The 115343-nt window shown below is 57.4% G+C and carries 96 protein-coding genes and 2 other RNA genes (1 of these 98 running past the window's edge); 73 read left to right on the forward strand and 25 right to left on the reverse strand.

The genetic code is table 11. The annotated features are described in order from the left end of the window. Positions 1-55: 55 nt before the first annotated feature. Both F0155_RS15255 and ettA read left to right on the forward strand, forming a co-directional pair. Positions 56-433 (forward strand): hypothetical protein, encoded by a 378-nt coding sequence (locus F0155_RS15255; RefSeq protein WP_150525404.1) that lies wholly within the window; start codon positions 56-58, stop codon positions 431-433. 95 nt (positions 434-528) lie between these two features. Next, positions 529-2178 carry an energy-dependent translational throttle protein EttA gene (ettA, locus tag F0155_RS15260; RefSeq protein WP_150525405.1) on the forward strand — a complete coding sequence of 550 codons (1650 nt, stop codon included), beginning with the start codon at positions 529-531 and terminating at the stop codon, positions 2176-2178. Positions 2179-2252: 74 nt separating this feature from the next. Here ettA and F0155_RS15265 read toward each other — a convergent pair whose 3' ends face one another. Further along, positions 2253-3608 carry a hypothetical protein gene (locus F0155_RS15265; RefSeq protein WP_150525406.1) on the reverse strand — a complete coding sequence of 452 codons (1356 nt, stop codon included), beginning with the start codon at positions 3606-3608 and terminating at the stop codon, positions 2253-2255. Between the two features lie 203 nt (positions 3609-3811). Between F0155_RS15265 and F0155_RS15270 the strand changes: the two genes are divergently transcribed. The 4 genes from F0155_RS15270 to F0155_RS15285 all read left to right on the forward strand — a co-directional run bounded on the left by F0155_RS15270 (position 3812) and on the right by F0155_RS15285 (position 6468). Continuing rightward, positions 3812-4435 (forward strand): MOSC domain-containing protein, encoded by a 624-nt coding sequence (locus F0155_RS15270; RefSeq protein ID WP_150525407.1) that lies wholly within the window; start codon positions 3812-3814, stop codon positions 4433-4435. 225 nt (positions 4436-4660) lie between these two features. Then, the gene (locus F0155_RS15275) at positions 4661-5305 is read left to right on the forward strand and encodes a PAS domain-containing protein (protein WP_150525408.1); all 645 of its coding nucleotides are present in this window, start codon (positions 4661-4663) and stop codon (positions 5303-5305) included. Positions 5306-5445: 140 nt separating this feature from the next. Then, complete coding sequence (locus F0155_RS15280) at positions 5446-5838, forward strand: RidA family protein (protein ID WP_150525409.1); 393 nt, start codon at positions 5446-5448, stop codon at positions 5836-5838. A 45-nt stretch (positions 5839-5883) separates the two neighbouring features. Beyond that, on the forward strand, positions 5884-6468 hold the full coding sequence (locus F0155_RS15285) for a hypothetical protein (protein ID WP_150525410.1): 585 nt from the start codon (positions 5884-5886) through the stop codon (positions 6466-6468). Positions 6469-6579: 111 nt separating this feature from the next. On the opposite strand, the gene F0155_RS15290 is transcribed toward F0155_RS15285, so the two are convergent. Beyond that, positions 6580-6864 carry a DUF2293 domain-containing protein gene (locus tag F0155_RS15290; protein WP_342212478.1) on the reverse strand — a complete coding sequence of 95 codons (285 nt, stop codon included), beginning with the start codon at positions 6862-6864 and terminating at the stop codon, positions 6580-6582. Positions 6865-7267: 403 nt separating this feature from the next. On the opposite strand from F0155_RS15290, the gene F0155_RS15295 reads away from it, so the two are divergent. The 10 genes from F0155_RS15295 (at position 7268) to F0155_RS15340 (ending at position 22433) form a co-directional block, all read left to right on the forward strand. Further along, positions 7268-7906 (forward strand): helix-turn-helix transcriptional regulator, encoded by a 639-nt coding sequence (locus tag F0155_RS15295; RefSeq protein ID WP_150525412.1) that lies wholly within the window; start codon positions 7268-7270, stop codon positions 7904-7906. A gap of 40 nt (positions 7907-7946) precedes the next feature. Beyond that, on the forward strand, positions 7947-8567 hold the full coding sequence (locus F0155_RS15300) for a 2-hydroxychromene-2-carboxylate isomerase (RefSeq protein ID WP_244303523.1): 621 nt from the start codon (positions 7947-7949) through the stop codon (positions 8565-8567). Positions 8568-8890: 323 nt separating this feature from the next. Then, the gene (locus F0155_RS15305) at positions 8891-9976 is read left to right on the forward strand and encodes a DUF2336 domain-containing protein (protein WP_150525414.1); all 1086 of its coding nucleotides are present in this window, start codon (positions 8891-8893) and stop codon (positions 9974-9976) included. Between the two features lie 307 nt (positions 9977-10283). Next, positions 10284-12647 carry a mechanosensitive ion channel family protein gene (locus F0155_RS15310; RefSeq protein WP_208999306.1) on the forward strand — a complete coding sequence of 788 codons (2364 nt, stop codon included), beginning with the start codon at positions 10284-10286 and terminating at the stop codon, positions 12645-12647. Between the two features lie 94 nt (positions 12648-12741). Then, positions 12742-13791 carry a glycosyltransferase family protein gene (locus tag F0155_RS15315; RefSeq protein WP_150525415.1) on the forward strand — a complete coding sequence of 350 codons (1050 nt, stop codon included), beginning with the start codon at positions 12742-12744 and terminating at the stop codon, positions 13789-13791. 295 nt (positions 13792-14086) lie between these two features. Continuing rightward, positions 14087-15097: an ArsR/SmtB family transcription factor gene (locus F0155_RS15320; RefSeq protein ID WP_150525416.1), complete on the forward strand. Its 1011-nt coding sequence runs from the start codon at positions 14087-14089 to the stop codon at positions 15095-15097. 2 nt (positions 15098-15099) lie between these two features. Then, the gene (gene metF, locus F0155_RS15325) at positions 15100-16014 is read left to right on the forward strand and encodes a methylenetetrahydrofolate reductase [NAD(P)H] (protein WP_150525417.1); all 915 of its coding nucleotides are present in this window, start codon (positions 15100-15102) and stop codon (positions 16012-16014) included. A gap of 190 nt (positions 16015-16204) precedes the next feature. Continuing rightward, positions 16205-19933: a methionine synthase gene (gene metH / locus F0155_RS15330; RefSeq protein WP_150525418.1), complete on the forward strand. Its 3729-nt coding sequence runs from the start codon at positions 16205-16207 to the stop codon at positions 19931-19933. Positions 19934-20158: 225 nt separating this feature from the next. Next, positions 20159-20767, forward strand: coding sequence for an FMN-dependent NADH-azoreductase (locus F0155_RS15335; RefSeq protein ID WP_150525419.1), 609 nt, complete (start codon positions 20159-20161; stop codon positions 20765-20767). A gap of 580 nt (positions 20768-21347) precedes the next feature. Beyond that, a complete protein-coding gene (locus F0155_RS15340) occupies positions 21348-22433 on the forward strand; it encodes a DUF2336 domain-containing protein (protein WP_150525420.1) in 1086 nt (361 codons plus the stop codon). A 9-nt stretch (positions 22434-22442) separates the two neighbouring features. Here the strand turns inward: F0155_RS15340 and F0155_RS15345 are convergent, their stop codons facing one another. Both F0155_RS15345 and F0155_RS15350 read right to left on the reverse strand, forming a co-directional pair. After that, complete coding sequence (locus F0155_RS15345; RefSeq protein ID WP_150525421.1) at positions 22443-23066, reverse strand: LysE family translocator; 624 nt, start codon at positions 23064-23066, stop codon at positions 22443-22445. A 213-nt stretch (positions 23067-23279) separates the two neighbouring features. Further along, positions 23280-23744 (reverse strand): BA14K family protein, encoded by a 465-nt coding sequence (locus tag F0155_RS15350; protein WP_150525422.1) that lies wholly within the window; start codon positions 23742-23744, stop codon positions 23280-23282. Between the two features lie 255 nt (positions 23745-23999). Here F0155_RS15350 and F0155_RS15355 point away from each other — a divergent pair, with 255 nt between their 5' ends. Both F0155_RS15355 and F0155_RS15360 read left to right on the forward strand, forming a co-directional pair. Then, positions 24000-24788 carry a HugZ family pyridoxamine 5'-phosphate oxidase gene (locus F0155_RS15355; protein ID WP_150525423.1) on the forward strand — a complete coding sequence of 263 codons (789 nt, stop codon included), beginning with the start codon at positions 24000-24002 and terminating at the stop codon, positions 24786-24788. A 332-nt stretch (positions 24789-25120) separates the two neighbouring features. After that, positions 25121-26605 (forward strand): methyl-accepting chemotaxis protein, encoded by a 1485-nt coding sequence (locus tag F0155_RS15360; protein ID WP_150525424.1) that lies wholly within the window; start codon positions 25121-25123, stop codon positions 26603-26605. A gap of 117 nt (positions 26606-26722) precedes the next feature. On the opposite strand, the gene F0155_RS15365 is transcribed toward F0155_RS15360, so the two are convergent. Next, complete coding sequence (locus F0155_RS15365) at positions 26723-30310, reverse strand: hydantoinase B/oxoprolinase family protein (protein ID WP_150525425.1); 3588 nt, start codon at positions 30308-30310, stop codon at positions 26723-26725. A gap of 318 nt (positions 30311-30628) precedes the next feature. Between F0155_RS15365 and F0155_RS15370 the strand changes: the two genes are divergently transcribed. The 7 genes from F0155_RS15370 (at position 30629) to arsH (ending at position 35741) form a co-directional block, all read left to right on the forward strand. Further along, positions 30629-31624 (forward strand): TRAP transporter substrate-binding protein, encoded by a 996-nt coding sequence (locus F0155_RS15370; protein ID WP_150525426.1) that lies wholly within the window; start codon positions 30629-30631, stop codon positions 31622-31624. A gap of 70 nt (positions 31625-31694) precedes the next feature. Next, positions 31695-32252, forward strand: coding sequence for a TRAP transporter small permease (locus tag F0155_RS15375; protein ID WP_150525427.1), 558 nt, complete (start codon positions 31695-31697; stop codon positions 32250-32252). Beyond that, positions 32252-33556 (forward strand): TRAP transporter large permease, encoded by a 1305-nt coding sequence (locus tag F0155_RS15380; protein ID WP_150525428.1) that lies wholly within the window; start codon positions 32252-32254, stop codon positions 33554-33556. Before F0155_RS15375 ends, F0155_RS15380 begins: the two co-directional genes overlap by 1 nt. 27 nt (positions 33557-33583) lie before the next feature. Beyond that, the gene (locus F0155_RS15385; protein ID WP_208999307.1) at positions 33584-34120 is read left to right on the forward strand and encodes a winged helix DNA-binding protein; all 537 of its coding nucleotides are present in this window, start codon (positions 33584-33586) and stop codon (positions 34118-34120) included. Positions 34121-34274: 154 nt separating this feature from the next. Then, entirely contained in the window at positions 34275-34625 is a 351-nt protein-coding gene (locus F0155_RS15390; RefSeq protein WP_150525429.1) for an ArsR/SmtB family transcription factor, read from the forward strand. Then, positions 34622-35041, forward strand: a complete 420-nt coding sequence (gene arsC, locus F0155_RS15395; protein WP_150525430.1) for an arsenate reductase (glutaredoxin) — start codon at positions 34622-34624, stop codon at positions 35039-35041. Before F0155_RS15390 ends, arsC begins: the two co-directional genes overlap by 4 nt. Before the next feature lies 1 nt (position 35042). Further along, entirely contained in the window at positions 35043-35741 is a 699-nt protein-coding gene (gene arsH, locus F0155_RS15400; protein WP_150525431.1) for an arsenical resistance protein ArsH, read from the forward strand. 48 nt (positions 35742-35789) lie between these two features. On the opposite strand, the gene F0155_RS15405 is transcribed toward arsH, so the two are convergent. After that, positions 35790-37991: a putative bifunctional diguanylate cyclase/phosphodiesterase gene (locus F0155_RS15405; RefSeq protein ID WP_208999308.1), complete on the reverse strand. Its 2202-nt coding sequence runs from the start codon at positions 37989-37991 to the stop codon at positions 35790-35792. 272 nt (positions 37992-38263) lie between these two features. Here F0155_RS15405 and F0155_RS15410 point away from each other — a divergent pair, with 272 nt between their 5' ends. Continuing rightward, positions 38264-38956 (forward strand): molecular chaperone DjiA, encoded by a 693-nt coding sequence (locus F0155_RS15410; RefSeq protein WP_150525432.1) that lies wholly within the window; start codon positions 38264-38266, stop codon positions 38954-38956. Then, on the forward strand, positions 38953-39720 hold the full coding sequence (locus F0155_RS15415) for an N-acetylmuramoyl-L-alanine amidase (protein ID WP_150525433.1): 768 nt from the start codon (positions 38953-38955) through the stop codon (positions 39718-39720). Before F0155_RS15410 ends, F0155_RS15415 begins: the two co-directional genes overlap by 4 nt. Before the next feature lie 123 nt (positions 39721-39843). Here the strand turns inward: F0155_RS15415 and F0155_RS15420 are convergent, their stop codons facing one another. After that, positions 39844-40053 (reverse strand): hypothetical protein, encoded by a 210-nt coding sequence (locus tag F0155_RS15420; RefSeq protein ID WP_150525434.1) that lies wholly within the window; start codon positions 40051-40053, stop codon positions 39844-39846. Positions 40054-40182: 129 nt separating this feature from the next. Between F0155_RS15420 and F0155_RS15425 the strand changes: the two genes are divergently transcribed. The 4 genes from F0155_RS15425 to F0155_RS15440 all read left to right on the forward strand — a co-directional run bounded on the left by F0155_RS15425 (position 40183) and on the right by F0155_RS15440 (position 45331). After that, positions 40183-40785 carry a lytic transglycosylase domain-containing protein gene (locus tag F0155_RS15425; RefSeq protein ID WP_208999319.1) on the forward strand — a complete coding sequence of 201 codons (603 nt, stop codon included), beginning with the start codon at positions 40183-40185 and terminating at the stop codon, positions 40783-40785. Between the two features lie 496 nt (positions 40786-41281). Next, on the forward strand, positions 41282-42790 hold the full coding sequence (locus F0155_RS15430; RefSeq protein WP_150525435.1) for a flagellin N-terminal helical domain-containing protein: 1509 nt from the start codon (positions 41282-41284) through the stop codon (positions 42788-42790). Between the two features lie 187 nt (positions 42791-42977). Next, positions 42978-44507 carry a class I adenylate-forming enzyme family protein gene (locus F0155_RS15435; RefSeq protein WP_150525436.1) on the forward strand — a complete coding sequence of 510 codons (1530 nt, stop codon included), beginning with the start codon at positions 42978-42980 and terminating at the stop codon, positions 44505-44507. A 14-nt stretch (positions 44508-44521) separates the two neighbouring features. After that, a complete protein-coding gene (locus F0155_RS15440) occupies positions 44522-45331 on the forward strand; it encodes a 3-hydroxybutyrate dehydrogenase (protein ID WP_150525437.1) in 810 nt (269 codons plus the stop codon). Between the two features lie 10 nt (positions 45332-45341). Here F0155_RS15440 and F0155_RS15445 read toward each other — a convergent pair whose 3' ends face one another. Continuing rightward, a complete protein-coding gene (locus F0155_RS15445) occupies positions 45342-46031 on the reverse strand; it encodes a pyridoxamine 5'-phosphate oxidase family protein (RefSeq protein WP_208999309.1) in 690 nt (229 codons plus the stop codon). A gap of 83 nt (positions 46032-46114) precedes the next feature. Here F0155_RS15445 and pdxR point away from each other — a divergent pair, with 83 nt between their 5' ends. Together pdxR and rnpB are read left to right on the forward strand one after the other, a co-directional pair. Beyond that, positions 46115-47596, forward strand: a complete 1482-nt coding sequence (gene pdxR / locus F0155_RS15450) for a MocR-like pyridoxine biosynthesis transcription factor PdxR (protein WP_150525439.1) — start codon at positions 46115-46117, stop codon at positions 47594-47596. A 10-nt stretch (positions 47597-47606) separates the two neighbouring features. After that, positions 47607-48013, forward strand: an RNA gene (rnpB, locus tag F0155_RS15455) — RNase P RNA component class A. 56 nt (positions 48014-48069) lie between these two features. On the opposite strand, the gene F0155_RS15460 is transcribed toward rnpB, so the two are convergent. Then, entirely contained in the window at positions 48070-49557 is a 1488-nt protein-coding gene (locus tag F0155_RS15460; RefSeq protein WP_150525440.1) for a flavin-containing monooxygenase, read from the reverse strand. A 30-nt stretch (positions 49558-49587) separates the two neighbouring features. After that, positions 49588-50034, reverse strand: a complete 447-nt coding sequence (locus F0155_RS15465) for a cupin domain-containing protein (RefSeq protein ID WP_150525441.1) — start codon at positions 50032-50034, stop codon at positions 49588-49590. Positions 50035-50190: 156 nt separating this feature from the next. Here F0155_RS15465 and F0155_RS15470 point away from each other — a divergent pair, with 156 nt between their 5' ends. From F0155_RS15470 to F0155_RS15575, 22 genes are all read left to right on the forward strand, one after another. Next, positions 50191-51198, forward strand: a complete 1008-nt coding sequence (locus F0155_RS15470) for an AraC family transcriptional regulator (protein ID WP_208999310.1) — start codon at positions 50191-50193, stop codon at positions 51196-51198. 422 nt (positions 51199-51620) lie between these two features. Further along, positions 51621-52091, forward strand: coding sequence for a division/cell wall cluster transcriptional repressor MraZ (locus F0155_RS15475; protein ID WP_150525443.1), 471 nt, complete (start codon positions 51621-51623; stop codon positions 52089-52091). After that, the gene (gene rsmH, locus F0155_RS15480; protein WP_150525444.1) at positions 52088-53128 is read left to right on the forward strand and encodes a 16S rRNA (cytosine(1402)-N(4))-methyltransferase RsmH; all 1041 of its coding nucleotides are present in this window, start codon (positions 52088-52090) and stop codon (positions 53126-53128) included. The genes F0155_RS15475 and rsmH overlap by 4 nt, the downstream gene beginning before the upstream one ends. A gap of 1 nt (position 53129) precedes the next feature. After that, entirely contained in the window at positions 53130-53486 is a 357-nt protein-coding gene (gene ftsL, locus F0155_RS15485; RefSeq protein WP_150525445.1) for a cell division protein FtsL, read from the forward strand. Positions 53487-53493: 7 nt separating this feature from the next. Next, positions 53494-55209, forward strand: coding sequence for a peptidoglycan D,D-transpeptidase FtsI family protein (locus F0155_RS15490; protein WP_150525446.1), 1716 nt, complete (start codon positions 53494-53496; stop codon positions 55207-55209). Positions 55210-55292: 83 nt separating this feature from the next. Next, on the forward strand, positions 55293-56762 hold the full coding sequence (locus tag F0155_RS15495) for a UDP-N-acetylmuramoyl-L-alanyl-D-glutamate--2,6-diaminopimelate ligase (protein WP_150525447.1): 1470 nt from the start codon (positions 55293-55295) through the stop codon (positions 56760-56762). Beyond that, entirely contained in the window at positions 56759-58189 is a 1431-nt protein-coding gene (locus F0155_RS15500; protein WP_150525448.1) for a UDP-N-acetylmuramoylalanyl-D-glutamyl-2,6-diaminopimelate--D-alanyl-D-alanine ligase, read from the forward strand. The genes F0155_RS15495 and F0155_RS15500 overlap by 4 nt, the downstream gene beginning before the upstream one ends. A 9-nt stretch (positions 58190-58198) precedes the next feature. Next, entirely contained in the window at positions 58199-59284 is a 1086-nt protein-coding gene (mraY, locus tag F0155_RS15505; protein ID WP_150525449.1) for a phospho-N-acetylmuramoyl-pentapeptide-transferase, read from the forward strand. A gap of 4 nt (positions 59285-59288) precedes the next feature. After that, a complete protein-coding gene (gene murD, locus F0155_RS15510; protein WP_150525450.1) occupies positions 59289-60689 on the forward strand; it encodes a UDP-N-acetylmuramoyl-L-alanine--D-glutamate ligase in 1401 nt (466 codons plus the stop codon). After that, positions 60689-61846, forward strand: a complete 1158-nt coding sequence (ftsW, locus tag F0155_RS15515; protein WP_150525451.1) for a putative lipid II flippase FtsW — start codon at positions 60689-60691, stop codon at positions 61844-61846. Before murD ends, ftsW begins: the two co-directional genes overlap by 1 nt. Positions 61847-61862: 16 nt before the next feature. Continuing rightward, positions 61863-62981 (forward strand): undecaprenyldiphospho-muramoylpentapeptide beta-N-acetylglucosaminyltransferase, encoded by a 1119-nt coding sequence (gene murG / locus F0155_RS15520; protein WP_150525452.1) that lies wholly within the window; start codon positions 61863-61865, stop codon positions 62979-62981. Beyond that, positions 62978-64393 carry a UDP-N-acetylmuramate--L-alanine ligase gene (gene murC / locus F0155_RS15525; RefSeq protein ID WP_150525453.1) on the forward strand — a complete coding sequence of 472 codons (1416 nt, stop codon included), beginning with the start codon at positions 62978-62980 and terminating at the stop codon, positions 64391-64393. The genes murG and murC overlap by 4 nt, the downstream gene beginning before the upstream one ends. Then, positions 64390-65361, forward strand: coding sequence for a UDP-N-acetylmuramate dehydrogenase (murB, locus tag F0155_RS15530; protein ID WP_150525454.1), 972 nt, complete (start codon positions 64390-64392; stop codon positions 65359-65361). The genes murC and murB overlap by 4 nt, the downstream gene beginning before the upstream one ends. Then, positions 65361-66290, forward strand: a complete 930-nt coding sequence (locus F0155_RS15535) for a D-alanine--D-alanine ligase (protein WP_150525455.1) — start codon at positions 65361-65363, stop codon at positions 66288-66290. Before murB ends, F0155_RS15535 begins: the two co-directional genes overlap by 1 nt. Then, positions 66278-67192, forward strand: a complete 915-nt coding sequence (locus tag F0155_RS15540) for a cell division protein FtsQ/DivIB (RefSeq protein ID WP_192913824.1) — start codon at positions 66278-66280, stop codon at positions 67190-67192. The genes F0155_RS15535 and F0155_RS15540 overlap by 13 nt, the downstream gene beginning before the upstream one ends. After that, positions 67189-68511 carry a cell division protein FtsA gene (gene ftsA / locus F0155_RS15545; RefSeq protein ID WP_150525456.1) on the forward strand — a complete coding sequence of 441 codons (1323 nt, stop codon included), beginning with the start codon at positions 67189-67191 and terminating at the stop codon, positions 68509-68511. Before F0155_RS15540 ends, ftsA begins: the two co-directional genes overlap by 4 nt. Before the next feature lie 101 nt (positions 68512-68612). Beyond that, entirely contained in the window at positions 68613-70382 is a 1770-nt protein-coding gene (gene ftsZ / locus F0155_RS15550; RefSeq protein WP_150525519.1) for a cell division protein FtsZ, read from the forward strand. 251 nt (positions 70383-70633) lie between these two features. Beyond that, the gene (gene lpxC / locus F0155_RS15555) at positions 70634-71572 is read left to right on the forward strand and encodes a UDP-3-O-acyl-N-acetylglucosamine deacetylase (RefSeq protein ID WP_150525457.1); all 939 of its coding nucleotides are present in this window, start codon (positions 70634-70636) and stop codon (positions 71570-71572) included. A 239-nt stretch (positions 71573-71811) separates the two neighbouring features. Further along, positions 71812-72612, forward strand: coding sequence for an outer membrane protein assembly factor BamD (locus F0155_RS15560; RefSeq protein WP_150525520.1), 801 nt, complete (start codon positions 71812-71814; stop codon positions 72610-72612). Between the two features lie 54 nt (positions 72613-72666). Further along, the gene (gene recN, locus F0155_RS15565; protein WP_150525458.1) at positions 72667-74337 is read left to right on the forward strand and encodes a DNA repair protein RecN; all 1671 of its coding nucleotides are present in this window, start codon (positions 72667-72669) and stop codon (positions 74335-74337) included. Between the two features lie 96 nt (positions 74338-74433). Further along, the gene (gene ligA, locus F0155_RS15570; RefSeq protein WP_150525459.1) at positions 74434-76599 is read left to right on the forward strand and encodes an NAD-dependent DNA ligase LigA; all 2166 of its coding nucleotides are present in this window, start codon (positions 74434-74436) and stop codon (positions 76597-76599) included. Positions 76600-76725: 126 nt separating this feature from the next. Continuing rightward, on the forward strand, positions 76726-79131 hold the full coding sequence (locus F0155_RS15575) for an ATP-dependent helicase (protein WP_150525460.1): 2406 nt from the start codon (positions 76726-76728) through the stop codon (positions 79129-79131). 118 nt (positions 79132-79249) lie between these two features. Here the strand turns inward: F0155_RS15575 and F0155_RS15580 are convergent, their stop codons facing one another. Next, the gene (locus F0155_RS15580) at positions 79250-79570 is read right to left on the reverse strand and encodes a DMT family transporter (protein WP_150525461.1); all 321 of its coding nucleotides are present in this window, start codon (positions 79568-79570) and stop codon (positions 79250-79252) included. A 278-nt stretch (positions 79571-79848) separates the two neighbouring features. Between F0155_RS15580 and F0155_RS15585 the strand changes: the two genes are divergently transcribed. The 4 genes from F0155_RS15585 to F0155_RS15600 all read left to right on the forward strand — a co-directional run bounded on the left by F0155_RS15585 (position 79849) and on the right by F0155_RS15600 (position 85851). Continuing rightward, positions 79849-82242 (forward strand): autotransporter family protein, encoded by a 2394-nt coding sequence (locus tag F0155_RS15585; protein WP_161599819.1) that lies wholly within the window; start codon positions 79849-79851, stop codon positions 82240-82242. Between the two features lie 478 nt (positions 82243-82720). Then, the gene (locus F0155_RS15590; RefSeq protein ID WP_204934495.1) at positions 82721-83446 is read left to right on the forward strand and encodes a response regulator; all 726 of its coding nucleotides are present in this window, start codon (positions 82721-82723) and stop codon (positions 83444-83446) included. After that, positions 83439-84848 carry an ATP-binding protein gene (locus F0155_RS15595; RefSeq protein ID WP_150525464.1) on the forward strand — a complete coding sequence of 470 codons (1410 nt, stop codon included), beginning with the start codon at positions 83439-83441 and terminating at the stop codon, positions 84846-84848. Before F0155_RS15590 ends, F0155_RS15595 begins: the two co-directional genes overlap by 8 nt. Before the next feature lie 112 nt (positions 84849-84960). After that, positions 84961-85851: a 50S ribosomal protein L11 methyltransferase gene (locus tag F0155_RS15600; RefSeq protein ID WP_150525465.1), complete on the forward strand. Its 891-nt coding sequence runs from the start codon at positions 84961-84963 to the stop codon at positions 85849-85851. A 109-nt stretch (positions 85852-85960) separates the two neighbouring features. On the opposite strand, the gene F0155_RS15605 is transcribed toward F0155_RS15600, so the two are convergent. Further along, positions 85961-86164: a hypothetical protein gene (locus F0155_RS15605; protein WP_150525466.1), complete on the reverse strand. Its 204-nt coding sequence runs from the start codon at positions 86162-86164 to the stop codon at positions 85961-85963. Positions 86165-86404: 240 nt separating this feature from the next. On the opposite strand from F0155_RS15605, the gene F0155_RS15610 reads away from it, so the two are divergent. Then, a complete protein-coding gene (locus F0155_RS15610) occupies positions 86405-88219 on the forward strand; it encodes an aminopeptidase P family protein (RefSeq protein ID WP_150525467.1) in 1815 nt (604 codons plus the stop codon). A 66-nt stretch (positions 88220-88285) separates the two neighbouring features. Here F0155_RS15610 and F0155_RS15615 read toward each other — a convergent pair whose 3' ends face one another. Further along, positions 88286-89929, reverse strand: a complete 1644-nt coding sequence (locus F0155_RS15615) for a chloride channel protein (RefSeq protein WP_150525468.1) — start codon at positions 89927-89929, stop codon at positions 88286-88288. 153 nt (positions 89930-90082) lie between these two features. Further along, complete coding sequence (locus tag F0155_RS15620) at positions 90083-90571, reverse strand: thioesterase family protein (RefSeq protein WP_150525469.1); 489 nt, start codon at positions 90569-90571, stop codon at positions 90083-90085. Positions 90572-90682: 111 nt separating this feature from the next. On the opposite strand from F0155_RS15620, the gene F0155_RS15625 reads away from it, so the two are divergent. Further along, positions 90683-92092: an FAD-binding oxidoreductase gene (locus F0155_RS15625; protein ID WP_150525470.1), complete on the forward strand. Its 1410-nt coding sequence runs from the start codon at positions 90683-90685 to the stop codon at positions 92090-92092. A gap of 136 nt (positions 92093-92228) precedes the next feature. Next, on the forward strand, positions 92229-96344 hold the full coding sequence (locus F0155_RS15630; RefSeq protein WP_208999313.1) for an AsmA family protein: 4116 nt from the start codon (positions 92229-92231) through the stop codon (positions 96342-96344). A 17-nt stretch (positions 96345-96361) separates the two neighbouring features. Here F0155_RS15630 and F0155_RS15635 read toward each other — a convergent pair whose 3' ends face one another. The 4 genes from F0155_RS15635 to ssrA all read right to left on the reverse strand — a co-directional run bounded on the left by F0155_RS15635 (position 96362) and on the right by ssrA (position 97936). Then, on the reverse strand, positions 96362-96595 hold the full coding sequence (locus F0155_RS15635; RefSeq protein ID WP_150525471.1) for a ribbon-helix-helix domain-containing protein: 234 nt from the start codon (positions 96593-96595) through the stop codon (positions 96362-96364). 6 nt (positions 96596-96601) lie between these two features. Further along, a complete protein-coding gene (locus tag F0155_RS15640) occupies positions 96602-96805 on the reverse strand; it encodes a DUF4169 family protein (protein WP_150525472.1) in 204 nt (67 codons plus the stop codon). A gap of 20 nt (positions 96806-96825) precedes the next feature. Further along, positions 96826-97410, reverse strand: a complete 585-nt coding sequence (locus tag F0155_RS15645) for an SspB family protein (RefSeq protein ID WP_150525473.1) — start codon at positions 97408-97410, stop codon at positions 96826-96828. 156 nt (positions 97411-97566) lie between these two features. After that, positions 97567-97936: a transfer-messenger RNA gene (gene ssrA / locus F0155_RS15650) on the reverse strand. Between the two features lie 200 nt (positions 97937-98136). On the opposite strand from ssrA, the gene F0155_RS15655 reads away from it, so the two are divergent. Then, positions 98137-98931 (forward strand): thymidylate synthase, encoded by a 795-nt coding sequence (locus F0155_RS15655; RefSeq protein ID WP_150525522.1) that lies wholly within the window; start codon positions 98137-98139, stop codon positions 98929-98931. A 36-nt stretch (positions 98932-98967) separates the two neighbouring features. On the opposite strand, the gene F0155_RS15660 is transcribed toward F0155_RS15655, so the two are convergent. Both F0155_RS15660 and F0155_RS15665 read right to left on the reverse strand, forming a co-directional pair. After that, positions 98968-99390, reverse strand: coding sequence for a response regulator (locus F0155_RS15660; RefSeq protein WP_161599820.1), 423 nt, complete (start codon positions 99388-99390; stop codon positions 98968-98970). Continuing rightward, positions 99383-101254: a sensor histidine kinase gene (locus F0155_RS15665; RefSeq protein WP_150525475.1), complete on the reverse strand. Its 1872-nt coding sequence runs from the start codon at positions 101252-101254 to the stop codon at positions 99383-99385. The genes F0155_RS15660 and F0155_RS15665 overlap by 8 nt, the downstream gene beginning before the upstream one ends. A gap of 392 nt (positions 101255-101646) precedes the next feature. On the opposite strand from F0155_RS15665, the gene F0155_RS15670 reads away from it, so the two are divergent. The 8 genes from F0155_RS15670 (at position 101647) to ilvC (ending at position 108677) form a co-directional block, all read left to right on the forward strand. Further along, entirely contained in the window at positions 101647-102162 is a 516-nt protein-coding gene (locus tag F0155_RS15670) for a dihydrofolate reductase (protein ID WP_150525476.1), read from the forward strand. Positions 102163-102170: 8 nt separating this feature from the next. Next, a complete protein-coding gene (locus F0155_RS15675) occupies positions 102171-102629 on the forward strand; it encodes a GNAT family N-acetyltransferase (protein ID WP_244303524.1) in 459 nt (152 codons plus the stop codon). A 282-nt stretch (positions 102630-102911) separates the two neighbouring features. Next, positions 102912-104096, forward strand: coding sequence for an FtsH protease activity modulator HflK (hflK, locus tag F0155_RS15680; RefSeq protein WP_150525478.1), 1185 nt, complete (start codon positions 102912-102914; stop codon positions 104094-104096). Further along, complete coding sequence (gene hflC / locus F0155_RS15685) at positions 104096-104986, forward strand: protease modulator HflC (protein ID WP_150525479.1); 891 nt, start codon at positions 104096-104098, stop codon at positions 104984-104986. The genes hflK and hflC overlap by 1 nt, the downstream gene beginning before the upstream one ends. Then, a complete protein-coding gene (locus tag F0155_RS15690) occupies positions 104983-105168 on the forward strand; it encodes a DUF2065 domain-containing protein (protein WP_150525480.1) in 186 nt (61 codons plus the stop codon). Before hflC ends, F0155_RS15690 begins: the two co-directional genes overlap by 4 nt. A gap of 119 nt (positions 105169-105287) precedes the next feature. Next, positions 105288-106775 carry a Do family serine endopeptidase gene (locus F0155_RS15695; RefSeq protein WP_150525481.1) on the forward strand — a complete coding sequence of 496 codons (1488 nt, stop codon included), beginning with the start codon at positions 105288-105290 and terminating at the stop codon, positions 106773-106775. A 149-nt stretch (positions 106776-106924) separates the two neighbouring features. Continuing rightward, complete coding sequence (locus tag F0155_RS15700) at positions 106925-107578, forward strand: TetR/AcrR family transcriptional regulator (protein WP_150525482.1); 654 nt, start codon at positions 106925-106927, stop codon at positions 107576-107578. A 79-nt stretch (positions 107579-107657) separates the two neighbouring features. Beyond that, on the forward strand, positions 107658-108677 hold the full coding sequence (gene ilvC / locus F0155_RS15705) for a ketol-acid reductoisomerase (protein WP_150525483.1): 1020 nt from the start codon (positions 107658-107660) through the stop codon (positions 108675-108677). A 238-nt stretch (positions 108678-108915) separates the two neighbouring features. Here the strand turns inward: ilvC and F0155_RS15710 are convergent, their stop codons facing one another. From F0155_RS15710 to F0155_RS15730, 5 genes are all read right to left on the reverse strand, one after another. Next, on the reverse strand, positions 108916-109650 hold the full coding sequence (locus tag F0155_RS15710; RefSeq protein WP_150525484.1) for a hypothetical protein: 735 nt from the start codon (positions 109648-109650) through the stop codon (positions 108916-108918). A gap of 186 nt (positions 109651-109836) precedes the next feature. After that, positions 109837-110973, reverse strand: coding sequence for a vWA domain-containing protein (locus F0155_RS15715; RefSeq protein ID WP_150525485.1), 1137 nt, complete (start codon positions 110971-110973; stop codon positions 109837-109839). A gap of 179 nt (positions 110974-111152) precedes the next feature. Then, a complete protein-coding gene (locus tag F0155_RS15720) occupies positions 111153-112067 on the reverse strand; it encodes a D-alanyl-D-alanine carboxypeptidase family protein (RefSeq protein WP_150525486.1) in 915 nt (304 codons plus the stop codon). 30 nt (positions 112068-112097) lie between these two features. After that, positions 112098-112859 carry an ABC transporter permease gene (locus F0155_RS15725; RefSeq protein ID WP_150525487.1) on the reverse strand — a complete coding sequence of 254 codons (762 nt, stop codon included), beginning with the start codon at positions 112857-112859 and terminating at the stop codon, positions 112098-112100. Then, a complete protein-coding gene (locus F0155_RS15730) occupies positions 112856-113782 on the reverse strand; it encodes an ABC transporter ATP-binding protein (RefSeq protein ID WP_150525488.1) in 927 nt (308 codons plus the stop codon). The genes F0155_RS15725 and F0155_RS15730 overlap by 4 nt, the downstream gene beginning before the upstream one ends. A 248-nt stretch (positions 113783-114030) precedes the next feature. Between F0155_RS15730 and F0155_RS15735 the strand changes: the two genes are divergently transcribed. Together F0155_RS15735 and F0155_RS15740 are read left to right on the forward strand one after the other, a co-directional pair. Beyond that, complete coding sequence (locus F0155_RS15735; RefSeq protein WP_150525489.1) at positions 114031-114933, forward strand: pirin family protein; 903 nt, start codon at positions 114031-114033, stop codon at positions 114931-114933. A 123-nt stretch (positions 114934-115056) separates the two neighbouring features. Then, on the forward strand, positions 115057-115343 hold the 5' portion of the coding sequence (locus F0155_RS15740) for a GNAT family N-acetyltransferase (protein WP_150525490.1). The gene runs 880 nt beyond the window's last position; the window shows 287 of its 1167 coding nt (coding positions 1-287); its start codon is at positions 115057-115059; its stop codon lies beyond the right edge, outside the window.

The following is a 115343-nucleotide window of genomic DNA, read 5'->3' on the forward strand; positions in this document are numbered from 1 at the left end:
AAGCCAGTGAATCAGAAATCATCCAACAGCGCGAGGTTTTTGCGGGTGTCCAGCTGTGAAGAAGCGCAAACGAAGTGAATTCGGTGATCCTATTGAATCTACTCACTTGGTTCTTACACATGTGAAGCATAAAAGATCTATAATATCTTCGTCAAAAGTCCTGTCAGCGTACTGGGATCATTTGACAGAGGCATTAAGTGAAAGCGAAGAGGTCATCTTGTTCGGTTACTCAGGTTTGGATGCCCATTTAAACGACCTGCTGCGTAGATTCGAAAAATGTTCAAAACGTGTGATTGAATGGTGCGGTGCTACTTTTCCTGACGGGAAGGAAAGTGAGGGTTTTTGGAAGTTCGAGCTTGGAGAAGGTGTATCAATTCAACAAATGGATAATATCCTCGAATTTAAGGACTGGAGTGCGGGTGAGGGAATATGACCTCCCCCATTGCCCCCACGCCAACTTTCCCCTAAAACTCCGCGCAAGTTTGGTAAAGAATCCCGACATTTTCAAACGTGGAGAAGCGGAGCCCCATGGCGCGCCAGTTCATCTATCACATGCATGGCCTCTCCAAGGCCTATAACAACAAGAAAGTCCTCGACAACATTCACCTGTCGTTCTACCCGGACGCCAAGATCGGTATCCTGGGCCCGAACGGTGCGGGTAAGTCGACGCTTCTGAAGATCATGGCCGGAATCGACAAGGAGTATTCCGGTGAGGCCTGGGCGGCCGAGGGGGCGAAGGTTGGTTACCTGCCGCAGGAGCCGCAGCTCGACAACACCAAGAACGTGCTTGAAAACGTCATGGAAGGCGTTGCCCACAAGCAGGCCATTGTCGACCGCTACAACGAACTGATGATGAACTACTCGGACGAGACCGCCGAGGAAGGGGCCAAGCTTCAGGACATCATCGACAGCGAAGACCTGTGGAACCTTGAAAGCAAGGTCGAGATGGCCATGGAAGCCCTGCGCTGCCCGCCGTCCGACAGCCCGGTTGACAACCTGTCCGGTGGTGAGCGCCGCCGCGTGGCGCTCTGCAAGCTGCTGCTTTCCGAGCCGGACCTGCTGCTGCTTGACGAGCCGACCAACCACCTTGACGCTGAAACCACGCACTGGCTGGAACGCCACCTGCGCGAGTTCAAGGGCTCCGTGCTGATCATCACCCACGACCGTTACTTCCTCGACAACGTGACGGGCTGGATTCTGGAGCTCGACCGCGGTCAGGGCATCCCGTACGAAGGCAACTACTCGGTCTATCTGGAAAAGAAGACCAAGCGCATGGAGCAGGAAGGCCGCGAGAACATGGCCCGCTCCAAGGCAATTGCCCGCGAGCGCGAGTGGATGGGCATGTCGCCGAAAGGCCGTCAGACCAAATCCAAGGCCCGTATCCGCGCCTATGAAGATCTGGTCTCCGCGCAGGAAGAGCGTTTGCCGACAATCGAGCAGATCCTCATTCCGGTCGGCGAGCGCCTCGGTGCCAACGTTATCGAGCTCAAGGGCGTTTCCAAGGGCTTTGAAGACCGCCTGCTGATCGACGATCTGTCCTTCAAGCTGCCGCGCGGTGGCATTGTTGGCGTGATTGGCCCGAACGGCGCCGGCAAGACCACACTGTTCAAGATGATCACCGGTCAGGAAAAGCCGGACAATGGTGAAGTTATCATCGGCGACAGCGTGCGCCTTGGCTATGTCGACCAGTCGCGCGACAAGCTGGACCCGAACAAGACGGTCTGGGAAGAAATCTCCGACGGCAACGAGATCATCTATCTCGATGGCAAGGAAATCAACTCCCGCGCCTATTGCTCGTCCTTCAACTTCAAGGGCCCGGCTCAGCAGGCAAAGGTGGGCGACCTCTCTGGTGGTCAGCGCAACCGTGTGCATCTGGCCAAGGTTCTGAAGAAGGGCGCAAACGTTCTGCTGCTCGATGAGCCGACCAACGACCTCGACACCGAAACGCTGGCCGCTCTCGAAGACGCGCTGGAAAACTACGCCGGTTGCGCCGTGGTCATCTCGCACGATCGTATGTTCATGGACCGTCTGGCCACGCACATGCTGGCCTTTGAAGGTGACAGCCACGTGGAGTGGTTCGAAGGCAACTTCGAGGACTACGAGAAGGACAAGGTCCGCCGCCTCGGGGCTCACGCCGCCGACCCGCGCCGCATCAAGTACAAGCCGCTGACCCGCTAAGTCGGATCACGGTCGGAGAGAACCTAGAAGGCGGAGCCACCGGCTCCGCCTTTTGTCGTTTGCAGGAAGCAGCGTCAGCTCCATGGCCCGATGGTGACCGTCACCGTTCCAGATGAAACAGTGCCCACTGTCTTGGACGGAACGTTGGGCCCGGAATAGGGGCCGACGGGGGTCTCGTCCATCGAATAGCCATAGGCTGCGCCGCCATAGAAGATTGGCGGCTTGCCGCTGACGCGGCTGTCATTGCCGTCGACGTCGCTGCAATGCAGGAACTTGGCGTAGAAGTGACAGGCCTTGCCCGAGGTATACCAGTTTTTCCAGGTGTTCCAGGCGCGGGTGGTGAAACCGCCAAGAGAGGCGTCTGTCGCACAGACTTCCATCACCCCGTCCATGGCAACGCCCCGGCAAAGCGCCTCCCAGATGCTGTCTTGCAGAAGCCCCGCGTCAGCGCCGCTGCCCGCCGGGGTCAGGTCGCCAAAGGCCTGCTGGAACACATAGGCTGCACCGGTCAGGCCGGGGGCGGCGTTCGGCGCAGAAATCGGCTTGAAGAAGGCATAGGAGTTGGTCCCGTTGGACAGGTGATAGGCAACACATTGCACGCCTGTCTTGGGGTTGATCATGGACCTCGCCATGCCCTGATACACGTTCCTGGCTGTTTCCGATCCAAGATTGATCGACAGGAAATTGCCTTCGCGAAAGAAGTCGTCCAGCGTCTTGTCCCAGAAGCTGGCCAGCGGATCACTGGTGGTTCCGGTGTAGTTCTGCGTGCGAGCGGCCAGCATGTCGTTCGGGTCGCACAGGGCAAAGAACTGCCCGTCGACCAGCGGCGGCATCCAGCTCTGGCCGGGCAGGGGCTCTGAGTAGAGAAGGCCTTCAAAAGCGGCGGCAGGCGGATAGGCCTTGGTCTCGTTGACGATGAACGCCGACCATGCGCTGGCAATCTGTGCCCGCGAGATATCCGGCCGAACGCCGAAATTCTGAACGGTGGTTGTGCCATCGGGCGTTGCCGAGAAGGAGAGGTTCAGGCCGAAGCCGTTGACGGCGCTGAGATTAAAGGCGGCTCCCAGTCCGAATTCGAGGATGTCAAACGGGCCGGGAGGGGCAATGCTGCTGGCCGGTTCACCGGCATAGGGATACTGCGCATACTGGATCGGCGTGGCATTGGCGATGGCAAGCGGGCTCGGTTGCGAGCTGCTGGCGACGAACAGCAGGCGGTCGTTGCCGTTGGTCGCAGCGCTCAGCGTGATGCCCGGAAGGGATGTCGCCTGAAAGAAGGGCAGGGTGTCGGCAGCTGGTCCGAAGCTTCCGTCGGCCTGCAGTGTCTGGAAGGTGGTGGCATCGCCGCCATTGATCCAGCCTGCCACCCAAATGGCTGCCCCGCCGCGTGTCGAAAATCCGGTCTTGTCCTGCAACGTGATCGTGACTGTCATGGAAAGCATCCTCGTGTGACATCGCTTTTGATATCAGGACGTTTCAGAGAGCCGAGCGTGAAACCGGGCTGCTCGCAGGGTTGGGTTTCACATGATCTGACCACCCGTATCTATCAGCAAAACCCCGTTTTTGATCAATCTCATTCATTTGTTTCACGGGGGGCTCTCGATTAGGGTACGGCGCAAATCAGAAGGGACACCCGATGCCGACCAATCTTTTTGGCGATGAAGAGATCGAACTGCTGCACCATGCCCGCGCCCGCAAGGTTGCCGGCAAGACGGAGGGTGTCTTTGCCACGCCGACAGTCGAGGATTTCCAGACCGCTGCGGTTGAGGCACTGCCCCTGACATTTGAAGGCATTCCCGGTGACCGTCATGGCGGGTTTACGCGCAAGTCCGGCGGACGCGAACCGTGGTATCCGCGCGGCACCGAGATGTGCAACGAGCGCCAGATCTCGATCCTGTCGAGCGAAGAGCTTCGACTGATTGCCCGACGGATGGACATTCCGGAGCTGAAGGCAGAATGGATCGGCGGCAATATCCTCGTTTCCGGAATTGCGAGCCTCTCGCTCGTTCCGCCGCGCACGCGCCTTGTCTTTGAGGGTGGCGTTGTCATTCGCGTGGATGGTGACAATGCACCGTGCCGGTTTGCCGGCAGTGCCATTGACGAGAAGTACCCGCAGCGTGACGGGTTGGACCTGCTGTTTCCCAAGGTGGCGCGCAAGTTGCGCGGCCTGGTCGGATATGTCGAAATCCCCGGTACCATTCGCGCGGGAGAAACGGTGACGGCCCATATTCCGGAACAGTGGATCTACGTTCCCGAGTAGAGCTGGCCAAGTGTGTCACGTTTGCTTTGTGTTGGGCTGAGTGGACGAAATGAGTCTCCAATGCGTCAACGCAACCTATTAGCAACTATAGGTTTTAAATCATTGAAATAGCAATTGTTTTATTTTTCTCAAAAACGTGCATATGCCCAAAATTAAGTGGGAATACGTAGTCTCTTTGCTGTAGGCTTACCCTACGTTGATCGCTTCCGGTAGCGTGAGGTGAACATGAAACGGGTGAGTTTGACCCATACAGGAGTGAAGGGGAAGGTCCTTGAGGATGACCACATCCTCTTCGGCAAGGTGCGCGGCCATGCCGATGTCACTTCTCCGTTGAAGCTTCTCATTGAGGCCATTCCGACGGCCATGTTCGTGCTGGAGCAGACATCCCAGCGTCCAGTCGACTGGACCATCGTTGCGCTCAACGATCTGCACACCAAGCTGTCCGGACTGCGCGATGAAGTTGGGCAACCCATGAGCAGCTGGTGTCCCGGTGACGTCCTCCAGCACCTTTACGAGAATTATTCTTTGGCGACCGAGACGTGGGAGCAAATCAGCTACGTGGAGGAGCTGGAGCTACCCGGCGGGCACGGCTGGTGGTCGACGTCCTTGATGCCCATTCGCACCAAATCCGGCGTCATCCGTATCATTGGCTCGGCGAAGGATATTTCCCTCAGCCGCATTACCGAACAGGCGCTTTCAACCTTTCTGCCGATGTGTTCTGTCTGCAAGTCCGTTCAGGCGGATGATGCATCGGGCGGCGACAATGAAAACGGCTGGGTGTCCATTGAGGACTACCTGAAGGACCACAAGATCTCCCACGGGTTTTGTCCAAGCTGTTTCGAGCGTCTGTATGGCCATTTGAAGCGTTAGCAGCGTTTGAAGCGCGCCGGAGGCGTCGTGCGGATGTGCCGGTCTCCTGTTCCGGCGCGCAATTCCGCTCCCGACATCTTTTAAGCGGTGGAACTTGGTGATCCCTTCTGGCAACGTTCGCCTCCAGCAAGGGAGGAAACATGTTGCCAATTCACCATATGGTCGATGCCGCGCCGACGCCGGTCGGCCCGTTTTCACACGCCGTGGAAACCGATGGTTGGGTCTTCATTACCGGCCAGATGCCAACTGATCCAAACGATCCGACCGCGCCCTTGCCGGACGGGGTCGAGGCCCAGACCATTCGCGTGATGGAGAACCTGAAGCTGGTTCTTGCCGGGCTGGGACTGTCCTTGCAGAACGTGACGATGGTGCGTGCCTATCTGACGGAATTCGATCGCGACTATGCCGTCATGAACCAGACGTATGAGAGTTTCTTCGAGAAGGGCAAGCTGCCGGCACGCACCTGCGTCGGCGTCTCCGGCCTGGCTGTCAACGCGCTCGTCGAGATCGATCTCATTGCGCGGCGGCCGTAACGTCTTGCCGCGCCGATTTCAGACTGTCCGGGAATAGGCGGAAGAATGGGTTTCAAGGTTAGTTATGCAGGTTTGCGCTGCGGATTGAAGGACGCCAGCGAAGCGCTGGGTCTTACCCTCGGACCACAGCTGGAAGGTGGGTTGTTCGATCTCTCGTGGATTGCAGACAGGCCAAACAGTGAGTGGACACTCGTTCGCATGGAATATCCTGACTGGGTCAGCCGAAACGAAAACTTGCTGTGTGACCTCTCTTCACGTTTCGAGATTGTTGCCTGCGAAGTTCATGAAGGCGTGATGTACTCCGCCGTGCAGTGTTGGAAGGCGGGGCGGCGGGTCTGGAAAGTGTCTCACACCGGATCTCAGGGAGATGTCTTCAATCTTGATGCCAGCGGCGATCTGCCTGCTGCGTTCTCCGTCATTCGCGATACACAAGTTGCAGCACAGAACGCGGAGGCGGAGCCCACAGCCTGCGATCACATGTTCGAAGTTCCGCTCAGTCTTGTCGAGGCGGTTCTGGACTTTCGCCACGATGTTGTTTTCGAGCGCAACGAGTTCAGGGACATCTTCGAAATTCAGCGGCCTGCAAAACCAAGCCTCTTTTCCAGAATGATTGGCCGTGTGCTTCGATGATCTGGTGACTGGAGCACGTCTCGCATTCACTGAATCACTCGATGTGTTCTAAATATTTGATTTGGCGCATTTCCTGACGGCGAACCGGTATCGACTTCGCCTGGAAATGCTCTATCCGGAGGATAGCTCATCGTCTTTTTCCTCGACCCGTCTTCCGCTTCCCCAGGTTTCCAGAACCATGTTCATGTCGTCGATGACGAAAAACCGGGCAGCGTCGCGGTCGTATCCCTCGTCGAGCAGACTGTCATAGTCGGTGTGTTGGTGCCGGATATGGCTGGTGGTGGCTTGCCAGACTGCGATGGACGGCGGCAGGTGGCGCAGATGTCCGGCGAGGGCGCTATCCAGTATGGCTTCCGCGTCGATATACGGCACGCGCGGGAGGAGGGCCCGTAACATTTTTCGGGCCTCTTTCTGTCTTTTGGTTCCCCCGGTCACGCGCGGCGTCTCTTTTCTGTTTGGCTACCTGTCATCAACACCGTATTTGAACCACGTGGCCCGGGCAACGTCTGCGACCCGTTGCCGGTGTTCCTTTCGCAAGGGGGACTCGTTGGGAATAACATCGTACAGAAGATCGTCCGGCAAGGTGCGATATGTCCCGTTTGGGGCATTGTTCCGGTTGGTCCGTGCCGTCAAGATTTCTATCCACCTTCGAATGAAAGTGCGGTTGCGTTCAACATTAGCCATCGGACCTCACGATATAAAGAAATGAAAACCTTTCTTTTTATGTCGAAGGAAATTCGATGCTGCAATAAAAAAAGAAATTCTTTTTTTTAAAGGAGGGCCCGTGTATGGTTTCGTCATGGCTGATCGAACTCGCACCCGCCTTTTGAACCTTCTCAAGTCCTCCGGTCCGCAAACTGCGGCGGATTTGGCTGCCATGCTCAGTGTGACGCCGGTTGCCATCCGGCAGCATCTTGATGGGCTCCACGAAGACGAGCTGGTGAAGTTCGAGGACATCAAGGGGTCAGTGGGTCGCCCGAAGCGAATCTGGTCGCTGACTGCTGACGGGCATCGGCAATTTCCGGACAATCATTCCAACCTGATTGTTGGCTTGCTGGGAGGCTTGAACGAGCTTTACGGCGAGGAGGGCATCAACGCTCTGATTGCGCATCGGGAAAAGCAGGCGGAAGACTGTTATGCGAATGCCCTTGCTCCCCTGACAACTCTGAAGGCACGTGTTGAAGCCCTTGCCGACCTTCGCAGCCGAGAAGGCTATATGGCAGAGGTTGAAGAAACGTCTGACGGATTGCTGCTGATCGAGAACCATTGTTCGATATGTGCAGCAGCGGCTGCGTGCCAGGGATTTTGCCGGTCCGAATTGAACCTTTTCAGGAAAGTGCTTGGACCGGATGCAGCGGTCGAACGGGAGGAGCATCTTCTGTCCGGCGGGCGTCGCTGCGTCTACCGGATAACTCCCTTGAAACGACGGGCAGCATGACAACGACAATTGGCCGATGTGCCCAACTGAGGAACAGCATGTGGCGCAGCTGACATTCTGGTTCGAATTCGGTTCTACATATTCTTATCTTTCCGCGATGCGCATTGAAGAGCTGTGTCGTGTGGCGGGCTTGGAAGTCTCATGGCGCCCTTTCCTGCTCGGTCCCATATTCAGGGCACAAGGATGGGAGACGTCCCCCTTCAACATTTACGAGGCTAAGGGACGCAACATGTGGCGGGACACGGACCGCAGGGCTAGGGAACTGGGTCTTCCGCCAGTTCTCAAGCCTGACCCGTTTCCGCAGCATAGCCTTCTTGCGTCCCGTCTTGCGCTCATTGGACTGGAAGCTGGGTGGGGACAGGATTTCGTTCGCCAGACCTATTTACGTCAATTTGCAGATGGGAACAGCATTGCCGCACCGTCGGACCTGCAACCGGTTCTGGAGGGCCTCGGGGTTGAAGCTTCCGCCTGTCTCGAAGCGGCCAGGACAGATATTCGCATCAAGGACCTGCTTCGAAAGAACACCGAGCAGGCGCTGGAACAGGGTCTTTATGGTGCGCCGTCCTTTACAACCTCGGATGGCGAGCTTTTTTGGGGCGATGACCGGCTTGAGAAAGCCATTGCATGGACTTTGGATCAGCAAACACATGCTCAAGGGTAGTCCGGCAAGATCGAACCGCTTACATCAATCGTTCCATTGATAAAAATCCAGCAAAAACTTACGTAACGTAAATTATAAGAATTCGACTTTTCCAGAAATATTTTGGCGTATCCTCGGACTATATGTCCAAATTTCTCGGTAATCAGGAATGCATCTTTTCTTATATTTTTCATATGCTTCAGTTCTAAGTCTAAGGCGCTTGTATTCCTTCTTTAGAATTTGAATCATACTTTAATACAGTCGAAACCAACCTGTTCCGGTCTTTTTTATTTTTACCGCCAATGCTCCGGGCAGTTCACAATCAGAAAGCTCGGCCAGTCATCATGTTCCAGGAAGCCAAGACCGAACTCGTCAATTTTTCAAACCTTGCCGGAGAAGCCGGAAAGGCCCGCCGCGAGGAGTTGACCCGTCACGTTGCGACGTTGTTTGTGCTGACATCAGACCGATGTTCCGACGAGCAGGTTGATATCTACGATTCCGTTCTTTCGCGCCTTGTCTCGATGGTTGAGGGCGAGGTTCGCGCATTTGTCGCCGGGCAACTTGCCGGTCTTCGCCGGGCGCCGGAAGAGACGGTTCGGATGCTTGTCGAAGACACGATCGACATTGCCGAGCCGCTTCTGGTGCGCTCGACTGCCTTGCGGGATACGGATCTGATCCGGGTCGCAAGGTCGAAAGGCAACGAGCATCTTTATGCAATCGCCCAACGGGATCTTCTTTCGAGCGATGTCACCGACGTTCTGGTTCAACGCGGTGACATCGTGGTCAAGCGGCGCGTTGCGGGAAACACGGGCGCCAGCTTTTCCGGCGACGGCATGGATCGACTCGTCTTGGAAGCGCAGGCGGATGCCACGTTGCAGGCCTTTTTGAGCGAGAGACCAGACCTTGCCGACCGTCACATTCAGGCCTTGACGCGCATTGCCGGTGAAGAGGTTCGCCGGAAGCTGAGTCTGAAGGGGGAAGTGATCGAGGCTTCGCGGTTGAATGAGGCGCGGCGTCAGGCCGAACAGCGCATGTCCAACCAGTTCTGGCTCAAGCGATACGACTTCGAGACCGCGCGCGGTCGTGTTCTGGCACTCTCCAAGAAAGCACCGATAACGGAGGCGGTACTGTTACAGTTTGCAAGGGAAGACCGGTTTGCCGAAGTCGTGGCCTGTTTTGCCTGGATGGCACGGTGCGGCATTCAGGAAGCCAGTCACTGGATGGTGCGTCCCGATCCACAGCCATTTCTTGTCGTTGCAAAAGCAACGGGCTTTTCCGCATCGACAATCGGCCTCTTGCTGATGACCGGGCCATGGAAACACCGTTTGGGACAGAAGCTGCGCGCATTGGCCATGCGCAAGTATGAAGCTCTCAGCCCAAAAGAGGCAGCCGCCATGGTTGCCCACTGGAGTGGTGCCTCCCTCAATTGATCAACGCTCGGGCCAAGCAGGTCTTATGTTGCGAGGAGGAGAAGGTTCCGGACCAGCGTGCGGTCGAGCGTCTGGCCGAGGCTTCAACGCCTTGGCCAATCCGTTCATGGCGTGGGATCGAGACCTCTCCCATAGGTTGGCAGTGCTCCCGCTCGCCCGTCTCCCGGGCGCGCGAGCCGAGTATTCAGCCGCCGGTTAGGCTTGGAAAAACTATATATTTCTAGGGGGTTTAATCCAGCCTGAAATCGTGCTTTTTAGGGCATTCGCACATTTTTCAAGTGCGTGATCTTTGATGTGAGGCACGATCGTGAACGATATTGGTATTCGATCATTTTCCGCTGGGCTGATGCGCAAGGGCTTGATCTTTTTTGTCGTCCTTTTCGGTCTGGTTTCCCTTGGTATTCAAGCTGCCGAGCCAGTTCAGGCTCAGGGCTTGTTGTCGGTCATAACCTCTCAGGAGAAAGGTGCCGAGGCGCCCCAAGCGCCGGCTGCCGAGCCTGCCACGGCACAAACTCCCGCCGAGCCTTCGCTTGAGCAGGAGGCGGGTCTCACGATCAACAAGATTGTTCACGGAGCCATCGAGGCGCGGGACGAATTCAAGCGCATTTTGGCGAATGGGCCGCTATTGCGATCTCAAATGACGGCTACTTTGGCCGCACAGGACGATGATGGCACAACTGATTGGGTCTGGGATTCAATTCTGGTTATGTTGGCGGGACTCGTTGCTGGTATCATTGCCCTGAACCTGTTCTATCGCTGGACAAGGAAGCAGTTCGGCTACATCTACAAGGAAGAGGTTTTCGAAAGGGCGGACAAACTCGCCTATCTGTTCCTTCGTGCCCTGATCATGACATCTGGGCTAATCGTATTCGTTGCTGTTGCCGGCCTCGTCGTTCTCATATTGAACCGTGGCCCTGAAGCTGCAAACCAGACCGCAATCGTTGCGATTTCATTTTATGCGCTGTTTCGCTTCTTGCGCATCGTCCTTTTTGCCATTCTTGCGCCGGGGACGTCCCATTACCGGTTGCCACCGTTTTCCGATCATGACGCAACAAGGCTCTATTGGTTCCTTGTTGCCGGAGCCGGGATCTCCTTCACGGCGATTGCGATATGCGACTGGATGCTCAGGCTGGGGCTGCCCGAGGATGCTCACAAGCTGGTCCTCATCGGGGCCATGTTCCTTAGCATGGTTACCCTCAGCTTCAACGCGATCTATTTCAGGAAAGTCATCGGACAGGCCATTCGCGGAGATGCCAAAGACGCGTCGCTGTGGCGTCGGGTTCTCGGCGGTGGATGGCATATCCCGATTGTCATCTACTTCATCTTTGCCTGGGTAGCTTCCTCCATCCGCCTGCTGCTGAATATTGATACGGCAACAAACCTCGTTGCCGCTCCGATCCAGCTGGCGATCGCTGCGGCCTCGGCCTATGGCCTGATGATCCTGTTCATCGACCGCGTCCTGCTTCCCCGGCTTGATACTCCGAAGAAAGTGGATGCCGTCCTTGAAGAACTGAAGAAGCAATCGGATGCTCGCGGCGAGGAATTTGATGAAGCAAGTAGCCGGGCTGAAGCGCGCGCCATCGCAGCTGACAACGAATCAGACCGAGCTCCGTTCCGCGGATTGCTTGATCGAGGTGCCCGCATCATCGTTGCCTTCGGTGCGTTGCAGTTGCTCGGCTATTTCTGGGGCGGTGCGGCCCTGACGGACGGACCGTCCCTGCTTGGTGACTTCCTTGAAGTCCTGCTGATCGTCTTCCTGGGATACATGGCCTATGAGGCGGTCAAGATCTTGATCGACCAGCAGATCGCGAAGGAGAGCCCGACAGAGCAGGACGAGGAAGCCGAAGTTGGCGGGGCGGGGGAAAGCCGGATCGCAACCCTGTTGCCGATCTTCCGCAATTTCCTGCTGATCACCATCTTTGTCATCGTGGTGATGCTGGTTCTGTCGGAACTCGGGGTCAATATCGCACCGCTCTTCGCCGGTGCCGGTGTTGTCGGTCTTGCGGTTGGTTTCGGCGCGCAAACCCTGATCCGGGACATCTTCTCCGGTGCGTTCTACCTGATCGATGATGCTTTCCGGAAAGGCGAGTATATCGATATCGGCAGTGCAAAGGGGGTCGTGGAGAAGATCTCGATCCGCTCCATGCAGCTTCGCCATCACCGTGGCGCCCTGACCACCGTGCCGTTTGGGGAAATCCAGCATGTCCAGAACTTCTCCCGTGACTGGGCCATTATGAAGCTCGCCTTCCGTGTCACCTACGACACGGATGTCGACAAGATGCGCAAGATCATCAAGAAGTTCGGCCAGCAGCTTCTGGAAGACGAATATTATGGCCCGATGTTCCTGCAGCCGCTGAAGTCGCAGGGCATCACCTCGTTCGAGGATTCAGCCATGATTGCGCGTGTGAAATTCACCGCAAAGCCGGGCAAGCAGTTCGAACTTCGCAAGGTTGTCTTTGCAGGCCTGCAGGAACTCTTCGAAGAGAACGGCATCAAGTTCGCCCATCGTCAGGTCACCGTACGTGTGGCAAATGAAAACGGTGAAGAGCTTGGCCCCAAACACATGACGCCGGATGCGCTCAAGGCGGCAGCTGCTGCCGGGGCCGGTGCGGCCGGTATCATCGATGATGAGGACGGCGCAGGCGGCGGAGATGGTGGAGACCAGCTCTAGCAGCAGCGGCCTGCTCGCTGTCTTCTCCCATTGAAATCAGCGCCGCGCTGTTGCATCAGGAGCGGGCTGGTTTCATCCGGGAAGTTGGGAAGCGATGCGGATTGGGTTTGACGCAGATGCAATCAACGAGCGCGGCACAAGTGTCGCGCTCTATGATTATGCGAAAGGTGTTCAGGAATTCCTCGGGCACGAGGCAGTGGTCTTCTACTGCCCGCAGCGCAGTGTTCCAGACGTGGTCGACAAGTTTGCGGCGAACCTGACGCTGGTCCCCTTTGAGGATCGGGCAGAACTGCCCGAACTCTCCGCGCCCCATGATCTCGATTTTTGCTACTACATCACCGACGGTCGCAGGCGCGTTCTGCCCGTCACCGCGCGGCGTTCCGGAGTGCATGCCGTTTTCCGGCATTTCGAGCCGCATGGTGATGTCTATGCCTATGTATCTTCCTGGCTGTCCGACTGGATGACGGGCGGTCAGGCTCCGGCTGTGCCTCACATTGTCACGATGCCGGAACCTGAAGGAGATATGCGGGCCGAACTTGGTATCCCGGCTGCTGCCTTTGTGGCGGGACGCTACGGCGGTTTTGACCAGTTCAATCTGCCGATGGCGAAAAAGGCGGTCATTCGCGCGCTCAAGGATCGACAGGACCTTTACTGCGTTTTTGTGAATACCGAACGGTTTGTGGAACATCCACGGGCCCTGTTTCTTCCCTCCATCGTGTCCATGACGGAAAAGGCACGCTTTATTGCCACCTGTGACGTTGGCCTCAATGCCAAGAAGATCGGCGAGAGTTTCGGATTGGCGACGGCAGAGTTCTTCATGCTCGGGCGGCCCGTGTTCAGCTGGGCTGGCGGGATGGACCAGAACCACATCGAGATGACGCCCAAATCCGAATGGTGCTATCGCACCGGCGGGGATCTCTACCGTCTGTTGACGTCCTATGTTGCCAACGAGCAAGATCGGGACACGGCGAGGGCAGCGGTACAGGCCTACCGGCCTGAAGCGGTGATGCAGGTTTTCAACGAAGTCTTCCTCTCCGGGCGACATTCGGCTGCAGGTCTTGATGTCAGCCCGGCCTTCAAGGCAGCTCGTGCGGTGCAGCGGCGCTATCGCAATTTGAAGTTCCGCTTGTGGAAGATGATCTAGTCGATCACGTGTTGCGCTTGTCCAAAGCTTGGTAACCGAAAGGTTTCGGCTCGCGCCTGCTGCTGTCCACGATGGCAGCTGGTAAGCCGTTGCTCGAGGAAATGGCTGTTTTCTGACGTTTTTTGGCTTTGCCTCAAGTCCCCCTTAAGCAAAGGGGATTAAACTTTGACGGACTGGTCATGCCCGGAAAAGCCTCTTGGCGGGGGCTTTCGGGCATCCGGTGCGCAAAATGAAACTTGCTTCATCTAGATTATTCGTATAAAGATATCTTTATATCAATATCCAGTGAGTGCGAATGACCAGCGACCAAACCCTTTCTGTTGACGACACCCTGGCCGTCCTTCGGGCGGTAGGTGAGGCAACGCGCCTGCGTTTGATCTCCCTGTTGTCGGAAAGCGAAATGACCGTGAAGGACGCCACTGCGATCCTCGGTCAAAGTCAGCCGCGCATCTCACGTCACCTCAAACTTCTCACCGAGGCTGGTGTCATCCTGCGGTTTCCCGAAGGTTCTTGGGTGTTTTATCGCTTGGCCGATGGTCCGCGCGGCGCACTGGCTCGCGATGTGGTCGCCCGCATGAGCGAAGGGGATGCAGTTCTGTCTGCCGATAGCGAACGGTTTGCCGGTTTGCGCAAGACCAAGGCCGAAGAGGCTGCCAGCTTCTTTGCCCAGAAGGCGCTGACATGGGACAAGGAACGGTCCCTTCATGCGTCCGACCGTGATGTGGAAGCGGCCATGCTGCGGATTGTCGGCGAAAAGCCGTTTCAGTCCTATCTCGATCTCGGAACCGGGACGGGCCGCCTTCTGGAGCTGTTCTCCGATCACTATGTGTCTGGCCTGGGGATTGATGCCTCGCATGACATGCTTGCCGTTGCCCGTGCAAACCTTGCCCGCGCCGGAATTTCCAAGGCGCAGGTCCGCCATGGTGACATTTACGCCCTGAACGTGCCGCCGCGCTCTTTCGATCTCGTCACGGTCCATCAGGTGCTGCACTTTCTCGATGATCCGCAGCGGGCCCTGTCCGAGGCGACCCGTGCGTTGCGTCCGGGCGGCCGTTTGCTGGTGATCGACTTTGCCCCACATAACCTTGAATTCCTGCGGGAAGCCCACGCCCATCGGCGTCTGGGGATCTCCCGCGACCACATGAAGCGCTGGCTGGATACCCTGGATCTGGAGTTGGAAGCTGTTTCCGACCTGGAGCCCCAGACCGGCGCCGACACACAACTCACTGTCACACTCTGGCTTGCCCGCGATCGCCGCATCATCACCGATCTGCCGCTGGCCACTCCCGCCCAAGAGGTTGCGTAACCATGTCTTCCAATCACCCCCTCCGCCGGTCTCGCCAGAACCTTCAGGGCCCGATCAAGGCCAGCTTCGAGTTCTTCCCGCCGAAGAGTGAGAAAATGGCGGAAAGCCTCTTGGAAACCGTTGAGCGCCTTGCTCCGCTGCAGCCGGAATTCGTTTCCGTGACCTATGGCGCGGGCGGCACGACGCGCGAGCGCACCCACAAGACTGTTGATCGCATCCTCAACGAAGCCAAGCTCGACACGGCAGCGCACCTGACCTGTGTGGCCGCGTCTCGGGACGAAATCGATGCGATCCTCAAGGATTACTGGGAGATGGGTGTGCGCCGCATCGTTGCGCTGCGCGGTGATCCTGTCGAAGGGATTGGTGCAGTCTACAAGCCGCACCCACAGGGCTATGCTTATGCGTCGGATCTTGTTGCGGGGATCAAGAAGATTGCCGATTTCGATATTTCCGTATCCGGGTATCCGGAGCGCCACCCGGAAAGTTCCGGCTGGACCATGGAAATCGACAATCTGAAGCGCAAGGTGGATGCCGGTGCTGACCGCATCGTGACCCAGTATTTCTTCGACAACGATCTGTTCGAGGACTATTGCGAGCGTCTGCAAAAGGCAGGCATCACGATCCCGGTGGTTCCGGGCATCCTGCCGATCCACAATTTCGAACAGACCATGGTCTTCTCGGCCAAGTGTGGCGCGTCTATCCCCGAGTGGGTCGCCCGTCGCTTTGCAGGCCTGCAGCATGATCCGGAAACGCGCAAGCTCGTCGGGGCGGGCATTGCCTGCGAACAAGTCATGGACCTTGTCGACCGTGGCGTGGAAGACTTCCACTTCTACACCATGAACCGGGCTGACCTGACCTATGCCATCTGCCGGATGCTCGGCATGGGCGTTGTCGAGCAGGCCCAGGCTGCGGCGTGACGGCCTTGGCGATTGCAACCCTTCGTTTTGAAGGGTGATTTGTGCAATAAGCCGGGAAAACGGGTTTTGCCAATTGCTCCTTTCGCCGTCGCGGGGAACAAGTGGCACCAACATTCTTCAATTCAAAGGCTGGCGCGCCGCACCTCATGCGTGCGCCCGGCAGACAAAGATCCCTTGGAAGGACAGTCCGGTGAAAACATCAGACGCTTTTGACCGTATTCGTCAGGCGGCGGAGTCGCGCATTCTCGTTCTGGATGGCGCGATGGGGACCGAGCTTCAGCTTCTGAAATTGCAGGAAGAGCATTTTCGTGGCGAACGCTTCAAGGACTGGCCGTCCGATCTGAAGGGCAATAACGACATCCTCAGCCTGACCCTTCCAGATGCGATCCGAAAGGTCCATGTCGACTATCTGGAAGCCGGTGCTGACATTGTCGAGACAAACACGTTCTCGTCGACCACCATCGCCCAGGCCGACTACGGCATGGAAGCATTGGCCTATGAACTGAATGTGGAAAGCGCGAAGCTTGCCCGTGAGGCCTGCGATATCGTTGAGGCGAAAGATCCAAGCCGTCCGCGCTTTGTGGCCGGAGCGCTTGGCCCGACCAACCGGACGGCCTCCATTTCGCCGGATGTAAACAATCCGGGCTATCGCGCCGTGTCCTTCGATGATCTGCGCATTGCGTATGCCGAGGCCGTTCGTGGCCTTCTGGATGGCGGCGCTGATATTCTGCTGGTTGAAACCATTTTCGACACGCTGAATGCCAAGGCGGCGCTCTTTGCCATTGAGGAAGTATTCGAGGAGCGGGGCGGGAAGGTGCCGGTGATGATCTCCGGAACCATTACGGATCTTTCCGGGCGCACGCTCTCCGGCCAGACACCGGAAGCTTTTTGGAACTCGGTGCGTCATGCCGATCCGCTGACCATCGGCCTGAACTGCGCTCTCGGTGCCAAGGAAATGCGCGCGCATCTTGCCGAAATCTCCCGAATTGCCGACACGCTTGTCTGTGCTTATCCGAATGCCGGCCTGCCGAACGAGTTTGGCGAGTATGACGAAAGCCCGGAATACATGGCGAGCCTGATTGCGGAGTTCGCAGATGCGGGCCTCGTCAACATGGTGGGCGGCTGCTGTGGCTCCACGCCGGCGCATATCCGGGCAATTGCCGAAGCTGTGAAGGACAAGGCTCCGCGCGTGGTGCCGGTGCCGCCGGTTCACATGCGCCTGTCAGGCCTTGAGCCGTTCACGCTGACCCCGGAAGTGAATTTCGTCAACGTTGGTGAGCGCACCAACGTGACCGGGTCCGCCCGCTTCCGCAAGCTGATCAAGGAAGGCGACTATTCGACTGCGCTGGAGGTCGCCCGCGATCAGGTGGAAAACGGCGCGCAGATCATCGATGTCAACATGGACGAGGGGCTTTTGGACTCCGAAGCGGCCATGGTCACATTCCTGAACCTGATGGCGGCCGAACCGGATATTGCCAAGGTTCCTGTCATGGTCGACAGCTCCAAGTGGACCGTCATCGAGGCAGGCTTGAAGTGCCTGCAGGGCAAGGGCGTGGTCAACTCCATCTCGCTGAAGGAAGGCGAAGAGGCGTTCATCCAGCAGGCCAAGCTTGTCCGTCGCTATGGTGCAGCTGTCGTGGTCATGGCCTTTGACGAAAAGGGGCAGGCCGACACCTTCCAGCGCAAGATCGAGATCTGTGAGCGCTCCTACAAGGTGCTGACCGAAAAGGTCGGCTTTGCGCCGCAAGACATTATCTTCGATCCGAACATCTTTGCGGTTGCGACAGGGATTGAGGAACACAACAACTACGGCGTCGATTTTATCGAGGCGACTGGTTGGATTCGCAAGAACCTGCCGCATGCCCATGTTTCGGGCGGTGTCTCGAACCTTTCCTTCTCCTTCAGGGGCAATGAGGGCGTTCGCGAGGCGATGCACTCTGTATTCCTCTACCATGCCATCAAGAACGGCATGGACATGGGCATTGTGAACGCCGGTCAGCTGGCGGTTTATGACAAGCTCGAGAAGGAATTGCGCGATCTTTGCGAGGATGTGGTTCTGAACCGCACGCCGGACGCGACCGACAACATGCTGGAAGCTGCCGAGCGCTGGAAAGGCGAGGGAGGCAAGAAGCGGGAAGTGGACCTGTCCTGGCGCGAGCTGCCGGTTGCCAAGCGGCTTGAGCATGCGCTGGTCAACGGCATCGACGAATATGTCGTTGCAGATACCGAAGAAGCCCGCACCCGGTTCGATCGTCCGCTGCATGTGATCGAAGGTCCGTTGATGGACGGCATGAACGTCGTTGGTGACCTCTTCGGCTCGGGCCAGATGTTCCTGCCGCAGGTGGTGAAGTCTGCCCGTGTGATGAAGAAGGCCGTCGCCTACCTGATGCCTTTCATGGAAAAGGAAAAGGAAGAGCAGGGCCTTGAGGGCGTCTCGTCGAACGGCAAGATCCTGATGGCAACGGTGAAGGGCGATGTGCATGACATCGGCAAGAACATTGTCGGCGTTGTGCTCCAGTGCAACAACTTCGAGGTGATCGATCTCGGGGTGATGGTGTCGGCTGCCAAGATCCTTGAAGTCGCCAAGAAGGAAAAGGTCGATATCATCGGTCTGTCCGGCCTGATCACACCGTCGCTGGATGAAATGTGCCATGTGGCAGCCGAACTGGAGCGCGAAGGGCTGGATGTTCCGTTGCTGATCGGCGGCGCGACGACGTCTGAAATTCACACAGCGGTCAAGATCCATCCGAATTATGCCCGCGGTCAGGCAATTTATGTCACCGATGCCGGACGTGCGGTGGGGGTTGCCTCGCGCCTGATGAGTGAAGGCCAGCGCACGCCCTATTTTGAGGAAGTGCGCGGGAAATACGCGACTATTGCCGAAAAGCATGCCGCGTCTCGCGGAAACACCCAGCGCGTGTCCATCGAGGCCGCGCGTGATAACGCTTTCAAGCCGGATTTCGATACCCACAAGCCGGTCAAGCCGAAGCTTTTGGGCACGAAGGCCTTTGACGACTTCCCGCTGGAAGATCTGGTGCCGATGATCGACTGGACACCGTTCTTCTCGACATGGGAAATCAAGGGACGTTATCCGGAGGTTCTGACCGACAATCGCTACGGCCCGGCGGCAAAGGCTCTTTATGACGATGCGCGGCGGATGCTGGACGAGATTGTTGAGAAGAAACTGCTGACTGCACGCGGCGTCGCCTCCCTGTGGCCCGCTGCAGGGCGGGGCGATGACATCGTTCTTTTCAAGGATGATAATCGCACCGAGGAACTGGCAACGTTCTACACCCTCCGCCAGCAGATGACCCGTACGGCGGGCGGTCGCGCCAATCTGGCCCTCAGCGACTTTGTCGCGCCTGAAGCCAGTGGTCTGAAAGACTATGTCGGTGGCTTTGCGGTGACGTCGGGCCACGGAGAAGATGAGCTGGCGGGTCGCTATGCCAAAGCTGGGGACGACTACAACAAGATCCTCAGTCAGGCTCTGGCGGACCGGTTGGCAGAAGCCTTTGCCGAAAAGCTGCACCAGATCGTGCGCACCGAGCTTTGGGGCTACGCTGCAAACGAGACCCTCAGCAATGTGGAGATCATTGCCGAGAAGTATCAGGGCATTCGCCCGGCCCCCGGCTATCCGGCCCAGCCTGATCACACGGAAAAGGACACCTTGTTCCGTCTGCTGGATGCGGAACGCCTCACCGGTATCCGTTTGACGGAAAGCTATGCGATGGCACCGGGCTCATCCGTCTCCGGTCTTTATTTCGGTCATCCCGACAGCCACTATTTCGGCGTTGGCAAGATCGAGCGGGATCAGGTGGAAGATTATGCGGCTCGCAAGGGCTGGGATCTGGCCTATGCGGAGCGTTGGCTTGCGCCGATCCTCAACTACGACCCGGCGCGCTTGATCGCAGCTGAATAATCCGCAGCTTCAAAAACTGCTTTTGAATTGGACCGGAGGCGTCAGGTGTCTCCGGTCTTTTTTTGCCTGCGTGCCTCAGGGGGCTTCGCCGGGGGCACCATGAATCTAAGGGGCTGCTGAAAACAGACTGTTCACTCAAACAAGCCTACTGGTCTGTCGAGTGCGTAATTACCTTCAGCTGACTTGAACAGTAGAACGCCTGTTTCAGGCGGTTGGAGAAAAATGATGTCTGCTTCGGCACCCCGAATTTTGAAGATTGATGCATCTGCCAGAACAAATGGATCGGTTACCCGCGAATTGACGGACGAATTGGTCACACGTTTGCAGCAGGCGGCGCCGGGCGCGAGCGTGGCTGTTCGCGATGTGGCCAAGGGTTTGCCCGTGATTGATGAGACCTGGATCGCTGCAAACTTCACTGAGGATACAGCCCGGACAGATGAGCAAAGGGCGGCGCTGGCCCTGTCTGATGAGCTTGTTGAAGAGCTGAAGGCTGCCGATACGCTGGTTCTTGGCGTGCCGGTTCATAATTTTGGCATTCCTGCCAGTCTCAAGGCCTGGATTGATCTTGTGGCGCGTGCGCGTGTCACCTTCAAATACACCGAGAACGGTCCTGTCGGACTTCTGGAAGGCAAGAAGGCCTATGTCCTGCTTGCATCTGGTGGCACCAAGATCGGTTCCGATGTGGATTTTGCCTCTGGCTATCTGAAGCATGTGCTCGCCTTTATCGGCATTCACGATGTGACGTTCGTTTCCGCCGACCAGTTGATGATGGACGGTAGCCGAAAGTCCACTGCGCTCAGCCAGATAGATCAGGCCGTTCAGGCTGCTGCCTGACTTCAGACGCTCGCGTGAATAAACCACCGGCAGAAGCTATCTGCCGGTGTTCTCACAAGTGCCCGGGCAGGACCTACGCACCCTGCAAAGACTCCGGGGAACAAAGCTTATGGAACGAGTTATTTACGGTCGTCGCCGGTTTAGATAATTCCGACCACAATTCCCGCTACGAATGCAAAAGCCAGAGCGATTGCGATCATGTTCAGGCTGCGTGCTTGGGTCATAATGGGCCTCCCGCGTACCTTAACGACGGACGTAGATTATGTGACAGCCGCGTGAAAGCGAAGCGAAAAACGTTGTGCAATGCATCAATCCAGGTGCTGTCCAAGCGTTATCAAAACTGCGACTTTTGGCGTAAATCATTTCAAATGAAGGGGTTAACACCTGTGGCAGGCGCGGAATGCCCGGTGTGCATTTTCCATCCTCAATGTCCTAAAAAGTTAACGGCCGCTTATACAAACCTTGAGAGTTTTCTCGATGCATCGAAAGCTGTGTATAAGATTTGCCAAGGTAAGGCCAAACTTAAGGTCCTTCTGGATAATGGGACCATCACCGTCTGCAACTTCGGAGTGGCTGCAGAATGCTGAGTTTTCAAAAACTCGCTGAATTTGCAAAGGACAAGAGCGCCAGCGGGCGCCGGAGCCTCGTCAGCGCCCTGACCGACATGTTCCTGTCAGCCGACAAGGATCACGTCGAGCAGGTGAGCCTGATGTTCGGTGATATCGTGATGGCGGTTCTGGGACAGCTTGAAGACGAGGCGCGGGCTGCGCTCGCAGTTCGTATCGGTCCGCATGGGGCTGCTCCGAATGCCCTCCTGGTCGAACTGGCGCGCGATGACATTGAAATAGCGCGCCCTGTGCTTGAGCAGTCTCCTGTTCTTGAAAGCGACACGCTTGTCGATCTCGCGCGCGATGGCTCGATGGACCATCTGGACGCGATCGCCGGTCGCCCCGAAATCGATGAAGCTGTCACGGAAGTTCTTGTCGACCGGGGGAATGATGCTGTTCTGACCAAAGTGGCTGAAAACGAGGGCGCAAGATTTGCCAGCGAAAGCTTCCATCGTCTGGTCGAGAAGGCGAAGGCCAGTGTGGAGATTCAGTCTGCCTTGGTACGCCGCACGGATCTGCCGGAAGATGTTGCTCAGGTGCTGGTGCCGATGCTGTCGGAGGAATTGTGCCAGAGAATCAGTCAGCTTGGTGCGAATGAAGCCCTGCTCGCCGTCATGGCGGGCCGCGCTGCCGAAGAGGTCATGGCACGATCTCAGGGGCTTGAAGGCAACCGGGTGCAAACCGAGGAAATCATCACCGACGTTCAGGCTGGCAAGATGGAGGTGGACGAGGCGGTTCGTCTGTTTGCCAGATCGAACAGGTCCGCCGAGCTTGGCATCCTGCTGGCCCGCATGAGCAATCTGCCGGTCTCTGCGGTCTCGAAGCTGGTTTATTCCGATAGCGACAAGGCGCTGATCATCCTGTGCAAGGCAAATGGCGTCACAGGCCCGGCCTTCAACGACATTCTTGCCTTGCGGGCAAAACAGCTCAAGCTTGATGGGACGGATCTCAAGGCCGCCGTTACACGTTTCGGAGCCTTGAGTGTGGAGGGGGCTGTGCGCTCCCTGCAGGCGATCAAGGAATCCGTCATCCGCAAGGACCCTCAGGTCGCCGTTTGAGGCGAGGCTTCAGCCCGCCCTTTGCAGGCTTGCGGTTATTGCGGCCGCAGCCATCAGAAACCCACCGCCCGCCTTGTTGATGACGCTGATAACTGACGGGCTCTTCAAACGCTGCCCGACCTCAGCAGCGGCAAGGGCGTAGACTGCAGCGTTCAGAATTCCCAGAATGACGAATGTGGAGCCCAGCAAGACCAACTGCGGGGCTATCGGGGCCCTTTCTGCGATGAAGTGGGGCAGAAATGCCATGAAGAAGACAATGCCTTTCGGGTTCAACGCAGTAACGACGAAGGCGTGCATGAAAACGCGGCGCGAGGTGTGCCCCTCGGTGCCCTGCGCATCAAGGGCGGCCGGTTTTGCGCGCCACATCTTGATGCCGAGCCAGAACAGATAGGCAGCTCCGACCCATTTCAAAATGGAAAAGAGGGCAGCGGATGTCGCCAGGATGGCACCAAGACCCAGAAGAGAGACAGTTGCCGCCGTCGCGTCTCCCAGCCCAACGCCAAGAACGCAGGCTGTAGCCGACTTCCGGCCTTGCGAAAGCGCGTAGCTGATCACCAGCATGATGGTGGGGCCGGGGATGGCCAGCAGCACCAGTGTTGCCACGACATATGCAGAATAGAGTTCAAGGGTCATTCTTGCCGTCTTTCAAAAACTTCCCAAGCGTTATGCGGGGCATGGGGACGGCTGACAAGCTGCAATCTAGTGAAGTGATACTGGAAAATAAATGGAAAGCTGGAGAAGAGAGGCGTTGAAGGGCCGTTGGCGGGGTACGGCCCTTCTCCGGCAGTACAGGTCATTTAAACGTTGGTCAGGTCCACTCACCCTCAAAAATGACCTGAGCGCGCCTCACTGGCAGAATTTCTGCTCACCGCGATACGTGGTGTAAGTCCCCGTATTCGGATTGAACGAGCGGAATTTTGCCGAGCAGTATTGGTACCAGGCCGGGCTCCATGGCTGATAACCCACATTTTGGTAGACGTAGCCAGGTGCGGGGGCCGGGCGGTAATTGTGTGTGACCGGCGGATACGGATTTACAGGCCGGTAGTGGTTGACGGGCGGCGCGATGTATTCGCGGCGGTTTGTCGAACCGAGCAGAATGGCTCCGGCGGCGAGGCCGATGACACCTGCGGCGACGGCAACGCCGACATTGTTGTTGCCGCGGTGACGGCGATAGTTGCCGTGGTCCTGATGGTAACGAGGGCCGTGCCAGCCGTCGCGATGGCGGGAGCCAGCTTCTGCTGCCTGCAATGTGGGAACCAACAATGCCCCTGATAGGGCAACAGCCATCAACCGTTTGGTCAGGGTCTTCATTGTCTTGCACTCCATTCGAAGCAGGCCGGTTTCGGATTTTTCCTGCGCCGCGAACCGCGCTGCCGTGATCTGATGACTGCAAAGTGCCGCATCGTCACTGAACCGGTTCTGATATGCCTGTTCATCTGGTGTTCATGTTTGATTTACCCTGGTGAAACTCATTGAAATAAAAGGGTTTTTCTGCGAAATTGCATTGCTCGCGGGCGAAAAATAAATCAATATCACGTTGTTTTTTCTAACAATCGGACGAATCCCATGGTCGAGAGTTCTCCTGAAAAGAAGAAAACCGATGTTCTCAGAGCGGTTGATGATGAGGCTCGTCGACTGGCAAAGGAGCTTGTGCGGACGGCGCGCTATGCAGCTCTTGCCGCACTGGAGCCGGGAACCGGCCATCCCCTGTCGAGCCGTGTGGCCCTGGCGACCGATCTGGATGGCACACCGACGATTTTGACATCTACCCTCTCAGGCCATACTGCGGCTATTCTGGCCGACCCGCGTTGCTCCCTGTTATGTGGGGAGCCGGGGAAGGGAGATCCGTTGGCACATGCCCGCATCACTCTCTTTACGAAAGCGGTCCGCGTCGAGCGCGGTTCTTCGGATCATGCGCGGCTCCGTCGCCGGTATCTGGCCCGTCATCCAAAGGCGGAGCTCTATGTCGATTTTGGCGATTTCTCGTTCTTCCGCCTAGAAATTGTGAAGGCGAGCCTTAATGGCGGATTTGGCAAGGCTTATGAGCTGGCCACCGAAGATCTGGTTCTGTCAGGGGACCACGTGAGTTCTTTCTTCGATTGGGAAGAAGGGGCAGTTGCGCACATGAACGAAGATCACTCCGACGCGGTCAAGCTATATGCGGAAACACTGGCGCGTGCACCGCAAGCCAGCTGGCGCCTGTCCGGACTGGATCTGGAAGGTATCGACATGGTTGCCGGTGACCGGGTGTGCCGGGTGTGGTTTGACGCTCCCATGAACGATCCAGCTGACTTGAGGGCGGAGCTGGTTGCACTTGCCGCGAAAGCCAGACTGATTGCGAGTGATCGATCGTAGCCTCCCCAGTAATGAGTCGCGAACTTGATGGGATTACTTTCTACGTATAACCCCGTAGGTGAATACCTTCGACATTTGTCAAATACCTGCCTGAGGTTGTATTTGGATTGCAGATAAAATTGACTCATAGGAAATGTTTATTGCGAAATATTACTTGCTGATAGCTTGTGAATTTTGCCGATATTAAAGTATATTATCAATATAACTTCATTGTATTCATAGATATAATTCCGTCGCATAAAAATTTGATCGAGTGTTTCTGTCTTAACTGAATATAAGTCGTTTTTGACCTAAGGTTATTTGAATTAATCCGGTTAGGGCGAATGTAGACCATGTTCGAAAAACTGTTTGGCTCCTCCAATGCGAGTGCCATATTGGAAGCCTTCGGTCGTTCTCAGGCTATCATTGAATTCACTCCGGACGGGACGATTGTAAATGCCAATCCGAACTTCCTCAACGCGGTTGGTTATCGCCTTGAAGAGGTTAAGGGCAAACATCATTCCATCTTCGTGAACAAGGACTACGCGAGATCGTCGGAGTACAAGGATTTCTGGCGAAAACTCGGCAGCGGAGAATTTGACTCAGGCGAGTATCCGCGTTTTACCAAGGATGGCACCGAGATCTGGATTCAGGCATCCTACAATCCGATCCTGTCTTCCTCGGGTAAGGTGACCGGTGTCGTCAAGATCGCCTCCGATATCACTGACGCCAAGCGGAAGGCTGCAGATGCGGCTGGTCAGCTGGACGCAATCAACCGGTCTCAGGCCGTGATCCATTTCGAGCTGGACGGCACCATCATTGATGCCAACGACAACTTCCTCGGGGCAATGGGCTATCGCCGCGAGGAAATCGTCGGCAAGCATCATTCCATGTTTGGTGAGCCGTCGCTTGTCCAGTCGCAGGAATATAAGCAGTTCTGGAACGATCTGCGATCCGGGCAGTTCAAGGGCGGTGAGTTCAAGCGGGTTGCCAAGGGCGGGCGGGAAATCTGGATTCAGGCGACCTACAACCCGATCCTTGATCCGAAGGGCAAGCCGTTCAAGGTGGTGAAGTTCGCAACTGACATCACCGACATGGTGAAGGATCGCATGCGGCGTCAGGCGACGCAGAAGCAGATCGATATCGATCTGGATGAAGTATCCCACCGGATTCAGGATGCGGCAGAACGCTCGAGCGTCTCGGCTTCAGCCTCCAGCCAGGCAGCTATGAGCGTGCAGACGGTCGCGGCCGCGTCGGAAGAACTGGTGGCTTCGATTGCAGAAATCGGCCGTCAGGTTCAGTTGGCAGGCGAAGTTGCCCGCAAGGCTGTTGACGAAGCGGATCAGTCAAACCAGATCATGGCAGGTCTGTCGGCGGATGCACAGGAGATCGGCACGGTGATTGAGCTGATCGACAGCATTGCTAACCAGACCAACCTGCTGGCCCTCAACGCCACGATCGAAGCGGCTCGTGCCGGTGAGGCGGGCAAGGGCTTTGCGGTTGTTGCATCGGAAGTGAAAAGTCTGGCGTCTCAGACAACCAAAGCCACGGAAGACATCGGTTCGCAGATCGCGTCTGTGCAAAACACTGCAGGTCAGGCCGTGACGGCGATCGAGACGATCATGGAGATCATCAACCAGATCAACGGTATTTCGTCGGAAATCTCGGCAGCTGTTCAGCAGCAGGAAGCCGCGTCCCGCGAAATCTCCTCAAACATGCAGAGTGCTGCCGAGAATGTGGATGTCGTGAATACGAACATGCAAAGCATTTCCGAAGCGGCGCGCGATATCGAAATGAAGACCAAGACAGTCAAGGAAGCGTCGCGCATGATCGCCTGATTGGCCGCGCATCAAAGCTGACTGTTCATCAAAAAAGGCTGCGGATCAGAATTCCCGATCCGCAGCCTTTTTCTGTTTCAGGAGGGCTGCTTGTTCAACAGCCCCGATTGAGGACCATCAGGATGGCGTTCCCCAGCCGGCAGCGGTGGGTGTGACCACAGTCACGGCTTCTCCGGGCTCAAGAACTGTCTGGTCGCAGCCTGCCAGCACCTCGATACGACCGTCCAAACGGCGAACCTCCGTGCGGCCAACTTGTCCGTCTTCGCCGCCTTCCATGCCTTTCGGGCGAATGGTGCGGTGAGAGGCGAGGATCGAGCAATCCATCTGTTCGAGGAACCGCAGGGTTCTGCGCGTGCCGTCTCCCGCTTTCCACTTGCCGCGCCCGCCGGAGCGCTTGCGGATGTGGAAGTCCTCAAGCAGGACCGGGAAGCGGAATTCTAGGATTTCCGGGTCCGTCAGGCGGGAGTTGGTCATGTGCGTATGGACGCCATCGGTGCCGTTGAAACCCGGACCTGCCGGTGAACCGGAGCAGATCGTTTCATAGTACTGATAGGTCTCGTTGCCGAAGGTGAGGTTGTTCATCGATCCTTGGGCATTGGCCATTGCTCCCAGCGCGGCAAAGAGCGCGTTGGTGACATGCTGGGAGGTTTCGACGTTCCCGGCAACAACAGCTGCAGGGTAGGTTGGGCGCAGCATGCAGCCTTCCGGGATGATGATGTTGATCGGCTTCAGGCAGCCCGCATTCATCGGGATGTCGCCTTCCACCATCACGCGGAAGCAATAAAGAACAGCCGCCCGTGTGACCGGTTCCGGCGCATTGAAGTTGTTTTTCTTCACTTCGCTCGTACCGGTAAAGTCGACGGTTGCCTCACGCTTTTCCTTGTCCACGGTAATCTTGACGCGGATTTCGGCGCCCTGATCTGTCGGGTAGACGAACTCGGAGTCCTTGAGGGCCGAGATGACACGGCGGACGCTTTCTTCCGCGTTGTCCTGCACATGGCCCATATAGGCCTGAACGACGTCCAGTCCGAAATGGGTGACCATCTTGCGCAGTTCCTGAATGCCTTTCTCGTTTGCGGCGATCTGGGCGGAGAGGTCTGCAACGTTCTGGTGCGGATTGCGGGCCGGGTAGGCGTGGTTCGTCAGGAGTTCCACCAGTTCCTTTTCGCAGAACCGGCCCTGATCGACGATCTTGAAATTGTCGAAGAGAACGCCTTCCTCGTCCACGCTTGTGGCACGCGGGGTCATGGAGCCGGGCGCAGAGCCGCCGACATCAGCATGGTGACCGCGAGACGCCGCCCAGAACAGGATTTCCCCGCCATCGTCATCGAATACCGGCGATACGACCGTGATATCGGGGAGGTGGGTACCGCCGTTATAGGGCGCATTCAGGGCAAAGACGTCGCCCGGTTTGATCTTGCCCTGGTTCAGTTTGATGATGGTCTCGACTGAACGGTCCATGGAGCCAAGGTGAACCGGCATATGCGGTGCGTTGGCGACCAGGGCGCCGCTGCGATCAAAAACGGCGCAAGAGAAGTCCAGACGCTCCTTGATGTTTACCGAATAGGCGGTGTTCTGAAGCGTGACCCCCATCTGTTCTGCGATAGACATGAACAGATTGTTGAACACTTCCAGCATGACCGGGTCGGCCTTGGTGCCGATTGCCAGAGAGCGTTTCAACGGAACGATACGGCGCAGGATAACGTGGTCCTTGGCATTGATTTCGGCTTGCCAACCGTCTTCCACCGCGATTGTCGCGTGCGGTTCCATGATCAATGCAGGACCCTCGACCTTCATGCCGGGTTTCAGGCCCCGACGCTTGAAGATGCCCGCTTCACGCCACTCTCCGTCGGCAAACATGCGTGAGGATCTGGTCGGATTGGCTGCGCCTGATACCAGCGACAAATCCGGTTCGCTGAGACCTGCGCCACCACCAGAAGTTTCCACTTCCAGCGCTTCCACCACAATCGGCTTGTTCTCATAGGCAAAACCGAACTGTTTGCGGTGTGCGTCTTCAAAGGCCGTACGCATCTCCTCAATTCCGCCAAGCGGCACGGGCAGCGGTGTATCTGTTCCGTCGTAGCGAAGATGAGCGGTGGTGTGGGTCAGGCGATCCGAGGCGCTGATGCCCTGCCGTTCCAGCTCAGCTTCTGTCTGGGAAGCCAGTTCGTTTCTCAACGCGTCGAGAACTGCGAGAACGCCTTCTTCAAGAGTGCGCACGACGGCCTGCTGGCGGTTGGCGCGAATGTCGGCCAACCCCATGCCATAGGCCGACAGAATGCCGGAGAAGGGATGCAGGATCACCGTGGTCATGCCGAGGGAGTCAGCCACCTTGCACCCGGTCTGGCCACCGGCTCCGCCGAAGCAGGTCAGGGCGTATTCAGTCACATCATAACCGCGCTGGACCGAGATCTTCTTGATGGCGTTTGCCATGTTCTCGACCGCGATCTTCAGGAAGCCTTCGGCAACATCCTCTGCCGTGCGACCGTCGCCGATCTCATCGGCCATGGCCTTGAACTTCTTGTGGACCACTTCCGCATCCAGTGGCTCGTCGCGGCCCGGACCGAAAATCTTCGGGAAGAATTCAGGTGCCAGCTTGCCGGTCATGAGATTGGCATCGGTTACTGTCAGCGGGCCGCCACGGCGGTAGCAGGCAGGGCCAGGGTTAGCACCGGCAGAGTCCGGGCCAACCTGAAACCGGCCGTCCTTGTAGTGAAGGATGGAGCCGCCGCCAGCTGCAACGGTGTGGATCATCATCATCGGAGCGCGCATGCGCACGCCAGCCACTTCCGTTTCAAAGGCACGTTCGTAGATGCCGTCGAAATGGCAGACATCGGTGGATGTGCCGCCCATGTCGAAGCCGATAATCTTCTCGAACCCGGCCATCTTGGAGGTTTCGACCGCACCGACAACGCCGCCTGCCGGGCCGGACAAAATGGCGTCCTTGCCCTGAAAGAGGTCGGCTGCCGTCAAGCCACCCGAAGATTGCATGAACATCAGGCGCGGACCCTGTCCCAATTCTTCCTGCACCTGGTTCACATAGCGGCGAAGGATCGGAGACAGGTAGGCGTCAACCACGGTCGTGTCGCCGCGGCCGACAAGCTTCATCAGCGGGGATGTCTCGTGAGAAACGGAGATCTGCGGGAAACCGACCGCGTCCGCGATCGCCTTCAGCGCCTGCTCGTGCGCCGGATAGGCGTAAGAGTGCATCAAGACGATTGCGATGGAGCGGATGCCGTCGTCGAAGGCCTGCTTCATCTGCTTGCGGGCTGCACCCTCGTCGAGAGCAATCTCGATCGTGCCGTCTGCACGTACGCGCTCAACAATCTCGAACACAGACTCGTAAAGCAGTTCCGGCTTGATGATCTCCTTGGCGAAGATGTCCGGGCGGGCCTGATAGCCGATTTCCAGAGCGTCGCGGAAACCGTTGGTGATGAACAGGGCTGTGCGCTCGCCCTTGCGCTCCAGCAGCGCATTGGTGGCAACGGTGGTGCCCATTTTTACGGTGGCGACCTGATCCGACGGGATCTTGGCGCCGTCCTTCAGGCCCATGAGTTCACGAATGCCCTGAATGGCGGCATCGCGATAGGCTTCCGGGTTCTCCGACAAAACCTTGTGAGGGTGAATGGAGCCATCCGGCGCCCGACCGACGATATCGGTAAACGTGCCGCCACGGTCGATCCAGAAATCCCACTTGCCACTCATCACGGTCCTCCAGCTTGTTTTTTCGCTCTCAAATGAGATGCCTGAAACAGCATAATCATTTTATCGATAAAATGTCGATATAAAATTTTCTTGATGACGCAGGGTTTTTGTTTGGGCCGAGACGGCCCCTGCAAGGGGGGGGCAAACCGTTGCGCAGGAAATTCAGCGAAACTGGCACTGGAGTATATCAATCGCATTATGATGACAAAATGTTGACATTTTCAATTTATAAGAATAGTGTTGCCTCGTGCTCGTTTCGCAACCAGTCGCAGGCCGTCGTTTGGGCACCGATAAAAGAAGCCTGCATGGGAGGAATTCATGATGCAATCCAAGATCTTCGGCAATTCCATGCTGACGGCGGCGGCTGCCGCACTCATGGGGTTGGCCGGCATCGCATCCGCTTCAGCCGAAACAAAATGGGATATGCCGACTCCGTATGGAGACAGCAACTTCCACACCCAGAACATCATCAGCTTTGCCGATGAAGTGAAGGAAAAGACCGGCGGCAGCGTCAACATTCAGGTGCATTCCGCAGGTTCTCTCTTCAAGCATCCGGAAATCAAGAATGCTGTTCGCAAGGGCTTGGCTCCGATCGGCGAAGTTCTGGTTTCCCGTCTTTCCAATGAAGATGCCGTTTTCGGCGTCGATTCGGTCCCGTTCCTTGCACCGTCCTATGACAAGGCCTGGAAGCTCTATCAGGCGTCAAAGTCGGCGATGGAAGAAAAGCTCGCTGCACAGGGCTTGAAGCTTCTCTACTCCGTGCCGTGGCCGCCGCAGGGCATCTACGCCAAGAAGGAACTGGCCACTGGCGACGACATGAAGGGTCTGAAGTTCCGCGCCTATAACACGGCGACCGAGCGTCTGGCCCAATTGGCCGGTGCCGTCCCGACACAGGTGGAAGTGCCGGATATTCCGACTGCCTTCTCCACCGGCCGTGTCGAGGCGATGATCACCTCACCGTCCACGGGTGCTGATTCCAAGGCATGGGACTTCCTGACCCACTATCACGACACCCAGGCCTGGTTGCCAAAGAACATGGTGTTCGTGAACCAGAGCGCCTTTGACGCCCTGTCCGATGCCGAAAAGGCTGCCGTCATGGAAGCTGCTGCAAATGCAGAAACCCGCGGCTGGGAAGCTTCCAAGACAGAAACCAAGGACAAGACCAACGTGATGGTCGAGAACGGCATCAAGCTGGTCGTTCCCAGTGAAGCCTTGCTCTCTGCCCTTGGCGTCATCGGCGAGACCATGTCTGCCGAGTGGAAGGCGGAAGCCGGTGAGACCGGTGATGCAATCCTGAACGCCTACAACAACTAAGCCGACCTGAAGGCGTCGCTTCGGCGGCGCCTTTTTTCAAAAGCAAAATCCGTCACCTTGGGGGGAGACGATGCGAAAGCTCTTGAACACGCTTTATAGCGTGTCCACGGCCATGGCCGCCTGTTGCCTGATCACTATAGCCAGTCTCGTCATTCTTCATGTCTTCGGGCGCCTTATCGACGGGACTCGCAAAGCCTTCGGCTTCGAGCCGATCGGTCTTCAAATCCCGTCTCTTGGCGAATTCGCCGGTTTTCTGCTGGTCGGGGCATCATTCCTTGCGCTTGCCGGGACGCTGCGGCTTGGCGACCACATCCGGGTGACGATCCTGTTGCAGGCGGTCAGCGACAAAACTGCGCGCTTGTTGAATGTCTGGTGTCTGGGCGTTGCGTTCGTGCTTGCCGGCTTTTTCACATGGAATGCGGGGCTGCTTGCCTATGACAGCCATCTCTATCACGAAGTGTCTGTTGGCATTATCCCGGTTCCGCTGGTCTATCCGCAGGCCATCATGACATTTGGCCTTTTCGTCTTTTCCATCTCGCTGCTGGATGACCTTGTGACCACCGCCTTGGGTAATGCGCCGAGCTTTGAGTCCCTTGGCGACAAGGATTTGATCGAGGGGAGGGAATAATGGATCTTTCTCTCGTTGCTTTTCTTCTTGGCCTGGGCATGCTGGCCGCTCTTGCAACCGGCATCTGGGTAGCGGTTGCCCTATTTGCGGTCGCGATCGGCACCATGATGCTGCTGGTTCCCGTGCCTGCCGGGGCTGTCATGGCCACGACCGTCTGGGGCGCTGCCAACTCCTGGGATCTGACAGCCCTGCCGATGTTCATCTGGATGGGCGAGATTCTTTATCGCTCACGTCTCTCGGAAGACATGTTTGCCGGTCTGTCGCCATGGATGCGCAATCTTCCGGGGCGCCTCCTGCATGTGAACATTCTGGGATGCGGGATCTTTGCTGCCGTGTCCGGGTCGTCTGCCGCCACGACGGCGACTGTCGGCCGTATGTCCCTGCCCGAGTTGCGGCAAAGGGGATATGACGAGCGCATGGCTATCGGAACCCTTGCCGGGTCCGGAACGCTGGGGCTGCTGATCCCGCCGTCCATCATCCTCATTGTCTATGGCGCGGCGACCGAACAATCGATTGCACGCCTTTTCATGGCGGGTGTTCTGCCCGGAGCGATGCTCTGTGTCCTGTTCATGAGCTATGTTGCCATCTGGGCCATGCTGAATCGCGACAAGATGCCGGAGCGCGAAGAGCATGTACCCCTCGGGCAAAGGCTGATCGCAACGCGGCGCCTGTTTCCGGTGATCGGATTGATCACCGGGGTTATCGGGTCCATTTACGCCGGTCTTGCGTCACCAACCGAGGCAGCTGCCATCGGTGTTCTCCTTGCTCTTGTCCTGTCCTGGGGTTCGGGAACGCTCAACCGGGAGAGCTTTGTGGACGGGCTCCTGGGCGCAACACGCACATCCTGCATGATTGCGTTCATTCTGGCCGGTGCAGCATTCCTGACTGTTGCCATGGGTTATACCGGGATACCGCGTGAACTTGCTGGCTGGATCGGCGGCATGGAGCTTTCCCCCATTGCGCTGCTGGTTGCCTTGACCCTCTTCTTTGTCGTCCTGGGCTGCTTTCTCGACGGGATCTCCGTTGTTGTTCTGACGACGTCGGTCATCCTGCCGATGGTGGAGGGTGCTGGGTTTGATCTGATCTGGTTCGGCATCTATCTCGTGCTTGTGGTCGAGATGAGCCAGATCACGCCGCCTGTCGGGTTCAACCTGTTCGTGCTTCAAGGCATGACGGGGCATAACATCTTTAAAGTTGCGGTCATGGCATTGCCGTTCTTCCTTTTAATGGTTCTGGCCGTCGTTCTTATCGTCGCATTCCCGGAGCTCGCTTTGTGGCTGCCGGAAAAGATGTTAAGCAGCTGACAGACCGTCTGATTTGGAGAATGCTGGATGAGTGAGACGACCAAACAGGAAACAAAGCCGCCTTTTGGCCCCGTCGTTTCTGCCGCTCATCTTGCGTCGGGTGCAATGCCTGCGCTGTCCGAGGTGGAATTCGCAGTGACCATGATGGTCAATGCGTATCATCGCTGGATGGTGAGATGCATGGCTGCCAGCGGACTGGATGGACTCAGCCCGCTGGAAACTCTGGTGCTTCATTCCGTCAACCACCGGGGCCGCGCCAAGACCCTTTCCGATATCTGCCTCGTTCTCAATATCGAGGACACGCACACGGTCACCTATGCCCTCAAGAAGCTTGAAAAGGCCGGACTGACAAAAGCGGGTCGTCGAGGCAAGGAGAAGACGGCGGAAATCACCAAGGAAGGGGAAGCGGCGTGCCTTGAGTATCGCCGCATTCGCGAGGCCTTGCTGGTGGAACCGATCAAGGGGCTACGTCTGGACGAGCAGGAGCTGTCGCGTATTGCAGCAACGATGCGCCTCGTCTCTGGTCACTATGATCAGGCCGCCCGCGCCGCAGCAGCCATGTAATTTCCGAATTTCCGGCTAAGCCATGCTGGTGCCACAGCGCCGCGTTGCGAAGCTTGGCTTGCTTTGCTGAATGCCAGTTTTCCCAAAAAGGGCGTTGCTGCATGGCGAGTTAGTTCTTGATCCAATGCTACAAATATGTTTGTAGTGTTGGATCATGAATGAAGATCTTGCCATAGACGCGCTCACAGCTCTTGCGCACAAGGACCGCCTGTCAGCTTTCCGCCTTTTGGTAAAGGCCGGACCTGAAGGCCTGCCTTCGGGCACTATTGCGGAAAAGCTGCAAATTGCTCCCACGCGCATGTCATTCCACCTGTCCGCGCTGGAACGCAGTGGGCTCCTTCAGACGAAGAGGGACGGGCGCAAGATCCTCTATTCTCTCCGCTTCGACCAGATGCGGGAATTGCTGTTCTTCCTTATGCAGGATTGCTGTGCAGGTCATCCCGACATCTGCCTGCCTGACCCTTGTTCAATGTCTACCGATGCCGAGAAAGGCTGCTGTCCGTGACCATAACCATCTACCACAACCCGAATTGCGGCACGTCCCGCAACACCCTTGCGATGATCCGTGAAAGCGGAGAGGAGCCTCAGGTCGTTGAATACCTGAAGACGCCGCCATCCCGGGAAACGCTTGTTGACCTGATCGAGAAGATGGGGGTCCCGGTCCGTGACGTTCTGCGGGAAAAGGGCACGCCATTTGCCGAGCTCGGGTTGGGCGAAGATAAATGGAGCGATGATCAGCTGATCGATTTCATGATGGAGCATCCGATCCTGATCAATCGTCCGATCGTGGTCAGCGAGAAAGGCGTTCGCCTGTGCCGCCCTTCGGAATTGGTTCTCGATCTTCTCCCGAATGCGATCGAACGCTTTGTGAAGGAAGATGGGGAAGTCGTATCAACGGCCTCGGACGCAGGCGGTCAATAGCATGGCTGCCGGTTCCGATCTTCCCAACGTCCCGGAAGGCCTGCTTCCTCTCATCGACCGCGAACGTTTGTTCGGGGGAGAAATCATCAACACCCCGCCGCGCGTGTTGCTGCTGTATGGCTCCATACGCAAGGTGTCCTACAGCCGTCTGCTCGTGGAGGAGGCTGCACGCCTTCTGGAACATCTGGGTGCGGAAACTCGCATCTTCAATCCGGAAGGCTTGCCCCAACCCGACAGCGACGAAAAGGATCACCCCAAGGTTCGCGAGCTTCTGGAGCTGTCGCAATGGTCCGAGGCTCAGTTCTGGTGTTCACCGGAACGCCATGGCGCGATGACAGGCATCCTGAAGTCGCAGATCGACTGGCTGCCGCTTAGTATTGGCGCTATTCGGCCAACGCAGGGCAGGGTGCTGGCACTCATGCAGGTATCTGGCGGCTCGCAATCTTTCAATGCGGTCAATCAGATGCGCATTCTGGGTCGCTGGATGCGGATGTTCACCATCCCGAACCAGTCTTCCGTGCCGATGGCTTATAATGAGTTCGACAAGAATGGACGAATGAAGCCGTCACCGCGCTATGACCGGGTGGTCGATGTGATGGAAGAGCTGGTGAAATTCACCCTGCTGCTCCGCGGCAAGACGGACTATCTCGTCGAACGTTATTCGGAAAACAAGGACAAGCGGGCCGCAGAGGCAGGCTAACTCAGCAACTGCGGGCAGAATGAAAGTGCCGGGCTGTTCGTTCCCGGCTCAGGCGTTGGCCCGCAGGGGTTCTGGAAGCATGTCGGGTTCGCCGACATGGTCCTGCGGATAGATGACTTCTTCCTCTTCCATTGCAGCGTCGTCGATCTCTTCTGCGCTGTGGTAGCGCTTGAGTTTGCCGTCGCTGGTGATCGGAGAACGCTGGAATTGCGACCTCTTTGCCTCATGGCTTGCAACGGTTCCCGGCTTGCCGAACAGGAAGCCCTGAACGAGGTGGCAACCAGCCGAACGCAATAGGATGACCTGCTCTTCTGTCTCCACACCTTCGGCGGTGATCTGAACGTCGAGGGAGTGGCCAAGGCCGATAATCGCAGTGACGACCGCATCAAGGCTCGGTTGCTCGCCAAGGTCCTGGATGAACGAGCGATCGATCTTGATCTTGTCGAAGGAGAAGCGGCTCAGATAGCTGAGGGACGAATAGCCTGTTCCGAAGTCGTCCATGGCTATGGAGACGCCCATGTCGTGGATGCGCTGAAGGGTTTCCACTACAGCGTCAGGGTTGGAAATCAGCAGGCTTTCCGTGATTTCGATTTCCAGTCTGGATGGCTCAAGCCCTGACATTTCGAGGGCTTTCTTGACCTTGACCTCGGTCTTGCCGGCCATGAATTGTGCGGGGGAGACGTTGACGGCGACCTTGAGAGATCGGTCAGGCCATCGGGCGGCTTCCATGCACGCGTGGTTGAGAACCCAGTCACCGATTTCCTGAATGAGGCCTGTGTCTTCCGCAACAGGAATGAAGACTTCCGGTGAAATCGAACCCTTTGTCGGGTGCTCCCAACGGATCAGGGACTCGTAGCCCTTCAGCTGATTCTCCACGAGCGAATATTGTGGCTGGAACAACAGTTTGAACTGGTCGAACTTCAGCGCCTTGACGAGGTCAGCCTCGATTTCCTTGCGCTTGAGGGCGTCTGCGTCCATCTCGGGTGAATACCAGACAAAGGTGGAGCGTCCCGAGTGCTTTGCCTTGTAGAGCGCAAGGTCTGCACAATGCAAAAGACGGGATGCGCGCCAGCTGCCGTCACTTGCCCGGGCAATGCCGATGGACAGCGAAATCTTGATTTCCTTGCCGTCGATCACACAGGGCTGATCGGTCGCGGCAATCATGTCGGCAGCCAGTTTCGTCAGGCGTGCAACATCGGAATAGGTGGTCACCATCACGGCGAATTCGTCGCCTGACAGGCGGGAAACCAGGTGGTCCTTGAAGTTCTCTCGCAGACGATCGGCGATGATCTGCAGGAAAATGTCACCGGTACCATGGCCATAGGTGTCGTTGATTTCCTTGAATTTGTCGACGTCGATCAGCATTGCGGCCATGTTGCTGGCCTTTGCCTGCGCAAGCCGTAGCCCTTCGTTGAGCTTGGCGTTGTAGACGGCGCGGTTTGGCAAGCCGGTCAAGGTGTCATGGTGGGCCAGAAACTCCATGTCCCGGTTGACCTTCACCACATCCTTGTACCGATACCAGATGATCAGGATGGCAAACAGCACCGAGGCAGCGCACAAAACCCCGATCATGATGATGCCGATAAACGGCACGCTCCCGATCCTGTTGAGGAGAGACCTCTGGTCTGTAAGATAGACGAGACCGCCAGCATTGTGGCCTTCAGCATCAAGAACCGGTATGGAAATCAGGGCAAACGGCTTGATGCTGCTGGAGAAGTCGGTCTCGATTGTTACGAACGGTTTCCGCGCGTCGATAAGTCCTTCGTACGCTTGTTGGGTCGCAAGCGGAGAAACGTGGCGCGCGCTGAAACGGGCTTCGGCTTTCGGCAGCCGTTGCTGAATGGCCGCCAGCTTTTCATCGACAGGGGCATTGGCGTCGAATGCCACGACATCCTTGATCAGGATACTATTGGTCCCGAAAATGGCCGTGATTGTTTTGGCTATTGATGCGTCGTGTCCCGTCAGGTCCTCGTCCGTCGAAACATCGTGCAGGTCATTTGAAGCACTCGATAGCCTCAGGCCGAATTGCCCCTCCGCTTCCGACTGTTCCGCCGGATCGGATTTTGCACTGGCTGCCCTAGCGAGATGTACGGGTGAGAGATTGGCGTTGACCGTTTGCTCCAGTCCGACACGGAAAAGAGAGTTCGAGATGTAGATGTTTGTGCCGATGACGCCCAGACCGAGCATGACCACCACAGACATGGCCACCAGGAAGTGGAGCACACTTTGCCGCTTTGTTGCTTCTTTCATCCCGGTACTCTGTACAAACGCCCTTGTTTAAAAACATAAACTGCATTGGTTTCTCGAAACTGAAGATTTGGCCAGTTTTACCGAGCCGCAGGTCAAAATTGCGGACCGGCAATGAACAAATATCCCCTGCCGGATCATCCATAATTGCAACTATGCTGGTGATTATGAGCTACAGTGGTTAAAACCATGTTTCTGTAGGTTCGAGATGGGCTTGTATCGGCAAAACCTTGTCCGAACCTTTATTTTACGTTGAAGAGTGTAAGGGAAATTTCGTGAGTGTCTGGACGAGCCTAGGGACTATCGTTGCGGCAATTGGTAGCGGTGGCGCCCAGATCATCGACAGACTGGTTCAGGTGGTCCTTACCCGCCCTGAAGGCACGAGTTCCGTCGGTTTTACAGTTGCGATGATTGCCTTGTCCGCGAAGATGGCGAAGGCGGATGGCGTCGTCACCACCGACGAGATCATTGCCTTCCGAGAATTGTTCGATGTTCCCGAACGGGAAGAAAAGAACGTTGCCCGCCTCTTCAATCTGGCACAGCAGGATGTTGCCGGATTTGACGTCTATGCCAAGAAGCTGGCTGACCTGTTCCCTTATGATCGCAAGACACTTCTCGATATTCTGGACGGCCTTTTTCATATCGCCAAGGCGGACGGTGTGCTCCACGATTCGGAACTTGTCTTTCTCTCACAGGTTGGCCGGGTCTTCGGGCTGGATGATCGCGAGTTCTCCCGCGTTCTTGCCCGCCATGGACGCGAAAAGGGCAATCCTTATGAAGTTCTCGGACTTGGGGCAGATGCGTCTAACGAAGAGTTGAAACGCCACTATCGCCGGGAAGTCATGGAGACACATCCTGACCGGATGATCGCGCGCGGGGTGCCGGAGGAGTTTGTCCGCATCGCCAATGACAGACTTGCGGCGTTGAATGCTGCCTGGTCCCAGATTGCCCTGGAGCGCGGAATATGAGCGTGAAGACCGACACCGGAGTGCCCGCGCGCCTGCGTCCCTCGCCAAATCATGGTGAGCGACTGAACGGTGCTCCGATTGACATGCTGATCCTGCATTACACCGGGATGCCGACTGCCGAAGACGCCTTGAAGCGGCTTTGTGATCCAAGAGCCGAGGTTTCAGCACATTATGTTGTCGATGAGGATGGCAGCATTGTGCAATGTGTTCCCGAAGCCCGGCGCGCTTGGCATGCAGGCAAGAGCTTCTGGAAAGGGGACCGCGACATCAATTCCCGCTCAATCGGAATTGAAATCGTCAATCCCGGTCATGAGCATGGGTATCGCGCATTTCCGGAGCCGCAGGTCGAGGCGGTCATGGATCTGTGCAAGGACATATGCCAGCGACATGGCATCAAACCCTGGCGGGTTCTGGCCCATTCGGATATCGCGCCGGAACGCAAGGAAGACCCGGGCGAGCTGTTTCCGTGGGCGAAATTGGCTGCCAGCGGGATCGGTCACTATGTGGAGCCTGCCCCGGTCCTGGCCGGTAACATCATGATGCAGGCAGGCGAGAGTGGTCAGCCGGTTGAAGCCCTGCAATCAATGCTCGCGCTTTACGGATATGATGTCGATGTGTCGGGCACCTTCGATGCTGCGACCCGATATGCCGTGATCGCATTCCAGCGTCACTTCCGACCTGTGCTTGTCGACGGGATCGTTGACCAGTCAACCCTTGTGACGCTGCATCAGCTGCTTTCCGCTCTGCCCTCGCTGGATGATTGAGCACTTGTGCTTTTGATGCCGGGGAACACCTGAAAGGGCATTTGCGCCCTCAAGGATTTGTGTACGGATATTTCTCGATGGCCAGTTCACGTATTGCGAGAATCAGATTAGTTTTCCCCTCGCTCAGTCCTTTTTTCGGGCTGCCTCAGGTGCAAGATTTCTTTTGCCTGTATTTCGCCTGCTCTCTGCAGAGTTTTGCCGCAGTTCGGCCATGATTTCGTCAATATCTGCATGAATTGACAATAGACCCGCCGGTTTTTGCCCCGTTTCTTGTAAAAATTTGAAATGTTTCGTGATTGATCCGGGCTGATTTTCGTCCCACTCCATCGCCATTCCTTGCCGCCAATCAAATCAGGTTCGAAAAACGAAAAACAACAAGGGTCCGGCATGCAATTGCTGACAGCAAAAAAACTCTCTGGAGCAGTCGGTCTGCTCGTGTGTCTTAATCTCGGCGGCGTTGGTATGGCGCAGGCTGAACTGGTTCGTCCGGAAGTGGCGAAGGCTTCCAGCGTTGAGAAGGACGATTCAAAGGTTGGCACCGTCCTTAATCCCGGAGCGCGTTCTGGCGATGTCATTCGCGTCGTAAATGTTGCAAGCGTTGCCGGCGAAAAATCCGAAACAGCTTCCAAGACCACTCCTCGCAAGACGGCTTCCGCAAAAGCGTCCTCCAGTCCGCGCGGTGGTGCCGGAAAGTCCAAGTATGCGTCCCTTATTCGTGCTGCTGCCCAAAAGCACGGTGTACCGGTTTCGATTGCCAAGGCCGTTGTTCAGGTGGAAAGCAACTTCAACTCCCGCGCTCGTGGCAGCGTCGGTGAGGTTGGCCTGATGCAGATCCGTCCGCAAACTGCGCGTGGCATGGGGTATCGCGGCTCCGTGAAGGCGCTCTATCATCCGGAAACAAATCTGGAATGGGGCATGCGCTATCTCGCAGGTGCCTACAAAAAGGCTGGCGGTGACGTCTGCGGTACGATCCTGCGCTACAATGCCGGTCACTATGCCAAGCGGATGAACCCGGTCAGCCGGCGCTACTGCCAGCGGGTGAAGTCCATTATCGGCAGCAGCTGATCCAATATCCGAGTTGCAAAATGCGATTCTTGAGGCCTGCGGAGAGCACTCCGCAGGCCTTTTTGTTTACGCCTTTTTTCTGGAAGCCCCCAGAGGGATGTTTTTTTGAGGCAATTTGCAAAATCTGAATGATTGCAGGAATTTACACGACCATTGTCAAAATACGCGAATTGCGCAGGACCAGAGTCATTTTGTATCAATGAGCCGGGCGCGGAATGGTTAGCGGAATGTCGGCATTCTGACGTAGCGTTTGCAGGGGTGTGCTGCGGTGCGTCGGCGGACGGTGTAAGGGCTTTTGTTCTGCGGCGATATTTGGCTCGCCATATTGTTCATTGTAATAAATCTCGTTTTTATAAGTATAAGTGTCAGTAATTTCCCAAAATACGGCTCTTTTTGTTTTTTTCCATTTTAAATTTTTGTTAGGGTTAACAGAACATCTTCGCTTCAGCCGCTCAGAAGGAGTGGAATTGATTGCAGCCCTAGGAAAGGGAACGAGATGAACTCCAATATTACTTTGTCAGCTGCCGTGCGGCAGAACCTTTTAACTCTTCAGTCCACCGCAGATCTGATGTCCGGTGTCCAGAACAAGCTGGCGACCGGTCTGAAGGTCAATTCCGCTCTCGACAATCCGAATTCGTTCTTTACCGCGTCCGGCCTCAACAGCCGCGCCCGGGATCTGGGTACCCTTCTTGATGACATGGGCCAGTCGCTCCAGACCATCAAGGCAGCCGACAAGGGGATCCAGACCATCACCAATCTGGTGGAAGCAGCCAAGGCGAAGGCCAATCAGGCCCTGCAGACCCAGAGTCAGTTCGAGCGGAAGAACTACGCCGAGCAGTATAATGGACTGCTTGAGCAGATTGAGGACGTTGCAAAGGATTCTTCCTACAAGGGCAAGAACCTTCTGGCGGGCGACGGCAACAACCTGACGACCATCTTCAACGAGGATTCCACATCCAAGCTGACCATCGAGGCGGTTGATTATACCGACACCACCCTTGAGAACGGTCTGAACCTCAATGACCTTGCTGAAGGTGAAGGGGCTGCCACGTCCTTCCAGATCCAGGGCGGCGCGGAAACCCTGAGCCTCAAGGATTCTGATGGTCAGGCGCTGAACTCCGCGTCCAAGCTGTCCGACTTCACCGGCATTGCCGTTGGTGATGTGATCCAGCTGTTCAACGATGCAACCACCGGCTCCGTTGTCGGCGGCGTGTCCCTGACGGTCACGGCGGGAACCACCGTGCAGGACCTGATCACCGAACTGGAATCGGCTCCGGGCGTTCGCACCGAGTTCGACCAGACCACCGGTGACCTGAAGATCATTTCCAATAACACTGCAGATCTTCGCAATAACGGCGCAAGTGGCGGCAATACCGGCGATCTGGCAGCGATCACCGCCGTACAGGCAACGGCAAGCTCGGCGCTCCTGTCGAACACCGCAGGCTTCAAGGTCGGGGATACGCTGACCCTCACTGACGGCAACAACTTCGAACTGGGCTCGCTTGAAATCGAGGCGGACACGACGATCAACGACCTCGTTGATTTCATGGACGACTTCAACGGTGTCAGCGCGAATTACAATTCCACGACAGGTCGTATCGGGCTGGAAAGTGACACGGACCTGACGCTGACGAGTGATAACAACGATTTCAATGCGTTTGACTTTGCCGCCGATGCCGATGGTGTCACGATCAGCGCCCTGTCGGACAGTGGCTTTGCGTCTGACAATGACATCAACCGTGTCGTTGATCGACTGAACACGGCGCTGACCAATCTGCGGTCCCAGGCATCCGAGTTCGGTACCAATCTCTCGACCGTGGAAATCCGTCAGGAATATACAAAGTCCATGATCAACACCCTGCAGGAAGGTGCCGGCAAACTGACGCTTGCAGACACCAATGAGGAAGGTGCGAACCTTCTGGCCCTGCAGACACGTCAGCAGCTGGCTTCCACGTCGCTGTCCTTTGCTTCCCAGGCCGACCAGACGGTGCTTTCACTGTTCTAATCGGGTTCCTGAAACCAGGTATGTCTCGCGTAGGCGGCGTGCTTCGGCACGCCGTTTCGCGTTTATGGGGGCGTCTCTCTTTTCGCCGTGGACATCCGGTGCCATGTCCGGCCTTGTTCTTTCCTGAAAAATATGGGCGACTTTCCCTGTCACCTTTTGTGGGCGATCTGGGAGGATTGGGGCCCTCATGAACATGGTTGAATGGCTGCATCGCGCAGCGAATCTTTATCCGGCGAACCCTGCCGTCCTGTCAGGCACCAATGTGCTGGCGACATATAGGGAATTCAGGGAGAGAGCCTGCAAACTGGCCTCTGGTTTGAAGAGCCGGTATGCCATTCTCCCCGGAGACCGGGTCGCGCTTTTTCTCTCCAATCACCCGTCTTATCTCGAAATTCTCTATGCCGTCTGGCAACTCGGCGCCGTGGTTGTGCCGATCAACTACAAACTTCATGCCCGCGAAGCAGGTTATATTCTTCAAGACTCCGCCGCCCGGCTGGTGTTTGTCGGTGATCCGGATACCTTCAGCAATCATGAGGACGCCGTGCCGGAAGGCGTGGCAGTTATCGCTGTCGGGTCTTCGGACTATGGCGATCTTTCGGGCTGCTCTGCCGGCTCGATGGATGCCGTTTCCCGATCGGCGGACGATCTTGCCTGGCTTTTTTACACCTCCGGAACAACGGGGCGCCCCAAGGGGGTGATGATCAGCCACGGCAACATTCAGGCCATGTCGCTTAGTTATTTTGCAGATGTCGATCAGGTGGGAAGCGAGGATACGATCCTTTATGCGGCGCCCATGTCTCATGGTGCCGGGCTCTATAACTTCATGCATGTGCTGAAGGGCGCAGCCCACTGCATTTCTGAAAGTGGCGGGTTTGATCCGGCTGAAATCCTTGCGCTTTCCAAAGAGTTTGGCAGCGTTCACATGTTCGCCGCGCCCACCATGGTCAAGCGCCTCGTCGAGGAGGCAAGACGACAAGGGAGTAAGGGCGAGGGCATTCGGACTGTCGTTTACGGTGGGGCCCCGATGTATGTGGCCGATATTCTGGAGGCGACCGAAGTGATGGGCTCCCGTTTTGTTCAGATATACGGGCAGGGCGAATGTCCCATGTGCATCACGTCGCTGACCCGCGAACTTGTAATGGATCGCTCGCACAAGAACTGGAAGCAGCGTCTTGGATCTGTCGGTCGGGCGCAGTCCTGCGTCGAGGTTCGGATTGTTGGTGAGGATGGCGCAGTTTGCCGCCCCGGCGAGCCGGGAGAAATCACGGTCAAGGGCCCTGCGGTGATGCTGGGCTATTGGCAGAACCCGGACGCAACCGCCAGCTCCATTCGTGAAGGTTGGCTCTATACCGGCGATGTCGGTCATCTGGATGAGGACGGGTTTCTCACCCTGACGGACCGCTCGAAGGACGTGATCATTTCCGGCGGCACCAACATTTATCCGCGCGAGGTGGAAGAGGTTCTTCTTCAGCTGGATTGCGTGAGCGAGGTCTCTGTCGTCGGGCAACCGGATGCCGAGTGGGGAGAGGTGATTGTCGCCTTCGTCGTCTGTGCAAAGGGGCGGGCGGCATTACCAGAAGACCTTGATCGACATTGCCTTGACAACATGGCCCGCTTCAAGCGGCCCAAGCGGTATGTCCTTTTGAAGGAACTGCCAAAGAACAGTTATGGCAAGGTCTTGAAGACCGAGCTGCGCAAGCAACTGGAAGAAAACTGAAAAGGGAGCCTGTCATGCAAAACGGAGTATTGGCCGGTCGGACGGCGCTCGTAACCGGATCTGTTCAGGGGATAGGTCTGGCCATCGCCAAATCCCTTGCCGCAGAAGGGGCGCGGATCGGGGTTCACGGGTTGGCGAGCGCAGAGCAGGCTGCCGCAGCTGTTGCCGAAATCCAGGATGCCGGAGCGCCGGATGCCCGGTTTTTTGATGCGGACATGCGGGACCCGGATGCGATCGACGCCATGATGGAGGCGGTTGAGCACTGGGGCGGCGTGGACATTCTGGTCAACAATGCTGGCATCCAGAAAACCGGATCGATTGCCGAGCTGACACGTGAGACGTGGGACATGATCCTCGCCGTCAATCTTTCGGCGGCCTTCTTCACCATGCGACGGGCGCTACCGAAAATGGCGGAGCGAGGCTATGGGCGGGTGGTCAACATCGCTTCAGTTCATGGGCTTGTCGCCTCCAAGGACAAGAGCCCCTATGTGGCGTCCAAGTTTGGATTGGTGGGCATGTCGCGCGTTGCGGCGCTGGAATATGCTTCGGTCGGCTCGCGGGAAGCCGGGGGCGTGACCGTCAACTGCATCTGTCCCGGCTGGACGGAAACTGCGATCATCGAACCGCAGATTACTGCGCGCGGCGAACAGCTGGGCGTTGGGCGGCCAGAGGCGATTGCAAGCCTTCTGGCGGAGAAGCAGCCGAGCCTTAGAACCTCAAGGCCGGATGAGATCGGGCAGGCAATTGTCTGGCTCGCCAGCCCGATTGCGCACAACATCACCGGCATCTCGCTGCCGATTGATGGCGGATGGACAGCGCAGTAACGCGCTGTCGTTAGAGGAATTTCAGTCGGGCAGCTTGCAGCGATGCGGGCTGCTTCACGTCCTTGCGCACATGTGCGTCCGAGATCGCCGGCCCCAGCGTTGTGGTGATCGGCAACACCCCTCCCCAGATCGGCAAGTCCAGATCTTCGGCATCTTCGCCCGGAGGGCCGGTGCGAACCTTGGTCGCGATGTGCTCGATTTCCATTGCCAGCACGCCGGTTGCCTTCTTTTCCTTGTCCAGCATGGGGCGGGATTCCGCCCACCGGCCGGGTAGAAGATGGTCGGTCATGGCGGCAAGCGACTGTTCCAGTTCTGCGTCGTCGGTTACATGCCGCGCGGTGCCATGGGCGATGGCGCAGCGGTAATTCATGGAATTGTGGAAGGTGGCGCGGGACACGACAAAACCGTCAATCAGGGTAACGGTGAAGGTCAAAGGCGCAGTTTCGCCGACATTCTTTATGATCCGCGTCTTGGACGCGCCGTGGATGTAGAGCGTATTGCCAACGCGTCCATAGATCATCGGGATGACCATCGGTCGCTCATCTGCGATGAAGCCGATATGAGCAATCATGCCCTTGTCGAGGATTTCGTAGGCCACGTCCCGGTCATATCCACCGCGGTTCATCTGCCTGATTTTTGCGTAGGCCGGGCGGTCTGCTGCCTCGTCGGCGGGTCTTGTCTTCAAATCAGTGTCGGTCATTGGTCCGGCTTCTTTCAATTCGCTTGCAACACCTGTCTACTGGCTTAAACTGGATCTTTAGAAGAGCCAGTTTCGGAAAAATCATGGAACCACTACTTGCCCCTAGCCTCATAGAGATCGACAAGTCTGCGCCGCTTCCCATCCCGGAACAGATCTATCGCTCGTTGAGGGTCGCGGTTCAAAAGCAGATGCTTGCGCCCGGTCACAGGCTGCCGTCGTCGCGCGAGCTGGCACAGCACCTTGGTGTGTCCCGCAATTCGGTCAACACGGCCTATGATCTCCTGAAGGCGGAGAGCATTGTCACGGTGAAACGCGGTGCGTCGCCGATTGTTGCCGGAAGCGTGGAGCTTGAGGGCAAATCGAAAATCTCGGAGGCTCCGGCGTTCAGGCCGCGTTTGTCAAAACGGGGGGAACGGCAGACTGCCGATTACCGTGGACCTTATTGGGCCAAGGGGGCAGGCGTTCTGCAGTCCGGGGCTCCGGCGCGTGATCTCTTCCCTTATGACATGTGGGCAAGATGCCTGCGGCGGGCGGTGCGCAGCCTCAAAAGTGATTTCCTGCTGTATCACGACGCGACCGGGTATCGTCCGCTGAAGGAAACGCTGGCGACCTATCTTTCCAGTGAGCGCGGCGTGCGGGCCAAACCCGACCAGATCATCATCACCTCGACCATGCAGGGAACATTGACTGCCTTGGCAACGGCTCTGGCTGATCCGGGGGATGCCGTTTGGATCGAGGATCCGGGTTATCTGGGCGCACGTTCGGCCTTCCTGAGTGCAGGGCTCACCCCATCCGGCATTCCGGTTGACGCAGAAGGCTGTACTGTTCCCCCGAAAGGAGAGGTGCCTGATCCGAAACTGATCTATGTCAGTCCGTCCCATCAGTTTCCGCTTGGCGTGAAGATGTCGCTTGCCCGCAGGCTTGCACTTATCGAGCGGGCCCGACGGTCAGGGGCAATCATCCTCGAGGATGACTATGACAGCGAGTTCCTCTTTGAAAGCAGACCTGTCGCCGCCATGCAGGGTTTGGCAGAGGAAGGCGAGGTCATCTATCTCGGCACGTTTTCAAAGAGCCTTTTGCCCGGACTGCGAATTGCCTTTTGTGTCGTGCCCGACGCTCTGGTCGAACCGCTGCAACGCCTCTTTCGATATACGGGCTGTATCGCAAATGTGCATGTTCAGGCGGCACTGGCCGACTTCATCGAAAGTGGCCATTACCGTTCGCATCTCCGGCGCATCCGGCAGGAATATGAGAGCCGTGGTCGACTGATGGTTCGCATCTTCCGCGATATCCTCGGAAATCGCATATCCGTCGAACCTCCGACGGGAAACGTTCAGTTGGTGCTGCAGCTCAATAGCGGGCACGACGATTGCGAGCTGGCGATCGCCCTTCAAAAGCGCGGGTTTTCCGTTTCCCCGGTTAGCCAGTCTTATCTGGGGCAGGCGCAAATGCGGGGGCTTCTGGTCGGGTTTGCAGATGCAAATGAGGCCCAGATGATTGCCTTTGCCCGGGAAGTTGGAACCTTCTTGATGGCGAAGCTTGACCCTGACCCAAAAGCCACCTAAGCCACGCGGGCCAGTCGGTCGGACAGCCGCTGCCGCAAGTGCCGAAAGGCCGCGGGGGAGGAAAGTCCGGGCTCCATGGAAACACGGTGCCGGGTAACACCCGGCGAGGGTGACCTTAGGGAAAGTGCCACAGAAAGCAAACCGCCCCGATCCGGCAGCAATGTCGACTGCGGGGTAAGGGTGAAAGGGTGGGGTAAGAGCCCACCGCGCGGGCGGCAACGAACGCGGCATGGTAAACCCCACCGGGAGCAAAACCGAATAGGGACAGCGCGGGCATTGCCCAGGCCGGTTTCCAGGCCAGTTGTCCGGGTAGGTTGCGAGAGGCGCTTGGCAATAGGCGTCCCAGATGAATGGCTGTCACGTTCGCAGGCTTGCCTGCGGGCCATACAGAACCCGGCTTACAGACCGACTGGCTTTTCTTTCTCCCGCTGCCCCGCAAGATGAAACACTCGCGGGGCGTCCACCTTTTGCTGCTATCCCGCCTGATATTGCGGCGCGCTGGCGAGAAACTCGCCATAGGCTGGCGCACTTGGATAGGAGAACTGCTCGGCAATCGGGTTGCTGCGTTTTCGTTTCGCTGCGCCGATATCGGCCAGAAGTTCATCGAAATGCCGGAAGTGGAACGGTGCAGAGCAAAGGCCTGCATAGATTTGCGCAGCAGGCCGTTCATTTCGTTTCCAGTTCAGCATCGCGTCAATGTTCTTGCGCATGTCTGCATCTGACGGCTGATTGGCGAGTTGGCCGTCTGCATAGCGCACGAGCCAATTGGCGATCATTTCCGCCGACAGGATGGTGCAGAAGCTGGAATTGAATCCGACAAACCCCATGTCAGGCAAATCCGGGTTCACGGCAAGGCGGTAGACCTTATACAGCCCGTCAAAGTCGATCAGCTTCTTCTGGTATTCCTCAGCCAGATAAGGAATGCCCAGTTTCCAGCCAATAGCCAGAACGGACAGGGTGCAGGGCACCTTGTCGCCGGTGGTCAGAACCACCTTGCCGTCTTCATAGTGGTCATATGTTCCCCGTATCGGCTTGACCTTGCCGTTCTTGAAGCTTTCAAAAAGGCCGGGAGTGACGATCGGGATGGAGCAGGAAACGTCCTTTTCGATGGGAATATCCGGCACCATGCCCCACTTCTTCAGGCCGAGCTGCAGTTTCAGCAGGGTTTCAAGACCGCGGAAATTCGCCCAGATCAGCGGTTTGAAAACGGTCGACAGCAGTTTGCCCATGAAGGAGGGTTGCCAGCCGTTGAACTGTTGTTCCTGCGCGCGCATGTAGAGCAGGCGCTTGAAGTTGATCCCGCCAACAAAATACGGCACCCGCCAGACCGGTTCCCGGTAAACCAGTGTCACCGAACGCGCGCCGTTATTGGCAGCATTGACGGCGATATCGGTGGCGGATTTTGAGCCACCCAGGACCACAACATCCTCGCCCTGTACCATGGATGTGTCGGTATATTCGGAGCTGTGGATCACCTTGCCGCCATTGGCGCAAAATGCGTCCTGACCGGGGTGGGTGATGATGTTCTTGTCCGAGAACTGTCCGGTGCAGATGGCGACAAAGTCGAAATCCTGCTTCCAGACATGGCTGCCGCTTTGAATTTCCAGGGTCCAACCCGGTTTGCCGTCTGCACGTCTTTCCATGTGCAGGATGTTGGTGTTCAGCTGAAACAGGCGCTCCAGCCTGTGCTTCGCCGCATAGGATTTCAGATAGGCGTGGACCTGTGGACCCTTCGGCCATTCCGGATATTCCTCCGGCATCGGATGGTCTGTGTAGCAATAGAGGTCCTTGGGGGACTGCGTTTGAACATCCGGATAGGAACGGGACAGTTCCCATACCCCGCCGAAATCATGTGTGCGTTCAAAGCCGAAGACCCTGTGTCCGCGTTCGTCGAATGCCTTGGCTGCGGCCAAGCCACTGACGCCGCCGCCGATCACGGCGACGTTCTTTCGGTTGATCATGATGCGTTTTCCTGCGTGGTTCTGTATCGATCAGGCGTCGCCGGGAGGCGGCAGGAAATCGACTTCATGCAGAGCCGACAGGCGCACCAGTTCTGCGGGGTCAGTCACCCCGTCCAGCGCCTTGAACAAGTCGAAGAGCTTGCGGGATGGCGCCACGCCAAAGACGCAGGTGGCTGTCTTTCCGGAGCGGTTGAAGATCCCGTGTGCGATGCCCATCGGCATGCGGACGGTATCTCCGGCCCGCGCGACATGTTTTTCCGGGCCGAATTCAACTTCCAGCTCGCCCTCCAGCATGGTGATCCATTCGTCTTGCGTGGGGTGGATATGCGGTGGGACGAAGGTTTCGGCCGGAACAATCGCGTGCCAGATGAAGGCATTTGGGCTCAAGACCTTCGGTGTGTAGGTGTGTCCGACGACGTTCCAGGCAAGGCTCTGCAGCCCGTCGCTTGCCCCTGTAATACCTGCTCCGCTTTCCATGAAAGGCTCCTCTCTGACGTTGTGTGTTCGTCCACACAGCCTAGGAGGAGCGCCACAATTGCTTTATCCGATTTGCGAAATTTTCGTATTCGAACGCTTCCCATTGAGTTCTTTTATTTCGTAGACTGGGCAATGCCGTTTCGGGGAGGGGAACGCGTGGTGTCAGAAATCGGACTGCGGATCGAAAGGCCGCTTGCGAGATACAGGTGTTTTGAAACGCTGGAGCTTGATCAGGCGCGCGAGCTGGTCGGGCAGCATTTTTGCAGCCACTTTCTGGATCTTGGCTCACGCGACGGGGTTTTCCATGCCTGCAAGAACAGGGTGCAGGGCAGCCGGATCTCCCTGAATTACCTGCGCTACGGCGCTGAGGTCATCATCGAACCTGGCGAACTGACAAACTTCTTTCTCGTCCAGATCCCGCTCGTTGGTCAGGCTGAGGTGGAGAACGGCAGGACGCGTGTGATTTCCAATCCCGGCATTGCGACGATCCTCAATCCGGATCTGCAAACCAGCATGCGCTGGTCGTCGGATTGCGAGCAAATTCTCGTGCAGATTGACCGCGCATACGTTCTTGAAATTGCCCGTCAGGTGACGGGTCTTGGCAATGTCGAGACCTTGCGGTTCGACCCGGCTCTTGACCTGACACGCCCGGGGCTTGGGAACTGGATCAGGCAGGTTCGGGGCTTGTTTGATGCGGCAGGGGCGGGGGAGGTGTTCCTTGCGCCAGACAGCGAGCAGCACCGGGTTCTGGAAGAGAGCGTTGTGGCTGGGCTGGTTATGGCGCAGCCTAGTTCGGTCTCGGCCTTGCTGGATATGCCGGTTGGGGATATTCCGCCAGCCGTCTTTCGGCGAGCCGTCAGGTGCATCAGCGAGTGTTTCACCGATCCGATCACCTTGATCGACATTGCGCGCTGGGCCAACACAACGCCGCGGACCCTTCAGTTCGCCTTCAAGCGGGAGATTGGCGTTTCCCCGATGCAATATGTGCGCGAATTGAGGCTGGGATATGCGCGTCACCTGCTGTTGACGGGCAAGGACGGCTTGAGCGTCGGAGATATCGCCGAACTCTCCGGCCATCGCCACTTCGGGCGTTTTTCCACTGCATATAAGAGCCGGTTCGGGGAGTCTCCGAGCGAAACCATCCGGGGGTCCCGGTTCACATAAATACATACTCGCAATGCTTGTTTTATGGCGTGCTGTAGATTTACGGATGCATCACCGAACCCCTTGTTTCTTAACCATTCTTAAAGATCGTTCACGATTATTTCTGCATTCTGCAGATCGCCTGCGAGGGGATTGCGGGCGTCGTGCCTGATTCATCGCAGTGTCAAGCGTTTGTTAAGCCTAACCACAGTAAGGTCTTTTTCACGGGAAATCTGAGGGAGATAGCAGGCAAATGACCATGCGATTCCATTGACCGTCCATGATTTCCCATGATATCCCATAAATGCCCAGATGGTGTGGTGAGATCCCATGCCTGTCCAGGGCGGGCGGCGTACCAAATCAGCCCTAGCCGGTTTGCCCGGCAGCTATCCAGGTATGAATTTTTGGGGTGAAGAGCGGGGTGGCTCGCTTGAAGGGGACAAATGGCCGGCTTCGTGTCGCATTTTACCAACCGGCTGGACGCCAAGGGTCGCGTGTCGATCCCGGCGCCATTCCGTTCGGTATTGGCGAAGGACGGCTTTGAAGGACTTTATGTCATTGCCTCGTCGCACTGCGCGGCGATTGATGCGGGCGGAAATGCTTTGTTGAACGAAATTCAGACCCGCCTCGATGCGTTCTCCAAATTGTCTCCGGACCATGATGCGCTGGCCATGGCCCTGTTCGGTGCCAGCGAAACCCCGAAAATCGACAGCGATGGCCGAATGGTCATCTCGGACATGATCCGCGAACATACCGGCCTGACCGATCAGGTCACCTTTGCCGGCATGGGATACAAGTTTCAGATTTGGGAACCTGCAAAGTTCCGCGAGCACAGCGCAGAGGTCAGAAAGCGCGCGCTCGCCATGTTGTCGGGGCAAGTGCCTCCGACACAAATGCCGGGAGGACCGGCATGATGGCACAAGGCACAAGCTCTGTTGAACTTGGCGCCGGCGGACCAGAACGCCATGTGCCGGTCCTTCTCGACGCTGTTCTCGATCACCTTGCGCCTGCAGATGGCGAGGTGATCATCGATGGCACATTCGGTGCGGGTGGCTATAGCCGGGCCATTCTGGATCGTGGTGCGTCTGTCATTGGGATCGACCGTGATCCCGATGCGATTGCCGGTGGCCAGGCGCTGGTCGCCGAGGCGGGCGGACGTCTGACGCTCGTGCCGGGTCAGTTTGCGGATCTGGAAGATCATGCCCGGTCGCTCGGTCACGAAGCGGTCGACGGCGTTGTTCTCGATCTTGGCGTTTCCTCCATGCAGCTCGACGAGGCAGATCGCGGATTTTCCTTCATGCGCGACGGGCCGCTCGACATGCGGATGGAACAGGCCGGGCCGTCAGCAGCTGATGTTGTCAATGATCTGCCGGTGCGTGATCTCATTCGTATCATCGGCGTGCTTGGCGAAGAAAAGCGGGCGACCTCGGTGGCCCATGCGATCGACAATGCACGCAAGGAAAAGGCGTTCTCCCGGACCGGGGAGCTGGCTTCCCTGATCGAACGGGTGCTTGGCCGCAATCCGAAAAAGGCACAGATCCACCCGGCGACGCGGACTTTTCAGGCGCTGCGGATTTATGTGAACGGCGAGCTTCATCAGGCGGCCAAGGCGCTTTCTGCTGCTGAAAACATTCTGAAGCCCGGCGGGCGTCTTGTGGTTGTCAGCTTCCATTCGCTGGAGGATCGCATTGTGAAGCGGTTCCTCGCGGACCGGTGCAAGACCCATGCAGGCGGCTCCCGCCACATGCCGGAAGCGGATGTTGAACCGCCGACCTTCGAACTTCTGACACGCAAGGCCGTGGACGCTGCGGACGCCGAAACAGCTGCAAATCCACGGGCGCGCTCTGCAAAGCTTCGCGCCGGACGCCGGACAGACAATCCAGCACGGCAACTCGATATTCATGCGGCCGGTGTGCCGCGGCTGGCTGACTATAAAGGACTAGGGGGCTGACATGGTGCGCACGCTCAATGTTCTCTTCGTTCTTGCCGTCGTCATAGGCGCGGCGACTGTTTACGACATGAAGCTGGCCGCCAAGAAATCGGCCAATCGGGTTTCGCAGCTGCAGGCGGAAATCGAGTCCGAACGCAATGCCATTCGTCACCTGCGGGCGCGCTGGAGCGAACTGAATCAGCCGGACCGACTGCAGGATCTCGTTGAGCGATACAACGGTTATCTGGAGCTCGAGCCGATGGATGTGAAGCAGATTGTCGTTCCTGAAGACCTGCCTGCACGTCCCGTCTTGCTGGAACCGATCCGGTCTCCAGATCCCATGGGCGGCTATGCCGCCACTTCCACAGTGGTCCAGTGAGGGTGTCATGACTGTAATGGATGAACACACCTCCTTCCTGCAAATCCGGCGACCGGCACACAGCAGCCACGTGGTTGGCTCGGTTTCGTCAAGTCAGGTCAAATCCCGTGTCTTCCTGGCCATGGCAGCTTTTGCGGCTGTTTATGTGATGATGGGTGCGCGGCTGGTGCATCTGGCCCAGATGGATGAAGCGCCGTCTTCCGCCTGGATTTCCGCGCAGGATACGATTGCGGCTAGTCGTCCCGATCTTCTGGACCGCAATGGCGAGATCCTCGCTACAGACATCAAGACCGCATCCCTTTACGCGGAACCGCGCCGCATCATCGATATCGATGAAGCCTATGAGGGCATCACCGGCATTCTGCCCGAGCTGAATACGCCGATCATCCGTCGCCGTCTGGAAAGCAAGGCCGGGTTCGTCTGGCTGAAGCGGGAGCTGAGCCCTGCGCAGGCGGATGCCATCCATAATCTCGGCATTCCGGGCATCGGCTTCTTGTCCGAGAACCAGAGATTTTATCCCGGCGGCCCGACCGCAGGACATATTGTCGGCTCCGTGAACATTGACAATCAGGGCCTTGCCGGTGTCGAGAAATACGTCGACAGCCAATGGCTTGCCGATCTCCAGTCGATTGGTTTCACCGCTGGCAAGCCGATGGAGCCTGTCAGTCTTGCGGTTGATCTGCGCGTCCAGCATGTGGTGCGCGATGAGCTGTCCAAGGCGATGGAACGTTACCGGGCAATTGCTGCTGTCGGGATCGTGCTGGATGCAAAGACCGGCGAGGTCGTCGCTATGTCTTCGCTGCCGGATTATGATCCGAACGATCGTTCGCAGGCGCTGGAAAAAGACCGTCTGAACCGGGCAACCGGCGGTGTCTTCGAGATGGGGTCGGTCTTCAAGGCCTTCACCACGGCGATGGCGCTTGATTCCGGCCGGGTGTCTGTCAACGACAGCTTCGATGCGACGCGCCCGATCCGGGCTGCAGGGCGCACGATCTCCGACTTCCACGGCAAGAACCGCATTCTCTCGGTCCCTGAAATCTTCATCTACTCGTCCAACATCGGAACGGCAAAGATGATGCTGGCAACCGGCGTTGCCCAGCAGCAGGAGTTCATGGAACGGATCGGCCTGACCAAGCGTCTGGAAACCGAGCTGCCTGAAAATGCGACGCCGTTGCTGCCGCCGAAATGGAACGATCTGGCGGCGATGACCATTTCCTTCGGGCACGGGATCTCCGTAACGCCCATGCAGACCGCCGTTGCCGCTGCCGCTATGGTGAATGGTGGCAAGCTCATCCCGCCGACCTTCTTCCCGCGCAGCCAGGAAGAGGCAGACGGACTGGCAAAGCAGGTCATTTCGCCGAAGGTCAGTAAGGTGATGCGTTACCTGTTCCGCCTGAACGTCCTGTCTGGCTCGGGCAAACGCGCCGAAGTCTCTGGATATGTGGTTGGCGGCAAGACCGGCACGGCGGAAAAGATTGAAAATGGCCGCTATGTGAGCAACAAACGCCGCAATACGTTCCTGTCGGCCTTCCCGATGAATGATCCGCGTTATGTGGTTCTTGTTGTCATTGATGAGCCGAAGCCGGAGCGGGAAGGCATCGGCGCCACGGCAGGTTTGAATGCGGCTCCCACAGTCGGGGCAATCATTCGTCGCGCGGCACCAATGTTGGGCGTATTGCCACGCTTTGGTGAGGGAGAAGATACAATCGAAATATCCTATTAAGGTGGCAAAGGGATTCGACGGGGTCGCAGCCGGTATTCGGGTCCTTGAGCCTAGACGACGCACAAACCGAATGATCGGATGCCATGCACCTTTCACATCTTGCTGCCGGACTGACTGTCCCGGCTGGCGCCAATGATGTCAGCATTACCGGGCTGACTGCCGATAGCCGTGCCGTAGAGCCGGGTTTCCTTTTTGCCGCCCTGAAGGGCACTCATGTCGATGGGGCTGATTTTGCCGCCAAGGCCGTGGCGTCTGGCGCATCGGCCATCTTGTGTGCTCCCGAAAGTGTCGAGCGGCTTTCTTCCCAATTGCCCGCAGGTATTTCCATCCTGTCCAGCGAGGAGCCGCGCCGGGACTTTGCTCTCATGGCTGCGCGCTTCTATGGGCGTCAACCGGATATCATGGTCGCCGTGACCGGAACGGCGGGCAAGACATCGGTTGCCCATTTCGCGCGCCAGATCTTTCAGGCGGCAGGCCACGCCGCTGCAAGCCTTGGAACGCTTGGTACGGTAACCGCAGATGGCCAAAGCTATGGTGGCCTGACCACACCTGATCCCGTATCCCTTCACGCGGAACTTGCCCGTCTGTCTCGCAGTGGTGTTACCCATGCTGCGCTTGAGGCATCCAGCCATGGTCTGGATCAGCACCGTCTGGATGGCGTACGGATTGCGGCTGCAGGGTTCACTAACCTTGGCCGCGATCACATGGATTATCATCCAACGGTCGAGGACTATCTTCAGGCCAAGCTTCGTCTTTTCCAGAACTTGCTGCCCTCTGGATCACCGGTGGTGGTAGACCCGGCTGAGGCTTATGCCGATCGGGTGATCGAGGTCGCAAAAAGCCGTTCGCTGCCCGTCTATTCCGTTGGAGAGCAGGGGGCCGGGCTTCGCCTCAAGTCGCTGCGCGCCTCAGCCTCCGGTCAGGAGCTGGAACTTGAGGCGGATGGCGAAACGCATACTGTGACATTGCCGCTCATCGGCCGCTTTCAGGTCTCCAATGCACTGATTGCCGCCGGCCTTTGCATTTGTGCCGGAGTAGAAGCTGAAACGGCGATCCGTGCGCTTGAACGTCTGAAGGGCGCTCCGGGCCGCCTTGAATTCATCGGTCGCTCCAAATCCGGCGGGGCTGTCTATGTTGACTACGCCCACAAGCCGGAAGCTCTCGACAATGCGCTTGCAGCCCTTCGCCCCTTTGCGACCGGAAAGCTGTCCGTGGTCATCGGGGCCGGTGGCGACCGGGATCCGGGCAAACGGGAAATCATGGGGCGGGTCTCCGCAGAGCGCGCGGATCTGGTGATCGTGACCGATGACAATCCGCGAACGGAAGACCCGGCAACCATTCGCAAGGCGGTGTTGCGCGGGGCGCCCGATGCGCTGGAAATTGGTGATCGACTTGAGGCCATTCGCGAAGGGGTTCGGCGGCTGAAGTCCGGGGATATTCTGTGCGTTGCCGGGAAAGGTCACGAAACCGGCCAGATTGTAGGCAAGACCGTTCTTCCATTTTCGGATCACGAAGCCGTGGCCGAAGCACTTTCATTGGGGGATGCGGAATGAGCGCACCATTGTGGACCCGAGAGGATTTTGTCGCGGGCGCTGGTGGCACGCCAAGGGGTGACCTTGGTGCGGAAATCACGGGAATTTCGATCGATACGCGGACGATCACCGAAGGGGAAACCTTCTTTGCCATCAAGGGAGATCGGTTCGACGGACATGATTTCGTCGGCATGGCTCTTGAGAAGGGCGCGTCTGTCGCGGTCATTTCCGTCGATAAATATGACGGATTGCCAAAGGGCGGTCGCTATCTGGTTGTCGATGATCCGTTGAAGGCGATGGAACGTCTGGCCGTTGCGTCGCGGGCGCGCAGCAATGCGCGGATTGTCGCCGTCACCGGCTCCGTGGGCAAGACGGGCACGAAAGAAGCTCTACGGCTGACACTTGGCGCTTCGGGAAAAGTGCATGCCTCGGTCGCATCGTTCAACAACCACTGGGGCGTTCCGCTGACGCTCGCGCGCATGCCAGCAGACGTTGACTACGGCGTTTTTGAAATCGGCATGAGCGCACCGAACGAAATCACACCGCTGGTCAAGATGGTCCGCCCTCATGTTGCGATCATCACCACGGTTCAGGCCGTGCATCTGGAATTCTTTGAATCCGTTGAGCACATAGCCAAGGCCAAGGCGGAAATCTTCAAGGGGCTGGAACCTGGCGGTGTTGCCATCCTCAACCGGGACAACAATCAGTTCGATCTTTTAATGTTCCTCGCGAAGGCCGAGAACATCAACGAGATCAGGACGTTCGGCGAAACGCAGAACGCAGATTCCTTTACCGAATCCATTCGTCCGCAAGCGGGTAGCTCAGCCGTTCGGGCCCGTATTCTGGGCGAGGAAATTTCCTACACGATCGGTGCTGGCGGCAGGCATCATGTGCAGAACAGCCTTGCGGTTCTGACAGCCGTTGTTGAACTGGGCGCCAGCCTGTCCCAGGCTGGGAAGGCTCTGGCGACCATGCATGCACCCAAAGGGCGCGGGGAGATCACGGTCCTGCATCTGGGCGAGGGAACGGCAGAACTTCTCGACGAGAGCTACAACGCAAATCCGGCTTCCATGCGGGCAGCGCTTTCCGTTCTGGGCGAAGCGCAAGTTGTTCCGCCCGGACGCCGGATCGCCGTGCTGGGGGACATGCGGGAGCTGGGCGAGGATTCCGATCGGCTACACGCAGAGCTTGCCGATCCGCTGCTTGCTTCAAATGCGGATGCGGTTTTCTGTGCCGGGCCGCATATGCGCAAGCTCTGGGAGAGGGTTCCGCAACGGCTTCGGGTGATGTATGCGGAGCAGGCGGCTGATCTGGAGGATCGGTTGCTCCAGGAAGTCAAGCCGGGTGACGTGATCATGATCAAGGGTTCCCTTGGAACCAAAATGGGTCCGCTGGTTGACGCTTTGAAAACGCAATACCCACCGAAAGATGACAGCGCGGCGGGTTGAGGACGGACGATGTTTTATTATCTTGGCGAATTCGCCAACCAAGTTTCGGCCCTGAACGTATTCCGGTACATCACGTTCCGGACAGGCGCCTCGATCATGACAGCGCTCATCTTTGTGTTTCTGTTTGGCCCGAAGATCATTTCCAGCCTGCGCGTGCGTCAGGGCCATGGCCAGCCGATCCGCGAAGATGGTCCCCAGGGTCACCTTCTGACAAAGAAGGGCACACCCACAATGGGCGGGTTGATGATCCTGTCCGGGGCGCTCGTCGCAGCGCTCCTGTGGGCCGATCTCAGCAACCCGTATGTCTGGGTGGTGATCGGGGTCACGCTCGGCTTTGGTCTGATCGGGTTCTATGACGACTACCTGAAGGTGACGAAGGCATCGCACAAAGGCTTCGGCAGCAAGGCCCGCCTTGGTCTTGAGTTCCTGATTGCCGGCCTGGCCGCTTATGCAGTGACTGTTCTTGACAATGCACCGTTCTCGACGTCCATCGCCTTTCCGTTTCTCAAGGATCTGACGCTCAATCTCGGACTGTTCTTCATTCCTTTTGCAGCCTTCGTGATGGTTGGTGCCGGGAATGCGGTGAACCTGACCGATGGCCTCGATGGTCTGGCTATTGTCCCGGTGATGATCGCCTGTGCTTCCTTCGGCCTGATTGCCTATTTGTCCGGTAACGCCGTCTTTGCCGAATATCTTCAGATCCACCATGTGCCGGGAACCGGCGAACTGGCCGTCATCGCCGGTGCTGTTATGGGGGCAGGTCTCGGATTTCTCTGGTTCAACGCTCCTCCGGCCGCAATTTTCATGGGGGACACCGGTTCTCTTGCCCTTGGTGGCATGATCGGAGCGATTGCGGTTGCTACCAAGCACGAGATTGTTCTGGCCATCATTGGCGGTCTGTTCGTGCTCGAAGCGGTGTCTGTGATCGTGCAGGTCCTGTCGTTCAAGCTCACCGGCAAGCGTGTTTTCCGCATGGCGCCGATCCATCACCATTTCGAGTATCATGGCTGGACGGAATCCCAGATCGTGATCCGGTTCTGGATCATTGCCGTGGTTCTGGCGCTTGTTGGCCTTGCCACCTTGAAGCTGAGGTAACCGCATGATCCCGATCACCTCATTTGCCGGGAAACACGTTGCCCTTTTCGGCCTCGGGGCGTCCGGTCTTTCGACCGCAAAGGCGCTTGTCGACGGAGGATGTCAGGTCACTTGCTGGGATGATGCATTGGCGCGCGTGGTTGCTGCCAAGACCAAGAAGCTTGAGGTCGAAGACCTGAACACAGCTGACTGGTCGCGCTTTGATGCACTGATATTGGCTCCCGGCGTGCCGTTGACGCATCCCGTGCCGCACTGGACCGTGGACAAGGCCCGCGACGCAGGCATCGAGGTGATCGGCGATGTGGAGCTGTTCTTTCGTGAACGGCGGAAGGTCTGCCCGGATGCGCCTGTCATTGCCATCACGGGAACCAATGGCAAGTCCACCACAACAGCGCTGATTGCCCATCTCTTGAAAGCTGCTGGCAAGGACACCCAGATGGGCGGCAATATCGGAACGCCCTTGCTGGAGCTGGAGCCGTTTCATTCCGAACGCCATTACGTCATTGAGTGTTCGTCCTATCAGATAGATCTGGCGCCGACCCTCGATCCCACCATCGGCATCCACATGAACCTGTCGCCGGATCATCTCGACCGGCATGGCACGATGGACCACTATGCTGCGATCAAGGAACGGCTGGTCGCGGGTGCAAAGATTGCCATCGTCGGGGTTGATGACCGCATGTCGACGATGATTGTCGACCGTCTTGAGCTGGCCAGAAAGCCTGTCTGCAGGATTTCCGGTGCGTTCGAAATTCCCGACGGGGTCTATGCCCATAACGGCAAACTCTATGAGGCCTATGACGGGACGCAGAAGCAGGTCGCTGTCCTGACCGGGATCGACAGTTTGCGCGGTGATCACAACGGCCAGAATGCGGCTGCTGCTTTTGCAGCCCTGACGGTTCTCAACATAGACCGGGACAAGGTCGTGGAAGGGCTGAAATCCTTCCCCGGCCTGCATCACCGCATGGAAGTGGTCGGTCGGTCCGGTCGCATTCTTTTCGTCAATGATTCAAAGGCGACCAATGCGGATGCGGCTGCTCGTGCGCTTGCAAGTTTCGACCGAATCTACTGGATCGCCGGTGGCAAGCCCAAGGAGGGCGGGATCGCCTCTCTCGATCAATACTGGCCGCGGATCGCGAAAGCCTATCTGATCGGCGAAGCGGCAGAACAATTCGGCCAGACGCTGAAAGGTCATGTTGTCTATACAATGTCCGGCACAATGGACAAGGCAGTGGCGCAGGCAACCTCTGATGCGCGCGCCGATGCTGCAAACGAGATTGCTGTTCTGTTGTCGCCTGCATGTGCGTCATTTGACCAGTATGGGAACTTCGAGCTTCGGGGTGCGGCGTTTGCCGAAGCTGTTCGAAAACTGTTGAACGGGAACGAGGGGCAGGAGGTCGCCTGATGGTCAGCCGCGCCGATCGCAGCCGCTTTGCTGAATGGTTCTGGACAGTCGACCACTATTTGCTGGCGGCCTTCGGAATCCTTCTCATGAGCGGCGTGGTCTTTTCCTTTGCGGCAAGCCCCCCCGTGGCGGAACGGATCGGCCTGGAGCCGTTCTATTTCGTCAAGCGACAGGCGCTGTTCCTGATCCCGTCCATCATCATCATCATTGGAGCCTCGCTCCTCTCGCCGCGGCTGATCCGCCGCGCCGCACTGGTCACCTTCATTGTTGCCATCGTGTTGCTTGTTGCGACGCTGTTCTTCGGTTTTGAAACGAAGGGTGCGCGGCGCTGGATCTATATCGCCGGCTTCTCGGTTCAGCCGTCGGAGTTCCTCAAGCCAGCCTTCATCATTCTGGTGGCCTTCCTTCTGTCCGAAAGCGGGCGCAGGCGGGAAGTTCCCGGCGTTCTCTTCGCTTTTCTGCTGTTTGCCATCTGTGCCGCGCTTTTGATTGCCCAGCCCGACTTCGGGCAGACGATGCTGCTCGGGACGACCTGGGCGGCGCTGTTCTTCCTCAACGGGATTTCGTGGGTGCTGATCATAGCGCTTGGTCTTGTCGGCGTGTTGGGGCTTGTTGCCGCCTATGTCTTCCTTCCGCACGTGACAGAGCGCGTCGACCGGTTCCTTGATCCGCACTCCGGCGACACGTTTCAGGTCGATACCGCAATGGACGCGTTTCTGGCCGGAGGCTGGTTCGGACGAGGGCCGGGCGAAGGGACTGTGAAACGTATCCTTCCAGATAGCCATGCTGACTTCGTCTTCGCGGTGATCGGAGAAGAATTCGGCGCCATTGCCTGCATCCTGTTGCTCTGTGTCTTTGCCTTCATCGTCGTGCGCGGTCTTCGCCATGCCAGTCGGGAGCAGGATGCCTTTGCGCGGCTGGCCACGGCAGGTCTCACGGTTCTGTTCGGCCTTCAGGCCTCGATCAATCTGGCCGTGAACCTCAACCTCATTCCGCCCAAGGGCATGACGCTTCCTTTCGTCTCCTATGGCGGAACGTCCATCATCTCGACGGCCATGCTGGCCGGGGCCTTGCTTGCCCTGACCCGATCCAGGCCGCGTCCCACCCGAAGCGAAGTCGTAACGGTTTCCCGTCTGTCTCCATCCAGTCTCATGTGAGGACCCCAGTCCCCCGATGACAAAACACATTCTACTCACAGCGGGCGGGACCGGTGGTCACCTGTTTCCCGCACAGGCTCTGGCAAGCGAGCTTGGGCGCCGTGGTCATGTGGTTGAACTTGCCACCGACGAGCGGGCGGACAAATACGGATCCGAGTTTCCCGCTCGCAAGACGCACATTATTGAATCTGCCACAGTGCGTGGCCGCTCTCCGGTCGCCCTATTGAAAACCGCTGTCAGCCTGGTGAAAGGAACCCTGCAGGCACGCGCAGTGATCAAGGCCTTCAAGCCCGATATCGTTGTCGGATTTGGTGGGTATCCGACGTTTCCGCCGATGTTTGCTGCCCGCATGACCGGCACACCGTCCATTCTGCATGAGGCGAATGGTGTGATGGGGCGGGCCAACAAGATGCTGGCAAAAGGCGCAACAGCCATTGCAACAAGCATCCCGCTGAGCAATTCCGATCCCGCCTTTTCTGCCAAGATCACCGAAACCGGCAACCCGGTTCGTGATGCGGTCATTGAAGCGTCCGGCAAAGCTTACATTTCGCCGCAAGATGGCGGACCGATCCACCTGCTAGTCTTCGGCGGATCACAAGGCGCACGCTTTTTCTCCGATCTTCTGCCGCAAGCCATTGCGCTTCTGCCAGAAGATGTTCGTTCGCGGTTTCAAATTGTTCAGCAGTGCCGTCCGGAAGATCTGGATCGGGTGAGCGCGGCCTACAAGGCCATGGGGCTGGACGCTGACCTCGCGGCCTTTTTCACGGATATGCCGGCGCGCATTGCGGCGTCGCACCTTGTCATTTGCCGATCCGGTGCAGGCACGGTGAGCGAACTGGCCGTTCTCGGACGACCGTCCATCCTCGTGCCGCTTCCCGGATCGCTGGATCAGGATCAGGCGGCAAATGCGAAGCTTCTTGAGAATGTTGGCGCCGGGTGGCCCATCCGTCAGTCAGACCTGACGGCGGAGAGATTGGCACAGGAACTTTCCAGATTCGCGGCGGAGCCGGGTCTTTTGGCGCGGGCCGCGCAAAACGCACTATCAGTCGGAAAACCCGACGCAGTCAAAAGATTGGCGGACTTGGTCGAGACAGTCGCTACCAACGCCAAGGGAAATAAGGGAGACGGCGCATGAAGATGCCGCAGGATATCGGGCCGGTTCATTTTGTCGGGATCGGCGGGATTGGCATGAGCGGCATCGCCGAGGTGCTGAAGACCCTCGGCTATGAGGTTCAGGGGTCCGACATGTCGGAGAATGCCAACGTGCAGCGTCTGCGCGACAATGGCATCTCCGTCACGGTTGGCCATGCTGCCGAAAATCTTGGAAATGCCGAGGTCGTGGTCGTTTCTTCTGCCATCAAGAAGGACAATCCGGAACTCGTTGCTGCCCGTGAAAAGCTGATCCCGGTCGTGCGCCGGGCGGAAATGCTCGCCGAACTGATGCGCTTCAAGCAAGCGGTCGCAATCGGCGGCACGCATGGCAAGACCACGACGACTTCCATGGTGGCTGCGCTGCTGGATGCGGGCGGTCTTGATCCGACGGTCATCAACGGCGGTATCATCAACGCTTATGGCACCAATGCCCGAATGGGGGCAGGTGAATGGATGGTCGTCGAGGCAGACGAGAGCGATGGAACGTTCGTGAAGCTGCCAGCCGACATTGCTATCGTTACCAACATCGATCCCGAGCATCTGGATCATTATGGCAACTTCGACGGCGTGAAGGCCGCGTTCCGGCAGTTTGTCGAGAACGTACCGTTCTACGGCTTTGCCGTGATGTGCCTTGATCATCCTGAAGTGCAGACGATGGTCGGCACGATCATCGACCGCCGCATCGTGACCTATGGCGCAAACCCGCAGGCGGATGTGCGCTTCTCGAATGTTACCATGGATGGTGGCAAGTCAGCCTTCACCGTGACCATCCGTGATCGCCGGTCAGGCTCGGAAACAGTGCTCGACAATCTGGTCCTGCCGATGCCCGGTCTCCACAATGTGTCCAACGTGACGGCGGCGATTGCGGTTGCCACCCAGCTTGGTGTTGCTCCGGACGCCATCCGGGCCGGTATTTCCGGCTTTGGTGGTGTGAAGCGTCGCTTCACCCATACGGGCAGCGTTGACGGGGTTCACGTCTATGACGACTACGGCCACCATCCGGTCGAGATCAAGGCGGTACTCCATGCGGCTCGCCAGTCCACAAAGGGCAAGGTCATCGCAATCGTACAGCCACACAGATATACACGCCTGCAAAGCTTGTTCGATGACTTTTCCAGCTGCTTCAACGATGCGGACAACGTGATTGTTGCACCCGTTTATGCTGCGGGCGAACAGCCGATCGAAGGGGCTTCCCATCAGGATCTGGCATCCGGCCTCAAGACCCGTGGTCACAGGTCCGTTCAGACGATCGAAGACCCGAGCGAACTGGCCGGGATCGTGTCGGCGCTGGCGGAGTCGGAAGACTTCGTGATTTGCCTTGGCGCTGGAAGCATTACCCAGTGGGCCTATGCCCTTCCCAAGCAACTTGAAGAGCTGAAAGGGGGCGGGAAGTGAGTTTTCCGGACCTTCTGGAACAGCATCCGGAGCTTGCCGAGGGAACACGCGGCAAGCTGACATCAAACCAGTCGCTCGCCAGCATCACCTGGTTTCGGACCGGAGGCCGTGCACAGCTCCTGTTCCAGCCGGCTGACGAAGAGGATCTCGCCCAGTTTCTTGCCAAGTTGCCGGAAGATGTTCCGGTGCTGCCTGTGGGGCTTGGTTCCAACCTTCTGATCCGCGATGGCGGCCTTGAGGGCGTTGTTATCCGCCTGAGCGCCAAGGGGTTCGGAGGGATAGAGACCCTTGCTGGCAATCGCCTCAAGGCAGGCGCAGCCGTTCCGGACAAGCGTCTGGCAGAAGCTGCGGCCCAGGCGGGTCTTGGTGGATTTGCGTTCTATTTCGGTATTCCCGGTGCGCTCGGTGGGGCCCTGCGGATGAATGCCGGGGCCCATGGTACGGAGACTTGCGAACGGCTGGTCGAGCTGACTGCGATTGACCGCCAGGGGCGTCGTCATGTGCTCTCCAATGCCGACATGAAATACGCCTATCGGCATTCGGGAGCGCCGAAAGACCTGATCTTTACCAGTGCCGTTCTTGAGGGTGTACCGTCTGACGAGGCAACAATTCGCAGGGAAATGGCTGAAGTTCAGGACCATCGTGAAAAGGCGCAGCCTATTCGGGAAAAAACCGGAGGGTCGACCTTCAAGAACCCGCCGGGCAATTCCGCGTGGAAGGTGGTTGATGCTGCCGGCTGCCGTGGCCTGACCATCGGTGGTGCCCAAATGTCTGAAATGCATTGCAATTTCATGATCAATACAGGCACGGCGACGGGTCATGATCTGGAATTGCTCGGTGAAACCGTTCGGGCACGCGCGCTGGCTGACAGCGGCGTTCGCCTTGAGTGGGAAATCAAGCGGCTGGGGCAGTTCGGTCCTGAAGGACCCATCCAGCCATTTCTGGGACAAGCCGGGGAGACCGCCTGATGACAAAGCAGAAACATGTCGCTGTCCTGATGGGCGGATGGGTGAATGAACGCCCCGTGAGCCTGTCCAGTGGGGAAGGGTGTGCCAAGGCGCTCGAGAAGGGCGGGTACAAGGTGACCCGGGTCGATGTAGGCCGCAATATTGCAGCTGTTCTGGCGGATTTGCGCCCCGATGTGGCGTTTAACGCCCTGCATGGCCCCTTCGGCGAAGACGGCTGCATTCAGGGTATTCTTGAGGTTCTGGAGATCCCTTACACCCATTCCGGTGTGATGGCGTCGGCACTTGCCATGAACAAGGTGAAGGCCAAGGCGGTGATGGCAGCGGCCGGAGTTCCGGTTACCGAACACTTAATTGTTAACCGGCATCAGGTCGGCCGTGAGCACCCCATGAAACCGCCCTATGTGATCAAGCCGATCAACGAGGGATCGAGTTTCGGGGTTCTGATCGTCAAGGAGGATCAGGAGTATCCGCCGCAGGAACTGACTCGCCCCGATTGGCCCTATCCTGATGAATTAATGTGCGAAAAATTCATTTCGGGTCGCGAATTGACCTGTGGTGTCATGGGTGACAGGGCCCTTGGTGTTATTGAGGTGGTGCCAACGGGCCACAGCTTCTACGATTTTGATGCAAAATATGCGGAAGGTGGTTCAAAACACATTCTTCCTGCAAAAACTTCACCCTTTGTTTACCAAGAAATACAGAAACTGTCCGTTAAGGCGCATCAGGCTCTGGGATGCCGTGGTGTCTCACGGGCCGACTTCCGATTTGATGAGAAGGAAGACGGTACCGGAACCCTGATCTGCCTTGAAGTGAATACACAACCCGGCATGACGCCAACCTCCCTCGTGCCCGAAATGGCCGAACATGAAGGGATGAGTTACGTCGACCTGGTCAGTTGGATGGTTGAGGAAGCGAGTTGCTGTCGTTAAGGCGCAAATCTGATTGGGGATACCTGACCCCGCTGGAAGCCGAACTGGCTCCGCGGGGGCGTGGCGTCTCACGTCTCAAGCGTCAACCCCTCTGGCGGGCGGTTGGGCGCCTGAGTGAGCTGCCCCGGTGGACCGGGTCTGCAGCCGCACTCGGTTTCCTGACGCTGACCGTCACCTACGGCATCATTCTCGGCGGCCACGGTCGTCTCGTCGCTGACAGCCTGCTCAGCTCCTCCGGTCTCGGGATCGAGAGTGTGAAGCTGTCCGGCCAGCTGGAAACCAACGAATTCCAGATCCTTGAGGCTCTGGAAATCGAGGAAGGATCGTCTCTGGTTCTCTTCGATGTCGAGGAAGCGCGCCAGCGTCTGTCGAAGATCGCCTGGGTCAAGAATGCATCGGTGATGAAACTCTATCCGAGCACCTTGCAGGTGACCATCCAGGAACGCGAGCCCTTCGTTCTGTGGCAGCGGGGCGAGACGGTGTCCATCGTCAATCGTGAAGGTGATGTGATCACCGACGATGTCGACGGCCGCTATGCAAATCTTCTTCTTGTCATGAACCATGGTGCCAACCGCCGGGCCAGTGAAATCCTGGATGCGCTGAACATGGTTCCCGAACTTCGTCCCCGCGTTCGCGCGGCCATTCTGGTCAGCGACCGGCGTTGGGATCTTATGCTTGAAAATGGAATTTCAATTCGATTGCCGGAAGAGAACTACAGTCGGGCCCTGGCAGATCTGGTCGACATGGATGCGGAAAACGGCCTGTTAAGCCGCGATATCGTTGCCGTCGACATGCGTTTGCCTGACCGTGTGGTTGTGCGTCTGTCCGACGATGCGGCCAAACGGCGCAAGGAACTCACAGATACCGATGGCCGTCTGGTCAAGATGCGGAGGGATACATGACAACGCCCCGTTCCGCACTTTACCTGCCGAAGATGCGCCCGCTGCCGACACGCCGTGCAGTGGTTCTTTCGGTTCTGGATATCGGCTCGACCAAGGTTTGCTGCCTGATCGCCAAATTGACCCCGCGCGAAGAGACGGGCGTCATGGTTGGCCGCACGCATTCGATCGAGGTTCTGGGCTACGGTTATCAGCGCTCTCGCGGCATAAAGTCCGGTGTCGTTGTCGACATGGATTCCGCCGAACAGGCCGTGCGCCTTGCCGTGGATGCGGCAGAGCGGATGGCGGGCGTTACCGTTGAATCCCTGATCGCCAATGTCAGCTGCGGTCGGCTGCAGAGCGAGATTTTCAGCGCAACCGTGCCGCTTGCTGGTGAAAGCGTCACCGAAGGCGATATTCAGCGCGTGTTGTCTGCAGGCTCCACCCATTCGGTCACCGAAGGCCGGACGGTTTCGCACGCCCTGCCGATTTCCTATTCGCTCGACGGGAACCGCGGTATCCGCGATCCGCGCGGCATGATGGGCATGAAGCTTGGCGTCGACATGCAGGTGGTGACCAACGAGGTTCCGCCGGTGCGTAATCTCGAGCTTTGCATCAATCGGGGCCATCTGCGGGTGGAAACGCTTGTTGCCACACCATTCGCCAGCGGCCTTTCCACTCTGGTGGATGACGAAGCCGAGCTTGGCGTTGCGTGCATCGATATGGGCGGTGGCACGACCACGCTTTCCGTTTTCGTGGATGGCCGCATGGTTCATCTCGATGCGATCGCCGTCGGCGGCCAGCACATCACGACCGATATTGCTCGTGCCTTTGCAACACGTGTGCAGGACGCAGAGCGTTTGAAGACCCTGCATGGGTCGCCGCTGTCGAGCTCCTCCGATGATCGGGACATGTTGACTGTCCCGCCGCTGGAGAGTGACAGCGAATTGCCAAACCAGATCCCGCGATCCGCGCTGACGCGCGTCATTCGTCCGCGGGTGGAAGAAATTCTCGAACTCGTTCGGGATCGTTTGACGGCTTCCGGCTTTGCCGGAAAAGTCGGCAAGCAGATCGTGCTGACAGGCGGGGCAAGTCAGCTGACGGGTTTGAGTGAAGTAGCGCGCCGCGTACTTGGGCGCAATGTCCGCCTTGGCCGGCCTTTGGGCGTCGCCGGTCTTCCCGAGGCTGCAAAAGGTCCGGCGTTTGCCGCGGCCGTCGGCCTCCTGATCTATCCGCAAGTCGCGCAGATCGAGCAGTTCGAACACAAGAACCGCAGATCATCGTGGGGCGGACAATCTGGCTATCTGGCTCGTGTGGGTCAGTGGCTCAGGGAAAGCTTCTGACGATCATGAGCCAAGAGCAGGACATGCCGGTACCGGCAGACAATATTGGGGAAGAACAGGGTGCCCAGAAACAGGGCGCTGAAGTGGGTCGCGAGGATAACATGACCATCAACCTGAAGATGCCTGACATCCAGGAGCTGAAGCCGCGCATCACGGTCTTCGGTGTGGGTGGCGCAGGCGGTAACGCTGTCAACAACATGATCACTGCCGGGCTGCAGGGCTGCGACTTTGTCGTCGCAAACACCGACGCCCAGGCGCTTGCCATGAACCATTCCGAACGTCTCGTGCAAATGGGCGTTGCGGTGACCGAAGGTCTGGGCGCAGGGTCCCAGCCGGAAGTCGGTTGTGCAGCTGCCGAGGAAGTGATCGACGAAATCAACGATCATCTGTCCGGTTCGCACATGGTGTTCATCACCGCCGGCATGGGTGGTGGCACGGGCACAGGCGCTGCTCCGGTCATTGCTCGGGCTGCCCGCGAACAGGGTATACTGACGGTAGGTGTGGTTACCAAGCCGTTCCAGTTTGAAGGCGCACGCCGCATGCGCATTGCCGACTCCGGCATTGAAGAGCTGCAGCGCAACGTCGACACCCTTATCGTGATCCCGAACCAGAACCTGTTCCGGATCGCCAATGCACAGACCACCTTTGCCGATGCTTTCGCAATGGCTGACCAGGTGCTTTACTCCGGTGTTGCCTGCATCACCGACCTGATGGTCAAGGAAGGCCTCATCAACCTCGACTTTGCCGACGTGCGCTCTGTCATGCGCGGCATGGGCAAGGCCATGATGGGAACTGGCGAAGCCAGCGGTGAAAAGCGCGCCCAGCAGGCCGCAGAAGCCGCGATTGCCAATCCGCTGCTTGACGAATCCTCCATGAAGGGTGCCAAGGGCCTCCTCATCTCGATCACGGGCGGAAACGACCTGACCCTGTTCGAGGTTGACGAAGCTGCAACCCGTATCCGCGAGGAAGTCGACGCAGACGCCAACATCATCCTCGGCGCAACCTTCGATGAGAGCCTTGATGGCATCATCCGGGTTTCCGTGGTTGCAACCGGCATCGACAATGAAGCTCTGGCTCTGGCTCAGGCACAAGCTGCCAGTCTAGGCTCCTTCACACCTCCGTCGATCACGACGTCTGCTGCACCGGCCAAAGCTGCTGCAGCACCGCAGACCCAGTCTACTCCGGTGGCGACTGCCCGCTCCGAAGAAGCCGCAGCCAAGGCTGTTGCCTCCCTGGAGCGTGAACTCGCAATTCCCGAGCCCAAGGCTGTTGCGACCGCCTCTGACCCGGACGTTGAAATCAAGCGTGTTCAGCCGTCTGCAGGTTCCATGACAGCTCAGGCTCCGATGCTGGATATGGAAGAAGAGCCGGTTGCCCCGATGGCTGCCGAGATCCCGGTAAGCAAGCCTTACATCCCGCCGGCACCGGAAATGCATACGGCTGCTCCGCGCATGCCGCGTGTGGAAGACTTTCCGCCGATCGCCCAGCGGGAAATGATGGCAAAGCAGCCGACCGAAGCTCCGGTACAGCAGCACGTCGCTCCGCAAGCCCAATATGGCGGCTTCACTCATGAAGAGCATGATGAAGAGCGTCGCCCGATGGGTCTGCTCCGCCGTCTGGCCAGCGGCCTTGGCCGTCGTGAAGACATGGAAGACGACGATCATCATGCTGCTCCGATGGCGGCACCGGCTGCCGCTCCGCAGCCGCAGGTGAGAATGGACCAGGCTCCGGCCCCGCGTCCTGCCCGCCCGCAGATGCATGGTGCTGCCGGTCAGCTCGATTCTTCTGGCCGTGCGGCTCCCAAGCCGATGGTGCAGCCGGATGACGAGCAGCTGGAGATCCCGGCGTTCCTGCGGCGTCAGGCGAACTGATTCCCTGACGTTACCCCGCTTCCCCATGGAACGGTCTGAAACAAAAACGTTTCAGACCGTTTCGTCTTTTTAAAAATATCCTTATTTGTCATGGTCTTGCGCTAATCCACAGCGTTACAAAGCGTAATAAAGCTTTATTTCGCACTTTCGACGTGTGCGGTTATGGTCCCACCATCGCGATTGTTAACAGTCCGTTATGACAGTCGTAGCGGACCTGAAAGTTTATCGCGTATCGAAGAGGTTGGGGCTTAATGACGACTTATATTGACCGCCAGACAACACTCGCACAGCAAATCGTGCTTGAGGGCATCGGTGTTCATTCCGGAAAACCGGCGACGCTGACCCTTCTTCCGGCTGACGCGAATACCGGTGTTGTCTTTCAGCGGACTGATGATGAAGCCTCTTCCGAAGTTCCTGCCCTGTGGAACCGCGTCACCGCGACGGCGCTCTGCACCGTGCTTTCCGATCCTGCAAAGGATGGCGTTTCCACTGTTGAACACCTGATGGCGGCTCTTGCCGGTCTTGGTGTCGACAATGTGATCGCCGAACTTGATGGTCCGGAAATGCCGATCATGGACGGCAGCAGTGCTGCATTCGTGGAAGCGATCAAGCAGGCGGGTATCAAGCGCCTTGACCGTGGTCGCCGCTATATTCGCGTCAAGAAGACCGTTCGTGTCGACAACGGCTCTGCATGGTGCGAGCTGGTCCCGAATGACCGCACCTCCTATGACATTACCATCGATTTCGATACGCCGCTTATCGGTCGCCAGCGTTTCGCGGCAGACCTGACGCCGGACGTATTCTGCGAGGAACTCTGCCGCGCGCGGACGTTCGGCAATGTGAGCGATGTCGAGAAACTCTGGAAGATGGGCTTTGCGCTCGGGTCTTCCCTTGAGAACTCCGTCGCGATTTCCGAAGACAAGGTTCTGAACCCGGAAGGCACACGCTGGCCGGACGAATTCGCACGTCACAAGGCACTGGACGCTGTAGGTGATCTGGCCCTTGCAGGCCTGCCGATTCTTGGTCTGTATCGCTCTTACAAGGGCGGTCACAAGATGAACCATGCGATTCTCGAAAAACTGTTCTCCGACAGCTCTGCCTTCGAGATTGTGGAAGCTCCTGCCTACCGGGCTCACAGTCAGGCGACCCCTGGTCTTGCCGCTGCAGCCTTTGGTCCGGACGTATCCTGATTTCCTTCTTGCGTCCTTGCCACAAAATTGCTCAAAAAAAATACCACATGCAATGATGGGGCGTGGCGGTTGGAATTCCTTTCCGCTAAGCACTTCCCACGACAGCAGGTTTTGCGTACAACCTCAGGCGCTGGCCGAATTGGTGCGGGCGGTCTGCGGTTAGGAGCGTTATTGTGAGAGTGAAGGACAGACGATTGACTGGCGATCGGAACCGGGGACTTGGATCTGTCCTGAAAATCATGGCTCTGGCCATCCCTCTTGGACTTGCAGCTTGCTCCGCGACGAAGGATGCGGACGACTTTGCTCTGGATGATACGCCGCCGGAGGTTCTCTACAATGAGGGCCTTGCACTGCGCGCTCAGGGCAAGTTGAAGGACGCGGACGCAAAATTCACCCAGCTGGACAAGCTTTATCCCTATTCCGAGTACGCCAAGAAGTCCCTCGTGAACATGGCGTATATCAACTACAGCCGTGGCAAGTACACGGAAGCCATCAATGCCAGCCAGCGGTTCCTGACGCTTTATCCGGGCAGTGATGATGCCGCCTATGCACTCTACATCATCGGCCAGAGCTACTTCCGTCAGATGCCGGACATTACCCGTGATCAGGCTGTTACCGAAAAGGCTGCTTCTGCCTTTGCCGAATTGCTGCAACGCTATCCCGACAGCGAATACGCTCCTGATGCGGAAACCAAGCTGATTGCGGTTCAGGACCAGCTTGCCGGCAAGGAAATGCAGATTGGCCGCTTCTATCTCAAGAAGCGCAATTACGTGGCCGGGATCAACCGCTTCAAGACCGTGGTCCTGACCTATCAGACGACCCGCCACGTGGAAGAGGCGCTGTTCCGCCTGACGGAAGCCTATTACGCTCTTGGTGTTGTCAACGAAGCGCAGACCGCAGCGGCTGTTCTTGGGCACAATTTCCCGGACACTCAGTGGTACAAGGACGCATATTCTCTGTTGAATGCCGGGGGCTACCAGCCCTCTGAGGATTCCGGTAGCTGGATCAGCAAGGCGTTCAAGGATATTAAGGTCTTCTGATCCGCCTCCCTTGCCGGAATCGCGGACCCCGAAAAACCTTCCGGAGCACGATCCATGCTCGTCACGCTGGCCATTCGCGACATTGTCCTGATTGACCGCCTCGATCTTGAATTCTCTGATGGCATGTCCGTGCTTACCGGTGAAACGGGTGCGGGCAAGTCCATCCTGCTGGACTCCCTGTCGCTTGCTCTTGGCGGGCGCGGAGATGCCGATCTCGTGCGCCATGGTGAGAAGCAGGGGCAGGTAACCGCCGTCTTTGACGTGCCGATGGCCCATCCGGTCCGGGTGCTCTTGTCCGACAATGATATTCCCGACGATGGTGACGTGATCCTGCGGCGCATTCAGGCAGCCGATGGCCGGACCCGTGCCTTCATCAATGACCAGCCGGTCAGTGCTACCTTGATGCGACAGGCTGGCAACCTTCTCGTCGAAATTCACGGACAGCACGATGATCGGGCCTTGGTCGATCCAGAGTCCCACCGCGAGCTTGTCGACCTGTTTGGCGGCCTGCTGGGCGACGTTGAGGATGTGGCAGCTGCCTATTCTGCCTACAGGGCGGCCGAAAAGGCTGTGCGCGATCATGAGGCACGGATCGAAAACGCCCGCAAGGAAGCCGATTATCTGAAGGCCTCGGTGGATGAGCTTTCCAGACTCGCTCCCAAACAGGGCGAGGAAGACGAGCTTGCCGAACGCCGTGCGACAATGATGCAGGTGGAGAAGATCGCCGGAGACCTCAATGAGGCCTTCGAAACGCTGAACGGCAATGCGTCCCCAATTCCCGAACTTGCCAGCCTGTTGCGCCGGATGGAACGCAAGGCAGATCAGGCGCCGAACCTGCTGAACGCGCCCGTAGCGGCTCTGGCCAGCGCGCTGGATCAGCTCGAAGAGGCCCGCGGGGGGCTGGAGAATGCGATTCGGGAAACCGACTTCGACCCCCGCGAGCTGGAAAGCGTCGAGGAAAGACTGTTTGCCCTTCGAGCTGCTTCGCGGAAATTCTCTATGCCGGTAGAAGAGCTGGCCGAGCTTTGCGCCCGCATGGCATCCGACCTTGCAGATCTTGATGCGGGTGAGGACAAGCTTGCCGCGCTTCATGAAGCCGCCCGCAAGGCGCGGGCAACCTATGACGCGAAGGCCAAGGCGCTCTCTGCCAAACGTGAGGCTGCTGCTCGGTCTCTGGAGGCCACGGTTGCGGCGGAGCTGCCGGAACTGAAGCTTGAGCGAGCCAAGTTCATTGTCGAGATGACCAGCCGGCCGGATGCACCGGGACGCAGCGGCATCGACGAGCTGGAATTCCATGTCCAGACCAACCCGGGCACCAAACCGGGGCCGATGATGAAAGTGGCATCGGGCGGCGAGCTGTCCCGCTTCCTGCTGGCGCTCAAGGTGGCGCTTGCGGACAAGGGATCGGCACCGACGCTGGTTTTCGACGAAATCGACACGGGCGTTGGTGGTGCGGTTGCCGAGGCAATCGGTGTGCGCCTTGCCAAACTCGCCACGGCGCTGCAGGTTCTCACAGTGACCCATGCCCCGCAGGTGGCGGCGCGTGCTGCCGGGCATTTCCTGATCGCCAAGGAAGAAACGGCGCCTGAGCGCATGGCCACGCGGGTCAAGCGGATCGATGAGGACCACCGCAGCGAGGAAATTGCCCGCATGCTCGCTGGAAGCACCATCACCGACGAGGCGCGGGCGGCAGCCAGAAAACTCATCACGGAAGCCGCTTCCTGACCTTTCCCCGCTCGCCGCATTGGCTTATCTGTTTATCTCAAGACCCCTGACGACTCCCTGTCTGTGGTCCGGACTTCGTTTATTTGCAGGCCCTCCATGACCGATACCGATACGCGCGCTTCCCTTGCTGCCATTGCCGTTGATGCCTTGACCATCGAGGAGGCGCAGGCAGAGCTGGAACGGCTGGCGGGCGAGATTGCCGAGCATGACCGGCGCTATCACGGGGAAGACGCGCCGACGATTTCGGATGCGGACTATGACGCCTTGCGCCGCCGCAACAATGAGATCGAGGCGCGCTATCCGGAGCTGGTTCGTGCCGACAGCCCGTCTGCGAATGTTGGTGCCGCACCGCTGGAGACATTTTCGAAGATCGAGCACCGCGTGCCGATGCTTTCGCTCGACAATGCCTTTACCGATGAGGACGTGCGGGATTTTGTCGGCCGTGTGCGCCGCTTCCTGAAATTCGATCCGCTGATGGGTGCTCTGGCCGTCACCGCCGAGCCCAAGATTGACGGCCTTTCCCTGTCGCTGCGCTATGAAAAAGGTCAGCTGATCTATGCTGCGACGCGCGGCGACGGCACGACCGGCGAAAATGTGACTGCCAATGCCAGGACGATCTCGGACATTCCTCACACGCTGAAGGGCGATGTGCCGGAGGTCGTCGAAATTCGCGGCGAAGTCTATATGGCTCATGCGGATTTTCAGGCGCTCAACCAGCGCATGGAGGCCAATGGCGGCAAGGTGTTTGCCAACCCGCGTAATGCGGCAGCCGGCTCCTTGCGGCAGTTGAATTCGGAGATCACGGCATCCCGGCCCCTGAAATTCTTCGCCTATGCCTGGGGCGACATGAGCAAACTGCCTTCCGAGACGCAGATGGGCATGGTCGAGCAAATGGCTGTCTGGGGCTTCCAGATCAATCCGCTGATGAAGCGCTGCGAGACGGTCGAGGACTTGCTAGCCGTCTATCACGGCATTGAGGAAGACCGGGCAACGCTTGGCTATGACATTGACGGGGTGGTCTACAAGGTTGATCGGCTGGATCTGCAGCAGCGGCTCGGCTTCGTATCGCGGTCCCCTCGCTGGGCCATTGCGCACAAGTTCCCGGCTGAGAAGGCCTATACGATCCTCAATGATATCGAAATTCAGGTTGGCCGTACCGGGGCGCTGACTCCCGTTGCCAAATTGGAGCCGGTGACGGTTGGTGGTGTGGTTGTTTCCAATGCCACCTTGCACAACGAGGATTATATCAAGGGCATTGGTCAGGACGGCGAGCCGATCCGTGGCGGCAAGGATCTGCGGATTGGCGATACGGTCCAGATCCAGCGGGCAGGGGACGTGATCCCGCAGATCGTCGATGTGGATCTGGACAAGCGGAAGGAGGGTGCAGTGGCCTTTGACTTTCCGACTGCCTGTCCGGCCTGCGGCAGCCATGCCGTGCGCGAGGAAAACCCGAAGACCGGCAGGCTTGACGCCGTGCGCCGCTGTACCGGTGCGCTGATCTGCCCGGCGCAGGCGACTGAGCGTCTGAAGCATTTTGTTTCCCGCAATGCCTTTGACATTGAAGGTTTCGGCGACAAACAGGTGGATGCCTTTTATGCCGATGATCTGGTCAAGACGGCGGCCGACATCTTCACGCTGGAAGAGCGGGACAAGCAATCGCTGACCAAGCTGCGCAATCGCGAGGGCTGGGGGGCGGTCTCGGCCAAGAACCTCTTTGAAGCGATCAACGCCAAGCGGAACATTGATCTGCACCGCCTGATCTTCGGCCTCGGCATTCGCCATGTTGGCGAAGGGAACGCCAAGCTTCTGGCTCGCGCTTACGGTTCGTGGCAGGCGTTTTACGAGGCGATGGTGAAGGCGCATGACAAGGACGGCGAAGCCTGGGAAGACCTCAATGCCATCGACGGCATTGGCCACATCGTTGCCGATGCGGTGACAGAGTTCTTTGCAGAAGAACATAACCGCGAGCAACTGGACGCCCTTTTGGCGCAAATCACGCCAAAGCAAGTCGAAAAGATTGATGCCTCAGGATCACCGGTGGCGGGCAAGACGGTTGTCTTCACCGGTTCCCTTGAGCGCATGACTCGGGATGAAGCCAAGGCAATGGCAGAGCGCCTCGGAGCAAAAGTGTCCGGTTCGGTCTCCAAGAAGACCGACCTTCTTGTCGCCGGCCCCGGCGCTGGCTCAAAACTCAAGAAGGCAGAAGAACTCCAGATCGAAGTGATCACCGAGGACGGTTGGTTCGAGTTGGTTGGCGCATAGGACATTGTGATTGGCAATTCCGTCAGGTGCTGAAGTTTTCCCGCAAAAACTCTCAGTTCCGCCTCGTTCTTCGCACATTTGTTGCTATATTGTTCTCCTGAGTGAAAACTGGACTGGCAGACGAGCATGACAGACCCGAACGGGTTCAACGAGTTTCCGCAGGCAAATTATGCGGCTGATGTTCCCGCGTCATCGGGTGGCGGGATTGCTGCACGGGCGATGGCTGCGCGGCGGGCGCCGACCTATCTGGACGGGCTCAATCCGGAACAGCGCCTTGCCGTGGAAACAATCGAGGGGCCGGTGCTGGTTCTTGCCGGAGCGGGGACGGGCAAGACCCGCGTTCTGACCACCCGAATTGCGCATATTCTGGCAACGGGCAACGCGCGCCCGTCTGAAATTCTGGCGGTGACATTCACCAACAAGGCCGCCCGCGAGATGAAGGAGCGGATATCCAAATTCATCGGTGGCAATGTGGAGGGGATGGCCTGGCTCGGGACGTTCCATTCCATCTGCGTGAAGATCCTGCGCAAGCATGCCGAGCTTGTTGGCCTGAAATCCGGCTTTTCCATTCTCGATACCGACGACCAGATCCGCCTGATCAAACAGATCATTCAGGCCGAGGGGCTGGACGACAAGCGCTGGACGCCTCGTGGTTTCGCCTCGCTGATTGACGGCTGGAAGAACCGGGCGCTGACGCCCGCTGAAGTTCCGGAAGGCGAAGTCAGGGGCTTTGGTAATGGCAAGGGCCGCAAGCTCTATCAGGAGTATCAGGACCGTTTGTCAATCCTGAACGCCGCGGATTTCGGCGATCTTCTCCTGCATGTCATCACCTTGTTCAAGACGCAGCCGGAAGTGTTGAAAGACTATCAGCGCCGCTTCCGTTTCATGCTGGTGGACGAGTATCAGGACACCAATATTGCCCAGTATCTGTGGCTGCGGTTGCTGGCACAGGGCAATGCGAATGTTTGCTGCGTGGGCGATGACGATCAGTCGATCTATGGCTGGCGCGGGGCGGAGGTCGACAACATCCTGCGCTTCGAACATGACTTTCAGGGCGCGACGGTCATTCGTCTGGAGCGGAACTATCGCTCGACCAGCCACATTCTGGCAGCGGCCTCCCATCTGATCGCCCACAACGAAGGGCGGCTGGGCAAGACGCTCTTCACCGACTTTCACGAGCCGGATCACGATCTGGTCTCGGTTGCCTCCGTCTGGGATTCTGAAGAAGAAGCGCGGACGATTGGAGACGAAATCGAGGGGCTGCAATCGAGGGGGCATTCTCTCAACGAGATGGCGATCCTCGTGCGCGCCTCGTTCCAGATGCGCGAGTTCGAAGATCGTTTCGTGACTCTGGGCCTCAACTACCGCGTCATCGGCGGACCGCGCTTTTATGAACGGATGGAAATTCGCGATGCGCTGGCTTACTTCCGCTGCGTGGTGCAACCGGCCGATGATCTGGCCTTTGAGCGGATCGTCAACACGCCCAAGCGCGGCCTTGGGGACGCCAGCCTGAAACTGGTGCATGGGTTGGCCCGGGCCAATCGTATTCCCCTTATGCAGGCAGCAGACCAGCTTTGTCAGACGGAAGAGTTGAAGCCCAAGGCACGCAATACCTTGCGGCAGGTTCTGACCGATTTCGAGCGCTGGCGCGACATGCTGGCCACCATGAAGCATACAGAACTTGCCGAGATCATTCTGGACGAGAGCGGCTATACGGAAATGTGGCGCAAGGACCGCTCAGCCGAAGCGCCGGGGCGTCTCGACAACCTCAAGGAACTGATCCGCTCCATGGAAGAGTTTGAATCCATGGCCGGGTTCCTCGAGCATATCTCGCTGGTGATGGACCGTGATACGGCTGAGAGCAACGATGCGGTTTCCATCATGACGCTGCATTCTGCCAAGGGACTGGAATTTGATACGGTCTTCCTGCCCGGTTGGGAGGAAGGGCTCTTCCCGCATCAACGCTCGCTGGATGAGAGCGGTCGGGCCGGCCTCGAAGAAGAGCGCCGCCTTGCCTATGTAGGCATCACCCGGGCAAAGAAGCGGGCGAAGCTGTATTTTGCCTCAAACCGCCGTATTCACGGTCAGTGGCAGAACTCCATTCCCTCGCGCTTTCTGGACGAGTTGCCACCGGAGCACGTAGAAATCGCCGAGGCGTCATCCAACTATGGTGGGTATGGCGGAGGCGGGTATGGTGCCTCTCGCTTTGACCGCAGCGATTCCTTCGAACGGGGCAGCTATTCCACCCCCGGCTGGCAACGGGCCCAGCGGGCACGCTCTTCCTCGTCAGACAGTTACGGTCAGGATCTCAGGTCCTCCCGCTCAAAGCGACAGGGCCCCATGATGATCGAAGGCGAACTGGTGGCAAAATCCGTCAGCGAAACGCCTTCCGCCTTTTCCCTTGGCGAGCGGGTGTTCCATATCAAGTTCGGCTATGGCGCAATTGCGTCAATCGAAGGCAACAAGCTGACCATCGATTTTGAAAAGGCCGGGCGGAAAAAGGTCATCGACAGCTTCGTTGAGCGGCATTAGTGCACTTCTCGCATTCGTTGAATCACTCGAAGTGCTCTAAATATTTGATTTGCGCACTTCCTGACGGCGAACCGGTATCCACTTCGCCTGGAAATGCTCTTGCTGCAAAGTGCCGACCTCAGGCGTTTGACGACAACTTCATCAGGCAGACACCGGCGATGATAAGCCCTGCTGCGGTGATCCTGCCTGCCGTTGCCGGTTCGCCAAACCAGACCAGTCCGACGATAAACGCCCCGAACGCGCCAATGCCTGTCCAGACCGTGTAGGCCGTACCGAGGGGCAGGGTGCGCATGGAAAGCGCGAGAAACCAGACGCTGGCTATCATGGCCAGAACGGCCAGACCACCCAAGATCTTGTTTTCAAAGCCATTTGCCAGCTTGAGCAACGCGGCCCAGACGATTTCCAGAATACCTGCAAGGAATAAAAAGAGCCAGGACATGAGACCTCCTTGTCCGGGCCGTCCCGCTTGGTTCTGCCGGTCTCGTGACCCAAGCAGCGAAGGTCGTCCTTCAATACGGCCTTTATAGTAATTGGGCGATGCTGCTTTCAAGTGGCGAAGTTGTTTCGATGAAGCGTGTGAATGGGCAGCCAAACGGCAGGGAATGCGGGGAAACTGCCTCTTTTTGGTGTTTTTCTATTTGCTTCAATCTTGAGTTTAATCAATTCGTAAAACAGGATGATGATGTTTGGATGAAAGTTCTACTGCGGAAGGTTTTCATGAAGATGTTGTCCGTGAACAATTGCACGCTCCTTGGATTTGTTTCTCTTGGTGCAATCCTTGCGTCATCCGCTCCGTCAGCGGCCTCATGCGCGGTACTTGGTGCAGGAACTTATCTTGCCGGTGGGGCGGTCAGCGTTCCTCCCTCTCACATGTCTCCTTCGAGAACTTATTGTCTTACCTCGCGGGCAGAGTTCACTTTCCCAAATGCCGGTCCAATTCCATCGGATGGCTTGCTGGAAGTTTATTCGCCGGTGTTTTTCGATCTCAATCGAGCAGGCGGGCGTGTTCACTCCTTCGTGTTTGTAAACAACACCATTGAGGGGTCTGCTACGCCAAATACACCGTTTTTGCGCACGCATGTCACACCGGGGACGACATCACTTGGCGCGATGTATATCAATCTATTCGACACTACGATTGGAGAAAACCGCTCAATTTCTCTGGTCCAGGAATCAGGAAATACCCAATTTCAGAATGTCTATTTTGCCAGTCTGAAGTCCGGAACAACGCTTGCATACAAGAAGCTGACGATTTCAAATCCAAGCCTTCTCGCTATCGGGCAGTACAATATTATCGGTCAGGATTTTTACACACCGGTCAATGTCCATCTCGAAGACAGCTCGGTTACAGGAGCAAGGGTGGTAGGTGTGCAGGCGGGATCAACCCTCGACCTGAAAAATACAACCATAAATACCCAGTTCTTCTCCTTGACCGGCACCTTGTCAGGAAATGGTACGATCAATGGCAAGTCGGGCGGAAGCGATGTGAATTTTCTTTCTGCAAACGGCGCGACGTTTCGGCCCGGAAACTCCATCGGCACGCTCACCATCAATGGAAACCTTTCGTTACAGGGGGCGACCAATCTTGTCAGTGAGCTCGATCCCGGCGCCGGGCAGAATGCGGATTTGCTGTCCGTCAGCGGGAACGTCACAGGCGCAAGCAAACTGACTGTCACTCTCGAAAAGGACAGCGGCTATGCTGGTGGAACCGGGGCCGCTGAGATTACGGCGTTTACAGGTGCGAACTACACGGTCGTGACCGCAGGGAGCATCGATAGTGACGGTGTCACGCTGGCCGAGGGCGCTTCACTCAATGCACATCTGACCCCGCGGTTGGTCGGCAGTCCTAGCGGCACAGGAAACATTGTCGTCACCTTTGACGATAACTCTCCCACACCGACCCATTTGCCAAGCAAAGTCCAGACGCTTCATCCGTCCAAGGTCGCGACCACGTCGACGCCGGCGGTGACATTGACGTCGTCGGTTGCCGCTACCCATCATGCGACTGTCGTCAATGGCACAACCGGCGGCTCGGGTGGCGGCGGTCAGATTCTGGCAAACGGCCAAACGCTCAGCACTGCATTTCTGTCCCTCACGAATGCCAACCTGCTGCAATTGAACGAGGTTCATGCAGAACCTTATTCCTCCAATCTGACGGTTGCTTTGGAACAGGCCGATCATGTCGCGTCGACCGTGATGAACCGCATTTCAGGCAGCCCGAACGTCCTTGAGGACAACCTGGTTGTTCGCGATGCGCAAGGGCGTGCAATCTGGCTTGATGTGTCCGGTGTCCTCGGGAATGTGGAGGGCAAGGACGGGCTCGGAAACTTCGGCTATCAGTTGGCAAACGTAATGGCCGGTGCGGACATTCTCGCCAGTGAAGCAGGTAGCATCGGGGCCTTTGCCGGCTATGGCTATCACCGAATGACGGAACACGATCATGTTGATCAGAGCTTTTCTGCTCATGCAGGCTACGCCGGTCTCTACGGAACGTTCTTTTCCGGAGCATGGAATTTCTCTGGTGCCGCCGGATACTCCTACGCTGCGAATTCTTCGTCCCGAAACAATCCGGATGTAGGCTTGTTCACGGGCGGCAAGGCGGAAGCGGATTTCGGCTCCCATACGGCGTTTGTGTCAGCAAAAGCGGGCTATGCATTTGGCGCGACGGAAACGCTGGTCTTGAATCCATTTGTCGCCGCTTCCTATGCGCATATCTGGCAGGACGCGGTCAGGGAAACCGGCGGGGGCGACTTCAATTATCGCATCAATTCGGCAACAGCTGATGCCCTTATGACCGGACTGGGCCTTGAGATGTCGTCACAGGTTTATCAGGACGAGGTCACATCAGTCCGCATGCAGGGGTTTTTGCGCTATGACCATGATTGGAGTGCCTCGCGCGCGTCTGCCCATGAAGTGACAGCCGTTTCGCATCTTTTCGGCAGTTTTACCCAGGCTGGCCAGAACAGAGGTAGCCATTCCCTGTCTGCCGGTTTCGGGTTTTCGGGCAGGGCACTGGACAATCGCCTGAATTGGCGGGCAGGCCTTGCTGGTTCAATTCACGAGCATGGTGAGGAAATCGGGGCTGGGGCGCAAATAAGTTGGCGGTTTTGATATCAGGTTTGATTTGCGGATTAGTGTGCAGAGACAGGTTGTGACTTGTTACACAGCTCATGCGGCGGGGTGATTTTGGCTCACATGGCTGCATTTTTTGAATTTTTTTTAAGGCGAACTTGGCTCAATTTTTGATTGTGGTAACCCACCTACGTGAGTAGTGCAACCATGGCGAGTCTTCGGCGTGTATTGTTCAATTAAAAAATACAGTAAGTTAACATATTGAGATTGAATGATAAAAATATGATCTGAAAAATTGAGTTACAGTTTCCTGCTTCCGGAAGTCGTTCACTTTCAATTATTGCCATTAATTAATTCATAATCAGAAGTTGTTTTTCGGAAATTACTGTCCTGACAGAGTGGTTCTGAAACCCTGAGTTGCTTCAACTGGTACATTTGTCTGTATAATTATGGTTAATGACGAAGGTCGTACGAAAGTTATTTGATGTTGGAGCTATTGGGAACGGGGCGGAACCGCTTGTCTGTTGACACAAGCAAACATGTGCTGATTGTCGAGGATGACGACGAAATTGGCGCGTTGATCAAGCGGCACCTGCAGGACAACGACATCCAGTCCACCGTGGTTCAAACCGGTGAGGACATGGACCGGATCCTTGATACCTCCCATGTTGATCTCGTGATTCTGGATCTCATGCTGCCGGGCGAGGACGGTATCAGCATCTGTCGGCGTCTGCGGTCTGCGGGACCAATTCCAATCATCATCGTTTCAGCGAAGGGTGATGACTTTGATCGGGTCATCGGCCTTGAGGTCGGGGCGGATGATTATCTTCCCAAGCCTTTCAATCCGCGTGAACTCATCGCCCGTGTAAGGGCCATGCTCCGCCGGATGGAACTGGGGGCCGGTGTTTTCAAACCGGTTCAGAACAATCTTGAATTCGAAGGTTGGAAGATCGATGCGCGAAGGCGGGTTTTGAAGAATCCCGACGGAGCGATTGTCGCGCTGACACCGGGAGAGTTTGACCTTTTGCAGGTCCTCTGTGAGCGGCACGGGCGTGTTTTAAGCCGGGAACAGCTCATTGATCTTACCCAAGGCAAGGTTGGCGTTCTGAATGGGCGCAATATCGACATCCTTGTGAGCCGTGTGCGGGCCAAGCTTGAAGCGGCAGGGGCCGAATATGCCTTTATCAGGACTGTTCGTTCCGGCGGCTATGAATTTGTTGCCAGAACGGTAGCAAGTGCCTGAAGCATCGCGGCAAGGGCTGCTGCGGCGATTGGTGCCGAAAGGCCTCGCAGCTCAGCTCATTGTGCTCATTGTGCTCGTTCTGGGCGGTGTATCAGCCGTTTTTGCCCTGACGATCCTCGTCACAGGCGGACAGAACCGCGCAGACAGCTCTGCGTCCATAGCTTTCAAGCATGTGATGGTCATCCATGAACTTGAGAAAATGCCCGCCGAGTCCAGAGCAGCTTTGATTGCCCATTACAATCGGACAGACCCTGAGCTCATCCTGAAGTTGCTTGATGAGAGGCCGGTGGAACTTGAAACTGTTTCTCCTCACCATAGGCCAAGGTTTTGGCCGTTTCAGCCGAGCGAGCTGGTCGACGGCATCGCATTGACAGGCGCGTACCCAATGTTGAACGCAGAGGGGCGGCCAACCTATCCGGTATTGGTATTTCGGTTGAGTGACGGTCAACTGGTTCAGGCTTCTCTGGGAGGCGTCGATGCCAAGCTGCATGGGCAGATGCCGCACCACAAACCGCCTCATCCTCATCCGCACCCGGATTTTGGGTCCCCATTCCTCATACCGGTACTGGTTGCCCTGTTTACGATCGGTGCGTTGTCGATCTGGTCTGTGCGCACCGTCATTCGCCCCTTGTCGGATCTTGCGAAGGCGGCGACGACCTTCGGCCAGACGTCTATCGATCCGGTCCCCCTTGATGAGAGCGGCCCTTCGGAAGTTCGGGCGGCTGTCGCCGCCTTCAACCGGATGCAGGCCCGGATCAACCAGATCCTGCATCAGCGGACAAGAACACTTGCGGCGATTGGTCATGACCTGAAAACGCCTCTTACGCGTTTGCGGCTGCGGCTGGATTTGGTGGAAGACGAGGATATCCGTCAACGCAGTCTGGCGGATCTTGAACATATGGAGAGCCAGCTTGAAAGCGCGCTCAACTATCTGAGGCAAGGCGCCAGCGCGGAACCCCGTGTGCGCATTGATCTGGCCAGCCTTTTGACCAGCCTTGCTGATCAGTATGAAGGCACGGGCATCGAGTTCCGCTTGTCCCTTCAGCGTGGCGTCTCCATTTTCGGGCGCTATTCGGAGATGGTGCGGGCGTTTTCCAACCTGATCGACAACGCTCGAAAATACGCAGGATCGCCGCTGGAAATCCGGAATTTCAAGTCTCAGGATCAGTTCATCGTCGAGTTTGCCGATCACGGCCCGGGAATAGCGGCGTCAGATCGGCAAAGAATGCTGGAACCGTTTGAGCGCGGCGATGCGGCGCGAACAATGGAGCATGGACAGGGCTTCGGTTTGGGGCTGTCCACTGCGATGGCGATCATCGAAAGCCATGGCGGTGACCTTCAGCTGCTGGAGACCGAGGGCGGAGGACTGACAGTTCGCATTTGCCTTCCAGCGAAGGGCTGACCGGCGAGGAATATCGCACGATTTTCCCTGAAACGGGGTTCTAGGCACTGGCCCCGGCGAACGGGGAGCTGTATACGCGCTAGATCGAAAATCCCAACCGTGTTGCGAGCCCATGAAAACCATCCGGATCCGCATGTCAGCCGCTGAGCTGGAAGCCAAGCGTATTTCCAGCATTCTCGAATCGGCATTTGAAGACGAAGGAAATCCGGTCACGATTTTTGAGGATTCGGCTGACGGCAAAATCTGGACTGCGGAAATCCTGCTTTTCGATATGGAGATCGAGGAGGCCATCGCTCAGGTTCGTGACCGCGTTGGCTCAGACGCCTTCGCTGTGCCCGTGGATGCCGTGGAACTGTCCGACGTGAATTGGGTCGAGAAGAGCCTGGAAGGTCTGGCACCCGTCAAGGCCGGACGGTTTGTCGTTCACGGCAGTCATGACCGCAGCAAGGTTCCCCCCGGAGCGCTCGGCCTTGAGATCGAGGCGGCGCTTGCCTTCGGGACCGGACATCACGGTACGACCGCCGGGTGCCTGGAAGAGATCGACCGACTTTTGAACATGCGTGAGTTCGACAGCATCCTTGATCTTGGAACCGGGACAGGCGTGCTGGCCATTGCCGCGGCAAAGCTGACGAAACAATATGTTCTGGCAACGGATATTGATCCTGTTGCCACACGAACCGCTGCGGAGAACGCCTGGCTCAATGGTGTCGGACCGCTGGTCAAGACGTTTACGGCCAACGGGATGGAGGATCGCAAGTTCGATCTCTACGGTCCGTTTGACCTCGTCATTGCTAATATTCTGGCACGTCCGTTGATGAAGATGGCCCGGTCTATTGCAACGCGCATGACGGATCGCGCCACGCTTGTCCTTTCGGGACTGCGCGTCGAAGACGGTTCGCGCATCATCTTCGCCTATGGCACGCAGGGTTTCCACCTTGTTCGCAAGGGCGAAAAGGACGGCTGGCTGACCCTTACATTCGAACGTGGACGGGCAAAGGCCTAAACACGGGGCTTGGAGGTTTTTGCCCTTGCCCTTCAGCTGGTGCCTTCAGGCAACAAAAAAGCGCGGTTCCATGACCGCGCTTTCAAAAACAGCAGGTTGATCAATCAGATCAGAAAATGCTGACGCTGGAGCCCTGACGCTCGAGTTCCTTGCGGTCGTAGCCGTGTGCGGCAAGCGTTGCGTCGTCGAGCGACAGCAGGTAGCCGTTTACATAGCGACGGGCCTGAACAGAACGGGCTTCAACCATGCGGTCAAAAGCGCGGCGAACGAGGCTGCCGTTGGCGCGGGTAGAAGTGGACGTTGTCGTAACCATGATGGTTCTCCGTGCAGAATGTGGTGTCGGGCGTTTGAGCTAAACGTCCATTATTGTTGCCCTTTATATGGCTGATACCGCTCTGTTCAGGTAGGGGGCAGAACGCATGACAGACCTGCGTTTCTCGCATATGCGAGATATTATGTTGCAACGCATTATTAACGATTGTTGATTTGTCAGGCTGGCCCGGAGTGCAACAATCCAGTTGATTGCGCGTCATTGTAGAATTACCGTCCGGCCATGTTTCAGACGTTTGATGATCTCACCGATCCTTCCTGCGGGGCGCCGCATGCAGCGCTGCTCAGGGCCGAACTCAAGAGCCGTGATCTGGACGGGTTTCTGATCCCGCGCGCCGATGCTCATCAGGGCGAATATGTGCCGCCGCACGATTGCCGCCTGCAATGGCTGACCGGTTTTTCCGGTTCTGCTGGCGTTGCAGTGGTTCTCGGCGACAAGGCGGCGATTTTCGTCGATGGCCGATACACGATTCAGGTTCGTGATCAGGTGGATATGGCCGTGTTTCCGGCCCGCCACCTGATCAACGAGCCGCTGACAGGCTGGCTTTCTGACAATCTTCAGCCGGGACAGAAGCTTGGAATCGATGCCATGTTGCACCCGGTTCAGGAAGTGAAGCGCCTGCGTGCCGTGTGCGAGGAAGCGGGGGCCACACTGGTTCTCCTTTCCGATAATCCGGTTGATGCTGTCTGGGAGGATCGGCCAGAGGCACCTGTGGGAGCCGTTGCCCTTCATCCGCTCGCACTGGCTGGAAAGGCCGCCGGTGACAAGCTTGGCGAGGTACAGGCCAAGATCAAGGCGCGGAAGGCGGATGCCTGTGTGCTGACGCAACCCGATTCCATTGCATGGCTGCTGAATATTCGTGGGTCCGACGTCAGCCACACCCCGTTGCCATTGTCCTTTGCGGTCGTTGCTGCAGAGGGACGTCCGACGCTGTTCATCGATGGCCGGAAATTGTCGAATTCGGTTCGCGACACCTTGTCCGAGATCACCGATATTCAGGAACCTGCAGACTTCCTCAATGCCCTGAATACTCTGGGTACAGAGCGGCGCAAGGTGATGATTGATCCCGCCCTTGCAGGCGAAGGCATTGCGAAGGCGATCACGGATGCTGGCGGCTCGCTTGTGGAGGCGCAGGACCCGATCCTACTGCCCAAGGCGATCAAGAATCAGGTCGAGATCGAGGGCGCACGGGCGGCGCATATCCGTGATGGTGTGGCCTACGCACAGTTTCTGTGCTGGTTTGACGAGGTCGCGCCGCAAGGCCAGCTGGATGAGATCGGTGCAGCGCGGAAACTGGAAGAGTTTCGGGTCGAGACTAGCGTTCTCAAGGACATCTCCTTTGACACGATTTCCGGTGCTGGTCCGAACGGAGCAATCTGTCACTACCGTGTGAGCGAAAAGAGCAATCGAAAGATCCCACTCGATGTGCCGTTCCTGATTGATTCCGGTGCCCAGTTCGAGGATGGAACGACAGACATCACACGCACGCTTGCTGTTGGCGAGATGAGCGACGAGATGCGGCGTCAGTTCACGCTGGTGCTGAAGGGCCATATTGCGATCAGCACGGCAAAGTTTCCTGTCGGCACGTCCGGAGCGCAGCTCGATACGCTTGCCCGGATCGACATGTGGAAGGCCGGACTGGATTTCGATCATGGCACGGGACATGGGGTCGGATCGTATCTGTCCGTTCACGAAGGACCGCAGCGGATTGCAAAGACCGGAGTTCAACCGCTTGAACCGGGCATGATCCTGTCGAACGAACCTGGATACTATCCGGCGGGATCCTATGGTATTCGGCTGGAGAATCTGGAGCTGGTCACAGAGGCTCGGGATATTCCGCGCGGTGAGCGCCCGATGCTCGGATTTGAAACCCTGACCCTTGCGCCGTTTGATCTGCGTCTCATTGATGCGTCGATGCTCACGGAGTTCGAGCGGTCCTGGGTGAACCGGTATCACACGCGGGTCTGCGAGACCTTGTCGCCACTTCTGGATGACAAGACTCGGATCTGGCTGGAGCAGGCAACCCGAGCGATCTGATCTGACGACGAATTTCAATAAACCCCGCGAGCGCTGCTGGCGGGGTTTTTCCTTGAGGCGATTGCTTTAACGGTGTTCTTCTTCCGTGGCCTGAATGAGTGCCTTGTTGAAGTGGTTCAAGGCCCGCACATGGCGCGCAATGCCGACAATGCGGGTGGCATCGCCCTTGTCGACAACGGGAAGGGAAGACGCCCCGCTGTTGTCGAAGCTCTTCAATGCGCTTTCCAGCGAGTCCGTCACATGAAGATAGGGAGCGCCGGACCCGGGATCGAAAACGCGGTCCGTCTCGTCTTCCGGCGGAGCATCCATGAATTGTCGGACCTTGACGCTGGTGCCAAGAAACGCGTGGGCTCCCTCATGCAGGCAGACCCCACGCATTCCCAATTGCCAGTGGAAGAACGACTTGCCGTGGATGGCCTGATTGAGGCCTGTGGCGATGGAAACGCAGATCAAAAGCGCGATGGAAAGCTCATAGCCACCGGTCAGCTCGAACACGATCACGGTCGTCGATACAGGTGCGCCCAGAACGGCAGCTGCAACAGCTCCCATGCCAAGGATTGCATAAAGACCATGGCTTGACGCCATTTCCGGGTAGACGGAGGCCGCAATGAGCCCGAACGCTCCGCCCGTCATGGCACCGAGATACAGGCAGGGCGAAAAGATCCCCCCGCCAAAGCGTGAGGCGAGAGTGATGGAAGTTGCGGCTGTTTTCGCAACCAGCAGCGACAGCATCACGGTAATTGTCAGTTCGTGTTTGAGGGCTTGGTCCGTTGCCTCATAGCCAACGCCGAGAACTTGCGGAAAAAAGACCCCGATCGAGCCGATTGCCAATCCGCCGATAACGGGCCTCAGCCACAGCGGCATGGATATGTTTCTGGCGACGTAATCCGTTCCTATCAGCGAAAACTGGAAGATGATGGCAACGGCGGCGCATGTCAGACCGAGAAGCGCGAAAGCAGGGATTTCCAGATAGGATGTGATTTCATAGTCGGGAATGACAAAGGCTGCGGCCTCTCCAAACCAGAGGCGGCTGACCACGGTGCCAATGGTTGAGGCCAGCACAATCGGGACAAAGGCCGACATGGCGTAGTGACCGAGGATCACTTCATGCGCAAACAGGACACCGGCGATGGGAGCGTTGAAGGAGGCGGAGACGGCGCTGGCAACGCCGCAGGCCAGAAGGATGCGACGAGCCGAATCCGGCAGGCTGAACAACTGGCAAAGGGCGGTGCCGATGGTTGCGCCAAGATGCACCACCGGTCCTTCTCGTCCAGCGCTTGCTCCAAATCCCAGAGAAACGGTGGTGACGAGGGCCGACATCAGGCCCTCGCGAACCGGTAACCCGCGTCCGCCAAGAGCTCGGGCCTCGATGACGTCTGCAACGCCGCCAGCGCGCTGTTTGGGTTGGTAGGTCTGCAGCAGCCAGCCGACAATCAGACCGCCAAACGTTGGGGCCGCGATGATCACCCACCATGGTTGCGCCAGCGCAGCTTCAATGGTGCGCTCGGACGCGGTACCCAGCCAACTCAGCTGATAGAGCGCGATCAGCATACGGAAGACGATGGCGGCAATTGCGACGAGTGCGCCGATGAGAACAGCAAGAACCCAGACCTCAGGAAGCCGATAGCCGAGAAAAAGGCGCATGTTGGGCGCAATCCAGCTAAACAGGATAGCTGGCAGGCGATGGATGTTGTCGACTATCTCTTTCATCGTCCCCTCGGCTGAGGGCTGGGGCGTGGCGCAGGTAGAGCTCCCGAGGGTGCCCGGTATTCGGTAAGGAAAGTGTCGACTGAGTCGCGGGGCAAAACCAGCCCCGGACCGGATTTTCCTTCAAATCCAACAGGAAACCCGAACTACGCGCGTCTATTTGCGTTTAATGGCGATGGAACGTCCCGCCCGTTCAGGACGTGGAAGACCGGCGTGTGCGCCTGCAAGGGCCTTGAGGTTCTGAAGTATGTCGTCAGGCCACGGAGATACCTTGCGGGCAGCCATGTCGACATGGAGGGACATCTGTTCAGATGTTGCCGAAAGCCAGCCCTCATCGGCGTGGCGCAGCTCCTGAAAAAAGTGTGCCCGCTTCTCGTCGAAATCCAGAAGCTGCAGGCTGGCGACAACCGGCATCCCGGCTTCCAGCTCGCGCACATAACAGACATGGACTTCCGCGGTGAAAAAGGACGCATTGCGGCTCTTCACATAGTCCTCTCCCATACCCAGAAGGTGAAAGGCGTCATCCACACCCTGATCAAACAGGACATTATAGTAGGCCATGTTCAGATGACCGTTGTAGTCGATCCAGTCCTCAAGAACGTGCTTGCGTTCGCTGATGAGGGGCGTGTGCGGCCACTTTTCCAAATTCTCGTTCCTTGCCTTGTCCACGGGTGGAAACGCTTTGACGTTTGTCGTCAGGAATTACATAGTCTCGGCAACAAATGCATGGGTTTAAATCATAAGAAAGGTTCCCCGATGACACCACAGGCAAATCCGGCGCAGGTCTCTTCGGACAGAAGCGTCGCGGCCATCGGGATCCTTGTGGAGCGTTTCGGCGAGCGGTGCGTGCGGTCCGAGGCGGTTCGTGTGCAACATGGTCACACGACAACCTGGATACCGAACCAGCCGCCGGAAGCTGTTGTTTACGCGCAGTCGACGGAAGAAGTGGCTGAAATCGTGCGCGTTTGCGCCGAGCACAAGGTGCCTGTCATTCCGTTTGGCACCGGTTCCTCGCTTGAGGGCCACGTGAACGCGCCGATGGGCGGAGTTTCCATCGACCTGTCCGGCATGAACGAAATCCTGAGCGTGTCTCCCGAGGATCTGGACTGCCGTGTGCAGGCCGGTGTGACGCGCAAGCAGCTCAATGCGCATTTGCGGGACACGGGCCTGTTCTTTCCGATTGATCCGGGGGCGGATGCGAGCCTTGGCGGGATGGCCTCGACCCGGGCTTCCGGGACCAATGCGGTCCGCTACGGGACGATGCGAGATGCCGTGCTCGGTCTGACGATCGTAACCCCGCAGGGCGAGATTGTTCGAACGGGCGGGCGGGCCCGCAAGTCCTCGGCAGGCTATGACCTCACCCGGCTGATGGTTGGAGCGGAAGGGACGCTGGGCGTCATCACCGAACTGCAATTGCGCCTTTTCGGTATTCCCGAAGCGATTTCCGGCGGCATCTGCCCATTCCCGGATGTCGAATCTGCCTGCAACGCGGTCATCTCCACGATCCAGTGCGGCATTCCCGTTGCGCGTATCGAGCTGCTGGACAAGGAGCAAGTGCGGGCTTGCAACACCTATTCCAAGCTCGATCTCGTTGAAACGCCGACCTTGTTCCTCGAGTTTCACGGCTCTCAGGCCGGGGTGAAAGAGCAGTCTGACCTTTTCAACGACATTGCGACCGAATTTGGCGGCGGTCCTTTCGTCTGGGAAACCCAGCCTGAAGCGCGCACCAAGCTCTGGGAAGCGCGGCACAATGCCTATTGGGCTGCCTTTACCTTGAGGCCGGGCTCGAAGGTGGTTGCTACGGATGTCTGCGTGCCGATTTCCCGTCTTGCCGAGTGCGTGGAGGCAACCCGAAAGGACATCGACGAAAGCGGCTTCGTGGCTCCCATCGTCGGGCATGTGGGCGATGGCAACTTTCATGTGCAAGTGCTGATCGACGAGACCGTGCCTGAGGAAATCGACGCGGCCCAGGCCTTTGTGGAGCGATTGAACCTGCGGGCCATTGAAATGGACGGCACATGCACCGGCGAGCATGGCGTGGGGCAGGGCAAGGTCAAATACATGCGCAAGGAGCATGGCAACGGGGTGACCCTGATGCAGACGCTCAAGGCTGCAATTGATCCGGACAACATCATGAACCCCGGAAAAATACTGCCACCCTCGTGACATAGTATCTTTGAACAATGATATTACGGAAATGATTGCAACTGTGAGCGAATCTGGAAGCCAATAGTGTTGGACAGGACGTCATCATGAAATCGGATCTGAAAGGAGACGGACGCTGAACTCCTTTTTCATCACTTTGGGTGTTACGATTATTCTGGTGCTTGTCGGAGCGCTGGTTGGTCCGTTCTTCATCGACTGGACCCTGTATAGATCCACATTCGAAACCTATGCCGAACAGGTGCTTGGGCATCCGGTTACCGTGCTTGGCGAGGCGGACATGCGCCTGCTGCCAGCTCCTTCCATCACCTTTTCCGATGTGCGGGTCGGTCCGTCCGAAAATCCGTTGCTGGTCGTCTCCCGCTTCCAGATGCAGGTGGAACTGCCTCCGCTTTTGAAGGGGGAGGTGAAGGTGCAGGACCTTCGCCTCGATAGACCGCATCTTCAGCTTTCGCTCGATGAGGAAGGGCGGCTTGACTGGCTCACCTCGATGCCAGACCACGGGATGCTGGCGAAAGTGAATGCGGATGATGTTGCCTTTGAAAGCGTAACCATAACCAACGGCGCCATTTCTATCGTTGATGCACGCTCCGGTGACGTCTTCCGGTTTGAGAACGGCAACCTGTCATTGAGTGCGCGCAGCCTTGCCGGGCCTTTCAAGATCGACGGCAGCATTTCGCATGAACGGTCTCCCTATTCTGTGGAACTGGCCACAGGCAGGCTGCAGGAAGACGGCGCTATCCGCGTCAAGGGCCGGGTCACGCCGAGCCAGTATCCGGTTGATCTTTCCCTCGACGGGCTGGTGTCGCATGAAGACGCTGCCCCCCGGTTCGAGGGCGGGTTTGATGTTGCCTCCATTCAGGCTCCGGAGGCTGTCGACAATGCCTGGACGATGACCGGTCAGCTGGCTGCTGACATGACCCGGTTCGAAGTGCCCGAATTCGAATTTCATTTCGGCCCGCAGGAACGGCAGTTGTCACTGACCGGTACGGCCGATCTGGTCTATTCCGGTGATCGCAGGTTCGAGGTCCGGGCAACGTCCAAACAGGTGGATCTGGATCGACTGCTTGGGGGCGGCCCGGCATCACCGGTCAATCTGAAATCGACGTCGGAAGCAGTTCTGACCGCACTGGCCAACATCCCTGTCCCGCCGATCAAGGGAGCAATCAGTCTGGATGTGCCGGCTGTCGTTGCCGGTGGCGGGCTGACGCAGGATGTGCGTCTTGACCTTGAAACCATGCTTGGTGGTTGGCGTATCGCGCGCCTTGCAGCGAGGGCTCCCGGGCGCACGGTCATTGCCACGCAGGGGGACCTCGTTGTCGGGTCCAACATGACCTATAGCGGCAATGTCTCGCTAAGTTCCCAACAGCCGGGCGCGTTTGTCGGCTGGTGGCGGCATTCGGGTACGGGTGCGACCACCTTGCAGCCTATCGACATGGAAGGGCGTCTGACTGTCATTCCCGGCGGCTACGCGTTGGAAAACCTGCGCCTTGGTCTCAATGGGGCAAAGGCGGAAGGGTCGCTGTCCTATCGCACGCGGACTAATGGCAGCCCGGTCTTCGCAATACATCTCAATGCCGATCAGCTTGATCTCAATGAGCTGATCCTTCTGGGCAAGGCAGTTCAGGGCGAGGAACTTGGGCTTCGGGGAGTTTCGGAGCGGGCGAGCATCCTGTCCGACCTTGAGGTTTCCGCCCGCATTCAATCTGACGAACTGCTGATTGGCGACGTGCAGGGCAAAAACATCGGGATCGAGGCGTCCTATGCCGATGGTGATGTCCGTATCGATCGTCTGTTCGCGGGGGATCTGGCCGGTGCGGAAGTAGATGTAAAAGGCGGCGTCAACAACATCACCGAAACCCCACAGGGCAGCCTTTCCGGCTCGCTGGTTGCTTCGGATCTTGGCGGTCTGGTGGGGCTCTTGAAATCGGTTTTCCCGGACTCCGGTATTGTTGAACGGGTAAAGGCCGCAGCTCCCTATCTCGTGCCTGCCCGGTTCAAGGCTGACTTCACGGCGCAGGCAAACGACGACAAAAGTGACGTTTTCATCGATCTGGACGGTGAAGCGGGCGAGGCCATGGTTACGGTATCCGGCCAACTGTCCGGCAGAACGGATGCCTGGAGAGAGGCGAATGTCGGTCTGGAGCTGAACCTGTCGGGTCCCGATGGCGGAACCTTGCTGCGCCAGCTCGGCTTTGATGTGCTGCCGGTCGATAACCTTGGCGAAGGGCATGTCCGGCTGACTGCACGCGGGAAGCCGCAAACCGGTCTCGACATTGATCTCGATGCCGGGTCAGCGGCGGCTCGTGTTGCGGCCAATGGGACACTGCGTCTTGAGGAAGGCAAGTCTGGCGCATACGAGTTGCGCGTGAAGGCGGAAACCGCTGATCTGGCGCCGGTCGCACTTCTGGCCGGACGGGTGTTGCCGATCATGGGCGGTGGTATTCCGGTCGACCTCAGCTTTGATGTGTCTGGCAATGGCGAAAAACTGTCGCTGTCAGCAATCGAGGGCGCTGTATCTGGCGTCACCATAGAAGGGTCGATTGCTGGAAACCTGGAACCGTTGGTGAGCGAAACCAGTCGGCGTTTTACCGGCGATCTTACGGTCTCCGACCTTGATTTACGTGTCCTGTCGGAAGCTATCCTCGGACCTGACCAATGGTTCTCCGCGGGAGACGGGTCTTCCATCTGGCCGAGTGTGGCATTCGGTTCGCCGCTTCTGTCGGATATCGACCTGACGCTTCAGGTGAAGAGTGACAGATTTCAGGTCGCGGAGGGGTTGGAGATCGCAAACACCTCGTCCGAATTGCGCCTGACGCCCATGATGTTGCGTCTCGACGGCATCAACGGACAGTTTGCCAGCGGCGAGCTGACAGGCGCGCTTGCTGTTCGCCGGTCGGATGCGGAAGGCGCCTTGTCCGGGCGGATCAAGCTGCAGGGGGCTGATATTCGCCGCCTAGTATGGACCCGCAACGCACGTCCGGTCGCGACCGGCCTCATGGATCTCTATCTTGAGTTCGACGGGGCAGGGCGGTCCATTTCAGCCATCGTGTCGGGCCTCAATGGCGGCGGTACGGTCAGTATTCATGATGGCGAATTGCGTGGGCTGAACCCAAAGGCTTTCGATCTGGTCATCCGCGCGGCAGATGCCGGGCTTGAGCTGGAAGATGATCGGATCAAGGAGGCGTTTCTCAGCCACATGGAGGCGGGGAACCTGTCCTTTTCGAAGTTGGAAGGAAACCTGTCTCTGCTCGGCGGCAGGATCAGCGCGCGCAACATCGTGGTCGATGCAGCGGATGCAGAGATCTTCGGCTCTGTCGAGGCAGACCTGAATACATGGATGCTGGACAGCGATGTCTCCATTCGTATTGATCCGGGCGAGAATGCCGTAACGGGCGCCGAGCCTCAGGTGGGGCTGCTTTTTGTCGGATCGCTGGATGAACCGGAACGGGTTGTCGACATTGCGCCGTTCTCAGCGTTCCTCACGCTCAGGGCCTTCGATCTTGAAGTTCGGCGCGTCGAGCGACTTCAGGCTGAAATCCTTGAGCGCGACCGGTTGCTGCGCGAGTTGAAGCGCTACCGCGAAGAAGATCGCAGGGTTGAAGAAGCAGCAGCCGCCGAAGCTGCCCGAAAAGCTGCGGAAGAGGCTGCTGGTCCGTCGGGAGAAGGCACGCCGGCAAATGGAGCTGCGGTAGACGGGGAAACAACAGAGCCGACACCGCCGCCTGTTTCACCTGAACAACGGCAGGGAAATCTGAGCGCCCCGGTGGTACCAGCGGCAGCGGCCCCTTTGGATGAGGCATCCAATCAGGCTGGTGTTGAACAGCCGCAAGCTGCGGAAAATGACACGGCTTCCCTGCCAGAAGCGCCCGCGCCGACATCGGCAGATGAGTTCAGTTCCCAAATCAAGAGTGCACTGGAGGCTGCCAGGGCCAGAGAAGCGGCGGCTGCACAGGCAGCCGAGCCCGCGCAGACACCGGAACAGGCAGCGACCACGAGCGAGCTTCCGCCATTGTCGTCTCCTCAGACAATTGACGAGCTGCTAACGCTGGACCTCAGGACCACGCCATCTGCGCCATCTTCCTCCGGGACCGGAAGCGATGCAGATCTTTTCTCGCCAAACGGAACACGGCAGGCTACACCGCAGCGCATTCGTTCAACCCAGCCTGCGCCAAGAGCCACGCGTTCCGAGCCGCAGTTCATCCAGCTGCCAAATGGGTTGGTGAGAGAAAATCCGAACTGGTCAGGAAACTGACGCCCCCGGAGAGGCGATCAGGAGGCCGTCTGATCTGAAAGGCGCTGGCGCAACTGGGTCAATGCCCAGACGCGCATGACGGAAGACAGGGAGTCATCGGGATCGCGCTCGGCGTCAATTTCGGCAATCAATCCTGAAACTGAAACGTCTTTCAGGCCAGCCACCTCATCGACGACCTGCCAGAACTCTGCTTCCAGGGCCAGACTCGTGCGGTGCCCGTTGAGGGTGAAGGAGCGCTTGATCAAAGGCACCGTTGCCTAGTCCGCCTTGTCAGCATCATCACCTCGGTCGAGGAGATGGCCGTCAACGGACTTGTGGAGCTTTTCAATCGAGGTACGGGAGGCTTGTTTTTCGGCCTTGGTGCGGCCGAAAGCAACACGGTTTTCTTCTGCCTTCGCCTCTTTTTCGGCCCGGTTCTTGCGCTTGCGGGCCTGACGCAGATTAACCACTTCGCCGGTCATGATGACCTCTCCCGTGGTCCTCAGGTCTTTTTGCGGAACGCGTCGAGGGAAACGACTTCCCCACCGCCTTCGGATGGCTTGTCGGGTGCGTTGCCATTGTCGCCGGATGCAGATGCAGTCTTGTCCTGATCGGTGCCGCCGGTGATGCCGATCTGCCCGTGTTCGGAGATGGCATTTTCCGTATCGCGCTCAGCCTGCGCCAGTTCCTCTACGGCTTCCAGCAGCTCTTCAGGGAGCTCTTCGGCCGTCTTGCCCGGATCGAATTCCAAAGCGAACTGAACAGAGGGATCAAAGAAGCCCTTGATCGCGGAATAGGGAACCAGCAGCTTTTCCGGAACGCCGCCAAAGGACAGGCCGACCTCGAAGGCGTGCTCGCCGATCGCCAGATCCCAGAACTGGTGCTGCAGAACGATTGTCATTTCCTGCGGGTAGCGTTCTTTTAGTCGCTGCGAGATGCGGACGCCCGGCGCCGTGGTCTCGAATGCGATATAAAAATGATGTTCGCCCGGAAGTCCGGTGCGTCCAACCTCTGCCAGGATCTTTTTCACCGCTCCGCGAAGGGCGTCCTGAATGAGGATGTCGTATCGGAGGAGATCTTCTGCCATCTGCTCGACGCTGTTGCCTTGTCATTGTCTGCAAGAATTGTTCAGGCACATTGACCGCAAGAAACCCAAAAGGAAAGACCCCTTTTGGACGAACTCACGCATTATACAACGCTCATGACAAATATCACGAGCGGATGAGAGCCAAGTGCCGGGGAAAGTGGAGGCTTCTGTTGCCAGGTGCCTCCGAACCCCGCCTGAAGGTGCTAACCAACGGGACTTAGTGGACTACCGGGGCTGCATTACGCAGCAACAGCGTTGTCCATAGCATAGTTGTCGTTTGCAACTATAAGAATAGCCCGATGACGGTGGTACAATGCCGAGCAAAAGTGCAGTCTTTACGCCCTCGTCGATCCTATTTCGCCCCCGCCGAAACCCACTGTTTTTGCTAGGAAAAGTCCAGTGGGCTTGGGTGGAGGCGCCGGGTACCGCCCCCGGGTCCGATAGGTTTATTGCACAGACCATTTATTGCCATAGCTGGCGAACCAGCCCCCCAGATATAGGCAAGTCAGGCGGCAAAAGGAAGGGGGAGAATTCGACGGCCGGTGGAACAGCATCCGGTTCTTCCACAGGCCGATGGTGGCCTGCGGTGGAAAACTGCCGCTTTTTGCCAAATGCTGCAGCAGTCAACGGCCTTTGGTCATGAAATCCGCAGTTCAACGGTGACCAGCCGTGCGAGTCGGTTTAGGAATTCATCTCGGATTGTCTCGAACTTCGAAGCAGATCGCCATGCAGCAATATCTCGACCTGATGCAGAAAGTCCTTGATGAGGGCGTTGACCGCGGAGACCGGACCGGAACCGGCACCCGTTCGATCTTCGGCCACCAGATGCGCTTCGACCTTTCGCAGGGCTTTCCGCTGGTCACGACCAAGAAGCTGCATTTGAAGTCGATTGTTCACGAGTTGCTGTGGTTCCTGTCGGGCGACACGAACGTGAAGTATCTGCAGGACAATGGTGTGAAGATCTGGGATGAGTGGGCCGATGAAAATGGCGATCTCGGGCCTGTCTATGGCTATCAGTGGCGTTCGTGGCCGGCACCCGACGGACGCTCGATCGACCAGATCGCCAATCTGCTGCAGATGATCCGGACCAATCCGCAAAGTCGCCGTCTGATTGTTTCAGCCTGGAATCCGGCGCTGGTCGACGACATGGCTTTGCCGCCGTGCCATTCGCTGTTCCAGTTTTATGTGGCGGACGGAAAATTGTCCTGCCAGCTGTATCAGCGGTCTGCGGATATCTTTCTGGGGGTTCCCTTCAACATCGCTTCCTATGCGCTGCTGACGATGATGGTCGCGCAGGTCACTGGTCTGAAGGCTGGCGATTTTGTTCATTCCTTCGGGGATGCGCATCTGTATCACAATCACTTCGATCAGGCCCGGGAGCAATTGACGCGCAAGCCGCGCCCGCTGCCGACGATGGCGATCAACCCGAATGTGAACGATCTTTTCGCCTTCCAGTTCGACGATTTCGAACTGTCCGGCTATGACCCTCATCCGCATATCAAGGCGCCGATTGCGGTGTAACGGTCCATTGGGACGGTATTCTGCGAACTGAAGGGCTCAGGCGGCTTTCGGATCAGCGAGCAGGCCTTCAATGGCGCAAAACAGCTCGCTGTCGCTGACCGGTTTGCAAAGAAAGCCGTCCATGCCGACTTCGAGGCATTTGTCGCGCACCTCATCGTAATTATGTGCAGTCAGCCCAAGTATCGGGACTTGCGAGAAGTCGGCATCGGAGGCCCTGATCCGCCGGGTTGCCTCAAACCCGTCCATGACCGGCATCGAGACATCCATGATCACCAGATCATATGTGTGGCTTCCGATCTGCTCCAGAGCTTCGACACCATTTCTGGCGCAGTCCACGTAACCTGCGTGTTTCTTCAACTTGTGGGTCAGGACAAGGGTGTTGGTTGCGTTGTCTTCCACGAGCAACAGCCTGCGCGTGCTGTGAGTTGGGGTGGGAGTAAGGGTCAGATGATCAGTCATTGCCGTGTTGCTCCACTTTGACCGGAATAGTGACGTTAAAACGGGTGCCCACACCCTGCTTGCTTTCATAACTGATTTCGCCATTCATCAGCATGACCAGCCGCCGGGATATGGCCAGTCCCAGTCCGCTTCCCTCATGTTGTCGGGAATAGGAATTGTCGCCCTGGCTGAATTCCTCGAAGATGCGATCCTCCGTTTCCTTGGGAATCCCGATGCCGGTATCGGTGACTGAAAATGTCAGCATTCCCGTGACGGGGCCGGTCGGGTCGTACCGCGTATTGACGGTGACACTTCCGCTGTCGGTGAACTTGATTGCATTGCCGACGATGTTGAACAGGATCTGCCGTGTCCTTTGCAGGTCGCCGGTAACGATTTCGGGCAGTAGCTCATCATGCTCGCATGTCAGATCGAGTGCCTTGGCCTTTGCCGCAGGCAGGAAGAGGGAAGATACCTCATCCAACAACGCATGAAGGTCGAATGGGGTGGATTGAATCCGCAAAGTGCCGGCGTCGAGCCTGGAAAAGTCGAGAATGTCATTGACGATGTTCAAGAGCCCGTTGACCGTTGCGCGTGACAGATCGATGTAGCCGCGCTGATCAGACTCCAGACGGGTTTCCTCCAGAATATCCAGCAGGCCCATGACGCCAGTGACAGGCGTACGGATTTCGTGACTCATCATGGCCATGAATTGCGACTTGGCCTTGCTGCCTGCCTCGGCTTTTGCAAGGGCCGTGGAAAGCTTGGCGGACTGCTGATCCAGTTCGTCCACCATGCTGTCCAGTTCATTGCCCAAAGCGCGCAGCTCAACCGGTGCATGCTGGATGGCAAAGCCTGTTCGTGCCTTCAGATTTCCTGCAGACACTTTCTTTGCGGTTGCCACCAGCTGTGAGACCGGGTTGGAAAGGATGCTGGAGAGCCACCAGCTGACGACGATGGCCAAGAGGATTTCCACCGCTCCAAACAAGATGCCCGCCAGCTGTACTTCCCGTGCGTGGAGTACAAGCTCTTCTGTTGGCTGGGGCACCATGACACCCCAGCCCGTTTGCGGGACAAAGGTGAAGCCGGCGATCATGTCGGCCTTCATGGGCGGGGAATAGAATTCAGCCACGCCTGTTTCCCTTGCCATCATCTTCTGGACGATGGAAATTTTCGACGCGTCCTTGGAGTCCGCCTGCCACTGCGGGTTCGGATGGGCAACCACCTTGCCTCGAGCGTCCACGATCATGGCGTGACCGCGCACTCCAAAGGCTATCGACTTTTGCACCTGATCGACATAGCGGGGAGACAAGGGGGCCAGAAGCAACCGATCGTCACTCAGCTTCCTGACGACATAGAAATGGGGTTTCCCGTTCAGTTTCTCGATGCCGGAAAAGGCAACCTTGCCGCTTGAGGCATCGGCCAACTGGCGTAACTCTCCGATCAAGCCCTGTTCCGGCAAGAGAATATTGCCCCCTTGTTGCGATTGCTCGGGAATGATCTGGTTGTACCTGTCCAGAACCGTGACGTAGACAATGTCGAGGTCGTTAAGTGCTGCTTCTGTCAGTCGGACGCGATCTCCGGCTTCCAGTTCCTCGGCTCTGGATCTGATGAAACTCTCGATATCCATGACATAGCGGGAAAGTGCCATGGAGAGGTTCTGAGCTACGATCAGGTGTTTTTGTTCCACGGCCTCGAACTCCTTTTCGACCGCAGAACGCTCGAGCCAGATGGTAAGGCCGAGAATCGGCATCGCTGACACGAAGACCATTGCGGCGAACAGCCAGAGTCGAAAACTGGAAAACGTCGTTCTGAACGGCGTTTTCAGATCTGAGCCCGTGTAGGACGCGTAGTCTTCTTCAGTTACTGGAATTGGAGTATCGGTCACGCTTCACATCCATCAACCCGATCCCTTGTCGGGTTAAGGAAGCAAGGAACAAGCCAAGTCCGATTGGTCAAAAAACTGCAGTTTTATCCAGAAATGCAAAGATTCAGCCTCCTCATCTTGCGAAATTGCGAAACCGTGTTTGCAAAATGGGAAGGCTTCACCGCAAAATTGCGTGCCAGTCGCTCCAATTTGTGGTTCACACGGTAGGACACTTGGGGAACGGCCAATGCAATGATTGGCAAGACCTTGAATTTCGTCGAGCATTGTTATTTCTGGTGTTGGAGAAAGTGGTTTGGGCACAGATTTTGAGTTCCGAAATTCGTTGAGACGGTTGTCTTGCAACCCAAAAGCAATTTCCGGATGCGACCTCGGCAACACCAAGAGCGGATATAATGGCTGAAATCGTACTTGTGGCAGCGGTCGCCCGAAACGGGGTGATCGGATCGGACAACGATATGCCATGGCGTCTGCCATCCGACCTGAAGCACTTCAAGTCCGTGACTATGGGCAGGCCGGTCATCATGGGCCGCAAGACCTTTCAGTCTCTCGGCAAGGCATTGCCCGGACGTCCCAATCTCGTCCTGACCCGAGATCCCGACTTTGTCGCTGAGGATGTCGAGGTTTTCACTTCTCTTGAAAGCGCCCTTGTGCGCTGCGAGACCATCTTGGCCGAACTGATGGGCGAGGAAGTGATGATCATCGGCGGCGGGGAAATCTTCCGGCGGGCGATCCGTATGGCGGATCGTCTCGAGATTACAGAGGTTGATGCAGACCCGGACGGGGACACAACGTTTCCCGGAATTGATCTTGCCTTTTGGGAGGAAGTGTCGAGGAGACCTGGTGAGCGAACGGAAAAGGACACTGCCGATTTCGAGTTTGTCACCTATCGTCGACGCGCTGCACTGTGAGCTTCATGATGGATGACCGTTTTGAATGCCTGTGGCTGACCTACGACGAAATGACAAAGGATCAGCTGCACGATCTTCTGAAACTTCGCCAGGACATCTTTGTCGTTGAGCAGGAAAGCCCCTATGCGGACATCGACGGTAAGGACCGTCTGGCGATGCATCTGTTCGTGGTGGATCGGCAAGACGGCAAGCTCGTTGGAGCAATCCGGTTGTTTTCCGGCAATCCCGCGCGAATCGGGCGTGTGGTTGTCCACCGGGATTTTCGGCGGTTTGGCCTTGGCAAGGTTCTCATGGCGAATGGGGTAGAGAAGGCGCGGTCCATGTGCCCTGGTTGTGATATTGACATTTCTGCGCAGTCTTATCTGGATAAGTTCTATTCTGGCTTCGGATTTCTGAAGATTTCCGAAGAATACCTTGAAGACGGAATTCCACATATCGACATGAAGTTGTCCGCAGCGGCAGTTTAATTTCTGAGAAGCCCCTTTTTAATATTTCGGGTGTGTCGGAATTTTCGTGCGTTGATCTTTGAGTGTTAACCGGTTCATGTAACTGGAAGAAAAAATGCATTTCCGGCCCTTGAAAAACCTTTGAGCCCATCCCACGTGCCGGATATATGCATCCGAAACGTGACAGTTCTGCGCGTTGAAAGCGGTTGGTAACCTCCCTATAACCTCAGGTGAATAGGAACAGGCGAATTCTCACCTTGGTGCCCGCTTCTGGTGCATTGAGACATCAAGAAGGATTTATGAATGCCTTGGAGCAATCAATCAGGTGGCGGTGGCCCCTGGAAAGGCGGCGGCAACAACGGCGGCCCATGGGGCGGCGGCAACGGTGGCGGCAATAACGGCGGCCCTTGGGGCGGCGGCCCGAACCGTGGCGGCGGCGGTAACCCGCCGGACCTTGAAGAGCTGCTGAAGCGCACTCAGGACCGGATGAAAACCGTTTTGCCGGGTGGCGGCGGACTTGGCACGATCGGCGTCCTGCTGATTGCCGGCGTCGTCGGACTGGTATGGCTTGCATCCGGCTTTTACCGCGTCGATGAAGGCGAGGTTGGTGTTGAGCTGGTGCTCGGCAAGGTGACGGACCAGACGTCACCGGGTCTGAACTACAACTGGCCCTATCCGATCGGTGAGGTTTACAAGCCGCAGGTCCAGCGTCTTCGTGAAATGACCGTTGGTGTTGAGGAATTTGTTTCCGGCGGCTCCGTTCGCAGCCGTGATGTGCCGCAGGAAAGCCTGATGCTGACGGGCGACGAAAATATCGTCGACGTGGGCTTCAAGGTGCAGTGGCGCATCAAGAACACGCGCGAAGGCATTTCGGACTTCCTGTTCAACATTCAGAACCCTGAAGGAACCGTGAAGGCTGTCGCCGAAAGCGCGATGCGTGAGATCGTCGGTAATTCCAACATCGACTCGATCCTGACGGAAAACCGCGTTTCCATTCAGAACGACGTGGATGACCTGATGCAGAAGACGCTTGATTCCTACAAGGCGGGGATCGAGATCACTGAAGTTCAGATGCAGAAGGTGGATCCGCCCCAGCAGGTTATCGATTCCTTCCGTGATGTTCAGGCCGCCCGTGCCGACCAGGAGCGTATCCAGAACGAGGCGCAGGCTTATGCCAACCGCCGTGTTCCGGAAGCCCGCGGTGAAGCTGCCCGAGTTCTGGAAGCTGCAAACGCCTACAAGGAGCAGACCATTGCGGAAGCGACCGGTCAGTCCCAGCGTTTCACCAAGATCTACGAGGAATACAGAAAGTCTCCTGACGTGACCCGTGATCGCCTCTATCTGGAAACCCTTGAAAAGGTTCTTGGAGCCAACAACAAGATCATCATCGACAGTCAGGCCGGTGGTCAGCAGGGCGTTCTTCCGTTCCTGCCGCTCAATGACCTGGCGCCGCGTGGTTCCGCAGCACGTTCGGGAGGTAACCAGTAATGCGCAGCAGTATTTTGGGCGTATTGATCGCCGTCGTTGCCTTTGTCGGCTACCTGTCGGTCTACATTGTTCATCCGACGCAGCAAGCCTTGGTGCTTCAGCTTGGACGGATTATCGAAGAGCCGAAAACCGAACCGGGTTTCTACTTCAAGATCCCGCTCATCCAGAATGTCATCTATCTGGACAAGCGTATTCTTGACCTGAACATGTCGCCGCAGGAAGTGATTGCTTCGGACAAGAAGCGTCTCGTGGTGGATGCGTTTGCCCGTTACCGGATTTCCGATCCGGTGCTGTTCTATCAGCGCGTGAACAACACGCGTGAGGCAAATCAGCGTCTGTCGACGTTTCTTCAGTCCTCGCTGCGCTCCGAACTCGCCAAGGCTTCCTTTGTGGCCGTGGTGCGTGACAATCGCTCTGGCCTGATGGAAAACATCCGCCGCGATGTGAGCAACAGCGCCTCCGATCTTGGTATCGAGGTTGTTGACGTGAAGATCCGCCGTGCAGATCTGCCGGATGCAAACTCGCAGGCAATTTACGCCCGCATGCAGACGGAACGTCAGCGTGAAGCGACCGAGCTGCGCGCGCAGGGTGAAGAGCAGGCTCGACGCATTCGTTCGCGTGCAGACCGTGATGCAACGGTTCTTGTTGCCGAGGCGAAGCGCGATTCTGAAATCATCCGCGGTGACGGCGACGCGGAACGGAACCGCATTTTTGCGGCGGCCTTTGGAGCTGATCCGGAGTTCTTTGCCTTCTATCGCTCCATGCAGGCCTATGAACAGGGACTGCAGCAGGGTGATACGAGCCTGGTGTTGTCTCCGGATTCTTCGTTCTTCCGGTTCTTCAACAATCCGCGAGGCGAAGCCAAGACCCCTGGTGTAGCCGCTCAATGAACGAACTGATTACCGCCATCGGGCTGGTGCTTGCCATTGAAGGCACACTCTATGCCATCAGCCCGGGCGGCATGAAGTCCATGATGCGAAGCGCGCTCGAGACGCCGGACCACATCCTGCGATATTCCGGTTTGGTTGTACTGGCTCTCGGAGTGCTGATCGTCTGGTTTGTTCGCGGGTAACGAGATGTTTAAGGGCGGGAGAACATGAATTCTCCCGCCCTTGTTATATACGAAAACGTCGGGAGACCTGCTAAGGTCAGCTATATTAGCGATCCGATCCGTTTGGAGGAGAATGCCTCATGGCACGCGAGTTTATTCGCCGCAGGTACAAGTCTTTTGCGTCCGTAACAGCAGCTGCAATGATTGGCGCAGTGGTGGCCTTTCAGCCGATGGGAACGGTTCATGCACAAGGTCCGGTGTCCGTCGCCGATCTGGCCGAGGAGCTGGCCGATGCCGTGGTGAACATCTCCACCTCGCAAAAGGTGGAAGGTCGCCGCTCGGTGCCGATGCCGCAGGTTCCGGAAGGATCGCCGTTCCAGGAGTTCTTTGAGGAATTCTTCAACAAGCAGAACCGTGACGATGACCGCCCGCGCCGCGTGCAGTCCCTCGGCTCCGGCTTCGTGATTGACGGCGAGCAGGGCATCATCATCACCAACAATCACGTGATTGAAGGTGCCGATGAAATCACGGCCAATTTCAATGACGGTACGAAGCTCAAGGCTGAACTGATCGGCACCGACGAGAAGACCGATATCGCGGTTCTCAAGGTCAAGCCGGAAAAGCCGCTGAAGGCTGTCCAGTTCGGTGATTCCGAGGCCAAGCGCGTTGGCGACTGGGTCATGGCCATCGGTAACCCGTTTGGCCTGGGCGGAACCGTTACGGTCGGCATCATCTCTGCGCGGAACCGCGACATCAATTCCGGCCCGTATGACAACTTCATCCAGACCGATGCGGCCATCAACCGCGGGAACTCGGGTGGGCCGCTCTTCGACATGGAGGGCAATGTCATCGGGATCAACACGGCCATCATTTCGCCTTCCGGCGGATCCATCGGCATTGGCTTTGCAATTCCGTCCAAGACAGCCACTCGCGTCATCTCCCAGCTCCGCGAGTTTGGTGAAACCCGTCGTGGTTGGCTCGGGGTCCGCATTCAGGAAGTCACGGACGAGATCGCCGAAAGCCTTGGCATGGACGAGACCATGGGCGCACTGGTTGCCGGTGTGAATGAAGAGGGACCTGCGGCGAGCGCCGATATCCAGCCGGGTGACGTCATTGTCGAGTTTGACGGCCAGCCGATTTCCTCCATGCGCGAATTGCCGCGCATCGTTGCGGAGACCGCAATTGGCAAGGAAGTGGCTGTTGTCGTGTTCCGCAAGGGCGAGAAGGTCACCGTTGGCGTGACGCTTGGCCGTCTTGAGGAAGCTGCGGCTCAAACCGATCAGGGTGAGGACGAGACAGTCGACCCGGCGGCACCTGCCGATGAACCGAGCGAAATCCTTGGCATGATGCTGGTTCAGCTGGATGACGCCCTGCGCGCCGAATTCAACATTGATGAGGATATTGAGGGTGTTCTGGTCAAGGGCGTGGTTCCGGGCTCTTCTGCCGAGGAAAAACGCGTTCAGGCTGGCGATGTCATCAAGGAAGTGGCTCAGGAAACAGTTCGCACACCTGCCGACGTTCAGGCTGAGCTGAAGAAGCTGAAGGAGGCCGGTCGGCGGTCCGCTCTTCTGCTCCTGTCGAACCAGACCGGGGAACTGCGGTTCGTTCCCGTGCGGATTGAAGACTGATCGAAAGTCTCAACCGAAACGATCAAGGGCGCCTTCGCGGGCGCCCTTTTTTGTTGCGAGCGAAAAAAGCCCCTTGACCGGAGCCATCGGCATTGAGTAATAAAAATCGAACCGTACGGTACGGTACACGACTTTTAGAAAATCAAGCCATGTCCATCGCAGCATCCATTGACTTTCATGACGCAGACCCGAGCACCCCGGTGGCTTTCACGCCGCGCCAGGAGGCTGTGCTCGAACATGCCCTTTGCCTGCTGGTGGAGGGCGGTGAAAAGGCGCTGACGACGGCCGGTCTTGCGCGCACGGCGAACTGCTCGAAGGAAAGCCTCTACAAGTGGTTTGGTGATCGGGACGGGTTGCTGGCGGCTGTTGTTGCCTATCAGGCAAGCAAGGTTCATTTTCCTTCAGAAGGCGGAGCGACATCCGATGCCGCGACTTATCGCGCTCATGTTGATGCCTTTGTTGCCGAGTTGCTTGCCGTTCTGTTTGGCGAGACCTCTCTGGCGCTCAACCGTCTCTCGATCGGTCAATCGAACCGGGAAGGGGGCCGTCTCGGCCAGCTCCTTCTGGTGCGCGGCAAGCACATGATCTCGACCCGTGCACGTTCGCTTCTGGAAGCTGGACGCCACAAGGGGTTCCTCAAATTCGATGACGCAACAACCGCCTATCAGGTCCTCTACGGGCTTGCGGTTCGCGACGTTCACATCCGCCTTCTCCTGGGAGAAACAGCGACACCTGCAGAGCAGGACCTGAAGACCCAGGCACGAACAGCCGTAGCGCAGTTTTACCAGCTCTACGGCGCCTGACACCACACATCCACACATGAGTTGAAACCGGCCCGATGGAAATGAAAGGGTCGGCTGATAAAAGGGGAAAGGGACTACCATGCGCGTATATTATGACCGCGATGCAGACATCAACCTGATCAAGTCGAAGAAGGTTGCCATCATTGGTTACGGTTCTCAGGGCCGTGCGCACGCCATGAACCTCAAGGACAGCGGCCAGAAGGATATCGCCGTTGCCCTGCGTGCCGGTTCCACGACCGCTCTGAAGGCAGAAGCTGATGGCTTCAAGGTCATGACTGTTGCCGAGGCAGCTGCATGGGCCGACCTGATGATGATGGCGACGCCGGACGAGCTGCAGGCCGACATCTACAAGGACCACATTGCCGACAACATCCGTGATGGTGCTGCAATTGCATTCGCTCACGGTCTGAACGTTCATTTCGGCCTGATTGAGCCGAAGTCTTCCATCGACGTTCTGATGGTTGCTCCGAAGGGCCCGGGCCACACCGTTCGCGGCGAATACGTCAAGGGTGGCGGCGTGCCGTGCCTTATCGCGGTTCATCAGGATGCAACAGGCAACGCACATGACCTCGGTCTGTCCTACGCTTGTGGCGTTGGCGGCGGCCGCTCCGGCATCATCGAAACCACTTTCAAGGAAGAGTGTGAAACCGACCTCTTCGGCGAACAGGCAGTTCTGTGCGGCGGTCTCGTCGAGCTGATCCGCGCCGGTTTCGAAACCCTGGTTGAAGCCGGTTATGCTCCGGAAATGGCCTATTTCGAGTGCCTGCACGAAGTGAAGCTGATCGTGGACCTGATCTACGAAGGCGGCATTGCCAACATGAACTACTCGATCTCCAACACCGCTGAGTGGGGCGAGTATGTCACCGGCCCGCGCATCGTGACGGCTGAAACCAAGGCTGAAATGAAGCGTGTACTGTCCGACATCCAGACCGGCAAGTTCACCTCTGACTGGATGCAGGAATACCGTGCAGGCGCTGCCAAGTTCAAGGCAACCCGCCGTCTGAACGACGCTCACCAGATCGAGGAAGTTGGCGAAAAGCTCCGTGGCATGATGCCCTGGATCAAGTCCAACGCCCTCGTCGACAAGACCAAGAACTAAGCCACTTGCCCGCGTTGGACTTGTCCAACACGTAAGAACCCTTGCGCCGCTTTGCGGCGCGGGGGATCAAGTCCAACGCCCTCGTCGACAAGACCTAGAACTAAGCCACTTGCTCACGTTGGACTTGTCCAAAACGGGATGAACCTCTGCGCCGCCTTGCGGCGCGGGGGCCAAGTCAGACGTTGAAGGTTAATTGTCAAAAGAAAAGCCGGGAGAGATCCCGGCTTTTTGCTTTTGATCATGTGACGCGCCAGAATTCCTGCTGGCGTTTGATGTAGTCGAGCAGGCACCACAGAAAGAGAGTAAGGCCGGAAATCTCGAGGGTCTCTTCCGTGGTGGCTGCTAGATAGTACTGCCAGCCACGTTCCTCGACCCCTTCGGCCAGATATCCGCCTATGAGCTCCATGCCAATCGCACCGCTGACAAACAAGGTGCCCGCGATGAAAAAGCCGAGTGCCGTCTTGCGCGGCAGCTTCAGGAGGAAGGGGATGAAATAGAGGCCCGTGATGGCAACAAAGATCGAGCCGGGGATCACCCATGCGAAATAGAGGATACCGCCTGTATTGAGCATGGCCTGCAGGCGTGAACCGACCTCTTCATGGAATGCGGCGGATTCATCCAGCGAAAGAGCAAAGAAGATCGCGGCGAGCAGAAACCACGTCATTCCAACAGACTGCCCGCGAGCGCGGTTGAGGAGACCGGCAAGGATCAATGCAACGGCGCAGGCGGTCATGATTTGCGATGAGTACCAGGCCGCCAGGGTTGTTTCGGCATCCAGTGAAATGTGACGCAGGCCCTGAAGGACAGTCTCCATTCCGAAATGGGAAATGTAGACTTCGCGGAAAACTCCCAGAGCTACCACCAGTGCCGACACCCAGGGGACCAGTTTCTGGACTGAGGAAAGGGACACGGACACAATACTTTGTGCCTCGGTCCTCATGGTCGAACCTGTTTGGGCGGCGGAGGTGTTCATGCTGAAAATCCGTACAAGAGCAAATCGGCGTGTAAGTTAAAAATTGTAAATAATTACAATTATAACTTATGGTTGCTTTGTCTTGTAGCAGATCCAATTGTCTCAGAAAATTGTTTTCTTGACAGGCGGCAGCGCAAACGAAAAGGGCCCGTGTGAACGGGCCCTTGGTCTTGCCTAAATGTTGGATCAGCCCGAGATGAAGGGAACCGTACTCACGGCTTCCTTAGCAATCTTCTTGAAAATTGCGTTGAGCTGATTTGCATTGTTGGCATCATAGTAGTGCTTGTTAGATGTCGCGCAGTCTCTCAACAACTGCTTTCCGCTCGCAGGAGCCTGGAAGGCGACGGTGTAGATCGTGATGCCGGCATCTTTTGCCCTTTGGCATTCCTGTCTTGCCTGGGTAGGCCTCCCATCAATACCGTCTGTCATATAGAGTATGAAATATTCCGGCTTTTGACCGTTCTTTGTCATGTGGGCAGAAGACTCTGCGGCCGACAGAAGGTCATTCCGTGCGGTGGCGATTGTTGAATATGCTGCCGTCCCGCCGCCAGCCTGCAAACCGTTGACCCATCTTTGAACGGCATCCTTGTCCCAATTCAGGCCGAATTTTCCATAGTAACCCCATGTATACGCATAGGCTCCCAACCGCGCATACTTGTTCTCCTTGTCGGACTCTTTCAGCGTAGACACGAGCGAACCGACGGCCTGCTTCAAGACCGACATCCGGGTGGGGTAATTCCATCCCATTGATCCGGATTTATCGAGGACGAGTGCCATGGAATAGGCGCCGCCAACCTGTTCCGTATTGCCCGTGGTTTCCGATTTGAAGCCCACGGACATCTTGTTCTTCCCGGAGCCGCCATCGCGGAGGAAGAAGCTCATAGGGCTAGCCGGTACTTCCGCACCACCCTCAACTACAACCTTGTAGGTTGTAGCACCATCCTTGGTGATTTTCTTGACGGAGGTCTTTGAGTCGAACGTAATCTCTCCGAACGGTGACGAACCTCCGGCGCCGTATCCTGCAGCTATCTGTTGGAAGGCCGCCTTCGCATAGGCTTCAGCATCCTTAACGTCTATTTCCCCTGCAAGCAGTGCGCGAGTGGTTGTGACAGACGCTTGGTCGGCGGCGTTTTGCAGTCTCTCTCTCTGACTGATGGCGCTGCTTATATCGATCCCGAAGCCGATGATGGTCAGGAGAAGCATGAAAGTGATGGCGAAGATATGTACGACAGCGCCTCTTTCATCGCCCCAAAATCTGCGAAACTTCAGCATTGGTTTTCCCCAATTGTCATAACTCAAATAGCGAACGAAAATAGGTTTCATGCGCCGCACTCTGGGGATGTTCCAGTAGATGCGTCGAGGACCTGAAAAGGAAATAAATCTTCCTTTGAGTAAACTTGTAGGGATGCAGGCTAAAAAGCCTGTTTAGAAGTTTGGTAAAATTTTATATAAACTGGAAAAAGTATGGTCGTTCCAAAACTATGATGAACGTAACGTAACTTTCAGGAGCCAAACCTGTTGATGAGGTCAGCTACGTCCTTGTCTCGTGCTGATTCCGACTTGCCGCCCATGACCACAACAATGAGGCGTTTGCCGCTTCGATTGGCCGTTGCCACGAGATTGTAGCCCGACATGCGAATGTAACCGGTCTTGAGGCCATCAACACCATTCACCTTGCCCAGAAGATTGTTGGTGCTCTGGTAGGTTCGCCCACCATAGGAAAATGACTTTGCCCTGTAGAAGCTGGCATATTGCGGGAAACGGGATTTGAGGGCCCGACCCATCTTTGCCATGTCCCGGGCCGTTGTAACCTGACGCGGGTCTGGCAGGCCACTGGCGTTGACAAACCGGGTTCGGGAAAGGCCGAGGCTTTTTGCCTTGGCGGTCATTCTGGAGGCGAAGGCTGCTTCACTTCCGGCGATGTTTTCGGCGACGGTGATGGCCACATCATTGGCTGATTTCACCGCAAGCGCCCGGGCTGCCTCTTCAACCGTGATCGTGGAGCCTGCCTTCAGGCCGATCTTTGCCGGGGGCTGGGACGCTGCGTTTGCTGACACAGTGAGGGGGGAAGACAGGCTGTAGCGCCCCGAGCTGACTTCCTCAAACAGAAGGTACAGCGTCATCATTTTGGTCAGGGAGGCCGGAAAGCGGGCTGCATCGGCGTTTACAGCGTAGAGTTCCTGTCCCGTTGCAGCGTTCAAAACGAGCGCGGAATAGCCCTGCGCAACGGCGGTTGGGGGGGCGTAGGAAACCGGTGCAACAGGCGTGGTGACAGCGGGTGCCGGGGTCTGGGCGGTTGGCGCAGGTTTGTTTGGGGAAACGGACGTTGTTGGTGCGCTCTGGCAGGCTGCCAGAAGCAAGCCAAACCCCAGCACAAGAGCTTTCGGTTGCCAGCCAAATCCACGCGCGCCAAGCATTCTCAGTACGTCTCCAACTCACCCGCAGGCTCAGGGTTTCAGCTTATAGCCGGTCTTGAAAATCCGGTGAATGACCAGAATGCTCGCCAGCAGGAACAGCATCGTCATGCCGAGAGACAGAGCGAGGCTGACATCGGCCTGACCATAGAAACTCCAGCGAAAGCCGGAGATCAGGTACACAACAGGGTTAAGCAGCGTCACCTTCTGCCAGATTTCCGGCAGCATTGTGATGGAATAAAAACTGCCCCCAAGAAAGGCGAGGGGAGTGACAATCAGAAGCGGCACGAACTGCAGTTTTTCGAAGTTGTCAGCCCAAATGCCAATGATAAAGCCGAGCAGCGCGAAGGTGACGGATGTCAGGACGAAAAAGACGATCATCCAGACCGGGTGCTGGATCTCCAGCGGCACAAAGAAATTTGCCGTAATCAGGATGATCACGCCGACAAGTGCAGACTTGGTGGCAGCCGCTCCGACAAAGGCAATCGTGACTTCCAGAAACGACACAGGAGCCGACAGGATCTCGTAGATTGTTCCGGTAAAACGCGGAAAATAGATGCCGAAAGAGGCGTTGGAAAGGCTCTGGGTCATCAGCGACAGCATGATCAGGCCCGGCACAATGAAGGCGCCATAGCTGACGCCATCGACTTCCGAAATGCGCGAGCCAATGGCGGCGCCAAAGACGACGAAATAGAGCGTTGTCGACAGGACCGGCGAAACGATGCTTTGCATCAAGGTTCGGCGGGTCCGCGCCATCTCGAAGAAGTAGATGGACTTGATGGCGTGGAAGTTCATTGTTGGCCCTTTACAAGGTCGACGAAAATGTCTTCGAGCGAACTTTGCGTGGTCTGAAGATCATGGAACCGGATGTCCGCATCAGAAAGTGCGGTCAAAAGGGAGGTAATGCCGGTTCGCTCGCTCTGGGTGTCATAGGTGTAGGTCAGGGTTTTGCCCTCTGCACAGAGCACCAGATCAAACCCCGACAGGTTGTCCGGTATGCGGCTCAAAACCTCCTGCAGGACAAGCTTCAGCTCCTTTCGGCCGAGCTTGCGCATGAGTTCGGCCTTTTCCTCAACAAGGATGATTTCGCCCTTGTTGATGACACCGACCCGGTCGGCCATTTCCTCTGCTTCCTCGATATAGTGCGTGGTGAGGATGATGGTGACACCGCGTTCCTTGAGCTTGTCGACGAGACGCCACATGTCGTGGCGCAGCTCCACGTCGACCCCGGCTGTCGGTTCATCCAGGAACAGGATCTTGGGTTCGTGCGCGAGAGCCTTTGCCACCAGAAGGCGGCGCTTCATGCCGCCGGACAGAGACATGATCTGGTTGTCGCGCTTGTCCCAGAGGGTAAGGTCCTTCAGGATGCTTTCGATCAAGGCGGGATTTGCCGGAAGGCCAAAAAGGCCGCGGGTGAACTGGACGGTATTCAGCACAGGTTCAAAGGGCGCGGTCGGCATTTCCTGCGGAACCAGTCCGATCAGCTGTCGGGCAGCCCGAAACTCCTTGATCGCGTCATGTCCGCCAACGGTGATCGTTCCCGATGTCGGGCGTACCAGACCGCAGATGGTGCTGATCAATGTGGTCTTTCCGGCACCATTGGGCCCCAGAAGAGCGAAAACCTCGCCTTCCTTGATGTCGAGCGACACGGATTTGAGCGCTGAAAAGCCGCTGTCATAGGTCTTCGTGAGATCCCTGACAGAAATGATCGAGGACATGGGAACCTTGTTCGGATTGTTTGCGAGCAACTCCGACTTGGCAAAACCGGAAGCTGAATCAGTGCAAGATTTGAAAAACGATTTCGCTGCACCCTGCCAGAAGTGCCGGGGAATGAAAAGGGGCGCTCTGATGGCGCAGATCGTTCACGATATGGAAACAGAGCGTCGCAACTGGTGGGGGCTGGTCCCGCTCACGTGGACGCTTACATTGAAGGCCAAGCACTTAACACCCTATCGGGAGAGACATCATGTCAATCAGACCCGTAAAGCACATTGGCCAGACCCAGCCGACGCTTGAAGGCGCCGGCGTCAAGCTGGAACGCGTTTTCGGATTTCAGGATCCGTCGCTGGTCGACCCGTTTCTGCTTCTGGACGATTTCCGCAATGAAAGGCCGGAAGACTATCTGGCCGGTTTTCCCTGGCATCCCCATCGCGGCATCGAAACCATCACCTATGTTCTGGCCGGTACGGTGGAGCATGGGGACAGTCTCGGCAATACTGGTAATCTGGGTGCCGGCGATGTCCAGTGGATGACTGCCGGGCGTGGGATCATGCATCAGGAAATGCCGAAGGGTGATGCCAAGGGCCGGATGCACGGCTTCCAGCTTTGGGCAAACCTGCCGTCGAACCTGAAGATGACCGAGCCCCGCTATCAGGATGTGAAATCTTCCGAAATTCCGGTTGTCACCGACGATGACGGAACGTCTGCGCGGATCATCTGCGGTGAATTCTGGGGCAAGCGCGGTCCGGTCGATGGAATTGCGGCTGAACCGCAATATCTCGATATCCATGTTCCCGGAGGCCGCAAGAAGCGCTTCAAGGTGGACACGCACAAGCAGACCTTCGCCTATATCTTCGAAGGTTCCGGTCGTTTCGACTATGCGTCCGATCCGTTTGGCGTTCTCACTGAAAAGGAGTTCGCCGGAGAGGAACTGCATATTCGCGATGAAACGGGCGATCGCTCGCTGGTGATCTTTGGAGCGGGTGATGAGGTCGTGGTTCAGGCCGGGGAGCAGGGAATTCGCTTCCTGCTGGTGTCAGGGGCGCCGATCAAGGAGCCGGTTGCCTGGCATGGTCCGATCGTCATGAACACACGGGCCGAGCTCATGCAGGCGTTCAATGAACTGAGGAATGGCACCTTCGTTCGGTGACAATCGCTCGAAAAGACACCCCATAGGGCCGCTTCGGAAACGGAGCGGCCATTTTTATTCTGCCTTGCCAGCAAGGGAATTGAAGGTTAGCCGATAGGTCGTTTTGCAAAACGGTGATTGTTCATGACCTTGAAACTGCGTCCGGCTCGGCCTGATGATGCTACTGCTCTGACTGCCATTCTCCACCGCGGCAAAGCCTCCTGGGGGTATCCGGATGACAAGATGGCGGAGTTTCGGGAGCACTGGCGGATTTCGGAAGAAAAGATCGCCGGTATGACCGTACTTGTCGCGGAAAGAGATGGTGTTCCGTGCGCCTTTTTGAGTGTTGGCCCGCGCGATGATCAGACGCTTCTGGTGGACGACCTCTTTGTAGACCCGACAGCGCAAGGGCAGGGTGTCGGCTCCCTGTT

Source organism: Roseibium sediminis (genome assembly GCF_008711325.1).
Classification (GTDB): domain Bacteria; phylum Pseudomonadota; class Alphaproteobacteria; order Rhizobiales; family Stappiaceae; genus Roseibium; species Roseibium sediminis.

What these genes read in the sequence shown, in the direction of transcription:
- hflK (WP_150525478.1), top strand. Translation starts at nt 102,912, where the DNA reads ATGCCTTGGAGCAATCAATCAGGTGGCGGTGGCCCCTGGAAAGGCGGC.
- F0155_RS15435 (WP_150525436.1), top strand. Translation starts at nt 42,978, where the DNA reads ATGAACATGGTTGAATGGCTGCATCGCGCAGCGAATCTTTATCCGGCG.
- F0155_RS15490 (WP_150525446.1), top strand. Translation starts at nt 53,494, where the DNA reads ATGACTGTAATGGATGAACACACCTCCTTCCTGCAAATCCGGCGACCG.
- F0155_RS15285 (WP_150525410.1), top strand. Translation starts at nt 5,884, where the DNA reads ATGGGTTTCAAGGTTAGTTATGCAGGTTTGCGCTGCGGATTGAAGGAC.
- F0155_RS15345 (WP_150525421.1), bottom strand. Translation starts at nt 23,066, where the DNA reads ATGACCCTTGAACTCTATTCTGCATATGTCGTGGCAACACTGGTGCTG.
- F0155_RS15710 (WP_150525484.1), bottom strand. Translation starts at nt 109,650, where the DNA reads ATGAACACCTCCGCCGCCCAAACAGGTTCGACCATGAGGACCGAGGCA.
- murC (WP_150525453.1), top strand. Translation starts at nt 62,978, where the DNA reads ATGAAGATGCCGCAGGATATCGGGCCGGTTCATTTTGTCGGGATCGGC.
- F0155_RS15415 (WP_150525433.1), top strand. Translation starts at nt 38,953, where the DNA reads ATGAGCGTGAAGACCGACACCGGAGTGCCCGCGCGCCTGCGTCCCTCG.
- F0155_RS15730 (WP_150525488.1), bottom strand. Translation starts at nt 113,782, where the DNA reads ATGTCCTCGATCATTTCTGTCAGGGATCTCACGAAGACCTATGACAGC.
- F0155_RS15440 (WP_150525437.1), top strand. Translation starts at nt 44,522, where the DNA reads ATGCAAAACGGAGTATTGGCCGGTCGGACGGCGCTCGTAACCGGATCT.
- pdxR (WP_150525439.1), top strand. Translation starts at nt 46,115, where the DNA reads ATGGAACCACTACTTGCCCCTAGCCTCATAGAGATCGACAAGTCTGCG.
- F0155_RS15355 (WP_150525423.1), top strand. Translation starts at nt 24,000, where the DNA reads ATGGTCGAGAGTTCTCCTGAAAAGAAGAAAACCGATGTTCTCAGAGCG.
- F0155_RS15675 (WP_244303524.1), top strand. Translation starts at nt 102,171, where the DNA reads ATGGATGACCGTTTTGAATGCCTGTGGCTGACCTACGACGAAATGACA.
- F0155_RS15390 (WP_150525429.1), top strand. Translation starts at nt 34,275, where the DNA reads ATGAATGAAGATCTTGCCATAGACGCGCTCACAGCTCTTGCGCACAAG.
- F0155_RS15340 (WP_150525420.1), top strand. Translation starts at nt 21,348, where the DNA reads ATGCTGAGTTTTCAAAAACTCGCTGAATTTGCAAAGGACAAGAGCGCC.
- F0155_RS15720 (WP_150525486.1), bottom strand. Translation starts at nt 112,067, where the DNA reads ATGCTTGGCGCGCGTGGATTTGGCTGGCAACCGAAAGCTCTTGTGCTG.
- F0155_RS15320 (WP_150525416.1), top strand. Translation starts at nt 14,087, where the DNA reads ATGACCAGCGACCAAACCCTTTCTGTTGACGACACCCTGGCCGTCCTT.
- ilvC (WP_150525483.1), top strand. Translation starts at nt 107,658, where the DNA reads ATGCGCGTATATTATGACCGCGATGCAGACATCAACCTGATCAAGTCG.
- F0155_RS15350 (WP_150525422.1), bottom strand. Translation starts at nt 23,744, where the DNA reads ATGAAGACCCTGACCAAACGGTTGATGGCTGTTGCCCTATCAGGGGCA.
- F0155_RS15315 (WP_150525415.1), top strand. Translation starts at nt 12,742, where the DNA reads ATGCGGATTGGGTTTGACGCAGATGCAATCAACGAGCGCGGCACAAGT.
- murG (WP_150525452.1), top strand. Translation starts at nt 61,863, where the DNA reads ATGACAAAACACATTCTACTCACAGCGGGCGGGACCGGTGGTCACCTG.
- F0155_RS15610 (WP_150525467.1), top strand. Translation starts at nt 86,405, where the DNA reads ATGTTTCAGACGTTTGATGATCTCACCGATCCTTCCTGCGGGGCGCCG.
- F0155_RS15380 (WP_150525428.1), top strand. Translation starts at nt 32,252, where the DNA reads ATGGATCTTTCTCTCGTTGCTTTTCTTCTTGGCCTGGGCATGCTGGCC.
- F0155_RS15370 (WP_150525426.1), top strand. Translation starts at nt 30,629, where the DNA reads ATGATGCAATCCAAGATCTTCGGCAATTCCATGCTGACGGCGGCGGCT.
- arsH (WP_150525431.1), top strand. Translation starts at nt 35,043, where the DNA reads ATGGCTGCCGGTTCCGATCTTCCCAACGTCCCGGAAGGCCTGCTTCCT.
- hflC (WP_150525479.1), top strand. Translation starts at nt 104,096, where the DNA reads ATGCGCAGCAGTATTTTGGGCGTATTGATCGCCGTCGTTGCCTTTGTC.
- F0155_RS15695 (WP_150525481.1), top strand. Translation starts at nt 105,288, where the DNA reads ATGGCACGCGAGTTTATTCGCCGCAGGTACAAGTCTTTTGCGTCCGTA.
- F0155_RS15465 (WP_150525441.1), bottom strand. Translation starts at nt 50,034, where the DNA reads ATGGAAAGCGGAGCAGGTATTACAGGGGCAAGCGACGGGCTGCAGAGC.
- F0155_RS15575 (WP_150525460.1), top strand. Translation starts at nt 76,726, where the DNA reads ATGACAGACCCGAACGGGTTCAACGAGTTTCCGCAGGCAAATTATGCG.
- ettA (WP_150525405.1), top strand. Translation starts at nt 529, where the DNA reads ATGGCGCGCCAGTTCATCTATCACATGCATGGCCTCTCCAAGGCCTAT.
- F0155_RS15280 (WP_150525409.1), top strand. Translation starts at nt 5,446, where the DNA reads ATGTTGCCAATTCACCATATGGTCGATGCCGCGCCGACGCCGGTCGGC.
- F0155_RS15625 (WP_150525470.1), top strand. Translation starts at nt 90,683, where the DNA reads ATGACACCACAGGCAAATCCGGCGCAGGTCTCTTCGGACAGAAGCGTC.
- F0155_RS15580 (WP_150525461.1), bottom strand. Translation starts at nt 79,570, where the DNA reads ATGTCCTGGCTCTTTTTATTCCTTGCAGGTATTCTGGAAATCGTCTGG.
- F0155_RS15290 (WP_342212478.1), bottom strand. Translation starts at nt 6,864, where the DNA reads ATGTTACGGGCCCTCCTCCCGCGCGTGCCGTATATCGACGCGGAAGCC.
- F0155_RS15305 (WP_150525414.1), top strand. Translation starts at nt 8,891, where the DNA reads ATGTTCCAGGAAGCCAAGACCGAACTCGTCAATTTTTCAAACCTTGCC.
- ftsZ (WP_150525519.1), top strand. Translation starts at nt 68,613, where the DNA reads ATGACCATCAACCTGAAGATGCCTGACATCCAGGAGCTGAAGCCGCGC.
- F0155_RS15655 (WP_150525522.1), top strand. Translation starts at nt 98,137, where the DNA reads ATGCAGCAATATCTCGACCTGATGCAGAAAGTCCTTGATGAGGGCGTT.
- F0155_RS15560 (WP_150525520.1), top strand. Translation starts at nt 71,812, where the DNA reads ATGGCTCTGGCCATCCCTCTTGGACTTGCAGCTTGCTCCGCGACGAAG.
- F0155_RS15360 (WP_150525424.1), top strand. Translation starts at nt 25,121, where the DNA reads ATGTTCGAAAAACTGTTTGGCTCCTCCAATGCGAGTGCCATATTGGAA.
- F0155_RS15690 (WP_150525480.1), top strand. Translation starts at nt 104,983, where the DNA reads ATGAACGAACTGATTACCGCCATCGGGCTGGTGCTTGCCATTGAAGGC.
- F0155_RS15535 (WP_150525455.1), top strand. Translation starts at nt 65,361, where the DNA reads ATGACAAAGCAGAAACATGTCGCTGTCCTGATGGGCGGATGGGTGAAT.
- F0155_RS15265 (WP_150525406.1), bottom strand. Translation starts at nt 3,608, where the DNA reads ATGACAGTCACGATCACGTTGCAGGACAAGACCGGATTTTCGACACGC.
- F0155_RS15335 (WP_150525419.1), top strand. Translation starts at nt 20,159, where the DNA reads ATGTCTGCTTCGGCACCCCGAATTTTGAAGATTGATGCATCTGCCAGA.
- ftsW (WP_150525451.1), top strand. Translation starts at nt 60,689, where the DNA reads ATGGTCAGCCGCGCCGATCGCAGCCGCTTTGCTGAATGGTTCTGGACA.
- F0155_RS15640 (WP_150525472.1), bottom strand. Translation starts at nt 96,805, where the DNA reads ATGACCGGCGAAGTGGTTAATCTGCGTCAGGCCCGCAAGCGCAAGAAC.
- F0155_RS15430 (WP_150525435.1), top strand. Translation starts at nt 41,282, where the DNA reads ATGAACTCCAATATTACTTTGTCAGCTGCCGTGCGGCAGAACCTTTTA.
- F0155_RS15605 (WP_150525466.1), bottom strand. Translation starts at nt 86,164, where the DNA reads ATGGTTACGACAACGTCCACTTCTACCCGCGCCAACGGCAGCCTCGTT.
- ftsL (WP_150525445.1), top strand. Translation starts at nt 53,130, where the DNA reads ATGGTGCGCACGCTCAATGTTCTCTTCGTTCTTGCCGTCGTCATAGGC.
- F0155_RS15660 (WP_161599820.1), bottom strand. Translation starts at nt 99,390, where the DNA reads ATGACTGATCATCTGACCCTTACTCCCACCCCAACTCACAGCACGCGC.
- F0155_RS15585 (WP_161599819.1), top strand. Translation starts at nt 79,849, where the DNA reads ATGAAGATGTTGTCCGTGAACAATTGCACGCTCCTTGGATTTGTTTCT.
- F0155_RS15700 (WP_150525482.1), top strand. Translation starts at nt 106,925, where the DNA reads ATGTCCATCGCAGCATCCATTGACTTTCATGACGCAGACCCGAGCACC.
- F0155_RS15615 (WP_150525468.1), bottom strand. Translation starts at nt 89,929, where the DNA reads ATGAAAGAGATAGTCGACAACATCCATCGCCTGCCAGCTATCCTGTTT.
- F0155_RS15270 (WP_150525407.1), top strand. Translation starts at nt 3,812, where the DNA reads ATGCCGACCAATCTTTTTGGCGATGAAGAGATCGAACTGCTGCACCAT.
- F0155_RS15460 (WP_150525440.1), bottom strand. Translation starts at nt 49,557, where the DNA reads ATGATCAACCGAAAGAACGTCGCCGTGATCGGCGGCGGCGTCAGTGGC.
- F0155_RS15405 (WP_208999308.1), bottom strand. Translation starts at nt 37,991, where the DNA reads ATGAAAGAAGCAACAAAGCGGCAAAGTGTGCTCCACTTCCTGGTGGCC.
- murD (WP_150525450.1), top strand. Translation starts at nt 59,289, where the DNA reads ATGATCCCGATCACCTCATTTGCCGGGAAACACGTTGCCCTTTTCGGC.
- F0155_RS15420 (WP_150525434.1), bottom strand. Translation starts at nt 40,053, where the DNA reads ATGGCGATGGAGTGGGACGAAAATCAGCCCGGATCAATCACGAAACAT.
- metF (WP_150525417.1), top strand. Translation starts at nt 15,100, where the DNA reads ATGTCTTCCAATCACCCCCTCCGCCGGTCTCGCCAGAACCTTCAGGGC.
- F0155_RS15715 (WP_150525485.1), bottom strand. Translation starts at nt 110,973, where the DNA reads ATGAAACCTATTTTCGTTCGCTATTTGAGTTATGACAATTGGGGAAAA.
- recN (WP_150525458.1), top strand. Translation starts at nt 72,667, where the DNA reads ATGCTCGTCACGCTGGCCATTCGCGACATTGTCCTGATTGACCGCCTC.
- F0155_RS15375 (WP_150525427.1), top strand. Translation starts at nt 31,695, where the DNA reads ATGCGAAAGCTCTTGAACACGCTTTATAGCGTGTCCACGGCCATGGCC.
- F0155_RS15365 (WP_150525425.1), bottom strand. Translation starts at nt 30,310, where the DNA reads ATGAGTGGCAAGTGGGATTTCTGGATCGACCGTGGCGGCACGTTTACC.
- F0155_RS15445 (WP_208999309.1), bottom strand. Translation starts at nt 46,031, where the DNA reads ATGACCGACACTGATTTGAAGACAAGACCCGCCGACGAGGCAGCAGAC.
- F0155_RS15735 (WP_150525489.1), top strand. Translation starts at nt 114,031, where the DNA reads ATGTCAATCAGACCCGTAAAGCACATTGGCCAGACCCAGCCGACGCTT.
- F0155_RS15670 (WP_150525476.1), top strand. Translation starts at nt 101,647, where the DNA reads ATGGCTGAAATCGTACTTGTGGCAGCGGTCGCCCGAAACGGGGTGATC.
- F0155_RS15600 (WP_150525465.1), top strand. Translation starts at nt 84,961, where the DNA reads ATGAAAACCATCCGGATCCGCATGTCAGCCGCTGAGCTGGAAGCCAAG.
- ligA (WP_150525459.1), top strand. Translation starts at nt 74,434, where the DNA reads ATGACCGATACCGATACGCGCGCTTCCCTTGCTGCCATTGCCGTTGAT.
- F0155_RS15385 (WP_208999307.1), top strand. Translation starts at nt 33,584, where the DNA reads ATGAGTGAGACGACCAAACAGGAAACAAAGCCGCCTTTTGGCCCCGTC.
- lpxC (WP_150525457.1), top strand. Translation starts at nt 70,634, where the DNA reads ATGACGACTTATATTGACCGCCAGACAACACTCGCACAGCAAATCGTG.
- F0155_RS15500 (WP_150525448.1), top strand. Translation starts at nt 56,759, where the DNA reads ATGAGCGCACCATTGTGGACCCGAGAGGATTTTGTCGCGGGCGCTGGT.
- ftsA (WP_150525456.1), top strand. Translation starts at nt 67,189, where the DNA reads ATGACAACGCCCCGTTCCGCACTTTACCTGCCGAAGATGCGCCCGCTG.
- F0155_RS15295 (WP_150525412.1), top strand. Translation starts at nt 7,268, where the DNA reads ATGGCTGATCGAACTCGCACCCGCCTTTTGAACCTTCTCAAGTCCTCC.
- rsmH (WP_150525444.1), top strand. Translation starts at nt 52,088, where the DNA reads ATGATGGCACAAGGCACAAGCTCTGTTGAACTTGGCGCCGGCGGACCA.
- mraY (WP_150525449.1), top strand. Translation starts at nt 58,199, where the DNA reads ATGTTTTATTATCTTGGCGAATTCGCCAACCAAGTTTCGGCCCTGAAC.
- F0155_RS15725 (WP_150525487.1), bottom strand. Translation starts at nt 112,859, where the DNA reads ATGAACTTCCACGCCATCAAGTCCATCTACTTCTTCGAGATGGCGCGG.
- F0155_RS15275 (WP_150525408.1), top strand. Translation starts at nt 4,661, where the DNA reads ATGAAACGGGTGAGTTTGACCCATACAGGAGTGAAGGGGAAGGTCCTT.
- F0155_RS15495 (WP_150525447.1), top strand. Translation starts at nt 55,293, where the DNA reads ATGCACCTTTCACATCTTGCTGCCGGACTGACTGTCCCGGCTGGCGCC.
- F0155_RS15475 (WP_150525443.1), top strand. Translation starts at nt 51,621, where the DNA reads ATGGCCGGCTTCGTGTCGCATTTTACCAACCGGCTGGACGCCAAGGGT.
- F0155_RS15645 (WP_150525473.1), bottom strand. Translation starts at nt 97,410, where the DNA reads ATGGCAGAAGATCTCCTCCGATACGACATCCTCATTCAGGACGCCCTT.
- F0155_RS15425 (WP_208999319.1), top strand. Translation starts at nt 40,183, where the DNA reads ATGGCGCAGGCTGAACTGGTTCGTCCGGAAGTGGCGAAGGCTTCCAGC.